The 110420-nt window shown below is 71.8% G+C and carries 111 protein-coding genes, 1 pseudogene and 1 riboswitch (1 of these 113 cut by a window edge); of the genes and pseudogenes, 62 read left to right on the top strand and 50 right to left on the bottom strand.

Annotation, left to right across the window (positions count from 1 at the left end; genetic code table 11):
* Positions 1–67, bottom strand: a pseudogene (locus ACFVYL_RS10070) (DMT family transporter) (its annotated part extends 860 nt beyond the left edge of the window); the annotation flags it as partial.
* A gap of 260 nt (positions 68–327) precedes the next feature.
* On the opposite strand from ACFVYL_RS10070, the gene ACFVYL_RS10065 reads away from it, so the two are divergent.
* Together ACFVYL_RS10065 and ACFVYL_RS10060 are read left to right on the top strand one after the other, a co-directional pair.
* Positions 328–1272: a LysR family transcriptional regulator gene (locus ACFVYL_RS10065; RefSeq protein WP_389714271.1), complete on the top strand. Its 945-nt coding sequence runs from the start codon at positions 328–330 to the stop codon at positions 1270–1272.
* A gap of 261 nt (positions 1273–1533) precedes the next feature.
* Entirely contained in the window at positions 1534–2553 is a 1020-nt protein-coding gene (locus tag ACFVYL_RS10060; RefSeq protein WP_389714270.1) for a pentapeptide repeat-containing protein, read from the top strand.
* A 154-nt stretch (positions 2554–2707) separates the two neighbouring features.
* Here ACFVYL_RS10060 and ACFVYL_RS10055 read toward each other — a convergent pair whose 3' ends face one another.
* From ACFVYL_RS10055 to ACFVYL_RS10045, 3 genes are all read right to left on the bottom strand, one after another.
* Positions 2708–3607 (bottom strand): C40 family peptidase, encoded by a 900-nt coding sequence (locus tag ACFVYL_RS10055; protein WP_389714269.1) that lies wholly within the window; start codon positions 3605–3607, stop codon positions 2708–2710.
* Positions 3608–3642: 35 nt separating this feature from the next.
* Complete coding sequence (locus ACFVYL_RS10050; protein WP_389714268.1) at positions 3643–4914, bottom strand: SPFH domain-containing protein; 1272 nt, start codon at positions 4912–4914, stop codon at positions 3643–3645.
* 537 nt (positions 4915–5451) lie between these two features.
* Positions 5452–8196: an FAD-binding and (Fe-S)-binding domain-containing protein gene (locus ACFVYL_RS10045; protein WP_389714372.1), complete on the bottom strand. Its 2745-nt coding sequence runs from the start codon at positions 8194–8196 to the stop codon at positions 5452–5454.
* Between the two features lie 544 nt (positions 8197–8740).
* Here ACFVYL_RS10045 and ACFVYL_RS10040 point away from each other — a divergent pair.
* The 7 genes from ACFVYL_RS10040 to serC all read left to right on the top strand — a co-directional run bounded on the left by ACFVYL_RS10040 (position 8741) and on the right by serC (position 15481).
* Positions 8741–10303, top strand: coding sequence for an ATP-binding protein (locus ACFVYL_RS10040; RefSeq protein ID WP_389714267.1), 1563 nt, complete (start codon positions 8741–8743; stop codon positions 10301–10303).
* Positions 10300–10746, top strand: coding sequence for a roadblock/LC7 domain-containing protein (locus tag ACFVYL_RS10035; protein ID WP_389714266.1), 447 nt, complete (start codon positions 10300–10302; stop codon positions 10744–10746). The genes ACFVYL_RS10040 and ACFVYL_RS10035 overlap by 4 nt, the downstream gene beginning before the upstream one ends.
* Positions 10743–11099 carry a DUF742 domain-containing protein gene (locus ACFVYL_RS10030; protein ID WP_389714265.1) on the top strand — a complete coding sequence of 119 codons (357 nt, stop codon included), beginning with the start codon at positions 10743–10745 and terminating at the stop codon, positions 11097–11099. Before ACFVYL_RS10035 ends, ACFVYL_RS10030 begins: the two co-directional genes overlap by 4 nt.
* Entirely contained in the window at positions 11080–11724 is a 645-nt protein-coding gene (locus tag ACFVYL_RS10025) for an ATP/GTP-binding protein (RefSeq protein ID WP_389714264.1), read from the top strand. Before ACFVYL_RS10030 ends, ACFVYL_RS10025 begins: the two co-directional genes overlap by 20 nt.
* Entirely contained in the window at positions 11721–12983 is a 1263-nt protein-coding gene (locus ACFVYL_RS10020; RefSeq protein ID WP_389714263.1) for a cytochrome P450, read from the top strand. Before ACFVYL_RS10025 ends, ACFVYL_RS10020 begins: the two co-directional genes overlap by 4 nt.
* Entirely contained in the window at positions 12980–14188 is a 1209-nt protein-coding gene (locus tag ACFVYL_RS10015; protein ID WP_389714262.1) for a cytochrome P450, read from the top strand. Before ACFVYL_RS10020 ends, ACFVYL_RS10015 begins: the two co-directional genes overlap by 4 nt.
* A gap of 174 nt (positions 14189–14362) precedes the next feature.
* Entirely contained in the window at positions 14363–15481 is a 1119-nt protein-coding gene (serC, locus tag ACFVYL_RS10010) for a phosphoserine transaminase (protein WP_389714260.1), read from the top strand.
* Positions 15482–15562: 81 nt separating this feature from the next.
* On the opposite strand, the gene ACFVYL_RS10005 is transcribed toward serC, so the two are convergent.
* Both ACFVYL_RS10005 and ACFVYL_RS10000 read right to left on the bottom strand, forming a co-directional pair.
* Positions 15563–16390 (bottom strand): ABC transporter permease, encoded by an 828-nt coding sequence (locus tag ACFVYL_RS10005; RefSeq protein WP_389714259.1) that lies wholly within the window; start codon positions 16388–16390, stop codon positions 15563–15565.
* Positions 16387–17382 carry an ATP-binding cassette domain-containing protein gene (locus tag ACFVYL_RS10000; RefSeq protein ID WP_389714257.1) on the bottom strand — a complete coding sequence of 332 codons (996 nt, stop codon included), beginning with the start codon at positions 17380–17382 and terminating at the stop codon, positions 16387–16389. The genes ACFVYL_RS10005 and ACFVYL_RS10000 overlap by 4 nt, the downstream gene beginning before the upstream one ends.
* 132 nt (positions 17383–17514) lie before the next feature.
* Between ACFVYL_RS10000 and ACFVYL_RS09995 the strand changes: the two genes are divergently transcribed.
* A complete protein-coding gene (locus ACFVYL_RS09995) occupies positions 17515–18282 on the top strand; it encodes a TetR/AcrR family transcriptional regulator (RefSeq protein ID WP_389714255.1) in 768 nt (255 codons plus the stop codon).
* 18 nt (positions 18283–18300) lie between these two features.
* On the opposite strand, the gene ACFVYL_RS09990 is transcribed toward ACFVYL_RS09995, so the two are convergent.
* On the bottom strand, positions 18301–19320 hold the full coding sequence (locus ACFVYL_RS09990) for a WD40 repeat domain-containing protein (protein WP_389714254.1): 1020 nt from the start codon (positions 19318–19320) through the stop codon (positions 18301–18303).
* A gap of 85 nt (positions 19321–19405) precedes the next feature.
* Between ACFVYL_RS09990 and ACFVYL_RS09985 the strand changes: the two genes are divergently transcribed.
* Positions 19406–20104 carry a GDSL-type esterase/lipase family protein gene (locus ACFVYL_RS09985; protein WP_389714253.1) on the top strand — a complete coding sequence of 233 codons (699 nt, stop codon included), beginning with the start codon at positions 19406–19408 and terminating at the stop codon, positions 20102–20104.
* 60 nt (positions 20105–20164) lie between these two features.
* Here the strand turns inward: ACFVYL_RS09985 and ACFVYL_RS09980 are convergent, their stop codons facing one another.
* Together ACFVYL_RS09980 and ACFVYL_RS09975 are read right to left on the bottom strand one after the other, a co-directional pair.
* Positions 20165–20560 carry a hypothetical protein gene (locus tag ACFVYL_RS09980; RefSeq protein ID WP_389714252.1) on the bottom strand — a complete coding sequence of 132 codons (396 nt, stop codon included), beginning with the start codon at positions 20558–20560 and terminating at the stop codon, positions 20165–20167.
* 620 nt (positions 20561–21180) lie between these two features.
* On the bottom strand, positions 21181–21591 hold the full coding sequence (locus ACFVYL_RS09975) for a hypothetical protein (RefSeq protein ID WP_389714250.1): 411 nt from the start codon (positions 21589–21591) through the stop codon (positions 21181–21183).
* A gap of 83 nt (positions 21592–21674) precedes the next feature.
* Here ACFVYL_RS09975 and ACFVYL_RS09970 point away from each other — a divergent pair, with 83 nt between their 5' ends.
* The 4 genes from ACFVYL_RS09970 to ACFVYL_RS09955 all read left to right on the top strand — a co-directional run bounded on the left by ACFVYL_RS09970 (position 21675) and on the right by ACFVYL_RS09955 (position 24430).
* Positions 21675–22481: a helix-turn-helix domain-containing protein gene (locus tag ACFVYL_RS09970; RefSeq protein WP_389714248.1), complete on the top strand. Its 807-nt coding sequence runs from the start codon at positions 21675–21677 to the stop codon at positions 22479–22481.
* A complete protein-coding gene (locus ACFVYL_RS09965) occupies positions 22478–22702 on the top strand; it encodes a DUF397 domain-containing protein (RefSeq protein WP_389714246.1) in 225 nt (74 codons plus the stop codon). Before ACFVYL_RS09970 ends, ACFVYL_RS09965 begins: the two co-directional genes overlap by 4 nt.
* A 71-nt stretch (positions 22703–22773) precedes the next feature.
* On the top strand, positions 22774–23379 hold the full coding sequence (locus ACFVYL_RS09960) for a Uma2 family endonuclease (protein ID WP_389714244.1): 606 nt from the start codon (positions 22774–22776) through the stop codon (positions 23377–23379).
* A 58-nt stretch (positions 23380–23437) separates the two neighbouring features.
* Positions 23438–24430, top strand: a complete 993-nt coding sequence (locus ACFVYL_RS09955) for an aldo/keto reductase (protein WP_389714243.1) — start codon at positions 23438–23440, stop codon at positions 24428–24430.
* 187 nt (positions 24431–24617) lie between these two features.
* Here ACFVYL_RS09955 and thpR read toward each other — a convergent pair whose 3' ends face one another.
* Entirely contained in the window at positions 24618–25208 is a 591-nt protein-coding gene (gene thpR / locus ACFVYL_RS09950) for an RNA 2',3'-cyclic phosphodiesterase (RefSeq protein ID WP_389714241.1), read from the bottom strand.
* Between the two features lie 23 nt (positions 25209–25231).
* On the opposite strand from thpR, the gene ACFVYL_RS09945 reads away from it, so the two are divergent.
* A complete protein-coding gene (locus ACFVYL_RS09945) occupies positions 25232–25762 on the top strand; it encodes a GNAT family N-acetyltransferase (RefSeq protein ID WP_389714239.1) in 531 nt (176 codons plus the stop codon).
* Between the two features lie 173 nt (positions 25763–25935).
* Here the strand turns inward: ACFVYL_RS09945 and ACFVYL_RS09940 are convergent, their stop codons facing one another.
* Both ACFVYL_RS09940 and ACFVYL_RS09935 read right to left on the bottom strand, forming a co-directional pair.
* Positions 25936–27282: an MFS transporter gene (locus tag ACFVYL_RS09940; protein WP_389714238.1), complete on the bottom strand. Its 1347-nt coding sequence runs from the start codon at positions 27280–27282 to the stop codon at positions 25936–25938.
* Between the two features lie 89 nt (positions 27283–27371).
* Positions 27372–27809: a MarR family winged helix-turn-helix transcriptional regulator gene (locus tag ACFVYL_RS09935; RefSeq protein ID WP_389714236.1), complete on the bottom strand. Its 438-nt coding sequence runs from the start codon at positions 27807–27809 to the stop codon at positions 27372–27374.
* 143 nt (positions 27810–27952) lie between these two features.
* Here ACFVYL_RS09935 and ACFVYL_RS09930 point away from each other — a divergent pair, with 143 nt between their 5' ends.
* Positions 27953–28135 carry a ribbon-helix-helix protein, CopG family gene (locus ACFVYL_RS09930; protein ID WP_389714235.1) on the top strand — a complete coding sequence of 61 codons (183 nt, stop codon included), beginning with the start codon at positions 27953–27955 and terminating at the stop codon, positions 28133–28135.
* A gap of 97 nt (positions 28136–28232) precedes the next feature.
* On the opposite strand, the gene ACFVYL_RS09925 is transcribed toward ACFVYL_RS09930, so the two are convergent.
* Positions 28233–29681, bottom strand: coding sequence for an NCS2 family permease (locus ACFVYL_RS09925; RefSeq protein WP_389714233.1), 1449 nt, complete (start codon positions 29679–29681; stop codon positions 28233–28235).
* A gap of 200 nt (positions 29682–29881) precedes the next feature.
* On the opposite strand from ACFVYL_RS09925, the gene ACFVYL_RS09920 reads away from it, so the two are divergent.
* Both ACFVYL_RS09920 and ACFVYL_RS09915 read left to right on the top strand, forming a co-directional pair.
* Complete coding sequence (locus ACFVYL_RS09920; protein ID WP_389714232.1) at positions 29882–30142, top strand: DUF2530 domain-containing protein; 261 nt, start codon at positions 29882–29884, stop codon at positions 30140–30142.
* Positions 30143–30260: 118 nt separating this feature from the next.
* On the top strand, positions 30261–32666 hold the full coding sequence (locus tag ACFVYL_RS09915) for an HAD-IC family P-type ATPase (RefSeq protein ID WP_389714230.1): 2406 nt from the start codon (positions 30261–30263) through the stop codon (positions 32664–32666).
* Positions 32667–32682: 16 nt separating this feature from the next.
* Here the strand turns inward: ACFVYL_RS09915 and ACFVYL_RS09910 are convergent, their stop codons facing one another.
* The 3 genes from ACFVYL_RS09910 to ACFVYL_RS09900 form a co-directional block, all read right to left on the bottom strand.
* Entirely contained in the window at positions 32683–33522 is an 840-nt protein-coding gene (locus tag ACFVYL_RS09910; RefSeq protein ID WP_389714228.1) for a DUF5707 domain-containing protein, read from the bottom strand.
* Between the two features lie 182 nt (positions 33523–33704).
* Positions 33705–37010, bottom strand: coding sequence for a sacsin N-terminal ATP-binding-like domain-containing protein (locus ACFVYL_RS09905; protein WP_389714227.1), 3306 nt, complete (start codon positions 37008–37010; stop codon positions 33705–33707).
* Between the two features lie 319 nt (positions 37011–37329).
* Entirely contained in the window at positions 37330–38277 is a 948-nt protein-coding gene (locus tag ACFVYL_RS09900; RefSeq protein ID WP_389714225.1) for a DUF3027 domain-containing protein, read from the bottom strand.
* 851 nt (positions 38278–39128) lie between these two features.
* Between ACFVYL_RS09900 and ACFVYL_RS09895 the strand changes: the two genes are divergently transcribed.
* From ACFVYL_RS09895 to ACFVYL_RS09880, 4 genes are all read left to right on the top strand, one after another.
* Positions 39129–40523 carry an MFS transporter gene (locus ACFVYL_RS09895; protein ID WP_389714371.1) on the top strand — a complete coding sequence of 465 codons (1395 nt, stop codon included), beginning with the start codon at positions 39129–39131 and terminating at the stop codon, positions 40521–40523.
* A 140-nt stretch (positions 40524–40663) separates the two neighbouring features.
* Positions 40664–41173 carry a DUF2771 domain-containing protein gene (locus ACFVYL_RS09890; protein WP_389714224.1) on the top strand — a complete coding sequence of 170 codons (510 nt, stop codon included), beginning with the start codon at positions 40664–40666 and terminating at the stop codon, positions 41171–41173.
* Entirely contained in the window at positions 41143–41862 is a 720-nt protein-coding gene (locus ACFVYL_RS09885) for a futalosine hydrolase (protein WP_389714223.1), read from the top strand. Before ACFVYL_RS09890 ends, ACFVYL_RS09885 begins: the two co-directional genes overlap by 31 nt.
* Positions 41843–42775 (top strand): 1,4-dihydroxy-6-naphthoate synthase, encoded by a 933-nt coding sequence (locus ACFVYL_RS09880; protein WP_389714221.1) that lies wholly within the window; start codon positions 41843–41845, stop codon positions 42773–42775. Before ACFVYL_RS09885 ends, ACFVYL_RS09880 begins: the two co-directional genes overlap by 20 nt.
* A gap of 67 nt (positions 42776–42842) precedes the next feature.
* Here ACFVYL_RS09880 and ACFVYL_RS09875 read toward each other — a convergent pair whose 3' ends face one another.
* Entirely contained in the window at positions 42843–43226 is a 384-nt protein-coding gene (locus ACFVYL_RS09875; protein ID WP_076685560.1) for a cold-shock protein, read from the bottom strand.
* A gap of 192 nt (positions 43227–43418) precedes the next feature.
* Here ACFVYL_RS09875 and ACFVYL_RS09870 point away from each other — a divergent pair, with 192 nt between their 5' ends.
* The gene (locus ACFVYL_RS09870; RefSeq protein WP_389714219.1) at positions 43419–43670 is read left to right on the top strand and encodes a hypothetical protein; all 252 of its coding nucleotides are present in this window, start codon (positions 43419–43421) and stop codon (positions 43668–43670) included.
* On the opposite strand, the gene ACFVYL_RS09865 is transcribed toward ACFVYL_RS09870, so the two are convergent.
* Positions 43663–44292: an HAD family hydrolase gene (locus ACFVYL_RS09865; protein ID WP_389714218.1), complete on the bottom strand. Its 630-nt coding sequence runs from the start codon at positions 44290–44292 to the stop codon at positions 43663–43665. The two genes, ACFVYL_RS09870 and ACFVYL_RS09865, sit on opposite strands and share 8 nt — an antisense overlap.
* 131 nt (positions 44293–44423) lie before the next feature.
* Between ACFVYL_RS09865 and ACFVYL_RS09860 the strand changes: the two genes are divergently transcribed.
* From ACFVYL_RS09860 to ACFVYL_RS09845, 4 genes are read left to right on the top strand one after another with little or no spacing between them, the layout of a single operon-like run.
* Positions 44424–45437, top strand: a complete 1014-nt coding sequence (locus ACFVYL_RS09860) for a FecCD family ABC transporter permease (RefSeq protein WP_389714217.1) — start codon at positions 44424–44426, stop codon at positions 45435–45437.
* The gene (locus tag ACFVYL_RS09855) at positions 45434–46501 is read left to right on the top strand and encodes a FecCD family ABC transporter permease (RefSeq protein ID WP_389714215.1); all 1068 of its coding nucleotides are present in this window, start codon (positions 45434–45436) and stop codon (positions 46499–46501) included. The genes ACFVYL_RS09860 and ACFVYL_RS09855 overlap by 4 nt, the downstream gene beginning before the upstream one ends.
* Positions 46498–47331, top strand: a complete 834-nt coding sequence (locus ACFVYL_RS09850) for an ABC transporter ATP-binding protein (protein WP_389714213.1) — start codon at positions 46498–46500, stop codon at positions 47329–47331. Before ACFVYL_RS09855 ends, ACFVYL_RS09850 begins: the two co-directional genes overlap by 4 nt.
* A 22-nt stretch (positions 47332–47353) precedes the next feature.
* A complete protein-coding gene (locus tag ACFVYL_RS09845; RefSeq protein ID WP_389714212.1) occupies positions 47354–48334 on the top strand; it encodes an ABC transporter substrate-binding protein in 981 nt (326 codons plus the stop codon).
* A gap of 54 nt (positions 48335–48388) precedes the next feature.
* Here the strand turns inward: ACFVYL_RS09845 and ACFVYL_RS09840 are convergent, their stop codons facing one another.
* A complete protein-coding gene (locus ACFVYL_RS09840) occupies positions 48389–49573 on the bottom strand; it encodes a hypothetical protein (RefSeq protein WP_389714210.1) in 1185 nt (394 codons plus the stop codon).
* Positions 49574–49862: 289 nt separating this feature from the next.
* On the opposite strand from ACFVYL_RS09840, the gene ACFVYL_RS09835 reads away from it, so the two are divergent.
* From ACFVYL_RS09835 to ACFVYL_RS09825, 3 genes are all read left to right on the top strand, one after another.
* Positions 49863–50051: a hypothetical protein gene (locus ACFVYL_RS09835; RefSeq protein ID WP_389714208.1), complete on the top strand. Its 189-nt coding sequence runs from the start codon at positions 49863–49865 to the stop codon at positions 50049–50051.
* A 114-nt stretch (positions 50052–50165) separates the two neighbouring features.
* Positions 50166–51389, top strand: coding sequence for a glycosyltransferase 87 family protein (locus ACFVYL_RS09830; RefSeq protein ID WP_389714369.1), 1224 nt, complete (start codon positions 50166–50168; stop codon positions 51387–51389).
* Positions 51280–51702, top strand: coding sequence for a hypothetical protein (locus ACFVYL_RS09825; RefSeq protein WP_389714207.1), 423 nt, complete (start codon positions 51280–51282; stop codon positions 51700–51702). Before ACFVYL_RS09830 ends, ACFVYL_RS09825 begins: the two co-directional genes overlap by 110 nt.
* Positions 51703–51718: 16 nt before the next feature.
* On the opposite strand, the gene ACFVYL_RS09820 is transcribed toward ACFVYL_RS09825, so the two are convergent.
* Entirely contained in the window at positions 51719–53359 is a 1641-nt protein-coding gene (locus ACFVYL_RS09820) for a DNA repair helicase XPB (RefSeq protein ID WP_389714205.1), read from the bottom strand.
* A gap of 160 nt (positions 53360–53519) precedes the next feature.
* Here ACFVYL_RS09820 and ACFVYL_RS09815 point away from each other — a divergent pair, with 160 nt between their 5' ends.
* Positions 53520–54266, top strand: coding sequence for a metallophosphoesterase family protein (locus ACFVYL_RS09815; protein ID WP_389714368.1), 747 nt, complete (start codon positions 53520–53522; stop codon positions 54264–54266).
* Between the two features lie 65 nt (positions 54267–54331).
* Here the strand turns inward: ACFVYL_RS09815 and ACFVYL_RS09810 are convergent, their stop codons facing one another.
* Positions 54332–55297, bottom strand: a complete 966-nt coding sequence (locus tag ACFVYL_RS09810) for a hypothetical protein (RefSeq protein ID WP_389714203.1) — start codon at positions 55295–55297, stop codon at positions 54332–54334.
* Between the two features lie 173 nt (positions 55298–55470).
* Here ACFVYL_RS09810 and ACFVYL_RS09805 point away from each other — a divergent pair, with 173 nt between their 5' ends.
* Together ACFVYL_RS09805 and ACFVYL_RS09800 are read left to right on the top strand one after the other, a co-directional pair.
* On the top strand, positions 55471–58026 hold the full coding sequence (locus ACFVYL_RS09805; RefSeq protein WP_389714201.1) for a helicase-associated domain-containing protein: 2556 nt from the start codon (positions 55471–55473) through the stop codon (positions 58024–58026).
* Between the two features lie 224 nt (positions 58027–58250).
* A complete protein-coding gene (locus ACFVYL_RS09800; protein WP_389714199.1) occupies positions 58251–60332 on the top strand; it encodes a HelD family protein in 2082 nt (693 codons plus the stop codon).
* Here the strand turns inward: ACFVYL_RS09800 and ACFVYL_RS09795 are convergent.
* The 3 genes from ACFVYL_RS09795 to ACFVYL_RS09785 form a co-directional block, all read right to left on the bottom strand.
* Complete coding sequence (locus ACFVYL_RS09795; RefSeq protein WP_389714197.1) at positions 60329–60928, bottom strand: DUF2165 domain-containing protein; 600 nt, start codon at positions 60926–60928, stop codon at positions 60329–60331. The two genes, ACFVYL_RS09800 and ACFVYL_RS09795, sit on opposite strands and share 4 nt — an antisense overlap.
* A 50-nt stretch (positions 60929–60978) precedes the next feature.
* Positions 60979–61668 carry a copper homeostasis protein CutC gene (locus ACFVYL_RS09790; RefSeq protein ID WP_389714196.1) on the bottom strand — a complete coding sequence of 230 codons (690 nt, stop codon included), beginning with the start codon at positions 61666–61668 and terminating at the stop codon, positions 60979–60981.
* 138 nt (positions 61669–61806) lie between these two features.
* Positions 61807–64131, bottom strand: a complete 2325-nt coding sequence (locus ACFVYL_RS09785) for a heavy metal translocating P-type ATPase (RefSeq protein ID WP_389714194.1) — start codon at positions 64129–64131, stop codon at positions 61807–61809.
* 228 nt (positions 64132–64359) lie between these two features.
* Here ACFVYL_RS09785 and ACFVYL_RS09780 point away from each other — a divergent pair, with 228 nt between their 5' ends.
* Positions 64360–64545, top strand: coding sequence for a hypothetical protein (locus ACFVYL_RS09780; protein WP_389714192.1), 186 nt, complete (start codon positions 64360–64362; stop codon positions 64543–64545).
* A 37-nt stretch (positions 64546–64582) separates the two neighbouring features.
* Here the strand turns inward: ACFVYL_RS09780 and ACFVYL_RS09775 are convergent, their stop codons facing one another.
* Together ACFVYL_RS09775 and ACFVYL_RS09770 are read right to left on the bottom strand one after the other, a co-directional pair.
* Positions 64583–65275, bottom strand: coding sequence for a CatB-related O-acetyltransferase (locus ACFVYL_RS09775; RefSeq protein WP_389714191.1), 693 nt, complete (start codon positions 65273–65275; stop codon positions 64583–64585).
* 16 nt (positions 65276–65291) lie between these two features.
* Positions 65292–65966: a maleylpyruvate isomerase family mycothiol-dependent enzyme gene (locus tag ACFVYL_RS09770; RefSeq protein ID WP_389714189.1), complete on the bottom strand. Its 675-nt coding sequence runs from the start codon at positions 65964–65966 to the stop codon at positions 65292–65294.
* A gap of 116 nt (positions 65967–66082) precedes the next feature.
* On the opposite strand from ACFVYL_RS09770, the gene ACFVYL_RS09765 reads away from it, so the two are divergent.
* The 3 genes from ACFVYL_RS09765 to ACFVYL_RS09755 all read left to right on the top strand — a co-directional run bounded on the left by ACFVYL_RS09765 (position 66083) and on the right by ACFVYL_RS09755 (position 69297).
* The gene (locus ACFVYL_RS09765; RefSeq protein WP_389714187.1) at positions 66083–66754 is read left to right on the top strand and encodes a hypothetical protein; all 672 of its coding nucleotides are present in this window, start codon (positions 66083–66085) and stop codon (positions 66752–66754) included.
* Positions 66755–66797: 43 nt separating this feature from the next.
* Entirely contained in the window at positions 66798–67874 is a 1077-nt protein-coding gene (locus ACFVYL_RS09760; RefSeq protein ID WP_389714185.1) for a GNAT family N-acetyltransferase, read from the top strand.
* Between the two features lie 187 nt (positions 67875–68061).
* A complete protein-coding gene (locus ACFVYL_RS09755) occupies positions 68062–69297 on the top strand; it encodes a Cmx/CmrA family chloramphenicol efflux MFS transporter (protein ID WP_389714366.1) in 1236 nt (411 codons plus the stop codon).
* Positions 69298–69469: 172 nt separating this feature from the next.
* On the opposite strand, the gene ACFVYL_RS09750 is transcribed toward ACFVYL_RS09755, so the two are convergent.
* Positions 69470–69742, bottom strand: a complete 273-nt coding sequence (locus ACFVYL_RS09750; RefSeq protein WP_389714184.1) for a DUF4031 domain-containing protein — start codon at positions 69740–69742, stop codon at positions 69470–69472.
* Positions 69739–70098, bottom strand: a complete 360-nt coding sequence (locus ACFVYL_RS09745) for a hypothetical protein (protein WP_389714182.1) — start codon at positions 70096–70098, stop codon at positions 69739–69741. Before ACFVYL_RS09745 ends, ACFVYL_RS09750 begins: the two co-directional genes overlap by 4 nt.
* A 134-nt stretch (positions 70099–70232) precedes the next feature.
* Here ACFVYL_RS09745 and ACFVYL_RS09740 point away from each other — a divergent pair, with 134 nt between their 5' ends.
* From ACFVYL_RS09740 to ACFVYL_RS09730, 3 genes are all read left to right on the top strand, one after another.
* Entirely contained in the window at positions 70233–71165 is a 933-nt protein-coding gene (locus ACFVYL_RS09740; RefSeq protein ID WP_389714181.1) for a MurR/RpiR family transcriptional regulator, read from the top strand.
* 67 nt (positions 71166–71232) lie between these two features.
* Positions 71233–72213 carry an N-acetylmuramic acid 6-phosphate etherase gene (gene murQ / locus ACFVYL_RS09735; RefSeq protein WP_389714179.1) on the top strand — a complete coding sequence of 327 codons (981 nt, stop codon included), beginning with the start codon at positions 71233–71235 and terminating at the stop codon, positions 72211–72213.
* 79 nt (positions 72214–72292) lie between these two features.
* On the top strand, positions 72293–72961 hold the full coding sequence (locus tag ACFVYL_RS09730; protein ID WP_389714178.1) for a class I SAM-dependent methyltransferase: 669 nt from the start codon (positions 72293–72295) through the stop codon (positions 72959–72961).
* Between the two features lie 98 nt (positions 72962–73059).
* On the opposite strand, the gene ACFVYL_RS09725 is transcribed toward ACFVYL_RS09730, so the two are convergent.
* Entirely contained in the window at positions 73060–73284 is a 225-nt protein-coding gene (locus ACFVYL_RS09725; RefSeq protein WP_389714176.1) for a hypothetical protein, read from the bottom strand.
* A complete protein-coding gene (locus ACFVYL_RS09720; RefSeq protein ID WP_389714175.1) occupies positions 73281–73508 on the bottom strand; it encodes a hypothetical protein in 228 nt (75 codons plus the stop codon). The genes ACFVYL_RS09725 and ACFVYL_RS09720 overlap by 4 nt, the downstream gene beginning before the upstream one ends.
* A gap of 97 nt (positions 73509–73605) precedes the next feature.
* Between ACFVYL_RS09720 and ACFVYL_RS09715 the strand changes: the two genes are divergently transcribed.
* The 3 genes from ACFVYL_RS09715 to ACFVYL_RS09705 all read left to right on the top strand — a co-directional run bounded on the left by ACFVYL_RS09715 (position 73606) and on the right by ACFVYL_RS09705 (position 77427).
* Positions 73606–74445 carry a helix-turn-helix domain-containing protein gene (locus tag ACFVYL_RS09715; protein ID WP_389714364.1) on the top strand — a complete coding sequence of 280 codons (840 nt, stop codon included), beginning with the start codon at positions 73606–73608 and terminating at the stop codon, positions 74443–74445.
* Positions 74429–74713 (top strand): DUF397 domain-containing protein, encoded by a 285-nt coding sequence (locus ACFVYL_RS09710; RefSeq protein ID WP_389714173.1) that lies wholly within the window; start codon positions 74429–74431, stop codon positions 74711–74713. The genes ACFVYL_RS09715 and ACFVYL_RS09710 overlap by 17 nt, the downstream gene beginning before the upstream one ends.
* A gap of 1430 nt (positions 74714–76143) precedes the next feature.
* Positions 76144–77427, top strand: a complete 1284-nt coding sequence (locus ACFVYL_RS09705) for an esterase/lipase family protein (protein ID WP_389714171.1) — start codon at positions 76144–76146, stop codon at positions 77425–77427.
* A gap of 104 nt (positions 77428–77531) precedes the next feature.
* Here ACFVYL_RS09705 and groL read toward each other — a convergent pair whose 3' ends face one another.
* From groL to thrC, 4 genes are all read right to left on the bottom strand, one after another.
* Positions 77532–79157 (bottom strand): chaperonin GroEL, encoded by a 1626-nt coding sequence (groL, locus tag ACFVYL_RS09700; protein ID WP_389714170.1) that lies wholly within the window; start codon positions 79155–79157, stop codon positions 77532–77534.
* Between the two features lie 318 nt (positions 79158–79475).
* Positions 79476–79679: a cold-shock protein gene (locus tag ACFVYL_RS09695; RefSeq protein WP_005315736.1), complete on the bottom strand. Its 204-nt coding sequence runs from the start codon at positions 79677–79679 to the stop codon at positions 79476–79478.
* Between the two features lie 420 nt (positions 79680–80099).
* Positions 80100–80375, bottom strand: a complete 276-nt coding sequence (locus ACFVYL_RS09690) for a MoaD/ThiS family protein (RefSeq protein WP_389714168.1) — start codon at positions 80373–80375, stop codon at positions 80100–80102.
* Between the two features lie 105 nt (positions 80376–80480).
* Positions 80481–81800: a threonine synthase gene (gene thrC, locus ACFVYL_RS09685; protein ID WP_389714167.1), complete on the bottom strand. Its 1320-nt coding sequence runs from the start codon at positions 81798–81800 to the stop codon at positions 80481–80483.
* Positions 81794–81964, bottom strand: a riboswitch (SAM riboswitch). Its footprint overlaps the gene before it by 7 nt.
* A gap of 136 nt (positions 81965–82100) precedes the next feature.
* On the opposite strand from thrC, the gene ACFVYL_RS09680 reads away from it, so the two are divergent.
* The 3 genes from ACFVYL_RS09680 (at position 82101) to ACFVYL_RS09670 (ending at position 84794) form a co-directional block, all read left to right on the top strand.
* Positions 82101–83045 (top strand): glucosyl-3-phosphoglycerate synthase, encoded by a 945-nt coding sequence (locus tag ACFVYL_RS09680; protein ID WP_389714165.1) that lies wholly within the window; start codon positions 82101–82103, stop codon positions 83043–83045.
* A gap of 95 nt (positions 83046–83140) precedes the next feature.
* Positions 83141–83323: a hypothetical protein gene (locus ACFVYL_RS09675; RefSeq protein WP_389714163.1), complete on the top strand. Its 183-nt coding sequence runs from the start codon at positions 83141–83143 to the stop codon at positions 83321–83323.
* Between the two features lie 64 nt (positions 83324–83387).
* On the top strand, positions 83388–84794 hold the full coding sequence (locus ACFVYL_RS09670; RefSeq protein WP_389714162.1) for a trehalose-6-phosphate synthase: 1407 nt from the start codon (positions 83388–83390) through the stop codon (positions 84792–84794).
* A 12-nt stretch (positions 84795–84806) separates the two neighbouring features.
* Here ACFVYL_RS09670 and otsB read toward each other — a convergent pair whose 3' ends face one another.
* From otsB to ACFVYL_RS09655, 3 genes are read right to left on the bottom strand one after another with little or no spacing between them, the layout of a single operon-like run.
* The gene (gene otsB, locus ACFVYL_RS09665) at positions 84807–85679 is read right to left on the bottom strand and encodes a trehalose-phosphatase (RefSeq protein WP_389714160.1); all 873 of its coding nucleotides are present in this window, start codon (positions 85677–85679) and stop codon (positions 84807–84809) included.
* A 19-nt stretch (positions 85680–85698) separates the two neighbouring features.
* Positions 85699–85962 (bottom strand): DUF3263 domain-containing protein, encoded by a 264-nt coding sequence (locus ACFVYL_RS09660; protein ID WP_389714159.1) that lies wholly within the window; start codon positions 85960–85962, stop codon positions 85699–85701.
* A gap of 17 nt (positions 85963–85979) precedes the next feature.
* On the bottom strand, positions 85980–87197 hold the full coding sequence (locus tag ACFVYL_RS09655; RefSeq protein ID WP_389714362.1) for an ABC transporter substrate-binding protein: 1218 nt from the start codon (positions 87195–87197) through the stop codon (positions 85980–85982).
* 333 nt (positions 87198–87530) lie between these two features.
* On the opposite strand from ACFVYL_RS09655, the gene ACFVYL_RS09650 reads away from it, so the two are divergent.
* From ACFVYL_RS09650 to ACFVYL_RS09625, 6 genes are all read left to right on the top strand, one after another.
* Positions 87531–88424 carry an SIS domain-containing protein gene (locus ACFVYL_RS09650; protein ID WP_389714157.1) on the top strand — a complete coding sequence of 298 codons (894 nt, stop codon included), beginning with the start codon at positions 87531–87533 and terminating at the stop codon, positions 88422–88424.
* Between the two features lie 96 nt (positions 88425–88520).
* Complete coding sequence (locus tag ACFVYL_RS09645) at positions 88521–89486, top strand: ROK family protein (protein ID WP_389714156.1); 966 nt, start codon at positions 88521–88523, stop codon at positions 89484–89486.
* The gene (gene nagA / locus ACFVYL_RS09640) at positions 89486–90625 is read left to right on the top strand and encodes an N-acetylglucosamine-6-phosphate deacetylase (RefSeq protein WP_389714154.1); all 1140 of its coding nucleotides are present in this window, start codon (positions 89486–89488) and stop codon (positions 90623–90625) included. Before ACFVYL_RS09645 ends, nagA begins: the two co-directional genes overlap by 1 nt.
* Positions 90626–90787: 162 nt before the next feature.
* A complete protein-coding gene (locus ACFVYL_RS09635; RefSeq protein WP_389714152.1) occupies positions 90788–91726 on the top strand; it encodes a 1-phosphofructokinase family hexose kinase in 939 nt (312 codons plus the stop codon).
* A 77-nt stretch (positions 91727–91803) separates the two neighbouring features.
* Entirely contained in the window at positions 91804–92649 is an 846-nt protein-coding gene (locus ACFVYL_RS09630; RefSeq protein WP_389714151.1) for a ketose-bisphosphate aldolase, read from the top strand.
* 76 nt (positions 92650–92725) lie between these two features.
* Positions 92726–93058 carry a peptidase inhibitor family I36 protein gene (locus ACFVYL_RS09625; RefSeq protein WP_389714149.1) on the top strand — a complete coding sequence of 111 codons (333 nt, stop codon included), beginning with the start codon at positions 92726–92728 and terminating at the stop codon, positions 93056–93058.
* 116 nt (positions 93059–93174) lie between these two features.
* On the opposite strand, the gene ACFVYL_RS09620 is transcribed toward ACFVYL_RS09625, so the two are convergent.
* Positions 93175–94164, bottom strand: coding sequence for a carbohydrate-binding protein (locus ACFVYL_RS09620; RefSeq protein WP_389714148.1), 990 nt, complete (start codon positions 94162–94164; stop codon positions 93175–93177).
* Between the two features lie 87 nt (positions 94165–94251).
* Positions 94252–95886, bottom strand: coding sequence for a diguanylate cyclase CdgB (gene cdgB / locus ACFVYL_RS09615; RefSeq protein WP_389714147.1), 1635 nt, complete (start codon positions 95884–95886; stop codon positions 94252–94254).
* Positions 95887–96364: 478 nt separating this feature from the next.
* On the opposite strand from cdgB, the gene ACFVYL_RS09610 reads away from it, so the two are divergent.
* Positions 96365–96856: a flavin reductase family protein gene (locus ACFVYL_RS09610; protein ID WP_389714360.1), complete on the top strand. Its 492-nt coding sequence runs from the start codon at positions 96365–96367 to the stop codon at positions 96854–96856.
* Positions 96857–97027: 171 nt separating this feature from the next.
* On the opposite strand, the gene arfB is transcribed toward ACFVYL_RS09610, so the two are convergent.
* Positions 97028–97456 (bottom strand): alternative ribosome rescue aminoacyl-tRNA hydrolase ArfB, encoded by a 429-nt coding sequence (arfB, locus tag ACFVYL_RS09605; protein WP_389714145.1) that lies wholly within the window; start codon positions 97454–97456, stop codon positions 97028–97030.
* A gap of 235 nt (positions 97457–97691) precedes the next feature.
* Here arfB and ACFVYL_RS09600 point away from each other — a divergent pair, with 235 nt between their 5' ends.
* Positions 97692–98267 (top strand): TerD family protein, encoded by a 576-nt coding sequence (locus tag ACFVYL_RS09600; protein WP_125513572.1) that lies wholly within the window; start codon positions 97692–97694, stop codon positions 98265–98267.
* A 123-nt stretch (positions 98268–98390) separates the two neighbouring features.
* The gene (locus tag ACFVYL_RS09595; RefSeq protein ID WP_389714144.1) at positions 98391–98768 is read left to right on the top strand and encodes a VOC family protein; all 378 of its coding nucleotides are present in this window, start codon (positions 98391–98393) and stop codon (positions 98766–98768) included.
* Positions 98769–98817: 49 nt separating this feature from the next.
* Here ACFVYL_RS09595 and ACFVYL_RS09590 read toward each other — a convergent pair whose 3' ends face one another.
* The 8 genes from ACFVYL_RS09590 to ACFVYL_RS09555 all read right to left on the bottom strand — a co-directional run bounded on the left by ACFVYL_RS09590 (position 98818) and on the right by ACFVYL_RS09555 (position 102903).
* The gene (locus ACFVYL_RS09590; protein ID WP_389714142.1) at positions 98818–99345 is read right to left on the bottom strand and encodes a DUF6879 family protein; all 528 of its coding nucleotides are present in this window, start codon (positions 99343–99345) and stop codon (positions 98818–98820) included.
* A gap of 43 nt (positions 99346–99388) precedes the next feature.
* Positions 99389–99862 carry a hypothetical protein gene (locus ACFVYL_RS09585; protein ID WP_389714141.1) on the bottom strand — a complete coding sequence of 158 codons (474 nt, stop codon included), beginning with the start codon at positions 99860–99862 and terminating at the stop codon, positions 99389–99391.
* Positions 99863–99894: 32 nt separating this feature from the next.
* Positions 99895–100125 carry a DUF397 domain-containing protein gene (locus ACFVYL_RS09580; protein WP_389714140.1) on the bottom strand — a complete coding sequence of 77 codons (231 nt, stop codon included), beginning with the start codon at positions 100123–100125 and terminating at the stop codon, positions 99895–99897.
* A gap of 103 nt (positions 100126–100228) precedes the next feature.
* The gene (locus tag ACFVYL_RS09575; protein WP_389714138.1) at positions 100229–101059 is read right to left on the bottom strand and encodes a helix-turn-helix domain-containing protein; all 831 of its coding nucleotides are present in this window, start codon (positions 101057–101059) and stop codon (positions 100229–100231) included.
* Entirely contained in the window at positions 101056–101586 is a 531-nt protein-coding gene (locus ACFVYL_RS09570; RefSeq protein WP_389714136.1) for a DUF6879 family protein, read from the bottom strand. The genes ACFVYL_RS09575 and ACFVYL_RS09570 overlap by 4 nt, the downstream gene beginning before the upstream one ends.
* Positions 101570–101716 (bottom strand): hypothetical protein, encoded by a 147-nt coding sequence (locus tag ACFVYL_RS09565; RefSeq protein WP_389714134.1) that lies wholly within the window; start codon positions 101714–101716, stop codon positions 101570–101572. Before ACFVYL_RS09565 ends, ACFVYL_RS09570 begins: the two co-directional genes overlap by 17 nt.
* Positions 101717–101833: 117 nt before the next feature.
* Positions 101834–102040 (bottom strand): DUF397 domain-containing protein, encoded by a 207-nt coding sequence (locus tag ACFVYL_RS09560; protein WP_389714133.1) that lies wholly within the window; start codon positions 102038–102040, stop codon positions 101834–101836.
* Between the two features lie 11 nt (positions 102041–102051).
* Positions 102052–102903, bottom strand: a complete 852-nt coding sequence (locus ACFVYL_RS09555; protein ID WP_389714131.1) for a helix-turn-helix domain-containing protein — start codon at positions 102901–102903, stop codon at positions 102052–102054.
* A gap of 230 nt (positions 102904–103133) precedes the next feature.
* On the opposite strand from ACFVYL_RS09555, the gene ACFVYL_RS09550 reads away from it, so the two are divergent.
* From ACFVYL_RS09550 to ACFVYL_RS09540, 3 genes are all read left to right on the top strand, one after another.
* Positions 103134–103562, top strand: a complete 429-nt coding sequence (locus ACFVYL_RS09550) for an ATP-binding protein (RefSeq protein WP_389714129.1) — start codon at positions 103134–103136, stop codon at positions 103560–103562.
* 74 nt (positions 103563–103636) lie between these two features.
* Entirely contained in the window at positions 103637–103978 is a 342-nt protein-coding gene (locus ACFVYL_RS09545; RefSeq protein WP_389714127.1) for a PadR family transcriptional regulator, read from the top strand.
* A 2-nt stretch (positions 103979–103980) separates the two neighbouring features.
* Positions 103981–105045, top strand: a complete 1065-nt coding sequence (locus ACFVYL_RS09540) for a hypothetical protein (RefSeq protein ID WP_389714125.1) — start codon at positions 103981–103983, stop codon at positions 105043–105045.
* Between the two features lie 62 nt (positions 105046–105107).
* Here ACFVYL_RS09540 and ACFVYL_RS09535 read toward each other — a convergent pair whose 3' ends face one another.
* A complete protein-coding gene (locus ACFVYL_RS09535) occupies positions 105108–106538 on the bottom strand; it encodes a M1 family metallopeptidase (protein WP_389714123.1) in 1431 nt (476 codons plus the stop codon).
* 350 nt (positions 106539–106888) lie between these two features.
* Positions 106889–107467: a heme-binding protein gene (locus ACFVYL_RS09530; RefSeq protein ID WP_389714122.1), complete on the bottom strand. Its 579-nt coding sequence runs from the start codon at positions 107465–107467 to the stop codon at positions 106889–106891.
* A 440-nt stretch (positions 107468–107907) separates the two neighbouring features.
* Here ACFVYL_RS09530 and ACFVYL_RS09525 point away from each other — a divergent pair, with 440 nt between their 5' ends.
* From ACFVYL_RS09525 to ACFVYL_RS09515, 3 genes are all read left to right on the top strand, one after another.
* The gene (locus tag ACFVYL_RS09525; protein WP_389714359.1) at positions 107908–109068 is read left to right on the top strand and encodes a sensor histidine kinase; all 1161 of its coding nucleotides are present in this window, start codon (positions 107908–107910) and stop codon (positions 109066–109068) included.
* Entirely contained in the window at positions 109065–109733 is a 669-nt protein-coding gene (locus ACFVYL_RS09520; protein WP_389714120.1) for a response regulator, read from the top strand. The genes ACFVYL_RS09525 and ACFVYL_RS09520 overlap by 4 nt, the downstream gene beginning before the upstream one ends.
* 150 nt (positions 109734–109883) lie before the next feature.
* A complete protein-coding gene (locus tag ACFVYL_RS09515; protein ID WP_389714119.1) occupies positions 109884–110381 on the top strand; it encodes a hypothetical protein in 498 nt (165 codons plus the stop codon).
* The last annotated feature ends 39 nt before the right edge of the window (positions 110382–110420 follow it).

Below are 110420 nucleotides of genomic sequence, written 5' to 3'. Positions count from 1 at the left end.
GCTGCCGCGCCGCCGCGACCGGAGTACCGGCCGAGGTCGCCGAGGGTGTTGAGGCCGCCGAGGGTATCGGGGCCGCCGAGGGTGTCGGGGGTGCTGCCTGATCGCTGCGGGAGACGTTCACGGGCGAGCCTTTCCTGGTGCGTTGCCGCACTTCCCCGGGGTTCACCCTCGGTTCATGGTCCTGGACTCCACCGTCCAGGACAGTGCACTACGACAGGATTGTGGAGTTCTTTCACTGCTGTACGCAACCCCTATCCACATGTCGAAGCTACGGCGCCGGGCACGGCTTGTGAAATGCCGATTGCGCTCCCGTTATGCCCCGCGGACATGACCGAACCGACCGGCATGAACGACCGCGGCCCCGACGACGGCACCCGCCGGGCCGGTACCGGTACCGGCTCCCACACCGGCGGGGTCGAACTGCGCCACCTGCGCTGCTTCCTCGCCGTCGCCGACGAGGGCAGCGTCACCCGCGCCGCCGCCCGCCTGCGCATCACCCAGCCCGCCGCGTCCCGCACGCTCGCTGCCCTTGAGGACGCGCTCGGCGCCCGGCTCGTCGACCGGTCCACGCACCACCTGACGCTCACCGCAGCGGGGCGAGCCTTCCGGGACAGGGCGGCGGTCGCCGTCGCCGCGTTCGAGGACGCGCTCGACGCGGGGCGCTCGGTGCGGCGGCCGCTGCGGCTCGGGCACGCGTGGGCGGCGGCGGGCCTCGCCACCACGTCCCTGCTGCGCCGCTGGCGCGCGGCGCACCCCGACGTCCCCCTGGAGCTCCTCCGCATCGACGACCGCACCGCGGGGCTGACCCGCGGCGCGGTCGACGTCGCGGTGCTGCGGGGGCCGGTCGACGTACCCGGCCTGGTCACCGAGCTCCTCCACACGGAGCGCCGGGTGGCCGCCGTCCCCGCCGACAGCCCCCTCGCGGAGCGCCCCGCCCTGACCCTCGCGGACCTGGCGCACCACACGATCGCGCTCAACCCGGTCTCCGGCACGACCACGCTCGGCCTGTGGCCCGCCGAGGCGCGCCCCACGTCCACGGTCACCGTCGCCAACACCGACGACTGGCTGGCCGCGATCGCCGCGGACCGGGCGGTGGGCGTCACGGCCACCGCCACCCCCGACATGCACCCGCACCCCGCGGTCGCCTACCGCCCCCTGACCGACGCCCCGCCACTCCCGGTCGTCCTGGCCTGGCGGGACACCCCCTCGCGCCACCCGTCCGTGGCCGACCTGGTGACGCTGGCCCACGAGATCGCCGATGAGAGCCCTTAAGGGCTGGGCCCCGGAGGGCAGGGCCTAGGTTCCGTCAGAACCCTTCTCGATACCTCCGAATTGAAGGCGCTGAGTCGGGTTCACGGCAGGTACCGAGCCGCGCGCCAGTGGGCCGCCCTCATTGCTTGGTCACGGCCCTATGGGCTTCTATCTGCAACCGGCGGGTCTGCGCGCTGAGTCTCCATTCTCATGACAGGCAACCAGAGGCCGTGTTCAGGCTCGGGTGATCGAGAGCTGCGACTGTGGAAGGTCGGCCGAGCCTTGACCGTCACCTTCGCCTCCGCAGTGCTGGTGGCGGGAGGCGTCTTCTACGGCCTGATAGCTCTGCTCGACGTCCAGGAGATCGACCGCGCGGCGAAGCTCGACTCGAAGACACTTTTCGACCTGGTAAAACTCTCCTTCGGAGTGGTCGCCGGGTCTGGCGCTCTGGTCGCTCTGGTCGTCGCTTACCGCCGCCAGCGCGTCGACGAGGCCGGCGCCCACCGCGAGGCCACCCGGCTCCACACCGAGCGTTTCTCCCAGGCCGTCGACAAACTCGGCTCAGACTCTCCGGCCGTCCGACTCGGCGGTGTCCACGCCCTGGTCGGCCTCGCTGACGACGCCCCCGACGACAGTCTGCGCCAGACCTGCATCGACATCTTGTGTGCCTACCTCCAACTCCCCTACCTCCCCGACCCCGGCGACAACCCCACCCACCACGAGGAACACCACAGTTACCTAGCCCTACGTAAGGTCCGGCACACCATCCTGCGCCTCATCGGCGACCACTACCGACGCCCGAAGGGAACTCCCCGCTCCTGGCAGGGCTGCGACCTCGACCTCACCGGCGTCACCATCGACGGCGACATGGACTTCCACGGGGCGGTGTTCTCCGGCGGTAGCGTGAGCTTCCACGGGGCGGTGTTCTCCGGCGGCACCGTGAGCTTCAGCAGGGCGGTGTTCTCCGGCGGCTTCATCGACTTCCACGAAGCGGTCTTCTCCGGCAGCACCATCTTCTCCGGGGCGGTGTTCTCCGGCGGCGACGTAGTTTTCATCGGGGCAGTGTTCTCCGGCGGCAGGGTGACCTTCCACCGCGCGGTGTTCTCCGGCAGCACCGTGTTCTTCAATCTGGCGGTGTTCTCCGGCAGCAGCATCGACTTCCACGAAGCGGTGTTCTCCGGTGGCGCCGTGACGTTCCAGAACTCGGCAGGCCCGGCTCCCGAGGGTCTCCGTACTGCGGCCGACAGCAGTGTTCCTGGAAGGGTCCTCCTGCCTTTCTCCTGGCTTCCTCATCCCGGCTAGCAGCCCTTCGGCACGCCATCTCGTGGTTGCAGAGGGAACTCGCGGGACCCGGACCTAGCGCCGCAGGCTGGCCCTCAGCATGGCGCGCGGCTTTGCTGGGAAGGCGATTCAGTACTGCGATTCGGAGGTATCGAGACGGGTTCTCAGAAGGGCCCTAGCGGACCCGCCCGTACATGTTCGGCTCGTACCAGGCGAAGGACGAGACGCGGACGTTCCTGCCGGGGCGGGGGGCCTCCAGGTACTGGCCGCCGCCCAGGTAGATCGCCACGTGGTGGATGCCCGACGAGCTGCCGTCGCTGCTCCAGAACACCAGGTCACCGCGGCGCAGCTGACTCCGCGAGATGGGCCGGGCGGCGCGGTACTGGGCGTCGGCCACGCGCGGCAGCGCGATGCCCGCCTGCCGGTAGGCGGCCATCACCAGGCCCGAACAGTCCCACCCGTGCGGGCCGTTGCCGCCCCACACGTAGGGGTCGCCGAGGTGGCTCATGGCGTACGAGACGGCGGCCTCCGTCCCGTACCGGCGGGGCGTGCCGGAGCCCGTCCCGCCACCGCTGCCGCTGCCGCCTCCGCCCGAACGGCCCGCGCGCTGCTCGTATTTGTCCTTGTGGCTGGTCCAGTACCAGTGACCCGCCTTCTGGTACCAGTACACGCGGTCGGTGGCGTCCCAGCCCTGCCGGCCCCGGAAGACGGGCTCGGCGCCGGACGACCGGCGCGGGGCCGGGGCCGTGGCCTTCCCCGGTGAGGTCACGGCCCCCTTACCGCTCCGCGCCAGGTACTTGTCATGGTGGGAAGTCCACCGCCACCAGCCGGTGGCGTCCTTGTACCAGTACCTGGAGCCGTCCCAGCCCGCGTGGCTCGGCGCGGGTTCGGCCGACGCAGTGCCGGCCGCCGCGCCCACGAGCACGGCCGCGCCGACGGCGGCCACCACGGCCCCGCGCACGCTGCCGCACCGCTGCTGTCCGGCGGGGCCCGCGGCCGTCGCCGTCGCCGTCGCCGCGCACCGGTCGCACCCGCAGTCGGCGGGTGTCTCTTCGGTGAATCGGGGTGTCTGCACTACGGCCCTCTCCTCGTGTCCTCGCGTTCGGCTGCTCAGTTGGTGTCGACGGCGTTCCCCCGCGCCGTGCAGAAGGCCACTGTCAAGTCCTTGACCAGGGCCTTCCGTTCGTAGTCGTCGAGTGCGACGAGCCCCCTTCCGGTGAGTCCGCGTACGGTGTCGTCCACGGCGTCGAGCACGGACGTCAGGACGCTGTCCCGGTGCTCGGCGTCGAGGGCGGCGAGCTGCCTGCGCCGCATCGCGGCGGCCACCTCCGGCGCGTACTCCACGCGCAGCGGCCGGGCCGAGAACACCTCGATGCCGACGGCCCTGCACTCCGCCGCCAGGGCCCTGCTGAGCGCGTCGCCGACGGCCTCGGTGTCCCGCAGGGTCGGCGCGTCGTCGACCGGCTCGCGGTACGAGTCCGCGGGCAGCCGGGACACCACGCGTGCGGTGACCGCCTCCACCTGCTCGCGCAGGTACGCGGTGTGGTCGTCGACCGCGAGGAGCGCCCGCGCCGCGTCCTTGATCTGCCACACCACCAGGACGGCCACGCGCAGTTCCACGCCCCGCGCGTCGACGACCGCCATCGGCTCGCTCCGCCAGTGCCGCAGCCGTACGTCCACGCGCCTGCGCAGCGTCAATGGGCTGATCCACACCAGTCCGGTGCGGCGCACGGTGCCCCGGTACCGCCCGAAGAGCGACAGGGTCCACGCGGTGCCGACCCGCCCGCGGGTGAGTCCCCCGAGCGCGAGGAGGGCGACGACACCGCAGCCGCCGACCGCCGCCAAGCGCGCCGCGTCGAGGCCGCGCCGGGGCCGTGCGGGCAGCCGCAGCACCTCGGTGAGCGGCTCGGGAAGGAGCCCGCCGGACCAGAGCAGCGCGCCCGCCCCGGCCACGGCGAGCACCGCCACGAGCAGCGCCCACCAGCCGGAGCAGGCGGGCCCGGGCCGTTCCGCGAGGTCGCGGTCGGGGCGGGGCGGGGCGAGGGGGCGAGCCTGGGTCTGGGTCTGGGTCTGGGTCCGCGGCTCGGCCGCCGCGCGTGTGGGGCCGGGCGGCCGCCCGGCGCCCGGCGGGCTCCCGGTGCCCGACGGCCACCCGGCGCCCGGCGGGCTCCCCGGCGCCGGGGACTTCAGCGGCTTCGGAAGCTCGGCCGTGTCGTCACGGAAGAGCAGGTCCATCGGTATGGAGTCGTGCTGGTTGCGCACGACGAGCCCGCGCGCGGCGCGACCACCAGGCGGCCAGGCCGACTTGCGGGCCGCCGAGCCGGGTCCCGCTGGGACCGACTCCGAGGGACCCGTCACGCCCGACTCCGAGAGACCCGTCACGCCCGACTCCGCGGGTCCCATCGCACCCGGCCCTGCGGGTCCCGTCGCACCCGACCTCGCGAGTCCCGTCACACTCAGCTCTGCGGGCCCCATCGCCGTCGAGCCCGCGGGCCCGTTCGACGCAGCGGAACCCTCCACCCTTGCGGGTCCTTCCGCCTCTGCGGGACCTTCCGCCCCTGCGAGTCCTTCCGCCTCTGCGGACCCCTCCAGCCCACCGGCCCCCTCCGGCACCACAGACCCCCCAGGCCCCCCAAACCCCCCAGACCCCCGCGACTCCGCGAGCCCCTCCCACCCCGCAGCCCCCTCCGGCCCTGCAGCCTCCCCCGACCCCGCAACCTCCTTCAGCCCCGCAGCCTCTCCCGACCCCGCAGCCTCCCCCGACCTCACCGCTTCCCCCGACCCCACTGCTTCCTTCGGCTTCTCCGGCACGGCGACACACCAGACTTCTCGCGCACGCAAGGCAGCTGACGCCTCGGCAGATGATCATGAACCATCTCGATCCTGCCGGAACCGGACACCGCTCCCCAGTCGCGAAAGTCACGAATGCCGGGGACTTTGGTCCCGCCTCTCGCCGTCCCGGTCCGCGATCCCCTCCGCCAGGACCTCCGCCAGGTGCCGCCCCCGTACCCCCGCCAACTGCGCCAGCTGGGTCCGGCAGGAGAAGCCGTCGGCCAGGACCACCGCGTCCGCGTCGGCCGCCGCCACCGACGGCAGCAGCTGCTCCTCGGCGCAGGCCACCGAGACGTCGTAATGGCCGCGCTCGAAGCCGAAGTTCCCGGCGAGCCCGCAGCAGCCGCCGCTCAGGTCGCCCGCGAGGCCCGCCTTCGCCCGCAGCCGCCGCTCCGCCGCGTCGCCGAGGACCGCGTGCTGGTGACAGTGGGTCTGGCCGACGGCGCTCCGGCCGATGTGCGGCGGCTGCCACTCGGGGGCCAGCTCCTCCAGGGCCTGCGCGAACGTACGGACGGCCGCGGCGAGCCGTTGGGCGCGCGGGTCGTCCCCGAGCAGTTCGGCGAGGTCGGCCCTGAGGGCGGCGGCGCAGCTCGGCTCCAGGACGACGACCGGCGCCCCGGCGTCCAGCAGGGGCTCCATCCGGTCAAGCATGGCGCGCATGACGGCGCGGGCGCGGTCGAGCTGGCCCGTCGAGACGTACGTCAGGCCGCAACACACGCCACGCGGCGGCACCGCGACGCTGAGACCCGCGTCCTCCAGGACCGCCACCGCGGCCCGCCCCACCGAGGGCGAGAGGTGGTCGGTGAAGGTGTCGGGCCAGAGCACGACGTGCGGGGCGCCCGCGGGCCGCCGCCGCCCGCGCCACCACCGCCGGAACGTACGCGGCGCCACCTCGGGCACGGCCCGCTCCGGGGCGATCCCGCCGAGCCGCTTGCCGAGCGCCGCCAACGGGCCGACGCGCGCGAGGGCGTTGACGACACGGGCGGTGCGCGTCGCGGCGACGGCCCGCAGCCAGCGCGGCAGCAGGCCCATCGAGTAGTGGGCGGCGGGCCTGCGGCGGCCCTCGTAGTGGTGGTGCAGGAACTCCGCCTTGTACGTGGCCATGTCGACGCCCACCGGGCAGTCCGAGCGGCAGCCCTTGCAGGACAGGCAGAGGTCGAGGGCGTCCTTTACCTCGGTGGAGCGCCAGCCGTCCGTCACCACCTCGCCCGCGAGCATCTCGTGCAGCAGGTGGGCGCGCCCGCGCGTGGAGTGCTCCTCCTCGCCCGTGACGCGGAAGGACGGACACATCACGGCCGTCGGTGAAGTGGGCGTGGCCGTACGGCACTTGGCCACGCCGACACACCGCCGTACCGCCGCCGAGAAGTCGCCGCCGTCCTGCGGATAGCCGAAGACCACGTCGACCGGCTCGCGCGGCAGCGGGGCGAACCGCAGGTCGGCGTCGAGGGGCGCGGGCCGCACCAGCATGCCCGGGTTGAGGAGCCCCGCCGGGTCCCAGACGTCCTTGACGCGCTCGAAGAGGCCAACGAGTTCGGGGCCGTACATCTTCGGCAGGAGTTCCGCGCGGGCCTGCCCGTCGCCGTGTTCGCCGGAGAGCGAGCCGCCGTGGGCGACGACGACGTCGGCGAGGTCTTCGGAGAAGCGGCGGAAGCCTGCGATGCCCGCCGGGGTGAGCAGGTCGAAGTCGATGCGGACGTGGATGCAGCCGTCGCCGAAGTGCCCGTACGGGGTGCCGCGCAGCCCGTGGTCGGTGAGCAGCGCCCTGAAGTCGCGCAGGTAGGCACCCAGTCGGGCGGGCGGCACCGCGCAGTCCTCCCAGCCGGGCCAGGCCTCGGAGCCGTCCGGCATCCGGGTCGCCGTGCCGCTGGCGTCCTCGCGCACCCGCCACAGCGCGCGCTGCCCCGCCGGGTCGTCGACGACCAGGGCGTCCACGGTGTCCCCCGCGGCGGCCCGCACGATCGTGCGGGCACGCGCGCGTGCCTCGGCCGGGCTCTCGCCGCCGGTCTCCACGAAGAGCCAGGCACCGCCCTTGGGCAGGCCGTTCGCGCCCCTCACGAGGTCGGACGCCATGCCCTCGACGGTCAGCGGGCCGTGCGGGAGGAGCGCGGCCGCCGCTTCGGCCGCCGCGCTCTCGTCGGCGTAGCCGAGTACGGCGAGCGCCCGCGCGCGGGGCGCATCGACGAGACGTACGACGGCTTCGGTGAGGACCCCGAGCGTGCCCTCCGAACCGCAGAAGGCGCGCGCGAGATCCGTGCCGCGTTCAGGGAGCAGCGCGTCCAGGGCGTAGCCGGAGATGCGGCGCGGCAGTTCGGGGAAGCCGGTGCGCAGCAGCGCGAGGCCGCCGTCCACGAGGGGGCGCAGCCCTTCGGGGGCGCCGTCCCAGCCGCGGGCGAGGCGGCGGCGCGCTCCCGAACCGTCGACCACGCGGAGGGCGTGCACGTTGTCGGCGGTCGTGCCCCAGGCCACCGAGTGCGAGCCGCAGGAGTTGTTGCCGATCATGCCGCCGAGGGTGCAGCGGCTGTGCGTGGAGGGGTCGGGGCCGAAGGTGAGCCCGTGCGGGGCCGCGGCCGAGCGCAGGTCGTCCAGGACGACGCCCGGCTGGACCACGGCACTGCGTTCGCCGGGGTCGAGGGAGACGATGCGGCGCATGTGCCGGGTGAAGTCGAGGACGACGCCGGCTCCGGTGGCCTGTCCGGCGATCGAGGTGCCCGCGCCGCGCGGTACGAGGGGCACGCCGTGCTCCCGGCAGACCGCGAGCGCCGCCGCCACGTCGTCGGCGTCCCTCGGGGCGACCACCGCTGCGGGCACGCGGCGGTAGTTGGAGGCGTCCATGGTGTGCAGGGCGCGGGCGGTGACGGAGAGATCCACCTCGCCGCGCACGGCCGTGCGCAGGTCCCGCGCGAGTCCGTCGCGATCCACCGACTCCCGCCCCACCGACTCCCGGCCCACCGCCGCCCGATCCGTCGGCCCCCGGCCCACGGGCGCCCGCTCCACCGGCTCCCGATCCACCGCCGCCCGGTCCCCGGGCTCCTGACGAACCGGATCCTGGCAGCTCCGGCCACTCGTCGAGCCGCCTCTCCGGCTGGGCGTCGAATCGCTGCCCCGACCGGGCGCCGGACCGCCACCCCGCCCGGGCGCCGAACCGCTGCCCCGCCCGGGCGCCGAACCGCTACCCCCGCCCCGCGCCGGGCCACCGGGTTCGCCGTAGAGATCACTCATACCGTCCAGCATGCCCACGCGCAGGCCCCTCGTGACCACCCCGCCCCACCCGTTTTTTCACCATCCGGACGGGAAGATTCCCAACTCGGTCGACAACTCTCCTATAGTGATCCCCTCTTGAGCAGAGTGTGTCGCTTCCGATCGAGGACCCCGATTGATGACCGCGCAACCCCCCATAGCGCGCCCCGGGACGGAGCACCCTCCGCTGCGTCCCACCGCTTTCGTCCTGCTGACCTGCGCCGTGCTCACCGCGGCGCTCACCGGAGCGGCCGTGGCCCTCGCGCCCGCCTCCGTACGCACCCCCCTGGCCTGGGGATCCGGCGCCGCGGCCGCCGCGCTGACCGCCGCCGTGACCCTGGCCTTCCACACCGTCCGCACCAACTCGCTGCTGCGCCGCCGCGTCGAGGACGTCCAGGAGTACGCCGGACGCCTCGTACGGGAACAGGCCGCCCGCACCGAGGAGTCGGCCCGTGAGCGGACCGCGCTCACCGAGTATTTCGCCCGGGAGCGCAGCGAACTGACCGTGCGCGCCCGCCGCGCCGAGTCCGAACGCGCCGCCGCCCTCGCCGCCTGCGCCAACGCCGCGGGCCGCATGCAGGCCCTGGCCACCGGCATGCTCGCCGACCTGCGCGACATGGAGGGCAGGCACGCCGACGAGGACGTCCTCACCGACCTCCTCCACCTCGACCACCGTACCGCGCAGGCCGGCCGCATCGCCGACTCCGTCGCGGTGCTCACCGGCGCCCGCTCGGGCCGCCGCTGGGCCCGGCCCATCGTCATGGAGTCGATCCTGCGCGGCGCGATGGGCCGCATCGGCGGCTATCAGCGGGTCCGCGTCCACTCGGCCAGCGAGGTCGCGGTCGCGGGCCACGCGGCCGAGGGCGTCATGCACGCCCTGGCCGAACTCCTGGACAACGCGACGAACTTCTCGCCGCCCACCTCCGAAGTGCACGTCTACATCGAAGAGGTGGCGGCCGGCGTCATCATCTCCGTGGAGGACAGCGGCCTGGTGATGGGCCCCGTGCAGCTGCGCCGCGCCGAGCACGCCGTGTCCGGCGAGACCAAGGGCCTCGGCGGCCTTTCGGGCACCCGGCTCGGACTAGCGGTCGTCGGCAGGCTGGCCCGCAAGCACGGCCTGACGGTGTCGTTCCGGCCGTCGGCGCGCGGCGGTACGGGCGTACTCCTGCTGGTACCGCAGGAACTGCTCTCCCGCCCCTCGGAGACGACCCCGACCCCGGCCCCGGCATCCCTGCCGACTGCGACAGCCCTCCCGGCACCCGCGAGCGCGCCGGAGGGGACGCGGGGGGATGTGCGCACGGAGCACCGAGCCGATGCCGACGTCCAGGAACTTCCGACGCGGCGCAGGGATGGCGAGTACGCACATCCCCCCGCGGCCCCGCACCCACGGACGAACCCCGGGCGCCCGGCCTCAGCCACCCCCGAAGCCCCCGAAACCCCCGACGCCCCCGAAGCCCCCGCCGCCCCCCTCCCCAAGCGCCCCCGCGGCCGCACCCTCGCCGCCGCCGAGCGGGCCCGCGCCGACAGCGACACCGGCGAGACGCAGATCCGGCCGCGCGCCGCCACCGCGGCGAGCACCGCGGCCCGCTTCAGCAGCTTCCGTCAGGCCGTCCGCCCCTCTCCGTCGGACTCCTCCGGTCCGGCCGAGGACACGGACGCCACCGCAACTCCCCCGCACCCGGAAGGCGAGACCCCCCGATGACCACCGGCACCACCCCCGGCACCACCACCGACGAAAAGCTCACCTGGCTCCTCCAGGGCCTCCTGGAGCGCACCCCGGGCGCCCGCCACGCCCTCGTGCTCTCCCGGGACGGCCTGAAGCTGTGCCGCACCCCGGAGCTCTCCGTCGACCAGGCCGACCAGCTCGCCGCGATAGCCGCCGGCATCCAGTCGCTCTCGCACGGCGCGTCCGCGGAGTTCGGCGACGGCAGCGGCGGGGTCCGCTCCGCGATGGCCGAGTTCTACGGCGGCATCCTCTTCATCGTCGAGGCGGGCGAAGGCGCGCACCTCGCCGTCATCGCCGCCGAGGACGCCGACGCGGGCCTCGTCGGGCACACCATGAGCGAGCTGGTCGAGCAGCTCGGCGAGCACCTGCGCGCCGCGCCCCGCTCGGACGACGGCCCCCGCACCGCGCCCGCCTCATGAGCCGCCCCGGCCGGGACGACTCCCCCGACCGGCTGTACACCCTCACCGGAGGACGCAGCCGGTCGGCGCCCGACACCCCCTTCGACCTGGTGACCCTCGTCGTCGCCGAGTCCGGCCCGGTCCCCGGCATGCAGTCCGAGCACGCCGCGATCCTGCGCCTGTGCCACCTGCCGACGGCCATGGTCGAGGTCGCCGCCGAGCTCGGCCTTCCGGTGAGCATCACCCGCATCCTGCTGTCCGACCTGCTCGACGCGGGCCGGATCAGCGCCCGCCACCCGCGCGCGGCCGCCGACCACAGCCTTCCCGACCCCGACATCCTGGAGCAGGTGCTCGTTGGACTCCGCAATCTCTGAACGCAGCGCTACCGGGGCCACCCGAACCGAACTGACCGCCACCGCGGACAACGGCTTGAAGATCGTCGTGGTCGGCGGCTTCGGCGTCGGCAAGACGACGCTCGTCCGCTCCGTCAGCGAGATCCGTCCCCTCAACACCGAGGAGACGATGACGCAGGCCGGGCAGGGCATCGACGAGACGGGCGGCCTCGACGGGCTGCGCGGCAAGACGTCCACGACCGTCGCCTTCGACTTCGGCCGCATCACGCTCGACGCGCACAACATCCTCTACCTGTTCGGCGCCCCAGGGCAGGAACGCTTCTGGTTCCTGTGGGACCGCCTCTTCGCCGGCACGCTCGGCGCGGTCGTCCTCGTGGACCCGCGGCGCATCGAGGACTCCTGGTACGCGATCGACCGCCTGGAGCACCACGGCACGCCGTTCATCGTGGCCCGCAACGACTTCGGCGGCTCCCCGCACACCACCGAGCAGCTGCGCGAAGCGCTCGACCTCGACCCCGGAGTACCGCTCGTCGACTGCGATGCCCGCTCCCGGCAGTCCAGCAAGGACGTGCTGATCACCCTCGTGGAACACCTCCAGACGCTGTACGCGGCCCAGCGCAACGCCTCCCAGGAGAACACCCAGTGACCTGCCCCGTTACCGGCGCCGGCGGCGCGCCCGTACCGCTCTCCGGCCCACGGTTCGCCACCGAACCCACCCAGCTGTACCGGGAGATGCGCCGCGACCACGGCCCCGTCGCCCCTGTCCTCCTGGACGGCGACATCCCGGCCTGGCTGGTGCTCGGCTACCGCGAACTGCACCAGGTCACCGGCGACCCGGTCCTGTACAGCCGCGACTCCGAGCTGTGGAACCAGTGGCCGAACATCCCCGCCGACTGGCCGCTGCTCCCGATGATCGGCCACCGGCAGCCGTCGATCCTCTACACCGTCGGCGAGCGGCACACCCGGCGCGCCGCGATGATCGCGCACGCCCTCGAAGAGGTCGACCCCTTCGAACTCAAGGCGCACGCCGAGCAGTTCGCGGACGAGCTGATCGACCGCTTCTGCGGAAAGGGTGCCACGGAGATCGTCGCCGAGTACGCGATGCTGCTCCCGGTCCGCGTCCTCGCCCGCATCTACGGCTTCTCCGACGAGCAGGGCCCCGGCCTCGTCACCGCCATGAACGACATGATCGACGGCCGCGAGCGGGCCCTCGCGGGCCAGCAGCACCTGGCCGGGTCGATGATGCGGCTCATCGCCGACAAGCACGCGGAGCCGGGCGCCGACGTCGCCTCGTACATGCTGCGGACGCAGGCGGCCGACGGCGAACTGGGCTTCTCCGACGAGGAGATCGCGCAGGACCTGATGGTGATGATGGCCGCGGGCCACCAGCCGACCGCCGACTGGATCGGCAACTCGCTGCGCCTGATGCTCACCGACGACCGGTTCGCCGCCTCCCTGTTCGGCGGCCGGCACAGCGTCGCCGAGGCCATGAACGAGGTCCTGTGGGAGGACACCCCCACGCAGAACGTCGCCGGCCGCTGGGCCTCGCGCGACACCCAGCTGGGCGGCCGTCGCATCAACTCCGGGGACCTCCTGCTGCTCGGCCTCGCCGCCGCCAACTCCGACCCGCAGGTCCGCACCGACGGCTCGGCGCTGACCGGCGGCAACAGCGCCCACTTCTCCTTCGGCCACGGTGAACACCGCTGCCCGTTCCCCGCCCAGGAGGTCGCCGAGGTCATCGCGCGGACCGCCATCGAGGTGCTCCTCGACCGCCTGCCCGACCTCGACCTCGCGGTGCGGGCCGACGCCCTCACCCGCCGCCCGTCCCCCTGGCTGCGCGGCCTGACAGACCTGCCGGTGAGCTTCACGCCGACCCCGACCTCAGTGTTTGGAGATCTCAGATGACGCGCATCGCCCTGGACCCGTTCGTCACCGACCTCGACGCGGAGAGCGCACGGCTGCGCGCGGCGGGCCCGCTCGCCGAGGCGGAGCTGCCGGGCGGCGTACCGGTGTGGGCGGTCACGCACCACGCCGAGGCCCGCCAACTGCTCACCGACAAGCGGCTGGTGAAGGACATCGAGGTCTGGGGCGCCTGGCGGCGCGGCGAGATCCCCGCCGACTGGCCGCTGATCGGCCTCGCCAACCCCGGCCGCTCCATGCTGACGGCGGACGGCGAGGAGCACCGCAGGATGCGCACGCTGGTGGCGCAGGCGCTGACACCGCGCCGGGTGGAGCGCATGCGGGACCGCATCGCCGAGCTGACCGCGGCCCTCCTCGACAGGCTCCCCGAGGGCCCCGGACCCGTCGACCTGAAGGCGGAGTTCGCCTACCCCCTCCCCATGTACGTCATCAGCGACCTGATGGGCATCGACGAGGCGGACCACCCGCGCCTGAAGGTCCTGTTCGACAAGTTCTTCTCCACGCAGACGCCCCCGGCGGAGGTCGTCGCGACGCTCGGCGAGCTCGCCGCGATGATGGGCAAGGTCGTCGCGGCCCGCCGCACGGAGCCCGGCGACGACCTGACCAGCGCCCTGGTCCAGGCCTCCGAGAACGGCGACCACCTCACCGACGAGGAGATCGTCTCCACGCTCCAGCTGATGGTCGCCGCGGGCCACGAGACGACGATCTCCCTCATCGTCAACGCCGTCGTCAACCTCGCCGCCCACCCCGGCCAGCTCGCCCTGGTCCTCGCGGGCGAGGTCGGCTGGGACGCGGTGATCGAGGAGACCCTGCGGTACGCGACCCCCACCTCGCACGTCCTGATCCGCTTCGCCGCGCAGGACGTCCCCGTCGGGGACAAGGTGATCCGGCAGGGTGACGCGCTGATCGTCTCGTACGGCGCGATAGGCCGCGACGAGGCCGCGCACGGCCCCACGGCAGGCGACTTCGACATCACCCGCACGTCGCCGACCCGCCACATCTCCTTCGGCCACGGCCCCCACGTCTGCCCCGGCGCGGCCCTCTCCCGCCTGGAGGCGGGCGTAGCCCTCCCGGCTCTCTACGCCCGCTTCCCGAACCTGCGCCTGGCGGTCCCGCACGAGGCCCTCCGCAACAAGCCGGTGGTGACGCAGAACGACTTGTACGAGCTGCCGGTCCGGCTGCGCAGCTGATTCCAGCGCCCCTCGGTGGGCATTCCAGCGCCCCCCGGCGGGCATTCCAGCCCCTCCGGCGTTTGAGGAGCGGGGTCCGGGGCAGAGCCCCGAGTCGTCCACCCCGGGTGGGCCAAGGATCTCAGCCGACGGACACCACCAAGACGGCACGCCCCGAGCCGCTAGGCTCCCCCCGTGGCTGAGATCCAGATTCCCGCTGACATGAAGCCCGCCGACGGCCGTTTCGGCGCGGGCCCCTCCAAGGTGCGTACGGAGGCGCTGGACGCCCTGGCCGCCACCGGCACCTCCCTCCTCGGCACCTCCCACCGCCAGGCCCCGGTCAAGAACCTGGTCGGGCGCGTGCGCGAGGGCATCAAGGACCTCTTCTCCCTCCCCGAGGGGTACGAGGTGATCCTCGGCAACGGCGGCTCCACCGCGTTCTGGGACGTGGCGACGCACGGCCTGATCGAGAACAAGTCGCAGCACCTCAACTTCGGCGAGTTCTCCTCCAAGTTCGCGAAGGCGTCGAAGCTCGCCCCGTGGCTGGCCGAGCCGACCGTGATCGCGAGCGAGCCGGGCACGCACCCCGACCCGAAGGCGGAGGCGGGCGTCGACGTCTACGCCTTCACGCACAACGAGACCTCCACCGGCGTCGCCGCGCCGGTCAAGCGCGTCGCGGGCGCCGACGAGGGCTCCCTCGTCCTCGTGGACGCCACGTCCGGCGCGGGCGGCCTGCCGGTCGACATCGCGGAGACGGACGTCTACTACTTCGCCCCGCAGAAGTCGTTCGCCTCGGACGGCGGCCTGTGGCTGGCCGCGTTCTCCCCGGCGGCGATCGAGCGCGCCGAGCGGATCCACGCGTCGGGCCGCCACGTCCCGGAGTTCTTCTCGCTCCCGACCGCGATCGACAACTCCCGCAAGAACCAGACGTACAACACCCCGGCGCTCGCCACGCTCTTCCTGCTCGCCGAGCAGCTGGACTGGATGAACTCGCAGGGCGGCCTGGAGTTCACGACCGGCCGCACGGCCGCGTCCTCGCGCACGCTGTACGGCTGGGCCGAGGAGTCCAAGTACGCGACGCCGTTCGTCACGGACCCGGCGAAGCGGTCGCAGGTCATCGGGACGATCGACTTCGCGGACGAGATCGACGCGGGCGCTGTCGCTAAGGCGTTGCGGGCGAATGGGATTGTCGACACGGAGCCGTACCGGAAGCTGGGCCGGAACCAGTTGCGGGTCGCGATGTTCCCGGCGATCGACCCGGCGGATGTCGAGGCGCTCACCAAGTGCATCGACTACGTGATCGAGAAGCTCTAGCAACTCACCGCGCGACCAGCCGCGGATTCGTCGTGACTGGTCGCGCAGTTCCCCGCGCCCCTTACGGGGCGCACCCGGAGCTCAGCGGCTCAGGCCCCTGAACCTCCGTACCGCCAGCGGCAGGAACACCAGCGAGATCGCCACCGGCCAGACCATCGCCATCAGGACCGCGTGCTGCTCGACCCAGGTGTCGCCGCCCGCGCCGGGGTTGCCGAAGAGCTCGCGGGTTGCCGTGCCCGTCGACGAGACGGGGTTCCACGCGGCGACCGGGGCCAGCCAGTCCGGCATGAGGGACGGTGCCACGAAGACGCTGGAGATCATCGTGAGCGGGAAGGCCACCGCGTACAGGCCGCCCGCCGCCTCCGGGCTCGGCACGACAAGGCCGAGGTAGACGCCGACCCAGATCAGGCTGAACCGCAGGAACAGCAGCAGTCCGAAGGCGAGCAGGGTGTCGGGCACGCCCGCGCTGGAGCGCCAGCCGATGGCGAGCGCGGTCAGGGCGAGGATGGTCAGCTCGGCGCAGGCCACGACGAGATCGGCGAGGCCGCGCCCCGACGCCACGGCGGAGGGCGCCATCGGCATCGAGCGGAAGCGGTCGATGACGCCCTTCGTCGCGTCCGTCACGACCCCCATCGCGGTGTTCATGAACCCGAAGGCCATGGTCATCACGAACATGCCGGGCATCAGGAACTGCTTGTAGTCGCCGTCGTCGCCGCCTGGCACCTTCATCGCCTCGCCGAACACGAAGCCGTACAGCAACACGCTGATGATGGGGAAGCCCAGCTGCCAGGCGATGGTGACGGGCTGGCGCCGGAAGTGGGTGAGGTAGCGGCGCGTGACGTTCCAGCCGTCGGCGAGGGCCCAGAAGAGGCGTCCGCGCGAGGGGGCGGTGGTGAGGGTGACGCTCATGCGGCGGCCTCCGTCGCGTGGATCTCGCCGGTCAGGCGCAGGAACACGTCGTCCAGGCTCGGCCTGCGCAGTCCGATGTCCTCGACGGCGATGCCCTCGTCGCGCAGGGTCCGCGCCACGTCCGTGAGGGCGGCGACGCGGTCGGTCACGGCGCCCTGCACGCGGCGCTCCAGCTCGAAGGTGACGGGTTCGCCGTCGCAGACGCGGGCGACGGTCTTCACCGCGGCGGGCAGGTCGGCGGCCTCGCGCACGACGACGTCGAGGTGGCTGCCGCCCACCGTGTTCTTCAGGCCGTCGGGGGTGTCGTCGGCGATGGCCCGGCCGCGGTCGATGACGGTGATGCGGGAGGCGAGCCGGTCGGCCTCCTCCAGGTACTGGGTGGTGAGCAGGACGGTCGTGCCGCCCGCGACGAGTTCCCGCACGGTCTCCCAGACCTCCTGGCGGCTGCGCGGGTCGAGTCCGGTGGTCGGCTCGTCGAGGAAGAGGACGGCGGGCGCGAGGATCATCGAGGCGGCCAGGTCGAGCCTGCGCCGCATGCCGCCGCTGTACTGGCCCGCGCCCTTCTCCGCCGCGTCCCGCAGGTGGAACTGCTCAAGGAGTTCCTGGGCGCGCGCCGCCGCGCGCCTGGCGCCCAGGTGGAAGAGGCGGCCGAACATCTCCAGGTTCTGCCGTCCGGTGAGGATCTCGTCGACCGCCGCGTACTGGCCGGTGAGGCCGATGCGGCCGCGGACCCGTGCCGGTTCGCGCGCCACGTCCGCGCCGGCCACCTCGGCGCGGCCGCCGTCGAGCCGGACGAGGGTGGCGAGGATGCGTACGGCGGTGGTCTTGCCCGCGCCGTTGGGCCCGAGGAGCCCGTGCACCGTGCCCCGTTCGACGTGCAGGTCGAAGCCGTTCAGGGCGTGTTTCTCCCCGTACCGCTTCACCAGCCCCTCGGCGACCACCGCATAACCGTGCCCGTTGCCGTCTCCGTGTCCGCTCTCGTGCCCGTTCATCGCTGCCCCTTCCCGAACCAACCGCCGCGAACGACCCCACTGGGTACGCCGTACCCAATGGAGAGTACACCGTACTCAGTTTTTACGGGTACACCGTACCCAGTTCCGGTCCGCACGATTAGGCTGAGCGCCATGACGAGCACCAACGGCGGCGACGACCGGCGCACCGGCAGCGACATCACCCGCAGCCTGGATCTGCTCTGGGGCGAGGGCGCACGCCCGGCCCGGGGCCCCAAGCCGGGGCTCACCCTGGACCGGATCGTCACGGAGGCGGTGCGCCTGGCGGACGCCGAAGGGCTCGCGGCGGTCTCCATGCGCCGCCTCGCCACGGAGCTCGGCACCGGCACGATGTCCCTGTACCGCTACGTCCCCGGCAAGGGCGATCTGGTCGACCTGATGCTGGACCGCGTGCACACGCCGCCCGAGGAGGACGGGCCCTGGACGGGCGGCTGGCGCGAGGGCGTCGAGGCGTACGCCCGCGAGACCCTCGTCCTCTACCGCCGCCACCCCTGGCTGCTCCACGCCAACCAGGCCCGCCCGGTGCTCGGCCCCGGCTCCGTCGGCGGCCTCGACCGCACCCTGTCCCGGATCAAGTCGATGGGCCTGACCGACCCCGAACTGGTCGGCGTGATCGTCATGACGGAGGGGTACGTCACCGGGGTCGCCCGCACCCAGGTGCACGAGGCGGAGGCGGCGAAGAGGACCGGCCTGACGGACGAGGAGTTCTGGGCGGCGCAGGCGCCGACCCTCGACCGGATCATGCGCAGCGGCCGCTACCCGGCCCTCGCGCACCTCTCCGACGACTCGTTCGGCCCGGACTTCGACCACTTCGAGTTCGGCCTGCAACGCCTCCTGGACGGCCTGGACGTACTGGTGGCCCGGCGCGCCCGGGAGCGGTGAGCCGCCGGGCCCCGCCGGTCACCTGCCGCCGCGCCGCCCCAGCCGCTTCAGGCCGAACACGGCGAGCAGCACGGCCCCGACGACGACGGCGCCCGTCTTGAGGCTGCCGCTGAGGAACGGATCGTCGTCACCCTCACGGGCCGTACCCCCATTCCCCGAAGAGGAGTCGGCGTCCCCGCTGCCGCCTCCGCCGGGCGCCTCGACCGGCTCCACCTCGCTCTGCGCGCCCTCGCTGCCGTACATCAGGGTCGTGCCGTCCAGGGTGTACGTGACGGACTCGCCCTGCCGCTGCAACGGCACGCTCAGCCTGCCCTTGCGCTGCGGCTTCTTGCCGTCGCCCTGCCATGCGTACCAGACGCCGCCGAAGTACCCGCGCAGCGCGAGCTGTTCGCCATTGGGCGAGAAGGCGCCGTCGGTCACCCACAGGTCGACGTCGGAGACCCGCCTGAAGACGTTCGTGCCCGAGGCGGACATCCGCTCCGGGCTCTCGTAGAGGCCGCCGCCGTCCTCGTTCTTGCTCACGATGTAAATCCGCCCGGTCTTCGGGTGGACCATCATCGCCTCGGCGTCCCGTGCCCCGTCGGCGTACTTGACGACGTACTGGGTGGCACGGACCGTCTGGTTCGTGAGCTGCTTCGGCTCGGGGAGCTTGTAGATCCAGACGTTCTTCCAGGTGCCGTTGAGGTTGTCGCCGATGTCGCCGACGTAGATGTTGCCGTCGCTGCCGACCGAGATCGCCTCGACGTCGCGCGGGGCGCCCACGCCGGTCATCGTGACGGTGGCGACCGTCTCCCCCGTCCTGGAGTCGACCGCGTACAGGAAGGCGCCCTTGTCCTGGTCGTTGTGGGTCCAGTAGATGCCGGGGTGGGCGCGGGAGGCGGCCAGGCCGCTGGACTCGACGATCCGTGGATCCTTGATCGTGAACCCGTCGTGGCCGTCGGCCGCGGCGGGTGCGGCGGACACGCCGGACACCGCCGTGGCGAAGACCAGCACGGCACCGGCAGCGAGGACAGACGGAACAGCCCGAAGCGAACGCATGCGCCCAAGCGTGCCATCCGCGCTCCCGTGCGGAGTGCGCAGCCTCACATCGCAGGGGCGGGGCGCGATCCGGGATGATGTCCGGATGCTCAGGTTCATGTTCGTCGGCGACTCGATGACCATCGGAAGCGCCGGGGAACGCACCTGGCGCTACCGGATGTGGCAGCACCTGCGCGACACCCTGGGCCCCGAGGGCGTCGCCGTGGTCGGCCCGCGCACGGCCCTCTACGACAAGGCGGCGGGAGAACCCCGCTCCCACGACTACGCCGACGCTCCCCCGGATTTCCCCCGCAACCACCTCGCGGGCTGGGGCGAGGGCTGGCAGCACCTGGCCCCGCGGATCGCCGACGCGCTGACCCGCGACCCCGCCGACATCCTCCTCATCTCGCTCGGCCTGATCGACCTGGGCTTCTACACGAACGCGGAGCAGACGGCGCGAAACGTCCGCGCCTTCGTCGAGGCGGCCCGCTCGGCGAACCCGCACATCCGGATGGTCCTGCTCCCCGTCATCCCCAACATCCGGGCCGAGTCGGACGCGCCCTTCGCCACCGAGGTGGCCCGCTTCAACGAACTCCTCGCGAAGACGGCCGCGGACCTGGACACCCCCCGCTCGCCCCTCCTCCTCGTCTCACCCCCGCCGTCGTACGACATCCACGTCGACACGTACGACGGCACGCATCCGAACGCGTCCGGCGAGCTCAAACTGGCGTCGGCGTTCGCGGAGGCCCTGTCCCAGGCGTGGGACATCGGCGGGCCCTGCGCCACCCTCAGAGCCTGTCTTTGAACCCCCGCGCCTGTCTTTGAACCCCCGCCTGCGCAGCGGAGCGCGAAGCGGACTGAGCCGTCAGGCGCCCGCGTCGGCCAGGCGGTCACGCCAGGGCAACGGCTGTGTGCGGCGGTCTTCCTCCGTGCTGGAGGAGGCCCTTTCCGCCCGGCACCGACCGCATCGCGTCTCCTCGCCCAGGGGCCGGAAGACGTGCTCGGCACCCGGCCCCGCGCAGGTCATGAGGCCGGGCCTGCCCGTGACCGCCGGAGAGGGCATCGCCCCCGCGTGGGCCGGGAGCTTCTGCACCAGCCGGTGCCGTACGAATCCCACCGCCGACCGGACCCCGCCCGGAGGCAGCCCGGCTGCCAGCGCCTTGCGGAGGTCACCCGTCGACACGCCCCGTCGCAGCCACTCCGCCGCCGTCCCTGCCAGGGCTCTCGCCTCCCGTACGCCCAGCAGCAGGTCCCGGTTCACGTGGCGGAGCGACAGCAACACCCGTTCGGCCTCGGCCAGTTCCGTGCCGGCCGCGGGCTCCGGGTCTTCGGGCGGGGGGGTGGGGAAGATTCTTCTCCCATTGTTCTTCCGGGTAAGAGCCGCCGGGTTCCCGCGTCCCCGGCCCGCCGACCGTCGGTGCCTGCGCAGTCGGTGACGGCCCGTCTCCGACCCGGGCCCGCCCCGCCTCCTCACCCGTCAGGGTGACGTTCGCCAGGAGCTGTTCCGTGACCCAGCGGCCCCGCTCTCCCTGCCAACGCCACGCGTGCAAGTAGCCGGATTCCTCAAGGAGTTGCTTGGCCCGCTGGTAGGCGCGGCCCTTGATGCCGAGCCGCGCCGCGTGTTCGCCGAGCGATCTGGCGGAGGCGTCCGCCTCGGAGAGCCCCTGCACGTACAGGAGCAGGATCTTCGCGTCGCTGTTCAGGCACTGATGCCGTACGACGTCGTGCGAAGCCTTCGTGTAGCGCCGGTTGGGCGCGATAGCATGCCGAAGCATCCCGGTGGACCTCTGATCCATTCGGTGGTGAAGGTCCTCGGGCGGTGTTGCTAGCACCTCCGGGGACCGCCCCATGTCCGGCCGGACACAGAGCGTGACGATGCGGTCACCGTACCGCACGTTTAGTCGTCTCGTGCAACAAATCACCCTCCACGAACGGGACTTCACTCGTCGGGCGTGACCTCCAGTCGAGCGGCCACGTGTAGCCGTCCAGCGCGGGCACGCCCACGTACGCGAGGCTCCCCGCGCTCCGGCCCAGCGCCCGCGCACCGACCGGCCAGGCGTACGACTCCGCTGCCTGCGGGGGCAGCAGGAAGTAGAGGTAGCGCCCGCCCGTCGCCTCGCGGACGATCGGGCCCGCGCGGAAATCCGTGAACTGCATCAGGTCGTACGCGACTTGCTCGCCGAGCGCGCCCTCGATCCGTACCGCGTCGAAGTGAATGCCCGCGTGCCGCAGGGCATGGCCCGTCGCCGGAATCCAGTCGTGGACCCTGAGTGATGAGGTTTCCGAGTTCATGCAGCAGATGCTGTCGGGCGCTCACATACTGTGACCAGGGATTCGCAGGCGTCGTGCTGCGCTGTGCACTTGGGGAGGGCGTTGTGCACTTCGGTGAACGAGGGTCGAGGTCGTTCGGGGCGCTGTTGCGGTTCTACCGCGAGCAGGCCGACTTGACGCAAGAGGCGCTGGGCGCACACGTCGGCTACTCCAAGTCGCAGGTGGCGATGGTGGAGCGTGGGGAGCGGCCCCCGAAAGGGAAGCTGGTAGAGCTCGCGGACAAGGTTGTGGGTGCACACGGGGCACTACTCGTGCTCGCGGAGAAAGAATTCGAGCAGAGCGGGCTCCAAGAGTGGACAGAGGACTTTCTGGAGCACGAGAAGATGGCGCTGTCCATCTACTCCTACCAGGACCATGTGATGCCAGGGTTGCTGCAAACCGGGGATTACGCGCGAGCCGTATTCAACTGCGTGCACCCACCCCTGGACGACGACGAGCTCGACAAACGGGTGGCCAAACGACAGGCGCGGCAACAACTCTTGACACGCAAGCCTGCGCCCGTGCTCAACTTCATCGTGGAGCAGAGTGTCCTGACTCGCCCGTTGGGCGGCAAACCTGTGCTTAAGAAGCAACTACACAGCTTGGTCGAGTTCGGGAAGCTTCGAAACGTCGAGATCCAAGTCATGCCCCACGAGAGGCAGATCCACACCGGCCCGATGAGGCCCATGATCCTGCTTGAGACGGCTGAGCGACGACAGCTCGCCTACATCGAGGGGCACATCGGCGGCTACTTCGTCAGCCAACAGCCCGACTTGGGCAACCTGCAAGGTAAATACGGGGCTCTCCGCACTCATGCGCTCACCCCTGAGGATTCCGCACAGCTAATCGAGAAAGTGGCAAGCGAACTATGAGCAACGAAACGACTTGGTTCAAGAGCAGCTACAGCCTCGGGGACGGCGAGTGCCTGGAAGTCGCCGCCACCCCCGCCACCATCCACATCCGCGACTCAAAGCTGAACCCCACCGGCCCCACCCTCCAGATATCCCCGGCCACCTGGACCACCTTCCTCACCCAGGCCACCACTCTCGGCTCGACGCGGCCGGGTGGCTCGGCGGTTCGTGACCGGACGTGACCTCGGCTCCGTGCGTATCGTTGTACTGCGCGGCCGCACTCGACCGAGGGCAGTCGGGGAGGAGCGCCACGATGACCGTCGTAGAGACCGACAGGATCGAGATGGCTGAGAACGGCGACAGGAACGCCTTGGACGTGATGTTCAAAGCGCTCGGGCGAGACCACTTCCTCGAAGGCTACCGAATCGAGATCGTCGGGGGAGCCGTCTTCATGACGCCGCAACGGAACACGCACTGGCAGATTATTCGCAGGATCGTCCGAGCCCTGGAGGACAGGTTCGGCATGAATGTGATGGTGCTCTCCGACGTGCGCATCGATTTCCCCGGAGGCCAGAACGGCTTCTGCCCGGACGTGGCGAAACTGCGGGATGACGCAGAGTGGACCCATGAGCGCGGTTGGCGCTACGAGGACATCGAATTTGTCGCCGAGGTCATCTCCAAGGGAACTGCCGAGAACGACTACTACGCCAAGAAGTACGCGTACGCGGCAGCCGGAATCCCTGCCTACCTGATCGTCGATCCGTACGAGGGGCGGTGCCACCTCTACACCCAGCCCAAGGAGAGCGACAACGGCATCGACTACACCAGCGAACTTCCCTTCTCCTTCGGCTACGAAGTCGACCTGACCTGCACACCGGCCGACCTCATCCTCAAGACCGGCGATTTCCCCCGCGACTGACCGCCCCTGCCACCCACCCCTTGCCTAGAGCCCACTCCACCCCTTTGGGTGGATCACCATGAGGTACACGCAGCTGGGACGCACGGGGCTCAAGGTCAGCCGGCTCACGCTCGGCACCATGAACTTCGGGCCGCTCACCAACGAACCCGACAGCCACACGCTCATGGACTCCGCGCTCGACGCGGGCGTCAACTACTTCGACACCGCCAACGTCTACGGACAGAGCGCGGGCAAGGGCCGCACCGAGGAGATCCTCGGCACCTGGTTCACCCAGGGAGGCGGCCGCCGCGACAAGGTCGTCCTCGCCACCAAGGTGTACGGGAACATGACCCCGAACGGGGAGACCCCGTGGCCCAACCACGACCGGCTCTCCGCGCTCAGCATCCGCCGCGCCGTCGAAGCCAGCCTCAAGCGGCTGCAGACCGACCACATCGACATCTACCAGTTCCACCACATCGACCGGCAGACGCCGTTCGAGGAGATCTGGCAGGCCGTCGACGTACTCGTACGGCAGGGCAAGATCCTCTACGCCGGGTCCTCCAACTTCCCCGGCTACAAGATCGCCCAGGCCAACGAGACCGCACGGCGGCTCGGCGGTTACGGCCTCGTCAGCGAGCAGTGCCTCTACAACCTCGCCGCCCGCGATGCCGAGATGGAGGTCATACCGGCATCCGAGGAGTACGGCCTCGGCGTCATCCCGTGGTCGCCGCTGCACGGCGGACTGCTCGGCGGCGTGCTGAAGAAGGAGGGCGAGGGCTCGCGCCGCACCGGCGGACGCGCCGCCGCCGAGCTCGCCAAGCCGGAGGTGCGCGCGCGGGTCCAGGCGTACGAGGACCTGCTCGACAAGCACGGCCTCGAACCCGGCGAGACCGCCCTCGCCTGGCTGCTCACCCGGCCCGGTGTCACCGCGCCGATCGTCGGCCCGCGCACGGCCGAGCAGCTCGACTCCGCGCTGCGCGCCGTCGAGCTGGAGCTGTCCGAGGAGGTCCTCGACGCGCTGGACGAGATCTTCCCCGGTCCCGGGCCTTCCCCGGAGTCCTTCGCCTGGTGATCCGGGGGAGACACGGGTAGCGGCCCGCGTCGGCCAGGGCCCTGCTGACGGACCGCCTCGACCTCGCGGAGATCCGTCAGCAGGGGCCTAACCGCCGACCGCGGCCGCCACCGCCACCACGATGAACATCAGCACGAGCACACCGGCCATGATCCGGTTTCTGGTTTTCGGGTCCACGTGGTCGAGGTTAACCGGCGCCGTCCGGCGCCCCCGCGCCGCCTCCCAGTGACCAGCGTCCCACCACCTCGTAGCGAGGCCGCTCCCCCGGCACCCCGCTCCGCGGCAGATTGCTGCGGACCAGCGTCAGCTCCCCCACGGTCCACGCGGTGCCCCGGAAGGCGCCGAGCTCATCGGCGTACGGACCCAGAGCCGTCTCGCCCCGGCCGCGCGCCAGCGTCAGGTGCGGGCGGTAGTTCCGGTGCTCCTCCATCGTCACGCCCGCCTTGCGCGCCGCCGCGTCCGCACGCCGGGCGAGCAGCCGCAGCGCGGCGACGTCTCCGGTGACACCGGCCCACAGCGCCCGGTCGCCGAAGTGCCCGCCGCCACGCAGGGCGAGGGAGAAGGGCGGCGTGCGGTGCGCGGCCCGCGCCAGGCGGGCGGCCAGGTCCGGCACCACCGCGTCGTCGGCCTCCGCCATGAAGGCGAGCGTGAAGTGCCAGCCGTCACGGGCCGTCCAGCGCAGCTCGTCGGCGCCGGGCAGCCGCTTCAACGCGCTTGCGGCGGCGGCCAGTTCGCGGGTCGCGGAGTCCGGCGGGAGGACCGCGGCGAAGAGTCTCATGAGGGTGACGCTAGCCTCCCTCCATGACAGACACGGAGGCCATGAGGATCAGGCGGGGCGGGGTCGACGACATACCGGCGATCATCGCCCTCTTCGACGGCGCGGTGGAGTGGCTGGCCGCGCAGGGCCGGACCGGGCAGTGGGGCACGAAGCCCTGGTCGGGCAACCCCAGGGCCGTCGCGATGGTCGAGAAGTACGTGACGACGGGCGAGCCGTGGATCGCCGAGATCGACGGCGCCGTGGCGGGCACGCTGACGCTCACCGACGGGCCCGGCGGCGACTACATTCCCGAGGCCGACGAGCCGGAGCGCTACATCCACATCCTCGCCGCCGACCGCACCCGCCACGCCGGCCGCGGGGTGGGCCGCGCCCTCCTCGCACACGCGGTGGAGGAGACCCGCAGACAGGGAGTGTCCCTGCTCCGGGTCGACTGCTACGCGGGCGACGACGGCAAGCTCGTCGCGTACTACGAGTCCAACGGCTTCACGCCGACCGAGCCCTTCACGGGCCCGGACGGCACCTGGCCGGGGCAGGTCCTGGCCCGCCGCGTCTGACCGCTGCGACCCCGCCCCACGGCACCGGCACCGGCGTCAGCAGAGGCTCCGCGCCGACGCAGGCACAGCACGTGACGCAAGCGCCGCCCCGGCACCGTGCGGACGAGCGAGACGAGCAAGCGGCAGGCACCGGCCCCGTGGGCCCGTGGACCCGCGTTGCCCGCCGCACGGCGCTACGCCGCGGCCGCCAGCTCCCGTTCCCTGGGGACGAACTGCACGTGCTGGTGGCCCCGGCGCAGGTCCACCTTCAGCCGGAGGTTCGCCGCGCGGGCCAGCATCAGGCCGACGCCGACCGCGGCGAGCGCGCAGACGAGTCCGCCGGCGGCCATGCTGATCCGGACGCCGTAGGCGTCGGCGAGCCAGCCGAAGAGCGGGCCGCCCAGCGGCGTGCCGCCGGTGAAGACCATCATGAACAGCGACATGACGCGGCCCCGCATCTCGGGGTCGGTGGCCATCTGCACCGAGGAGTTGGCGGTGACGTTCACCGTCAGGCCGAGGATGCCGATCGGCACGATCAGCGCGACGAACATCCACAGCTCGGGCGCGCACGCGGCCACGATCTGCAGCACACCGAAGGCGGTGGCCGCCCCGGCGAGGAGCCGCAGGCGCGAGGTGCCGCGGCGGGCCGCGAGCAGCGCGCCGGCCAGCGAACCGATCGCCATCAGGGTGTTGAACAGCCCGTACATCCCCACGCCGCCGTGGAAGATGTCGTCCGCGAAGGCGCTCAGCCAGATCGGGAAGTTGAAGCCGAAGGTGCCGATGAAGCCGACGAGGACGATCGGCCAGATCAGCTCGGGGTTCTTCGACACATAGTTCAGGCCCTCCCTCAGCTGGCCCTTGCCGCGCGGCGTGCGCGGCGTGCGGTGCAGCTCGCTCGTCCGCATCAGCAGCAGGCCGGTGAGCGGCGCGAGGAAGGACAGGCCGTTGGCGAGGAACGCCCAGCCGGGCCCGACGGCGGCGGTCAGCGCGCTCGCCACGGCGGGGCCGACGAGGCGGGCGGACTGGAAGTTGGCGGAGTTCAGCGAGACGGCGTTGCGGACCTGGTCGGGTCCCACCATCTCGGACACGAAGGACTGCCGCGTCGGGTTGTCGACGACGGTGACGAGGCCGGTGAAGAAGGCCGCGACGTAGACGTGCCAGACCTGGACGTTGCCGGTCAGGGTGAGGGCCGCGAGGAAGAGCCCGCTGAGGCTCATCGCGCCCTGGGTAAGGAAGAGCAGGTTCCGCTTGGCGAAGCGGTCGGCGATCACGCCGCCGTACAGGCCGAGCAGCAGCATCGGCAGGAACTGCATGGCCGTGGTGATACCGACGGCCGCGGAGGATCCGGTCAGGCTCAGGACCAGCCAGTCCTGGGTGATGCGGGCCATCCAGGTGCCGGTGTTGGAGACGACCGCGCCGGTCGCGAAGAGCCGGTAGTTACGGATCTTCAGCGAGCTGAACATCGAGGTCTTGTGGGGGCGGGCGGTCGGGTCGAGGGCGGTTGGTGCGGGGGCGGAGTCTGCTCCGGATCCCGTACTCAAAGTGCGTTCGCCTCCTTGGCGTACGTACGGCTCCCGCGGGTCGGCGGGAGTGCCCGCGGGGCGCCGCGGGGCTTGGCGTCAGAAGGGCCCTAAAGGTGCGCGAGCTTCTCCAGTACGGGAGCGGCGGCGCGCAGCCGCGCCCACTCGTCCTCGTCGAGGTGCTCGGTGAGCGAGGCCAGCCAGGCGTTCCGCTTGCGGCGGCTCTCTTCGAGCATGGCCTCGGCGGTCTCCGTCTGGGTCACCACCTTCTGGCGGCGGTCCTCGGGGTGCGGCTCCAGCCGGACCAGGCCCTTCGCCTCGAGCAGGGCGACGATGCGGGTCATCGACGGCGGCTGCACGTGCTCCTTGCGGGCGAGTTCACCCGGGGTGGCGGAGCCGCAGCGGGCAAGGGTGCCGAGCACCGACATTTCGGTGGGGCTCAGCGACTCGTCGACCCGCTGGTGCTTGAGTCGACGGGAAAGGCGCATCACAGCGGAGCGCAAGGCGTTCACGGCGACGGCATCGTCACCATGGGAGAGGTCCGGCATGGTTGTTAGCGTAACTCATTACCCTAGCTAAAGACCACTCGGATTCCCGCACTGCGGGCGGCGAACCCTTTCGTCACCCGAACGAGTGAGGCGGCGCCGAAAAGCGACGCACCGGCCGCCGGGCGCCCGGGACCCTGTCACGCATGGGATCGCCAGTGCTCAGCCTGCGCATAGACGGTGAGCTGCTCGACCGGCTCCGACAGCACGCGGCCAAAAGAGGAATGAGCGTCCAGGACTATGTGGTCCGGACGCTCATTCGCGACGACTTCGACGAACGGTTCGCGACATCCGTCGAGGAGACGGAGAAGTTCTACGGGGTGGCGTAACCGCCCCTGCGGGCCTCGGGCGGGCGTAACGGCCGCCGCGGGCCTCGGGCGGGCATAACCGCCCCCGCGTGCCTCGGGCAGGGTTCGCGCTCGCGCCTTACGTCAGGTTCAGCGCCGGCATCAGGTAGTAGAAGGCGAACACGGCCGACACCACGTACATCGCGACCGGCACCTCCCGGGCGCGCCCGGCCGCGAGCCGCAGCACGGTGAAGGTGATGAAGCCCATGCCGATGCCGTTCGTGATCGAGTACGTGAACGGCATCATCAGCATCGTCACGAACGCCGGGATCGCGATCGTGTGGTCCGCCCAGTCGATCTGCCGGATGGATCCGGACAGGATCAGGAAGCCGACCGCGAGCAGCGCGGGCGTGGCCGCCTGGGACGGGACCATCGTGGCGAGCGGCGTGAGGAACAGCGCGACGGCGAAGAGCCCGCCGGTGACGACGTTCGCGAAGCCCGTACGGGCCCCCTCGCCGACGCCCGCCGTGGACTCCACGAAGCAGGTGGTGGCGGAGGAGGACGAGGCGCCGCCGGCGGCGACCGCGATGCCGTCGACGAAGAGCACCTTGTTCATGCCGGGCATGTTGCCCTTGGAGTCGGTCAGGCCGGCCTCGTCGCCGATGCCCATGATCGTGCCCATCGCGTCGAAGAAGCACGAGAGCAGCACGGTGAAGACGAAGAGGACGCCGGTCAGGACACCGACCTTGCCGAAGCCGCCGAAGAGGCTGATCTGGCCGACGAGCCCGAAGTCGGGCGCCGAGACGGGGTTGCCGGGCCACTCCGGCGTCGTCAGGCCCCAGGAGGGGATGTCCGCGGCGGCGTTGATGATCATCGCGACGGCCGTCATGACGACGATGCTGATGAGGATGGCGCCCGGCACCTTGCGCACGAGGAGCGCCAGGGTGAGCAGCACGCCGAGCACGAAGACGAGGACGGGCCAGCCGTTGAGGTGTCCGTCGCCGCCGAGCTGGAGCGGGACGGTGGTGTGCGCGGCGTCCGGCATGCGCGAGACGAAGCCGGAGTCGACGAGGCCGATCAGCATGATGAAGAGGCCGATGCCGATGGCGATGCCCTTGCGCAGGCCGAGCGGCACGGCGCTCATGACCCGTTCCCGCAGCCCTGTCGCGACGAGCAGCATCACGACGAAGCCGGCGAGGACGACCATGCCCATGGCGTCGGGCCACGACATGCGGGGCGCGAGCTGGAGGGCGACGACGGTGTTCACGCCGAGGCCTGCGGCCAGCGCGATCGGGACGTTGCCGATGACACCCATGAGGAGCGTGGTGAAGGCGGCGGTCAGCACGGTCGCGGTGACCAGCTGCTTGTTGTCGAGCTGATGCCCGTACATGTCCTTCGCGCTGCCCAGGATGATCGGGTTGAGCACGACGATGTAGGCCATCGCGAAGAAGGTGGCGAAGCCGCCGCGGACCTCACGGGCCAGGGTCGAGCCGCGCTCGGAGATCTTGAAGAAGCTGTCGAGCCCGTTCTGCGGGGGCTTCGGCGGCTCCTTGCTGGCGTCGACCGGGGCAGTGGCCGAGGAAGGCATGCGGGACCTCGTGAACTCAGAGAAGGGAAAGATCGTTAAGCGGCGATTCCTGATTGCCTTGTGTGTTCTTACGAAAGCAATCGGCCATTAACGAGCCGTTTCAGTATGAATACATGAGACAGAAATCGCTATCTCCGCGCGTAGACCCTTGCGGGGCAACGGGTGTACGGGACGCCCACCCCTCCTCGTAAGGTGTACTCATGGCGAAGTGGACCCCACAGCACGAGGCGCCGGAGCCCCTTGAGGGCCCCGTGGTCGCCACCATCACGGGCGGCACGATCCTCTGGTTCGTCCTCTTCCTGGTCCAGCTGCCGTTCTACGGCTGGTTCGACGACCGCGACGCGACGTGGTGGGTGTGGACCTGCCTGGCCGGCGCGGGCCTCGGCCTCATCGGCATCTGGTACGTGCGGGGACGCGACGCGGCGATCAAGCGCGCGGAGGCGGCACAGCCCCGGCCCTGACGCGTACAACCACCCGCCCCTGACGCGTACAACCAGGGGACGGGTCACGTCCTCCCCTGGTCGGATCTTCGGGACATTCAAGGGGTGAAGCCCCACAACCACGCTTACCGTCGAATGCATGACGCATATCGACGCGGGCGCCGAACTCGACCCGGTCCACCCGGTGCCGCCCCCCGAGGGGCGCGCCACGGGGCTGACCGCAGCGGAGGTCGCCGAGCGGGTGGCCCGCGGCGAGATCAACGACGTACCCGTACGCAGCTCCCGCTCCCTGAGCGAGATCGTCCGGGCCAACGTCTTCACCCGGTTCAACGCGATCATCGGCGTGCTCTGGGTGATCATGCTCTTCGTGGCACCGATCCAGGACAGCCTCTTCGGCTTCGTGATCGTCGCCAACACCGGCATCGGCATCCTCCAGGAGTGGCGCGCCAAGAAGACCCTGGACTCCCTCGCCGTCATCGGCGAGGCCAAGCCCACCGTCCGGCGCGACGGCAGCGCCGCCGAGATCTCCGCCTCCGAGATCGTCCTCGGCGACCTGGTGGAGCTCGGCCCCGGCGACAAGATCCCGGTGGACGGCGAGGCCGTCGAGACCGACAGCCTGGAGGTCGACGAGTCGCTCCTGACCGGCGAGGCCGACCCGGTCGTCAAGAAGCCCGGCGACAGGATGATGTCGGGCTCCTTCGTGGTCGCGGGCGGCGGCGCGTTCACCGCCACCAAGGTCGGCCGCGAGGCGTACGCGGCCCAGCTCGCCGAGGAGGCGAGCCGCTTCACGCTCGTCCACTCCGAGCTGCGCACCGGCATCTCCACGATCCTCAAGTACGTGACGTGGCTGATGGTCCCGACCTCCATCGGCCTGGTGATCTCCCAGCTCGTCGTCAAGGACGACAACTTCAAGGAGTCCATCGCGTACACGGTGGGCGGCATCGTCCCGATGATCCCCGAGGGCCTGGTCCTCCTCACCTCCGTGGCCTTCGCGATCGGCGTGATCCGGCTCGGCCGCCAGCAGTGCCTCGTCCAGGAACTCCCCGCCATCGAGGGCCTCGCCCGCGTCGACACGGTCTGCCTCGACAAGACCGGCACCCTCACCGAGGGCGGCATGGACGTCACCGAGCTGCGCCCGCTGAACGGCGGCGACGAGACGTACGTACGCAAGGTCCTCGGCGCCCTCGGCGAATCCGACCCGCGCCCCAACGCCTCGCTCCAGGCGATCATCGACGCCTACCCGGACAGCGAGGAGTGGCGCTGCACGGAGTCCCTGCCCTTCTCCTCCGCCCGCAAGTACAGCGGCGCCTCCTTCAGCGAGGGCGACGGCACCACGTCGACCTGGCTGCTCGGCGCCCCCGACGTGCTGCTGCCCGACGGCGACCCGTCCCTCGCCGAGATCGAGGAGCTCAACCGGCAGGGCCTGCGCGTCCTGCTGCTCGCCCGCGCGGCCGGCAGCGACCTCGACGACCCCGGTGCGGCCGAGCGGGCGGAGGCGAGCGCCCTGGTCGTCCTGGAGCAGCGGCTACGCCCCGACGCCGCCGACACCCTGCGCTACTTCGCGGAGCAGGACGTCGCCGCCAAGGTCATCTCCGGCGACAACGCCGTCTCGGTCGGCGCGGTCGCGGGCAAGCTCGGCCTGTCCGGCGCCGAGAACACGGTGGACGCCCGCAAGCTGCCCACCGAGCGGGACGGGATGGCGCAGGCCCTGGACGAGCACACCGTCTTCGGCCGGGTCACCCCGCAGCAGAAGCGCGACATGGTGGGCGCCCTGCAGTCGCACGGCCACACGGTCGCGATGACCGGGGACGGCGTGAACGACGTCCTGGCGCTCAAGGACGCCGACATCGGCGTCTCGATGGGCTCGGGCTCGGAGGCCACCCGGGCGGTCGCCCAGATCGTGCTCCTCAACAACAGCTTCGCGACGCTGCCCTCGGTGGTCGCGGAGGGCCGCCGGGTCATCGGCAACATCACGCGCGTCGCCACGCTGTTCCTGGTGAAGACCGTCTACTCGGTGATCATCGCGCTGCTCGTGGTCTGCTCACAGGTCGAGTACCTCTTCCTGCCGCGCCACCTGACGCTGCTCTCCACCCTCACCATCGGCATCCCGGCCTTCTTCCTCGCCCTCGCCCCCAACAAGGAGCGCGCGAAGCCGCACTTCGTCCGCAGAGTCATGCGGTACGCGATCCCGGGCGGCGTGATCGCGGGTGTCGCCACCTTCGTGACGTATCTGCTCGCCCGCCACCACTACGAGGGCGCGGGCGCGCGGGAAGCCGAGACCAGCGCGGCGACCCTGGCGCTGTTCCTGATCGCCATGTGGGTGCTCGCCATCATCGCCCGCCCCTACACGTGGTGGCGGATCTGCCTGATCGGCGCGATGGGTCTCGGCTTCCTGCTCGTCCTGACCGTGCCCTGGCTCCAGGACTTCTTCCAGCTGAAGCTGGTGGGCACGACGATGCCGTGGGCGGCGGTCGCGATAGCGGCGGTGGCCTCGCTGGCTGTCGAGGCCGTCTACCGCTGGGTGGGCCGCCGCTTCCCGGCGTAGGCCGTTCTCGGGGGAACTAGCGGACGTCGACGAAGTCGCTGGCCGACGTCACGGCCGGGGTGGTGGAGGTACCGGCGAAGACGTACCGGAAGTAGCCGTCGGCGGAGGCCGTCACCGTGGTCTTCAGGTTGCCCTTGGTGTCGGACTTGACCGTCTTGAGGGTGGTGTAGCTGCCGGCACCCTTCTTCTTGTACTGGAGCTGCACGTTCTGCTTGGTGTAGCCGGCGTACTTGCTGGTGTCCCAGTTGGCACGGGTGAGGGCGCCGCTGACCGTGAGGGTCTTGCCCTTCTTGACGGGCTCGGGGGAGGCGTTGGTGGTGAGGCGGGCGGCGCGCTTCACCGAAACGCTGGTCGGGTATGCGTCCTTGGAGACGTAGTCGCCGTCGTTCCCCTGTGCCAGCGCCCAGACCTTCCACTTGCCGGCCAGGACGTTGCCGTAGATGTTCGACTTCGGGTCGGCGACGACCGTCACGGTGCAGGTGGACGTGGTCTCGTTCACGACCTTGCAGTCACCGGTCTCCGAGCTGGGGACCATCGAACCGTCGATGTGGTTCCGGTCGAAGGCCGTGCCGTGCCACAGGAGCGCCTTGCCGTCCTTGATGCCGGACGGGTCCGTCGCGGTGACGGCGATCTTGAGCGTCTTCTTGACGGAGGTGCCGACCACGATGTCCTTGCCACCGTTGACGGCGATCTCCGTGATGACGGTGTCGCCCACGTCGGCATTCGACCGGGCCTCAGCGGCGAGGGAGGCCGACTTCGGGATGGGCGGGCCGTCGACGGCCTGGGCGGCCGGGACGGCGAGTGCGGAAAGGGCCAGGGTGCCGGACAGTGCGGCCACGGTGGCACGGATGCGCATGTGTTTCCCCAAGTGGAGAAGGGGGGCCCGCGGTGCGTCGCACGCCGTCACGCGGGGTCCCAGTGATCTAGGAGTCTGTTGACTCGCAAGATCAGACTCGTGACACGTGTGACTGGTTGTACGGCAGGTGAAGAAAATGTGACCGCCGGCCCGGAGAGCCGGCGGTCACCCGGGCCAACAGGTCAGTCGAACCAGCGGTCCCGCGCCAACTCCGCCGTCCGCGAGGGATCTTCCAGCAGCGCCGCCACTTCGAAGCGGCGCGGCCACTGGCCCGCCGCCCAGGCGAGACCCGCCGCCACGCCCTCCAGCGTCGCCGCGTGCACCGCGCCGTCCGGGGTGCGGCGCCAGTCCAGTTCCACGCCGCCCGCGATCAGTTCGTCGTGCTCGATGTACGTCTCCGGGGCCGTCGGCCCCAGCAGGATCCGCACCGCTTCGGGCACCGCGTGCTCGACGCCCTCCCCCGACGGCTCGACGGCCGCCGTCTCACTGAGCCGCCGCACCTGGAAGAGCTCGGCCAGATCGCCCGCCCTGCCGGGCTGTACGGGCAGCAGCGCCACGCCACCGGCCAGCGGGAGCAGGTCGGGGGCGTCGGCGACCACCGCGTCCGCCGCGTCGACCACCACGACCTCGCCGTCCACCACCGCGCGCAGCTCGTCCGGAAGCGTCACCCGGTCCGGGTCGAGGTCGGCCAGCGCGCCGTACAGCGCGTGCAGTTGGGCTGGGGAAACGGTCCTCTCCGGGTCCGCGAGCCGGTCGAGCAGCTCGGCCGCGCCGCCCGGCTCCTCCAGGAGGGCGCCGACGGACGTCCGTACGCCCAGCGCCCGCAGCACCTGCTCGTCCCCGAAGCCGGTCGCGTCCGCCGCGTCGTACAGGCCCACGAGCAGCGGATCGCCGCCCTCCGCCCGCAGCCCGGCGGGCCGTCGGCCGTCAAGGACCGGATGCCCGCGCAGCCACCACGCCGTGTACGAACGGACCGTCTCCGTCGTACCGTCCGGAAGGAGCACCCGCAGCGGCTGCGTCAGCGCGTCCCGCAACGGCGGGCGCGACAGCATCGCCAGGGCCTGCGGCCAGCAGTCGTCGTCGACCAGATCGAGATCCCGTACGGCGACGATCTCCGTCGCCACCGGCGGCACGGGGGTGTCGGGCAGCCGGTCGAGCACGTCCTCGCACCACACGTCCACCGCGTCGAGGAGCCCCGCGTCGTCCGGCTCGGCGAAGTCGCCCTCGCGCGGCTCCAGTTCGTCGGGGTCGAGCACGACGTCGGAGGCCCGTACGAGGGCGAAGGTGGCGAGCACACCACAGGCGGCGAGGGGCCGCTCGCCCCAGCGCTCCGCCAGCTCCTGGTCGACGAGGGCCAGCTCGTCCTCCCGCATGACCTGGGCGAAGGCGCTGCCCGGCAGCACCAGCTCACCGGCCGGGGCGAGCTCGCCCTCCTCGTCGGGCAGCGCGAGCGCGGCCAGCCACGGCTCGTCGCCCGGCGCGAGGTTCGCGTCCCGCACGAGCGCGAGCACGACGTCCGCCAACTCCTCGGCGTCCAGCGCCTCCTCGTCCCACGTGTCGTCGTCGAGGGACGCGGCCACGGCCGTCCGGACCTGCGGTGTCCTGAGGACGGCCCGCGGCGTCGCGGGCAGCGCGCCGAGCTTCTCCAGGAGCGGGTGGACGGCTTCGGGGTGGGCGATCTTCAGTCCGAGGCGGGCAAGGACGGCGGGGTCGGGGCCGCCCGCGTCCCCGCCACCGGGGGCGGGGAGCAGCACCTGCCGGGGCCCGATCGTCGTACGCACGCTCCGGGCGCCGAAACCGGCGGCGCTCCCGGGCCCGAAGTCCGTGCCACCTTCGAAGTCCGTGCCACCTTCGGAGTCCGTGCCACCTTCGGAGTCCATGCCGTCGGGGCCGACCGGGCCGCTCCCTGCGCCGAAGCCCGTAGGGGCTCCCCCGGCCAGCGGCACCGGCAGCCCCGAGAGTCGGTCCGGGTCCACCCCGGCCAGGGTGTCGTAGAGCCGCCGCCACCACTCCGGCGCCCGGTCGATGCCCGCGAGCCGGTCGATCGCCTCGGTCAGCGGCACCCGGGCCACCCCGAGCGTGCGCAGCTCGGCGCGGCGCTCCAGACCCGCGGGCAGCAGGCTCGGCAGGACCTCGGCGAGCACCCGGACCGTATCGGCCCCGGCACCCTCCACGACTTCCGCGTCACGCGGCCGCAGCGCTTCCGGCAACTCGTCCTCGTCGCCCTCGGCGCGGGGCAGCGCGGGCGGCAGGAAAGCGGTGCGGGGCAGCCGCGCCAGGATGCCCTGCCGCAGCGCGCCGTCCAGCTCGCTCCTGCCCAACGGCCCCGGCACGAGAGCGATGATGCCCTCGGTCACCGGCCGCCACCCGTCGAGGAGTTCGGCGTACGCGTCCGCCGCCCGCTCCACCAGGAAGTCGGTCAACGGCCCCGGCGCGGCATGCCGCCGGGCGGTGTCGAGCGGGAACGACGCGATGAGCAGCGCCGGTACCCCCAACGGCTCGTCGCTCGGCGTCGGCGCGTGCACCACGGGGGTCGTGCGGAGCCGCTCCGGAGCGCCGTCGGGCCCCACGGGCACGGCCCAGGTCACCGACCAGTGCGGCCGCAGCCGCTCCTCGACGGGCCGGTCCTTCAGAAGCGCGGCGTCCAGCGGACCGCGCGCGGCGGCGGTGCGCCAGCGCGTCGTGCCGTCACGGCTGTCCTCGACCACGGTGTACGGGGCCTCGACGCGGCGGCGCAGCGTGCGCGTCCCGCCGTCCGGGGTCTCGATGCGGACTTCCGCCAGGCCGGGCAGGGCCAGGAGCAGCGCGTCGTCGACACCGTCGAGCAGCCGGGCCACCAGGTCCTCGGCCGCGGCGTCGCGCAGCGGCAGGATGACGACGGTGTCGTAGCCGTCGGGGGCGGTGCCCTCGGCGGCGAAGGGCAGCCGCAGGAGCGGCACGTGCCCGTCCCTGCGCCGGATCTCGTCCCCGAGCCCCGGGCTGAACCGGGCGGTCTCCGCGGCCAGTTCGCGCGCCTCGGACAGCGACCAGCGGATGCCGCCGGTGCGCCCGACGACGGCCGGCTCGTCGGTCACGGCGAGCACGGCGGCGAAGCCGACGCCGAAACGGCCGACGCTGCCCGGGGCGCCGGTCCGCGCGTCGGCAACTTCCTCGTGCTGTCGCTTGGCGGACGCCCGGAGGGTGGAGAGGGACTCGACGCCGGTGGCGTCGAGGGGGGCGCCGCTGTTCGCGGCGGCGAGGACCCCGCCGCGCAGGGTCAGCGCCAGCCGGCCGGGCACGCCCGCGCGGGCGGCGGCGTCCGAGGCGTTCTGGGCCAGCTCCACGACGAGGCGGTCGCGGTAGCCGCCGAGGGCCAGGTCCTCCTCGGCGTTCGCGTCCTCACGGAACCGGGCCGGGGCCGCGGCCCACGCGTCGAGGACTCCGCGGCGGAGGCGGGCGGTGCCGAAAGGGTCGGTGCCCTCGGCCGCCGGCCGCACGGACTTGCTCACGGTCGTCTCTCTTCTCTGCGTCGGCACCCGTTACGGGGAGGCGTGCTTGTGCCCTGCGGCGAACGGTACCGCGCAGAAACCGGCGGGCGGGCGGGGAGAACGCCGTGGGGCGGCGACGCGTGGGGGATGCGGCGCGGGTCGCCCGGGGAACGCTCCCGCAGGTCCACACGGCGCGAAGCGACCCACCGGGCGCAGCCCGGACCTGCCGTGCCGCGGGCGCGGGGCGCCGGGTACCGGGCGCCGCGTACCGGACGCCGGGTACCGGGCGTCGCGTACCGGACGCCGGGCGCGCAAGGCACCCCGCCCCCGTCGCCGATACCTACGAGTGGCCGAGGTCCTCGCTCGGGCCCTCCACGCTCACCGAGCCCGAATCCGCCGCGGGCCGCAGCGGAAGCACGTCCACCCGCGTCTCGTCCAGGACGGGCGGCGCGGGCCGCGGCGGCTTCGGCATGACCGCGGCCTCCGAGTGCCCACCGCACCCGTACGACAGGGAGACGACCTGCCCGTCCGCGGGCCCGAACTCATTGGCGCAGATACCGAACGCCTGCCCGAGCGAACCGCCGATCCGTACGAGAAAGCCACAGCTGACACACGCCGCGGGCGCCGCCTGCGCCATCGCGGTCTTCGCGCCGTGCGCCTCGTCCCAGCGGTCGGCGGCGACGTGCAGGCCGTAACGCGACAGGACGCGTGCGCGCCGCATGCCCAGTTCGTCGGCGACCGCCGCGATCGAGCCGCGGGCCGGCTGGACCGGCAGTTCGGCGGGCGAGGCGGCCGTGACCTCGGCGTCCTCTGCCTCGACGAGCTCGGCCATCTCCTGAGACACGACGGAGTTCGGCGGCGGCTCCTCCTCGCCGGAGTAGCCGGGCTCCAGGCGAAGGTCCTCGGCGTCGGTCGGCAGCAGGTCGCCCGGGCCCATGTCACCGGGGCGGAGCCGCTCGTTCCACGGCACCCACTCGGGGGCGAGCAGGGCGTCGGGGCCGGGCAGCAGCACGGTCTCGTCGAGCGTGACGACCTTCGCCCGCGAGGCGCGGGCGACCGTCACGGCCCAGCGCCAGCCGCGGTAGCCGAAATCCTTGCACTCGAAGAGGTGGGTGACGACCCGGTCGCCTTCCACCAGGACCTCGACGTGCTCACCGACCACACCGGGCGCGGCGGTCTCCTCCGCCGCGGCGCGTGCCAGGCCGACCGCCTCGGCGCACAGGCGGTCGGGGGTACGCGGGGTACGCGGGGTGCGCGGGGTACGGCTTCGCGTTGTCGCTGCGCTCACAAGTATCGCTTCTCTCCTACGCCGTCTCACGAGTGCGCCACCCTTACGCGGGGGTACGGACGGAGCGGACCAGAGGGCCGCGTCAACGTCCGCGCCCGACGTTCTGGGGCGCGCCTACGTCACCCATTCTGCGGGATGACCGAGAGGCGCGCGGCCAAGAACAACCGCCGCAGGCGCGCTACGCACGCTACCTTCTCCTGGCCCCTGGGCCTACACCGACGTACGCCACGGCGCCCCGAGCCGCCCTTCGGCCCGTCCCCTCCCCCACATTTCCACCCCCGACACGCCACCCCCCGATCCTCACTCCACTCCGCCCTCTCCCCGGCGCCTCCGCCCCCGTCACGCCCCCCTCAAGCCTCCCTTCGCCCCCGCCCATGCCCCGGCACCTCCGCCCCTCAAGCCGCACTTCGCTCCCGCCCACGCCCCCGGCATTTCCGCCCCCGGCACGCCATCCCTCCGAGCCCCCGCTCCGCGGGGTTTCCCCCACCCACCCGCCCTTTTCCCCGGTGGGGGCGGGCGGGAGGCACTCCGCCACTCGGAGTGCCAGAACATCGCGGCGGGGGCAGAGCACCGCCCTACCCCACCCCGCCGCGAAGCGGCAAGGCCCCTACGCCCACCCCACGACGCGGGGCAAACGGGCGGGCGGGCGGGAAACCCGCCGCGGAGCGGCGAAGCACCCCACCACACAGGGGTTCAGCACCCCGCCCCACCCCGCCGCGAAGCGGCGACGCACCCCACCCCGGTGACCCCCCGCCGCGGAGCGGCGGAGAAAGCCCGCACGGCTCACAGCCAGTATTCGCACTAGCCGCCCCCCAAGAGGGCACTATGACGGAGTGGCCCCCACCAGGTCGATATCCGTAGGAACCGTCTCGCCGGGCCCGGCGAGACGGACCGCGCGTGCGCTGGGCCGCGCCCTGCACCTCCCGTTCACCGGCACCGCCCGCGGCATCCGCAAGGCCACCCACGCCCACGGAGCGGGCGAGTCGGGGCTCGGCAAACTCATCGAACTGCACGCGGTGAACGGCGCGGGCGACGTGATGATCACGGTCGCCCTCGCGTCCACCGTGTTCTTCTCGGTGCCGACGGACGAGGCCCGCGGCCGCGTCGCGCTCTACCTCGCCATCACGATGGCCCCGTTCACGCTCCTCGCCCCGGTCATCGGCCCGCTCCTGGACCGCCTCCCGCACGGCCGCCGGGCCGCGATGGCGGGGGCGATGCTGGCGCGCGCCCTGCTCGCCCTCGTGCTGTCGGGCGCGGTCGTGACGGGCGGCGTGGAGCTCTATCCGGCCGCGCTGGGCGTACTCGTCGCGTCCAAGGCGTACGGGGTGGTCAGAAGCGCCGTCGTACCGCGTCTCCTGCCGCCCGGGTTCTCCCTCGTCAAGGCGAACTCGCGGGTCACTCTCGGCGGTCTCCTCGCCACGGCCGTCGCGGCCCCCGCGGGGGCCGGGCTGCAGGCGCTCGGCCCGCGCTGGCCGCTGTACGGCGCCTTCGTGATCTTCGTCTCGGGGATGTTCCTGTCCTTCTCGCTGCCGCGGAAGGTCGACTCGTCGAAGGGCGAGAGCAAGGCGCTGCTCGCCGCCGACGAGGAGCATCTGCACCTGCACGCCCGCGCGCGGGCCGCGGACGACACCACTCGCGGCAAGCGCATGGGGCTGCGCACGGTCGGCCCGGCCGTGACCCACGCCCTCGGGGCGAACGCGGCGCTGCGCTGCCTCTCCGGTTTCCTCATCTTCTTCCTCGCGTTCCTGCTGCGCGAGCACCCGCTCGCGGGGCAGAGCGCGGCCGTCTCGCTCGGCATAGTGGGCGTCTCGGCGGGCGCGGGCAACGCGCTGGGCACGGCGGTCGGCGCCTGGCTGAAGTCGCGGGCGCCGGAGCTCATCATCGTGACGGTCGTCGCCGTGGTCCTTGGCGTGGCGGTCATGGCCACGCTGTTCTTCGGGGCGGTGGGGGTGGCCTGTCTCGGCGCGTGTGCGGGCTTCGCGCAGGCGCTGTCGAAGCTGTCTCTGGACGCGCTGCTTCAGCGGGACGTCCCTGAGCAGGTCCGCACGTCCGCGTTCGCCCGTTCCGAGACGCTGCTCCAGGTGGCCTGGGTGATCGGCGGCGGTGTCGGTATCGCCCTGCCGCTGGTGGGGACGCTCGGCATGTCGGTGGCGGCCGGGATCGTCGCGGTGGGCTGGCTCTCGACGGTCCGCGGGCTCCTCGCCTCGTCCCGGCGCGGTGGCTCGCGGCGCGCCCGGGTGGTGTGAGACGGGTACCGGCGGGTGTGGGGCGAGTGCGGCACGGCACCCCGTGCCCCCGTCCAACGGCACGCCCGCGACCCCGCGCAACGGCACGCCCGTGACCCCCGCGTAACGGCACCCCCCGGCGCGCCCGATAGCCTTCGCCCATGACCTCCCTGCTCCGCGGCGGAGCCGCGAATGTGTACCGCGCGGCACGCCGCCGCCGCACCGTGGCCGCGCTTGGCGCCGTCTCCGCCGGACTCCTCGTCCTCTCCGCCTGTGACAAGCCGACGCCGCTGGCCACCGTGACCGTCGGCAGCGACTCGGTGAACAGCGAAGCCTCCTGCTACAACGACGGCAAGGAGCTGGAGCAGTCGCAGCTCAAGTCCTGCCTGCAGGACAAGGACGTGAAGTCCATCAAGGTCGACCCCGATGAGAAGGTCCGCTTCGGCGTCGACCCGGAGGTGGCCGACAAGGGCTGGACCCTGCTGATGAACGGTCAGCCGCTGACCGAGGCCAGCAAGAAGACGTACGTCGTCATCCCGGGCAGCGTCTTCTTCAACCAGCAGTACGGCGGTGGCGGCGACAAGTCGACCGTCAGCCTCCTCGAGGGCGGCAAGGGTTCCACGTCGAAGGCCACGGGTCTGTGGTCGTTCAAGTTCGAGAAGGACTCCTGACCCCGCGCGTCCTCGTGGCCACCGCGGTCCCCGCCGAACGGGACGCGGTGGCCGGGGCGCTGTCCGGGGCCGGCCTCGGCCCCGGCGTACTCGACGCGGACGTCCTGGCCGTCGGTGTGGGTCCGGCCGCCGCCGCGGCGGGCACGGCGACCGCGCTCGCCCGTGCCGCCGCGGACCGCCCCTACGGCCTGGTCGTCTCGGCCGGCATCGGCGGCGGTTTCCCGCCCCACGCCCCCGTCGGCTCGCTCGTCGTCGCCGACGAGATCACCGTCGCCGACCTGGGCGCCGAGACCCCCGGGGGCTTCGCGCCCGTCACCGAGCTGGGCTTCGGCGCCGTCACTCACCGTCCGCCGCGTTCCCTCGTACGGGAAGCGGCCGACGCCTGCGGTGCCGCGACCGGCACCGTCCTCACCGTCTCCACCGTGACCGGCTCGGCCGAGCGCGCCGCCGAGCTGCTGCGGCGCCATCCGCGCGCCCTGGCCGAGGCGATGGAGGGTTTCGGGGTCGCCGAGGCGGCCGCCCTGCACGGGCTGCCCGTCCTGGAGATCCGCGCGGTCTCCAATCCCGTCGGCCCGCGCGACCGCGCCGCCTGGCGGATCGGCGAGGCGCTGACCGCGCTGGGCGACGCGTTCGGGAAGTGCGCGCCGGTACTGAGGAGTTGGAACACACATGGCATCCCACAAGACTGAGTCCCCAGCGGCCCCCCTGGACCGCCCCCTGCGCATCGCGTACTCGCCGTGCCCCAACGACACGTTCGTCTTCGACGCCTGGGCGCACGGCCGGGTGCCGGGCGCGCCCCGGCTCGACGTCACGTTCGCGGACATCGACATCACGAACGGCATCGCGGAACACGCCGCGGCCCGGCACTCCCCGGCGCCCCCGGCCCCGCCCGCCACGGACCTGGACCTCGACGTCCTGAAGGTGTCGTACGCGGTCCTCCCGTACGTCCTGGACGAGTACGCGCTGCTGCCCTGCGGCGGCGCCCTCGGCCGGGGCTGCGGCCCACTGGTGCTGACCCGGGAGCCGGGCGTCGACCTCACCGGGAAGACCGTCGCGGTGCCCAGCGAGAAGTCGACGGCGTATCTGCTCTTCCGGCTGTGGGCCGCGGACACGCTGTCCGACGGGGGCGTCGGCGAGATCGTGGTGCTGCCCTTCGACCAGATCATGCCCGCGGTGCGCGACGGCAAGGTCGACGCGGGCCTGGTGATCCACGAGGCCCGCTTCACGTACCGGAACTACGGCCTGCACCGTCTCGCCGACATGGGCGAGCACTGGGAGGCCACGACCGGGCTGCCGATCCCGCTGGGCGCCATCATCGCGAAGCGGTCACTGGGCACGGAGGTGCTGCGCTCCCTCGCGGACGTCACGCGCGCCTCGGTCCGCATGGCGTGGGACGACCCGGAGGCCTCCCGCCCGTACGTCCTGGAGCACGCCCAGGAGATGGACCCGGCGGTGGCGGACCAGCACATCGGCCTGTACGTCAACGAGTTCACGGCCGATCTCGGCGAGGACGGCTACGCGGCGGTCCGCGGCCTGCTGACCCGCGCCGCGGCCGAGGGACTCGTACCGCCCCTCGGCCCGGACGCGCTGTCGTTCCCCTAGATTTCCCCTGGACGCCCTGGCGTTCCCCTAGCGGAATTCGAGCGGCTCTCCCCGGGGACCGGACCCGCTATACGTCGAGTTGGTCCGCGACCGCCCGCAGCAGCCCCGCGATCTTCGCGCCGGACGCCTTGTCGGGGTAGCGGCCCTTCTCCAGCATGGGTGTGATGTTCTCGAGCAGTGTCGTCAAGTCCTGGACGATCGAGGCCAGTTCGTCGGGCTTGCGGCGCTGCGCGGCCGCCACCGACGGGGTCGGGTCGAGAATCGCCACCGAAAGGGCCTGGTCACCGCGTTGTCCCGCGACCACGCCGAATTCCACGCGCTGGCCGGGCTTGAGTGTGTCGACGCCGGCGGGCAGTACTGAGGAGTGCACGAAGACGTCGCCGCCGTCGTCGCGGGAGAGAAAGCCGAAGCCCTTCTCGCTGTTGAACCACTTGACCTTGCCGGTAGGCACGTGAAGTCCTCGTCCTCGTACTCGTCGTACTCGTCTATGCCGTCTCCGCCCGTCCGGTACGACGGGTCGAAAACGGCTCTGGATAGCACTACAGCGGGTCGCCCGACCCGCCGGCACCAAGACTATTGGTCCGGGGCCCGGTGACAAGACGTCCCCGGATTCTTCCTTCGCGCTGGGAACTACCCTGGTCGGGTGCGTGACAAAACCCAAGCGAATTCCGCCGGACCGGGCGATGGAATGGTCCGGACCGGAGCAATCGTCTTCTTCGTCGGAGCCGTGGCCACACTGGTCACGGTGGCCCCGCTCTTCCTGGGCACCGATCCCTTTCCGTCCATCGCCTACGCGGTGTGCATGCTGATGGGCGTCGGCTTCCTCATCGCCGCCGCCGGCGTGCTGCGCGGCATCGCCTTCCAGCGGCGCCGGGCCAGGTCAGGCACTAGCTAGCGGCGCCCCGCGCGACGTACCCGTCGAGCCAGGCGGGGAACTCCGCGAGCCCGCCGAGGACGACGTCCGCGCCCGCCGCGCGCAGTTCCGCTGCGTCGCACGGTCCGGTCGCCACCGCGACGGACAGCGCGCCCGCCGTACGCGCGCCGCGTACATCACCGGTGTGGTCCCCGACGTACACCGCCGCGCCGTACTCGCGCAGCGCCTCGGCCTTCGCCTCCGCCCACAGCCAGCCGATCACGGCGTCGGCCTCGATGCCGAGGTGCGACAGGTGGAGCTTCGCGTTGGGCTCGTGCTTGGCGGTCACCACGATCGCGCGCCCGCCGTGCGCGCGGACCGCGGCGACGGCCTCACGGGCACCGGCCATCGCGAGCGTCGGCGCGATGGCGTGTGTGGTGTAGATCTCACGGTAGAGGTCGCCCGTCTCCTGGATCTTCTCCTCCGGAAACCAGTTCCTCAGTTCCTCCTCCAGGGGCGGGCCGAGCCGCGTCACCGCCAGGTCGGCATCGACGTACGTCCCCGTCTCCGCGGAAAGCGCCTGATAGGCGGCCTTGATACCGGGCCGGGAGTCGATCAGGGTCATGTCGAGGTCGAAGCCGACGGTCAGCGTGTGTGAGCTCATGAGCCCATTCTGCCGACGGCGGGCCCCCGGCCCGCCCCTAGACTTAGCCTCGCCTTACCGAGCCACGTCATGCTCCCCGAGTGCCTGCCCTCCCCGTGAAACGAGCTCTCCACGTGAAACGAGCTCAGTCGATGCGTGTGCCCGTCCGGCGTGTGCCCGTCCGGCGCGCGGCCGTGCTGACGGCGGCCGTCGCGGCCCTGTTGCTCGCCGTCCTGCTCAGCCTCGCCGTCGGCGCCCGCGCCATCGCGCCCTCCGCCGTCCTCGACGCCCTGCTGCACGGCGGGCACGGCGACGCCGCCGAGGTGGTCCGTGAGATGCGGGTGCCGCGCACCGTGCTCGGCGTCCTGGTCGGCGCCGCGCTCGCGCTGGCCGGCACCGTCCTGCAGGGCATGACCCGCAATCCGATCGCCGACCCCGGCATCCTCGGCATCAGCCAGGGCGCCTCCGTGGGCGTCGTCCTCGCCATCGCCTTCGCCGGGGTGCACACCCTGTCCGGATACGTGTGGTGGGCGTTCACCGGCGCCGGACTCGCCGCCGTCGCCGTCCACGCGATCGCCGCCGGCGGCCGGGGCGGCGCGACCCCGGTGAAACTCGCGCTCGGCGGCGCGGCGGTCAATGCGCTCCTCGTCTCCGTGACGACCGCCGTCCTCACCACCCGGGCCGCCGCGCTCGACGAGTTCCGCTTCTGGCAGATCGGCTCGCTCTCCGGCCGCGACGCCGCGATCGTCGGCCGGATCTGGCCGTTCCTCGTCGTCGGCGTGGTGCTCGTCGTCGCCGTCGCGCGCGGCCTGGACGCGCTCGCGCTCGGCGAGGACGTGGCGAAGGGGCTCGGCCAGAACGTCGCGACGGTACGGGTCGTCGGCGGCGTCGGCGCGACCGTCCTCACCGCGGCGGGCGTGGCCGCCGCCGGGCCCATCGCCTTCATCGGCCTGGCCGTCCCGCACATCGCCCGCGCGCTCGTCGGCGCCGACCACCGCTGGGTGCTGCCCCTTGCGGCGGTCCTCGGCCCGGTGATGCTGCTGGTCTCCGACACGGCGGGACGGATCGTCTTCCCGCCCGGCGAGGTCCCCGCGGGCGTGATGACCGCGCTCATCGGCATGCCCTTCCTCGTGACCCTCGTACGCCGGAAGGCGGTGGCCGCATGACCACGGCGTCGCCCGGCGTCCGTCCCGCCGGATACGCGGTGCTCCGCGTGCGCCGGGCCGCCTTCCTCGTGCACCGGCGGGCCGCCGCGGTGGCCGCCGCGCTCGCCCTGCTGCTCGCCGCGGGCTGCCTGGCGTACCTCTGTGCGGGTGAGTCCTTCGTGCCGCCCGTCGAGGCCCTGAAGGTCGTCCTCGGGCAGCCCTCCCCCGACGAGCTGGTCGTGGGCACGCTGCGCGAACCCCGCCTGGTCGTCGGCCTGTTGACCGGCGCCGCGTTCGGCGTGGCCGGCGCGCTCATCCAGACCGTGGCCCGCAACCCGCTCGCCAGCCCCGACATCATCGGCATCAGCCAGGGCGCGAGCGCGCTCACCGTCGGCGCGATGACCTACGGGATCACCTCGTACACCGCCCTGCCCTACCTGTCCGTGCTCGGCGGCATCGCCGCGGCCGCCCTCGTCTACGCCTTCGCGTGGCGCGGCGGCCTGCACGCCACCCGCTTCGTCCTCATCGGCATCGGCTTCGCCATCGCCCTGCGCTCGGTGACGACGCTCTTCATGACCAAGGGCGACTACCTCGTCGCCCAGCAGGCGCAGATCTGGATGACGGGCTCCCTCAACGGCCGCGGCTGGGCCGAGGCGAACCCGCTCGGCCTGACCCTGCTCGTCCTGCTCCCCTGCGTCCTGTGGGCGGCCCGTGCCCAGCGCGCGGTCACCATGGACGACGACACGGCGACGGCCCTCGGCACGCGCCTGGGACCCGTACGCCTGGGCCTCGGCACGCTCGGCGTCGTCCTCGCCTCGGTGGCCACCGGCGCCGCGGGCCCCGTCGACTTCGTGGCGCTCCTCGCCCCGCAGACCGCCCGCAGGCTGACCCGCACCGCGCAGCTCCCGCTCCTGTGCTCGGCGCTGCTCGGCGCGCTGATCGTGGTCCTCGCCGACCTGGCGGCCCGCCGCCTCTTCGCGCCCACCGAACTCCCGGTCGGCGTCCTGACGGCGGCGGTCGGCGCCCCGTACCTGATCCGGCTCATCGTCAGCAGCCGTTCCGTCCGCGATGGAGGCACCTCGTGACCGCCGCCCGTCTCTCGGCCCGCGGGCTGACCCTCGCCTACGAGGACCGCACGGTCGTCGACGGACTCGACCTGACGATCCCCGACGGCAGGGTCACGGTGATCGTCGGCCCCAACGCGTGCGGCAAGTCCACGACGCTGCGGGCCCTCGGCCGCCTCCTCAAGCCGCGGCGCGGCGCGGTCCTCCTCGACGGCGCGGCGCTGTCCGAGCTCCCCACCAGGAAGATCGCCCAGCAGATCGGGCTGCTCCCGCAGACACCCGTCGCCCCCGAGGCGATCACCGTCGCCGACCTCGTGGCCCGCGGCCGTCAGCCGCACCAGCGCTGGTGGCAGCAGTGGTCCGACGACGACGAGAGGACGGTGACGCAGGCGATGGAACGCACCGACGTGACCGCGCTCGCCAAACGCCCCGTCGACGAGCTCTCCGGCGGCCAGCGTCAGCGCGTGTGGATCGCGATGGCCATCGCCCAGGACACGGACATCCTCCTCCTGGACGAGCCCACGACCTACCTGGACATCTCCCACCAGGTCGAAGTCCTCGACCTCGTACGGCAGTTGGCCGCGGCCACGCACGACGGCGAGCGGGGCCGCACGGTCGTCGTGGTCCTGCACGACCTCAACCAGGCCGCGCGGTACGCCGATCACCTCGTCGCCATGAAGGCCGGCGCGGTCGTCGCCGAGGGAGCCCCCGCACAGATCGTCACCGAGGACCTCGTACGTGAGGTGTTCGGCCTGGAGTGCGTCGTCGTACCCGACCCCGTGACCGGCTCCCCCTTGGTCGTCCCCGGGGCGCCCTGGACCGCGCCCGCCCGCACCACCACCCCCGCATGAGGCCCTCGTGAAAGGCGACCCCGTGACCCACTCCCGCTCCCCGCTGCGCCGCCGCGCGCTCGCCACCTGCGCCCTCGCCCTCACCGGCGCCCTGGCCCTCACCGCCTGCGGCTCGTCGGGCTCCGACGGCTCCGGCACGTCCGGCAGAACCCGCACGGTCCGGACAGCCATGGGCGACGTGAAGGTGCCCGCGGCCCCGAAGCGCGTCGTCGTCCTCGACACCGCCGAACTTGACTCGGCGATCACGCTCGGCGTGCGGCCGGTCGGCGCCACGCACGTCGCGTCGTCCTCGGGCTTCCCGAGCTACCTGCCCGAGGAGGAGGTCGACGGCATCAAGGACGTCGGCGAGATGATGAACCCCAACATGGAGGCGATCGCCGCGCTGAAGCCGGACCTGATCCTCACCTCGAAGATCCGGCACGCCGCCAAGTACGACCAGCTCAGGCAGATCGCGCCGACCGTCATGACGGAGTCGACCGGCTACCCCTGGAAGGAGAACTTCCAGGTGCACGCCGAGGCGTTGGGCAAGCGGGCCGTGGCGGCGAAGACCGTCGCCGCCTACCGGGCCCACACCGAGCAGGTCACCGCGGCCGTCGGCGGCCGCGCGAAGGCCGAACGGACCGAGGTCAACGTGCTCCGCTTCATCGAGGGCGCCGACATCCGCCTCTACGGCGAGCAGAGCTACATCGCCACGATCCTCAAGGACGTCGGTCTCGGCCGCGCGCCGATCTCCGCGAAGGCGAAGGACGGCTTCTCCTACGACCTGTCCCCGGAGAAGATCGACCTCGCGGACACGGACGTCATCTTCCGCTCCACGTACGGCGATCCGAAGAAGGCCAAGGAGACCCGGACCGTGGGCAGCGGCCTGTGGAAGAACATGAAGGCGGTGAAGTCGGGCAATGTCCACACCGTCGACGACGAGCTGTGGATCCAGGGCATCGGCTACACCGCGGCGGACAAGATCCTCGACGAGCTGCGGGCGGATCTGACGACGAAGAAGTAGTAGCAGAAGAAGAAGAAGAAGTAGCCGCAGCCGGGGCCGCAACTCCCCTTCCGTTTACTGCCGTTGCCGCTGCGACCTCCACAGCAGGAAAAGCGCGGAGGCGACGGCCGCGCCGCGCACCACCCACGGCCAGGTGTCGGCCAGGGCGTCGCTCAGGTGACCGTCCCTGATCGGCTCGCCCCAGCGCCCCTCGCCGCGCCCCCACAGCCAGCCGATCCCGGCGGCCACCGCGAGTGCGGGGAGCCCCAGCGCGGCGAACTTCGCCTCGGCGCGGGAGAGCCTGCGGGAGGCGTAGGCGATGAGCCAGCCGACGCCGAGGGCGAGGAGGTTGCCGAGGATCGCGCCGACGGTGAGGAGGGCTGCGGCGAGCAGGAGCAGGGGGTTGCTGAACGTGGCGCCCGTGCCCGCGGCGACCGCCCGCCCCCGGGGCAGCCGCCACCGCCGTCGCCTGCCCTCCGCCGCCTCCTCCTCTTCCGCCTCGTACTCCTCTTGGTACTCCTCTTCGTACTCGCCTTCCTCCTCGCCCTCGTCTCCGTCTGCGTGGCGGCCCTTGCCCTTGGCCTTGTCCAGCGACGGCGGGGGCTTGAGCAGCTCGGGGATCTCCACGCCGCCGACGAAGCCCGGGACGCTGTCCGCGACGCCGAACGGGCTGCTGTCCACCCGCCACCAGTCGGGTGCGGAGCCGCTGGGCCCCAGTTCGTCGGAGCCCGCGAGGTGGGGCGGCGAGGGGACGCTCCCGTCGAACTCCGCCGGGTCGAGGGGCGCCGGGGCGGTGCGGCGAGGGCGGGGACGGGGGCGAGGGCGAGGTACGACGCGCCGCAGCCGCCCGGGGCCGCCTTCAGCGCCCCCGCCCCCGCCCCTGCCCTGCCGGAGGTCCCGGCCGCCGTGCTCGTCGCGCTCCCCCGGCTCCTCCCGGCTCTCCGTGGGTTCGCGGCGGGCGCGGGGCCTTCCGGTCCGCTGGACCGGTACCGAGGGGCGGGGTGCGCGCGGCTTCGCCGGTACGTCCCCGGGGGCGCCGCCCGCCGCGTCGACGACCTCTTCCGGGGTGCCGAGGCGGTCGAGGATGCGGCGGACGCCGGCGGGGCTGTCGCCGACGGCCTTGGCCCGGCCCCGCTCGATCGTGTGCCGCAGCTCGGCGACCAGTCTCATCCGGTCCCCGGACGGCAACTGCCGCTGCTGAGCCAGGTCCCCGACCCGGCTCAGATAGTCGTAGACCAGCTGGTCGCTCTCGATCCCCACGAAGTCCCCTCAGGGGCGGCTGCGTTGACGCGCCGCGGTTGTTACACAGCGCACTCGACGGTACCGCCTTCCGGCGGGAGGGTGGACGGGTCCTGGGCCATGGGCATGGGCATGGGACATGTGCCATGGGTCCCGGGTCCCGGGACCTGGGTCCTGGGGGCGGCCGGTCCCTAAGGGTCGGTCTCCGTCTCAAGGTGTACGGGGTCCACCGCAGGGTGCACCGCAGGCCGAGGGCGGGGTTGCACCACAGGCCGATGTGCGGGGGCCGCCGGGAAACGACCATGGAGACATGAGCGCAGCAACCTTCACCTCCGCGTCCGCACCGACCTCCGCCGGCTCCGCCGCCGAGCCCCACGACGCCGTGCACCCGCACCGCAAGGGCGGCGCCCTGCGCGCCGCCAAGGCCTTCGTGAGCGCGGCGTTCGGCGTCGTCGTGCTCGGCGAGTACGCGGAGGAAGCGGGCGTACGACGCCGCTGACCCACCCCGGCGACGCGCCCCGCGGAGCCACCCTCCGCCGGACCCGCCGTCCACTAAGGTCACGCCGTGAAACCACGGACTGCGACCCCCCTGTCACCCACAGCATCCGGCGCACTGCTCGCGGTCTCCCTCGCCGCGCTGGCCACCCTCTGCGCCGTCCAGCACATCCCGATGGCCGACACCCTGGTCTACCGGGCCGAGGGCGCAGCCGTCGCCGACGGCACTGATCTGTACGGGTTCACGGTCACCCGATGGCAACTCCCCGCCACCTACCCGCCGTTCGCCGCGATCCTCTTCGTGCCGACGACCTGGCTCCCCTTGGGAGCGCTGAAGGCCCTCTTCCTCGCGGGCAACGTCGCCCTCCTCGCGGTGCTGATCCGCCTCTCCTGCCGACTGGCGGGCCTCCCCGCCCGCGCCGCGCCCCTCTGCGCCGCCACGGCCCTCGCCCTCTGGCTCGAACCCGTCTTCCAGACCGTCCTGTTCGGCCAGATCAACCTCGCGCTCGTCTGCCTGGTCCTCTGGGACCTGACCCGGCCGCCCGGCGCCGTCGGCAAGGGCTTCGCGCTCGGTGTCGCGGCGGGGATCAAGCTGACCCCGGCCGTCTTCATCGCGTACCTCTTCCTGCGCGGCCGCCCCCGCGAGGCGGTGACCGCGCTCGCCTCGCTCACGGGCACGGTGCTGCTCGGCGCGCTCGTACTGCCCGCCGCCAGCGTGGAGTTCTTCACGCGGCGCCTCTTCGAGACCGGGCGCGTGGGCAAGGCGTGGATCGTCGACAACCAGTCGCTGCAGGGCCTGGTCGCCCGCCTCCTGCACGAGGCGGAGCCGGGCGCGGCCTGGGCCGTACCGGCGGCCCTGACGGCGGCCGTCGGCCTCTGGCTGGCCCGCCGCGCCCCGAGCGAGGCCGGCGCGCTGCTCCTGACCGCGTTCACGACCGTGCTGATCTCACCGATCAGCTGGTCCCACCACTGGGTGTGGTGCGTGCCCCTGCTCGCCGTACTGGTCGCCGGGGGCAGGCCGCGCCTGGCCGCCGCGGTGGCCGTGCTCTTCACGGCCCGCACGTTCTGGCTGCTCCCGCACCACGGCGACCTGGACCTGCGGCTGCCGTGGTGGCAGCAGCCGTTGGCGTCGCCGTACGCGCTGCTCGCGCTGGCGCTGCTGCCGATGTTGAGTACGTACCTGAGTACGCGGACAGAGGTGCCGCCCCCGCGCGGGGCGGTTGACTCACCCCATGACCACCGACCCGCGAACCGAGACGACGTCCCGCACCGAGCCGGAGTCCCACGCCGAACTGGAGTCGCGCACCGAGCCGGAGTCCCGCGCCGACTGGGCCGCCCGTAACGCCGCCTACGCCGCCGCGCACCCGGTCCCCCGCCCGTCCCGCATCGTCGCCCTGGCCCTGGCGACCCCGGCCGTACTGCTGCTCCTCGTCATCGGCTGGTGGGTCGTCGCGCTCGACGCGGAGCTCGGCGACGCGGCGTCGTCGGCGCACCGGGACCTGGTGGCCCGCTACGGCCTCGCGGCCTTCGGGAGCCTCGGCTGCCTGACGGCGGGCTGGCTCACGCCGCGCGACTCGCGCGCGGCGTGGCTGCGGACGGCGTTCGCGCTGACGTCGCTCGTGACGGTCCCCGCGGCGATGCTCGCGGGCGGCTGAGCGACGCCGCCGTGCGCTATCCGGCGAGCAGCTCGTCCGCGTCCACGATCCGGTACGCGTACCCCTGCTCGGCGAGGAACCGCTGCCGGTGGGCGGCGAAGTCCTGGTCGATGGTGTCGCGGGCGACGACGGAGTAGAAGCGCGCCTCGTGCCCGTCGGCCTTGGGCCGCAGGACCCGCCCGAGCCGCTGGGCCTCCTCCTGCCTGGACCCGAAGGTGCCGGACACCTGGATGGCGACGGTGGCCTCGGGCAGGTCGATGGAGAAGTTCGCGACCTTCGACACGACGAGGACGGAGATCTCGCCCTGCCGGAAGGCGTCGAAGAGCTTCTCGCGCTGCGCGTTGGTGGTCTCGCCCTTGATGACGGGCGCGTCCAGGTGCTCGCCGAGCTCGTCGAGCTGGTCGATGTACTGCCCGATGACGAGGGTCTGCTCCCCGGCGTGCTTCCTGACCAGCGCCTCCGTGACCTTCCGCTTGGAGGCGGTGGTCGCGCAGAACCGGTACTTCTCCTCGGCCTCGGCGGTGGCGTACGCGAGCCGCTCGCTGTCGGTCAGGTTGACCCGGACCTCCACGCAGTCGGCGGGCGCGATGTAGCCCTGCGCCTCGATCTCCTTCCACGGGGCGTCGAACCGCTTGGGCCCGATGAGCGAGAAGACGTCGGACTCGCGCCCGTCCTCCCGTACGAGGGTCGCGGTGAGCCCGAGGCGGCGGCGCGCCTGGAGGTCGGCGGTGAACTTGAAGACGGGCGCGGGCAGCAGATGCACCTCGTCGTAGATGACGAGCCCCCAGTCGCGCGAGTCGAAGAGCTCCAGATGCGGGTAGATGCCCTTCCGCTTCGTCGTGAGCACCTGATACGTGGCGATGGTGACGGGCCGGATCTCCTTGCGGGTCCCGCTGTACTCACCGATCTCGTCCTCGGTGAGGGAGGTCCGCTTGACCAGCTCGTGCTTCCACTGGCGGGCGGAGACGGTGTTGGTGACGAGGATCAGCGTGGTCGCCTTGGCCTGCGCCATGGCCCCGGCGCCGACCAGGGTCTTCCCGGCCCCGCAGGGCAGCACGACGACACCGCTCCCGCCGTGCCAGAACCCCTCGACGGCCTGCTGCTGGTAGGGCCGCAGCGACCAGCCGCTCTCGTCGAGGTCGATCGCGTGCGCCTCACCGTCGACGTACCCGGCGAGGTCCTCGGCGGGCCAGCCCAGCTTGAGCAGCGTCTGCTTGATCTGCCCGCGCTCGGAGGGGTGCACGGCGACGGTGTCCGGGTCGAGCCGGGCGCCGACGAGCGGCTGCACCTTCTTCGACCGCAGGATCTCCTCCAGGACGGGCCGGTCGGTGGTGGTGAGGACGAGGCCGTGGGTGGGGTGCTTGGAGAGCGTGAGGCGTCCGTACCGCGCCATCGTCTCGGCGACGTCGACGAGCAGGGCGTGCGGCACGGGGTACCGCGAGAACTCCACGAGGGCGTCCACGACCTGCTCCGCGTCGTGCCCCGCGGCCCGCGCGTTCCACAGCCCGAGCGGGGTGACGCGGTAGGTGTGGATGTGCTCGGGCGCCCGCTCCAGCTCGGCGAAGGGCGCGATGGCCCGGCGACAGGCGTCGGCCTGCTCGTGGTCGACCTCGAGCAGGAGGGTCTTGTCCGACTGGACGATGAGGGGACCGTTCACGCGAGCGCCTTTCGGTTAGGCCAAACGTCCAGTGTGCCGCATGGACGCGTCCCGCGGTGGTGACGTGGGCTACAGCGCGGAGGCCGTCGGCCACGGGGCCGCCGTACGCGCGAAGCGAAAGGGCTCGCCCCGCGCGGGCCACGCCCTCAGGGTGATCACCATGCTGAGACGAGTGGCAGTCCTGTCCGACATCCATGGCGTCCTGCCCGCACTGGAGGCGGTTCTCGCCGAACCGGAGGTGCGGGCGGCGGACCGCATCGTGCTGACCGGCGACATCGCGGCGGGACCGCAGCCGGCCCAGGTCCTCGACGTGCTGGCCGGCCTCGGCGACCGCGCCGTCTGGATCAGCGGCAACGCCGACCGCGAACTGGTCGAGTACCGCCGCGGCGAGCGCGACACGATCCCCGACCCCATCGCTCCCTGGGCCGCGGAACAACTGCGCCCGGACCACCTCGCCCTGCTCTGCGCCCTGCCGTCCTCGGTACGCCTGTCCCTCCAGGGCCTCGGCGACGTCCTGTTCTGCCACGCCACGCCCCGCGACGACGAAGAGGTCGTCCTCGTCGACTCCCCCCTCGACCGGTGGCGTGAGGTTCTCGACGGCCTTGACCCGGCCGTGGGCACGGTGGTCTGCGGCCACACCCACATGCCGTTCGTCCGCCTCGCACACGGCCGCATGGTCATCAACCCGGGCAGCGTCGGCATGCCCTACGGCCGCACGGGCGCCCACTGGGCGCTCCTGGGCCCCGGCATCGACCTGCGGACCACGCACTACGACATCGAAACCGCCGCCACCCGCCTGACCCGTGACTCCGGCTACCCGGAGATCGCGGAGTGGACCGACTCCTACCTGCGGTCCCGCGTCACCGATGCGGAGGCACTCGCGGTTTTCGGCGGGCGGGAGGAGTAGGCCGGGCCGTGGGGCTCACTCCATCGACCCGGCAGTGAGGGCGGGGCTCGTGCCGCGCTGATCGGCTACAGCGGCGCGTCCGTGCCCGCTGCGGACGCCGAGGTCTCCACGGGCTCCGCGAAGAGGTCCTCCGCCGTGGTGGCCGTCAGCGAGCGGTCGAACCAGAGGCCGAGGGTGTCGAGGTCGGTGCAGGCGGCGATGCGTTCCCGGGTCTCATCGGGTACCTCGACACCGCGCTTCTCCAGCACGCGCAGAACCAGGGAGGAACGGTCCTCGGACCTGCCCTCCGCCTTGCCTTCCGCCTTGCCTTCCGCCTTGCCCTCTGCCTTGCCTTCGAGGTACGCCGTTTCGCGGACCGTGCCACGGCCGGGGAAGTAGGTTACGAAGCCCATGATTTCCCTCCATTTGTCTCCGGCTGCGGTTCCCCGCAGGTTGATGTCCAGGAACTCGTAGAAGTAGTCGGCGACGTCCCCGTCCTGCTCCTCGAGGGAACTGCCGAATGCTTCCAGTATTGCGTTGATGCACCGGCTACGGGCGTGTGCCAGCGCGGAGACTGCCGCCATGGCGGGGTTCTCCGCGGCGGTCCTCCGGTCCGTGATCATCGGCAGATTGTCGGGGCCCACGACCAGAGGACGCGTGCGCTGAGTGGTCCAGCCTCGGACCCCGCAGTCGAAGGGGCCGTTCGCCCACGTGGCGGTGGCCTGGTCCTGGCAGACCACGAGCAGCAGCACAGGCATGCGGTACTTGGCCTGGAGATAGGCAACGTAGTACGCCCAGCTCAGCTCCTTCTCCGGCTTGCGCGCCCCCTGCGACTCGATGGCCAGCAAGAAGTCGTCTCCATCGGAGGGGCCGATGCGCAGCACGGTGTCCACGCGCCGCTCCAGCGGCCTCGTCTCCGTCACATCGGGGGTGAGCGCGTCCATGGTCGCCTTCTCGGGGAAGGCTATGCCCAGCGCCCGGAAGACGGGGGCCAGGATCTCGGGTCTCTCCTGGAAGATGCGGTGCAAGCCCTCGTGGGCGGAACTGACCATGGCTGCCACCTAAGTGGACCGCCGAGGAGTCCATTCGGGTATCGGGGTGCGTTCACTCTTTCGAGAGATGGAGGAACGTTCACTCGGTGTTCCGGCGGTGGACGGCCCCCGCGGGCGCCGCCCCCGCCCCCGACACCCCCGCCACCCCCGCCCGACCCGCTACCGTGAACCGGATGAGCACCGACGAGCCGCAGCCCACGGACAGCGCCGACGCGAGCGGACACGTGGCCGCACGTGCCGGGGACGTGCCGCGGTCGCTCGCGGAGGCGTTGCGGTCGCGGGCCGACGGGGCGCTGGCCGGGCTGCTCCGGGCGCGGCCGGATCTGCTCAGCCCCGTGCCCACGGACCTGACCCAGCTCGCCACCCGCGCGGGGACCCGCGCCTCGGTCGTGCGGGCGCTGGAGCGGCTCGACCGGTTCGCCCAGCAGGTCGCCGAGGCCGTCGCCGTGGCGTCGGAGCCCGCCTCGTACGACGAGGTGCGCGCCCTGCTCGCGGGGGACGACGGGGACGCCGCCGTCGAGGAGGCGCTGCCCCGCGCCCTCGCCACCCTGCACGAGCAGGCCCTGGTGTGGGGGCCCGACGACCGGCTCCGGCTCGTCCGTACCGCCCGGGAGCTGCTCGCCCCCACCCCGCAGCACCCGTCCCCGACCGGCCTCGGTCCGACCGTCGCCGAGGCCACGGCCGGGATGTCGCCGACCCGCGTGCAGGACATCGTCGCGGCGGCCGGGCTGCCGACGACCCACGATCCCGTGTCGGCGGTGCGGTCGCTGACGGCCCTCTTCACCGATCGCACCCGTATGTCGGCGCTGCTCGACGAGGCGCCCGCCGAGTCCGTGGAGGTGCTGTCCCGCCTTGTGTGGGGGCCGCCGTACGGGCAGGTCACCGCCGATCCCGCCCGGCACCTGCGCTGGCTCCTCGACCGGGGGCTGCTCCTGCCCACCGCGCCGGGCACGGTCGTCCTGCCCCGCGAGGCCGCCCTGCACCTGCGCGCGGGCCGCGCCCACCGCACGACCGAGCCGACGCCGCCGCCCGTCGAGGCGGCGCGCGAGCACCGTCCACAGGTTGTGGACGCGACCGCCGCGGGTCAGGCCTACACCGCGCTCGCCACCGTCGAGGAGCTCCTGAAGGACTGGGACGAGGGCGGTCCCGCCGTGCTGCGCGCGGGCGGCCTCAGCGTGCGCGACCTGAAGCGGACGGCGGTGGCGCTCGACACGTCCGAGCCGATGGCCGCCTTCTGGGTCGAACTGGCCTACGCGGCGGGCCTGATCGCCTCCGACGGCGAGACCGACGAACGGTACGCGGCGACCCCCGCCTACGACGAGTGGCAGGAGCTGCCCGCCCCCGAGCGCTGGGCCGCCCTGGCCACGGCCTGGCTCGCGGCCACCCGCACGGCGGGCCTGGTCGGCGGCCGGGACGGCAAGGACCGCACGCTCTCCGCGCTCGGCCCGCACCTGGACCGCTCGGCGGCCCCCGAGGTCCGCCTGCGCGTCCTCTCCCTCCTCGGCACGCTCCCCGAGGGCTGCGCCCCGGTCCCGGAGTCCCTCCTGGCCCGGCTCGGCTGGGAGCGCCCGGCCGCGGGGCGCCCGCGCCCCGCCCCCGCCAAGGACGGCGCCGCGAACCCCTCCGACTCCCCGACGCCGCAGGACCTGCGCTCCCGTATCGCCCGATGGACCCTGAGCGAGGCCGAGTTGCTGGGCGTCACGGGGCGGGGCGCGCTGTCGACGCACGGCCGGGCGCTGCTGCCGGCGCCCACGGAGAACGCGGACAGCGACGCCGACGGCCTCGCCGGACGTGCCGTCGGCGCGGGCCGCGCCGCCCGGCTCCTCGCCCCCCTCCTCCCCGAACCCCTCGACCACGTCCTCCTGCAGGCCGACCTCACCGCCGTGGCCCCCGGCCCGCTGGAGCGGCCGCTGGCCGACGCCCTCGCCGTCCTCGCCGACGTCGAGTCGAAGGGCGGCGCCACCGTCTACCGCTTCACGCCCGGCTCCGTGCGCCGCGCGCTCGACGCCGGGCAGTCGGCGTCCGACCTGCACGCCTTCCTGGCCGCCCACTCCCGTACGCCGGTCCCGCAGCCCCTGGCCTATCTGATCGACGACGTGGCGCGGAAACACGGCCACCTGCGGATCGGCGCCGCCGGCGCGTACGTGCGCTGCGACGACGAGGCCCTGCTCAACGAGATCATGGCCGACAAGCGCGCCCAGAGCCTGCGTCTTCGCCGCCTCGCGCCCACCGTCCTCGCCGCCCAGGCGGACCCCGGCACGCTGCTCGACGGGCTGCGTGCCATGGGGTTCGCGCCGGCCGCGGAGAGCGCGGAGGGCGACGTCCTGGTCACCCGCGCCCATGCGCACCGCACGCCGCCCCGCTCGGCCCCCGAGCCGGTCCCGGACGGGCCGCCGCTGCCCGGTCCCACGCTCATCGACGCGGCCGTACGGGCGATTCGCGCGGGCGACCTGGCGTCGACGGCGCCCCGCAAGGAGGCTCCGGCGGCGGACGGCGGGCTGCCGCGCACCACGGCCGCGGAGACGCTCGCGACGATGCAGGCCGCGGTGATGACCGGGGAGGCCGTGTGGATCGGGTACGTGAACGCGGAGGGCGCGGCGAGTCAGCGGGTGATCGCTCCCGTTCGGGTGGAGGGGGGCTTCGTCACGGCGTACGACCACACGGCGGATGAGGTCCGTACGTATCCCTTGCATCGCGTTACGGGTGTGGCGGAACTCGCCGACGACTGAGCGGGTGCGGGTCCGCGGTGGCTGGGCGCGCAGTTCCCCGCGCCCCTGGAGGGCTCGCCCCTGCGGGGCTTGCCTCAGGGGTCACCGGGACGCCGAAAACTCGTTGGCCCCACCGCAGTTCCGCGTCCTAGGATGCCCCCTTCCCGCCTCCCCCGCGGAGCGCCACCGCCCGGACGGAAACCGGTCGGTACAGACGACACCGCTGAACGGCCGGAGGCACTCCCGTGGACCCGCTCGACCCCTTCGCCCCTCTCGTCCCCCTCGACCCTCTCGACTCCGAAGGGCCCCTGGCCAGAGAGCGCGCGCACCTCGCCGCGTCCCGGGCCGCCCTGCGCGCCATGCGTGAGGACGCCGAGGCCCTCGACATCCGGGACGTCACCGCGAACTGGGTGAACGCCGCGGTTCTGGAGCGGCAGCTCGACGAGCGCATCAAGTCCCTCGCCGACCTCGCCCACACCCCCCTCTTCTTCGGGCGGCTCGACTACCTGCACGCGCCCGGCGCCGAGCAGGCGGAGGGCGCGGAGGGCGAGCAGTTCTACATCGGGCGGCGGCACGTGCACGACGCCGACGGGGACCCGATGGTCATCGACTGGCGGGCGCCGGTCTCCCAGCCGTTCTACCGGGCCTCGAAGAAGGACCCGATGGACATCATGCTGCGCCGTCGCTTCGGCTACACGGGCGGCGGACTCACCGCGTACGAGGACGAGCACCTCAGCGACGCGACGGAGGCGGAGCAGACCAGCAAGCTCCTGCAGCAGGAGATCGAGCGGCCGCGTGTCGGGCCGATGCGGGACATCGTCGCCACCATCCAGCCGGAGCAGGACGAGATCGTCCGCAGCGGGCTGAGCGGGAGCGTGTGCGTGCAGGGCGGGCCGGGGACCGGCAAGACCGCGGTCGGCCTGCACCGGGTCGCCTATCTGCTGTACGCGCACCGGGAGCGGCTCGCCCGCACCGGCACGCTCGTCATCGGCCCGAACTCCTCCTTCCTGCACTACATCGAGCAGGTCCTGCCCGCGCTCGGCGAGCTGGAGGTCAAGCAGGCCACCGTCGACGACCTCGTCGCCCACGTGGAGGTGCGCGGCACCGACGACGCGGCGGCCGCCCTCGTCAAGGGCGACGCCCGCATGGCCGAGGTGCTGCGCAAGGCGGTGCGCTCGCACGTCACGCTGCCCACCGAGCCCGTCGTGGTCGTCCGCGGATCGCGCAGGTGGCGCATCCCCGCGTACGAACTGGCGGAGATCGTGCAGGAGTTGCTCGCGCGGGACATCCGGTACGGCGCCGCGCGGGACGCCCTGCCGCAGCGCATCGCCCATGCCGTGCTGGTCCGCATGGAGCAGTCGGGCGAGGCCCCGGACGACCGGGTGCAGGACGCCGTCGCCCGCAACGCGGCGGTCAAGGCGGCCGTGAAGGCGGTGTGGCCGCCCGTCGAGCCCGCGAAGCTCGTGCTGCGGCTGCTGTCCGACGCCGGTTTCCTCGCCGCGCACGCGGCGGGGATCCTGAGCGAGGAGGAGCAGCGGACCATCCTGTGGGCGAAGCCGCCGCGGAGCGTGAAGACGGCCAAGTGGTCGGCCGCGGACGCCGTGCTGATCGACGAGACGACCGATCTCGTCTCGCGCACGCACTCGCTGGGGCACGTCGTCCTCGACGAGGCGCAGGACCTCTCACCCATGCAGTACCGCGCGGTGGGGCGGCGCTGCACGACCGGTTCGGCGACCGTCCTCGGCGATCTCGCGCAGGGCACCACCCCGTGGGCGACCCGGAGTTGGGCCGAGGCTCTGGGGCATCTGGGCAAGGGCGGTGCGGTCGTGGAGGAGCTGACGGCCGGTTTCCGTGTGCCGCGCGAGGTCATCGCGTACGCGTCCCGGCTGCTGCCGGACATCGCGCCGGGCCTCGCGGCGGTCGACTCGGTGCGCGAGTCGCCCGGCTCGCTCGCGGTGCGCCGCACGGACGATCTCGACGCGGCCTGCCTGGACGCCTGTGCGGAGTCACTGCGGCAGGAGGGTTCGGTCGGCCTGATCGCGGCGGACGCCCGTATTCCGGCGCTCGCCGCGGCGCTGGGCGCGGCCGGCCTCACGTATCTCTCGCCCGGCGAGGAGACGACGCCGGACACCCGGCTCACGCTGGTGCCCGCGTCCCTCGCCAAGGGCCTTGAGTACGACTATGTGGTCCTCGACGAGCCGGCCGCCGTCGTCGACGGCGAGCCCGACGAGCGGACGGGTCTGCGCCGGCTCTACGTGGCGCTGACCCGTGCCGTGTCGGGGCTGATCGTCGTGCACGCGGCCGAACTGCCCGCGCAGCTCGGCTAGCCGCCTTCTCCGGGACCGTCCGCCGTGGTGGAGACCGGCGCCGCCGCGGCGGACGGCAGGTGCGTGACGACGAGGACGATGCCCGCGAGCGTCACGATGCGGATGGCGGCGTCCAGGCCGTTCCAGGCCTCCGACTGCCACATGGCGAACCATTCGCCGCCGATGCCGATGAATCCGACCCCGAAGAGGAAGAGAATCATCAACAGGCCGATGGTTCCGGCCTGCTGGGCCCGGAGCTGGATGTGGGGGCGGGACAGGCCCTGGGGGCGGCGCAGCGCTCGGGCCCACAGGACCGTCGCCGCGCCGAGTATCAGGGCGGCCAGGGTCTCCCAGGCGATGATCCCGACGTAGGCCGCGTCCTGCAGGGCGGTGGAGTCCACCGCGCGCCATCTCAGTCCGTTGTCCTTGAACGTGGTGTCCATCGACAGGACGTGGCGTACGAACTGCTGGTTGGTGCCGAAGTCGGTGATGTTCCCGAACGCGACGAGTGCGATGTGGAGCGCGACGGTCCCGGTGAGCAGCAGCGCTGCGACGGGCAGCGTCCCGGCTGCGAGGATGCGCTCCGCGGGACGCGGTTGATGTGCTGGTGTCGGCATGAGGTCCCCTCCGTGTCGACCCAGTTCTATCGCGTCCCGCGGAGAAATGATCAACTGTCGAGGGCGGCCCGCCACTGGGCGACGGCCGCGGCGGAGACCGGGGCGGACCAGCCGTCGGGGCGGGCGGCCCCGCCGATGTGGAACGCGTCGACGCCCGCTTCCCGCAGCCGGGGCAGGTGGTCCAGGCGCAGGCCGCCGCCGATGAGGAGCTGCGGTTCGTACCCCGGTTCGCCGCGCCGTGCCGCCTCGGCGACCAGGGTGGGCAGGCCGTCGTCGACACCGGCCGCGGAGCCCGCGGTGAGGTAGGTGTCCAGGCCCGGCAGGTCCGCGAGCTGCTTGCGCAGGGCGTCGCGGTCGGCGGCGCGGTCGATGGCCCGGTGGAAGGTCCAGCGGCAGCCGTCGAGTGCGCCGGCCAGTGTCTCGACCGCGGCCAGGTCGGGGCCGCCGGACTCGTCGAGGAAGCCGAGCACGAACTCGTCGGCGCCCTCGCCGCGGAGCTCGTGGGCGCGGCGCACCAGTTCGTCGACGTCACCCGCGGCGAAGCCGTCGGCGAGCCTGAGCATCACGCGCAGCGGGATGTCGACGCAGGAGCGGATCCCGGCGAAGGTCTCGCGGGACGGGGTGAGGCCGTCCGCGGCCATGTCGGTCACCAGCTCTAGGCGGTCCGCTCCGCCTGCCTGGGCGGCGACGGCGTCCTCGGCGTCGAGGGCGATCACCTCCAGGACTGCACGCTTGCTCATGGATGTCTCTTCCTTCTGGTCGCGATACCAGTCACACAGGTCTAGTCCAATTACCAGCCTACGCGCAGAACACCCCGGCGCGAGCCGAGACGCTCGCACCGGGGTGGGGGAAAGGCGGGGGAGAACACGTCGGGCCAGTCAGGCCAGCGGCTTGAACCCCCGCAGCCGCAGGCTGTTGCCGACCACGAAGACCGAGGAGAAGGCCATCGCCGCGCCCGCGATCATCGGATTGAGCAGACCGGCCGCGGCCAGCGGCAGGGCGCCCACGTTGTAGGCGAAGGCCCAGAACAGGTTCGACCTGATCGTGCCGAGGGTGCGGCGGGAGAGCCGGATCGCGTCCGCCGCGGCGCGCAGGTCGCCCCGTACGAGCGTCAGGTCGCCCGCCTCGATCGCGGCGTCCGTGCCCGTGCCCATCGCCAGGCCCAGGTCGGCCCGGGCCAGCGCCGCCGCGTCGTTGACACCGTCGCCGACCATGGCCACGACGCGCCCCTCGGCCTGCAGCCGCTTGACCACGTCGACCTTGTCCTGGGGCATGACCTCGGCGATCACGTTCTCGGGGGCGATGCCGACCTCGGCGGCCACCGACGCGGCGACAGCCTTGTTGTCGCCGGTCAGCAGGATGGGCGTCAGGCCGAGCGCGCGCAGCCGTTCGATGGCCTCGGCACTGGTGTCCTTGACCGCGTCGGCGACCTCCAGGACCGCGCGGGCCTCGCCGTCCCAGGCGACCGCGACGGCCGTACGCCCTGCCGCCTCGGCCGCCGCCTTCGCGCGCTCAAGGTCGACGGGCAGGCGCATCGCCCACTCGGCGAGGAGCCGCTCGCGGCCGACCAGGACCGCGTGGCCCTCGACGATGCCCTGGACGCCGAGGCCCGCGACGTTGGCGAAGTCCTCGGGGACGGGCAGCTCGCCCACCTCTGCGGCGGCGCCGGCGGCGACGGCCTGCGCGATGGGGTGCTCCGAGGAGTGCTCCAGGGCGCCGGCCAGGCGCAGGACGTCGGAGACGGAGGTGCCCGGCGTGGTGTGGGTGGCGAGCAGCGTCATCCTGCCGGTGGTGACGGTGCCGGTCTTGTCCAGGACGACGGTGTCGGCCTTGCGGGTGTTCTCCAGGACCTCCGGGCCCTTGATGAGGATGCCGAGCTGGGCGCCGCGGCCGGTGCCGACCATGAGGGCGGTCGGGGTGGCGAGGCCCAGGGCGCACGGGCAGGCGATGATCAGTACGGCGACCGCGGCGGTGAAGGCGGCGGTCAGTCCGGCGCCGTTGCCGAGCCAGAAGCCGAGGGTGGCGAGCGCGAGGCCGATGACGACCGGCACGAACACCGCGGAGATCCGGTCGGCGAGGCGCTGGGCGGCGGCCTTGCCGTTCTGCGCGTCCTCGACGAGCTTGGCCATGCGGGCGAGCTGGGTGTCGGCGCCGACGCGGGTGGCCTCGACGACGAGGCGTCCGCCGGCGTTGAGGGTGGCGCCGGTGACCGGGTCGCCCTCCGCGACCTCGACGGGCACGGACTCGCCGGTGAGCAGGGCGGCGTCCACGGCCGAGGAGCCCTCGACGACCCTGCCGTCCGTGGCGATCTTCTCGCCGGGCCGCACGAGGAAACGGTCGCCGACCGCCAGCTCCCCTACGGGTACGGTCTCTTCGCGCCCGCCCTCCCGCAGCACGGTGACGTCCTTCGCGCCGAGCTGGAGCAGCGCCCTGAGCGCGGCGCCCGCCTTCCTCTTGGAGCGGGCCTCGAAGTACCGCCCGGCGAGGATGAAGGCGGTGACACCGGCCGCGGCCTCCAGGTAGATGTTCCCCGCGCCGTCGCTCCTGGCGATGGTCAGCTCGAAGGGGTGGGTCATGCCGGGCGTGCCCGCGGTGCCGAAGAACAGCGCCCACAGCGACCAGAGGAACGCCGCCGACGTACCGACCGAGATCAGGGTGTCCATGGTGGCCGCGCCGTGCCGGGCGTTGGTGAACGCGGCCTTGTGGAAGGGCCAGGCCGCGTACGTGACGACGGGCGCGGCCAGCGTGAGCGACAGCCACTGCCAGTACTCGAACTGCAGGGCCGGGGCCATCGCCATCGCGATCACCGGCACGGAGAGCAGGACGGCGGCGGTCAGCCGCTGGCGCAGCGGCCGCAGTTCATCGCTTTCGGGCGGTTCCTCGCCGCCGCCCCCGCCCCTGCCCCCGCCCCCGGCGTCCGGCGCGGCACGCACGGGGGCGGGCTCCCGGGCGGTGTACCCGGTGGCCTCGACCGTGGCGATCAGGTCCCCCACCGAGACGTCCTCGCCGCGGTAGCTGACCTTGGCCTTCTCGGTGGCGTAGTTGACGGTCGCCTCGACGCCGTCCATGCGGTTGAGCTTCTTCTCGATACGGGCCGCGCAGGACGCGCAGGTCATGCCGCCGATGGCGAGCTCGACCTCTGCGGCGGGCGCGGTTCCGGGGGCGGTTCCCGGGGCGCCGGGAGTGGTGGTGGGCGCGGCCATGGGGCACTCCTGTACGGAAGATCTCCGATACCCGGGGCAGGTATCGCTGACGAGATCCATATATACCCCCAGGGGGTATCAACCGCAACCCTCGGAGCCGACTTGGGCAATCGACTTGACTTCATACCCCCGGGGGGTATGTTCGGAAGCCATTGGGACCACTACTCGGGCCCCCGGAGAACCCTCGGGAACCCCCGGGGACCACCCGGAATCACTCAAGGAGCCGTCATGAACACCGGCCTGAAGATCGCCGCATTCGCCACCGCCGTCGCCGCGGCCTTCGGCACCGCGTACGGGGTGGGCAAGAACATCGACCCCGTCACGGACAAGCCGCCGGCCGTCCGGCACAGCGAACACAGCACACACGGCGGCGGGCACCCGGCCCCCGCCACACCCGACGGCCACCGGCACTGACCGGTGGCCACATCGGATGTACGAGGATTCCCGGAGGTCAGTCCCCCTCCGGGGCCCCCTCGCCGGTGGGCGCGGCCGCCGCCAACTCGTCGACGCTGCCCGACATGACGGCCCGGATGTGCTGCGTCAGATGCTCGACGGGCCAGTCCCACCAGGCGAGTTCGAGCAGCCGGGCGACGTCCTCGTCGCCGAAGCGGCGCCGGATCAGCTTCGCCGGGTTGCCGCCGACGATGCCGTAGTCCGGCACGTCGTCGACGACGACGGCGCCCGACGCGATGACGGCGCCGTGCCCGATGCGGACGCCCGGCATGACGGTCGAGCGGTAGCCGAACCAGACGTCATTGCCGACGACGGTGTCACCGCGCCCCGGCAACCCGCTGATCAGGTCGAAGTGGTCGCTCCAGGACCCGCCCATGATCGGGAAGGGGAACGTCGAAGGACCGTCCATCCGGTGGTTGGCGCCGTTCATGATGAACCGCACGCCCTCGCCAAGGGCACAGAACTTCCCGATGACCAGCCGCTCGGGCCCGTAGTGGTAGAGCACGTTGCGCGTCTCGAAGGCGGTCGGGTCATCGGGGTCGTCGTAGTACGAGAAGTCCCCCACCTCGATCAGCGGCGAGGTCACGAGCGGCTTGAGCAGCACCACGCGCGGCTGGCCGGGCATCGGATGGACCACGTCGGGATCGGCGGGTACGAGGCGTCCGGCGGAGGCAGCGGGTTCTGATGACATCCCCCCATGATCCACGTCACCCGAACAATGCCAACTCCTTTTCCGCGGCGCCCGCGAGCTCGTACCGCGTACCCGTCAGCGGCCGTCCCGTGCAGAGCCTGACCAGGGTCGGCGCGTCGCCGATGTAGCGGGCCGGCGGCCGCTTGCCGTCGGGGGCGCCGAGGACCAGGGGCTCGTCCCTGCCGTCGAGGTCCGCGTGCAGGGGCGGCGCGGCGGCGGCATGGTCCGACCTGCTGAACCATCCGAGCAGGGCCAGCGCGTCCACCAGGCCGTCCCCGCCGTACGCACCCGGCTCTCCCCACGCCTCCCGGATGTCTCCGGCGTGCACCCACTCCCCCAGCGCCACGCCGTCGAGCCGCCCCTTGGCCGCGAGGAGCGCGGGACCGGCCTCCGTCATGCCGCGCTCCAGCTCGTCCACCACGCGAGAGTTCGACCAGTCGGCGCGCTCGGCGATGTCGCGGTCGTTGGCCTCCGGGCTGTAGACACCCTCCTCGAACCGGCTCTCCACGACCCGCATCAGCGCGGAGCCGCAGTGCGCGAGCATGTGCCGCACGGTCCAGCCGGGACAGCAGGTGCGGATCGCGTACGCCTCGTCGGGCGCGGCCCGCAGCAGCGGGATCAGGGCGTCCCGCTCCGTACGCAGGAGGCGCGCGGCGCGTTCGGGTTCGTAGCTCTCGTCGTCATGAGTCATGGCCCGAAGCCAACCGTGCGGGACGGCGCATGGCAACGCCCCGGCCCGGGGAACCGGCCACGGCGCCCCTCACCCACGTATACCCCCACCCCGTACCCACCGGTTACAGTCGCCGCATGGCCGACCACGACGACGAGCCGCACGCCGCGCTCCGCGCCCGCTGGCACGCGACCCTGCTCCGGGCGTGCGGGGGCGCCCCCGATCCCGCCCCCGCCCCCGACCCCGCGCCCTACGCGGACCGGCTCCTGGCCCGCTGGTCCGAGCCGCAGCGCAAGTACCACACCACCGCCCACCTGGCGGCGGTCCTCGACCACCTCGACGTCCTCGCGGACCACGCCGACGACCCGGAACTCGTACGGCTGGCCGCGTGGTTCCACGACGCGGTCTACGCGCCCGACCGCTCCGAGAACGAGGAACGCTCCGCCCGCCTGGCCGAACGCGCCCTCTCCGAGGCGGGGTTGGCGCAGGCGCAGGTCGCCGAGGTCGCCCGCCTCGTCCGCCTCACCGTCACGCACGACCCCGCCGAGGACGACCACAACGGCGAGGCGCTGTGCGACGCCGACCTGGCGATCCTGGCCGCCCCCTCGGACGCCTACGCCGCCTACGCCGCCGCCGTCCGCGAGGAGTACGGCTTCGTGCCGGACGAGGCGTTCCGCCAGGGCCGGGCGGACGTGCTGCGCCAACTCCTCGCGCTGCCGCGCCTGTTCAGGACTCCGTACGGTGCGTCCCACTGGGAGGCGCCCGCCCGCGAGAACCTGGCCACGGAGCTGGCTCTGCTCGATCCCTGAAAATCCGGCGGCCGAGCGGGCTCCGCTCCCGTACCCTCTCCGCATGCTTCTCATGGGCGGGGACAGGATCGACGAGGCCGTGGCACACGCGGCGAAGGTGCTGCGCGGGGTGGCGGGCCGCGACTGGAGCGTGCCTGCGGGCGGGCTCGACTGGACCTGCCTGAAGACGGCCGAGCACATCGCGGGCGACTTCGTCGCCTACGCGGGCCAGCTGACCGGCCGGCCCGCCGACGCCTACGTTCCCTTCGGGACCGTGCTCGACGAGGGCACAGGACCCGACGGCGCGATCCGGGTGATCGAGGCGACGGGCCGCATCCTGGCGGCGGTGGTCCGCACGACGCCCCGCGGCGTGCGCGCGTACCACCCCTACCCCTGCGGCAGCGCGGACGCGGCCGGCTTCGCGGCCATGGGCGTCGCGGAGGTCCTGCTCCACACGTACGACATCGCCCGCGCGCTCGACGCCGACGCGGAGCCGCCCGCCGCCCTCTGCGAGGCTGTCCTCGCCCACCTCTTCCCGCACGTGTCGCCCGCCCCCTCCGGCGGCACCCCCTGGACGACGCTGCTCTGGGCCACGGGCCGCGGCACCCTGCCGGGCCGCCCCCGCCTCACCCGCTGGCGCTGGCACAACGCCGCCTCCCTGCCGGCCGGCCCCCTCGCCCTGCGCCAGGTGACCCCCGCGGCCGCGGCGGACCTCGCGGCGGGCGGCACGGGAGGCCTCGACTGGGTCGACGGCAGCCCCTTCGAGGGGACGCGGACGGCCGCGGAGATGGTGATGAAGGCGTACGCCGCCGGGGTGTACCGGCCCGAATGGGGCATGTACGCGCTGGTCCGCACCGCCGACGAGCTCGCCCTCGGCGGCATGGGCTTCCACGGGCCGCCCGACGACAACGGCTGCGTGGAGGTCGGCTACGACCTGGTCGAGGGGGCGCGCGGCCACGGTTACGCCAGTCAGGCGCTGCGCTCGCTCTCGCAGTGGGCCCTCGCGCAGCCCGAGGTGACCTCGCTCCTCGCCGTGGTCGACCCCGCGAACGTCGCGTCGCAGGCGGTGGCCACGAGGGCGGGCTTCACCCGCCTCCCGGATCGGGCTCCCCACCTCGCGTACGGGTTGTCCCGCGCCTGAGCCGGGGCTGGGCTCGGACAGGACCGCCGCTCCGCGGCGGATTTGCCCCACCCGCCCACCCGTTTGCCCCGCGACGTCCAGCTGGAGCAAGGGCGCCGACAACTCCCCACCAGGAATGTCAGGGCCCACCTTTACGTTTACTCCTGTTATGCCGACCTCCGTCCCCGCGCCCGGCGCCCGCACCCGTATGCCCATAGCCGTCTACATGCTCGGCCTCGCCGTCTTCGCCCTCGGTACCAGTGAGTTCATGCTCTCCGGGCTCCTCCCGCCGATCGCCGACGACATGAACGTCTCCATTCCCCGCGCGGGCCTTCTCATCTCCGCCTTCGCCATCGGCATGGTCATCGGCGCCCCGCTCCTCGCCGTGGCGACCCTGCGCCTGCCCCGCCGCACCACCCTTATCACGCTCATCACCGTCTTCGGCCTCGGCCAGGTCGCCGGTGCCCTCGCGCCCACGTACGAGATCCTCTTCGCGTCCCGCGTCGTCAGCGCGCTCGCCTGCGCCGGGTTCTGGGCGGTGGGCGCCGCCGTGGCCATCGCGATGGTGGAGTTCAACCAGCGGGCCCGCGCCATGGCCGTGATGATCGGCGGCCTCTCGATCGCGAACGTGCTCGGCGTCCCCGCGGGTGCGTTCCTCGGCGAGAACCTCGGCTGGCGCTCGGCCTTCTGGGCCGTGGGAGCCGCCTCCGCCGTCGCCCTCGTCGGCGTCCTCACCCTCATCCCCCGTATCCCGCTCCCCGCGGAGAAGCCCCGGCTGAAGAAGGAGCTGTCGATCTACGGGGACCGCCAGGTCTGGCTGTCGATCGGCGTCACGGCGCTCGCCGCGGGCGGCGTGTTCTGCGCGTTCTCGTACCTCTCCCCGCTCCTCACGGACGTGGCGGGCCTCTCCGAGGGCTGGGTCCCGAGCGTCCTCGGCCTCTTCGGCGCGGGCGCCCTCGTCGGCACGACGATCGGCGGCCGCGTTGCCGACGCCCACCTCTTCGGCGTCCTCCTGAGCGGCATCGCGGCGTCCACGGTCTTCCTGGTCGCGCTGGCCCTGTTCGCCGCGACACCCGCCGCGGCGATCACGCTCTCCTTCCTCCTCGGCCTCTCGGCGTTCTACACGGCCCCGGCCCTGAACGCCCGCATGTTCAACGTCGCTGGCGCCGCCCCCACCCTCGCGGGCGCGACGACGACGGCGGCGTTCAACCTCGGCAACACGGGTGGCCCCTGGCTGGGCGGCACGGTGATCGACCTGAAGCTCGGGTACGAGGCGACGGCGTGGGCGGGGGCGGCGATGACGTCGGTGGCGATCGTGGCGGTGACGGTCTCCCTGCGCCTGCACCGCTCGACCGCATCGCCGACCCGCCTGGTCACGGCGTCCTCCGCGGCCCCCGCCGCCGACCTGGCCGAGGACACCGCCAAAAGCCCCTCCTGGAACTAGGCCCTGTCGTCAAACTCGCGTCGTTCGCCCGGAGGGCGGCCTCGCGGCGTCTGGTGCGTGCGATCGCAAGGCGGAGGGTCATCCCGGTACTGGGCGTACCGGGATGAGCCCGACAACGCGGCGAGCGTGCGTGCCAGGCGTCGCGAGGCAGACGCGAGTTTGACGACAGGGCCTAGGGTTGCGCCGGCCGCCCCTTGGGCCTGCGCAACCCCGCCCCCGTGATCCTCCGCACCAGTTCCTTCGAGCCGATCTCCACCGCGCCCGCCCGCACCGCGTCCTCGTAGCGCTCCGACGGCACGTCGTAGTGGTCCCGCTCGAAGGCGCGGCGCGGGCAGCCGACCGATGCGGCGAACGCGTGGAGTTCCTCGAACGAGACGTCGCTGACCAGGTGGGACCACATGCGGCCGTGGCCGGGCCAGGTCGGTGGGTCTATGTAGACCGTCATGCCGTCAGACCCCCCACCGGGGCCACCACCACGCCCGCCTTGCCGCAGACCCAGTGCGGGTCGGGGCCCAACTCCGGCTCCACGTCCAGCGCGTGGGGGTCACCGGAACCGCAGACGGGGCAGAGCGGCCACCGTCCGTACCGTTCCAGGAGCGAGTCCTGGACGTCCTGCGCGACGAGCCCCGCCACGTACTCGATGCCTTCCGGCCACTGCTCGACCCACCAGCGGCGGTGCGCCACCGCCTCCTCGACCATCGAGACGACCTCCGCCTCGGCGACCTCACGGGCGACGAGGTCGGCGAGGACGAGTGCGCGGGCGGCGTGCAACGCCTGCTCCAAGGGGTCGATCGTGTCCATGCACCCCATTGTCACCCCGTGCGCGACAACCGCGAACAGGCCGCGAACAGGTACGGGCGGGGGCCGGGGGTCCCGGCCCGGTCCAGGGTGGAGGGGGTCTTGACCGGCCACCGGTCCGAAAATATCTTTCAGAGGTGACCAACAGCGTGAAGGAAATTTTCGCGGACGCCGCTCCCCCCGCCCCCGCAGCCCTCGCGGCCAAGGTGCGGACCCTGGCGCCGTCGATGACCCGCTCCCTGCAGCGCGTCGCCGAGGCCGTCGCGGGCGACCCCGCCGGCTGCGCCGCCCTCACGGTCACCGGCCTCGCCGAGCTCACCGGCACCAGCGAGGCGACGGTCGTGCGCACCGCCCGCCTCCTCGGCTATCCCGGCTACCGCGACCTGCGCCTCGCCCTCGCCGGGCTCGCCGCCCAGCAGCAGTCGGGGCGCGCGCCGGCCGTGACCGCGGACATAGCGGTCGACGACCCCCTCTCCGACGTCGTGGCTAAGCTCGCGTACGACGAGCAGCAGACCCTCGCCGACACCGCGGCCGGGCTCGACACCGTGCAGCTCGGCGCCGCCGTCGCCGCGCTCGCCACCGCCCGCCGCGTGGAGATCTACGGCGTCGCCGCCTCGGGGCTCGTCGCCCAGGACCTCGCGCAGAAGCTGCTCCGCATCGGGCACATCGCGCACGCGCACTCCGACCCGCACCTGGCCGTCACCAACGCGGTGACGCTGCGCGCCAAGGACGTGGCGATCGCGATCAGCCACTCCGGTTCGACGGGCGACGTGATCGAACCCCTCCGGGTCGCCTTCGAGCACGGCGCCACCACGATCGCCATCACCGGGCGGCCCACCGCGGCCGTCTCCCAGTACGCGGATCACATCCTGACCACGTCCACGGCCCGCGAGAGCGAGCTGAGGCCGGCCGCGATGTCGTCCCGTACGAGTCAACTCCTCGTCGTGGACTGCCTGTTCGTGGGCGTCGCGCAGCGGACGTACGAGACGGCGGCGCCCGCGCTCGCCGCGTCCTACGAGGCCCTCGCGCACCGCCACCGCCCACGCGGCGGCAACAACAGCAGCCGCTGAGTCAACCCCGGCCGTGCACCCTCGCCACCCCTCACACCGCACCGGACACGAAAGAGCCGCAGACGCCATGACCTCCACCACCGGCGCCGCCGACGCCACCCCCTCCCGGCGGGACGACGACACCTACGGCGAGCTCCGCGCCCAGCTCGCCACCCTCACCACCGAGGCGTTCCGGCCCGAGCTCTCCGAGATCGACCGGCTGCCCACGCGGGAGATCGCGCGGATCATGAACGGCGAGGACGCCACCGTCCCCGCGGCCGTCGCCGAGCAGCTCCCCGCCATCGCCGCCGCCATCGACGGCACCGCCGAGCGCATGGCCCGCGGCGGCCGCCTGATCTACGCGGGCGCGGGCACCGCCGGGCGGCTCGGCGTGCTCGACGCCTCCGAGTGCCCGCCCACCTTCAACACCGACCCGGGCGAGGTCGTCGGCCTCATCGCGGGCGGTCCGAGCGCCATGGTCACGGCGGTCGAGGGCGCGGAGGACAGCAAGGTACTCGCCGCCGAGGACCTGGACGCCCTGAACCTCACGGCGGACGACGTCGTCGTCGGCGTCTCCGCCTCGGGCCGCACCCCGTACGCGATCGGCGCCGTCGAACACGCGAGGGAACGCCACGGCGCGCTCACCATCGGCCTCTCCTGCAACGCGGACAGCGCGCTCGCGGCCGCCGCCGAGCACGGCATCGAGGTCGTCGTCGGCCCCGAGCTCCTCACCGGCTCCACCCGCCTCAAGGCGGGCACGGCCCAGAAGCTCGTCCTCAACATGCTGTCGACGATCACGATGATCCGCCTCGGCAAGACGTACGGAAACCTGATGGTGGACGTGCGCGCGTCCAACGAGAAGCTGCGCGCCCGCTCCCGCCGCATCGTCGCCCTCGCCACCGGTGCCGGGGACGACGAGATCGAGGCCGCCCTCGCCGCGACCGACGGGGAGGTGAAGAACGCCATCCTCACGATCCTCGGCCGGGTCGACGGCCCCACCGCCGCCGGCCTGCTCGCCTCCTCCGACGGCCACCTCCGCGCGGCCCTCGACAACGCCCGCACCAGCTAGGCGGATTGGAGCCCGTCCCGCCGGGCAGCGACACGGCGACACTCTGACCAACACCGCACCCCAGCCCTAAGGTTGGCGGATGCACGCACACTCCATCGACCGCCCGGCCGATCTCGACGATGTCCGCCAGTCCTACGACCGCGTTGCCGACGCCTACGTCCACCTGATGCAGACCACGGGAATGGCCGACATCCGCCGCCACCCCTGGCTCAAGGCATCGATGGACGCCTTCGCCGACAGCGTGGCCGGGCACGGACCCGTCCTCGACGTCGGCTGCGGACCCGGCCAGGTCACCGCCTACCTCGCCGAGCGCGGACTCGACGTCTCCGGCGTGGACCTCTCCCCCCGCATGATCGAGAACGCCCGCCGCCTCCACCCGCAGTGCCGCTTCAGCGTCGCCTCCGCCACCGAGCTCGACCTCGAAGAGGCGTCCCTCGGCGGCGTCCTCGGCTGGTGGTCCCTCTTCAACCTCCCCCGCGACGTCCTCCCGCAGGTCCTCGCCATGTTCACGCGCGCGCTGCGGCCGGGCGGACACTTCATCGCCGCGACACACGTCGGCGACGAGGACTTCCAGCGCACCGAGGCGTACGGGGACGTGCCCGTCCGCTGGACGACGCACAAGTGGCAGCCGGACCAGCTCACCGCCCTGATCGAGCGGGCCGGACTGCGCCCCGTCGCCGAGCTCCGGCTCCCCGCGGACGAGCAGACCGGGCCCGGCGTCGTCGTCATGGCCAAGCGGCCCGGCTGACGCCTCCGCCCGGGCGGGCGCGGGCCCGCTCCGCGTAAGAAGCGTAAGAAGAGGTCAGGTCCACCGGGCGCCATCCGGCGGACCTGACCTCTTCGGTCTCACGGCATCCGCCCCTCCCGGTTGACCTGCCTCACCCGCTCCCGCAACACCTCCACCGGCTGCGCCTCCCCCACCGACGCCGGCGGACAGTCCCACTCCCGGCCGCCCCCGATCGGCCTCAGCTGCACGAGCCCTCCCTCGCAGCCCATCACCTGACCGACACTCCCGTCCCGGAAGTCGACGGCGAACGTCCCCGTCTCCGGCACACAGGGATCCTCGTTCACCGCGCCTCCTCCAGTACCGCCGCCAGCCGCAGTGCCGTGTCGAGATTGCAGCGCCCCAACTCCACGAGCGGCAGCGCACCCTCCGTCACGCTCAGCGGGTCCACCCGCAGCGACGGCAACGTGACCCCCACGCCTGTCAGTGCCGCCTTCACCTGCCGTACGGCCTCCTCCGCCGCCCGCATCCGTTCCTCCGCCGTCAGCGCCATCGCCTCTGCCTCTCCCACCGAGTGTTGCCTTTTCCTCACCCAGCGTGTCCGAGTCTGCGTACGCTGAACAACGCAGAAAACTCAACAACCCCCCATGTTCATGGAGAAGTTGCCCATGACCCGCCCCAAAGACCTCGACCCCTCCTCCAACCCACGGGCCCTCCTCGGCGCGGAGCTGCGCCACGCCCGCGAACGGGTCGGCCTCAGCCAGGAAGCGCTGGGCACGCCGCTCTTCGTGAGCGGTTCGTTCATCGGACAGCTGGAGGCCGGTACGCGCCGCATGCACCTGGAGTACGCGCAGCACTTCGACTCCGTCCTGGAGATGGGGGGCTTCTTCGCGCGCAATTGCGGCGCCCTGGCGAAGTCCAAGTACCCCGATCACTTCGCGGAGGCGGCGGAAGCGGAGGCTGTGGCGACGACCATCAGGGAGTATGCGCCGCTGTTGATCCCCGGCATGCTGCAAACCCAGAGTTACGCGCGTGCGGTCTTCCGCGCGTACCAGCCGACGGCAACAGAAGACGTGATCGACGAGCTGGTGGTGGCCCGACTGGAACGCGCTCGCCTCCTGGACGAACCAACAACGCCATTGTTGTGGACCGTCCTTGACGAGGCTGTGCTGCGCCGACGGATCGGCGGCGGGAAAGTGATGGCTGAGGCGTTGCATCACGTAGCGACACTGGCCCGGAGGTGCCGGATCATTGTGCAGGTCCTCCCGTTCACAGCAGGGGCCCACATGTCTCTGGGCGGCACGCTGAAGCTGATGGAGTTCCCTGACGCACCCCCGCTCGCCTTCGTCGATGGACTCGGCATCGGGCGGCTGGAAGATGATCCAGCCACCGTCGCTCGGCACGCATGGACTTACGATTTGGTAGGGGCCAGCGCACTGTCACCACAAGAATCCCTGGCCCTGATCGAATCAGTGGCGGAGGATTACGCCCATGAGGACCATTCCTGAGCATGACCTGACGACGGCGACTTGGCACAAGTCCAGCTACAGCGCCGGAGACGGCGGCAACTGCGTTGAGGTCGCCCGGTGGCGCAAGTCCACGCACAGCGGCGGCAGTGGTGGCGACTGCCTCGAAGTCGCGGACGGGTACCCAGAATTCGTCCCTGTCCGTGACTCCAAGAACCTGGACGGGCCCCACCTCACCTTCCGCGCCGGGAGTTGGGCCGCATTCGTGCAGCACATCAAGCCGGGAACTTCGGTGGGCCGGGGGCGTTGACGGTTACCGGGGCCGCCCGGCTTTTTGCGAAGTGTGGCGGTTCCGGGCCGGGAGTAAAGGGCGCCCTACGGGCGTCGGCTACGCCGATTCCGCTCCGCTCCACCCTTGACTCCCGTCCCTCCACCGCACGCAGACTTTGACCCGGACGGCCAGGGGTGGGGCCGACGGGATCCTCTGCTCGGGTCATCACCTTTCGCTGCCGGGTGCGGACTGGCCCATCGTGGGCGGATGCCACGGTCGCGGCTCGGCCAGCCGCGCGGCCCAGCCGCTCGGGTCATCGGCTTTCGCGGCCGGGTGCGGATCGGTCCATCGTGGGCAGGTGCCACGGTCGGTGCGCCGGCAGGCACCCGGCCCGGACCACGGCCCCTCCACTCGGGAGGGAGAGGGTATGGGTCATCAACTTTTTGAAAGTTGCGAAGGGACCTGCCGCGCGCCCCCCGTTATGGCGGATGCGCCGGTCGCCGGGCGCCGTGCGCGGCCGCAAGTCACTGGCACCCTGGGCTCCGGGTCATCAACTTTTTGAAAGTTGCGAAGGGGTGTGCCGCGCGCCCCCGTCATGCTCAATGCGCCGTCAGTTGTGCGAGCCCGCTGGGCTAGAACCTCGTGTTGGGTGGTGTCTGCGGGGGCGTGCGGGGCGTGACCTGGGGGCGCACGGCGACACCATTCGCAACTTTCAAAAAGTTGATACCCGGTACCCCCCGGAGACGTGACTCGATGGACCGTGCGGCTGACCGAGTCGCGAACCGGGGCATCCGCCCACGATGGGCCGGTCCGCACCCGGCGATGAAGGGGGATGGCCCGAGCGGCGAGGCCGCGCGGCTGACCGAGGCGCAAACCGGGGCCCCTGCCCACGATGGGCCGGACCGCACCCGGCAGCGAAAGGTGATGACCCTCCTAGACCAGCCCGCCGCCCCACCCTGGCCGTCCGGGTCAAAGTCAACGTGCGGTGGAGGGACGGGAGTCAAGGGTGGAGCGCAGCGGAATCGGCGTAGCCGACGCCCGAAGGGCGCCCTTTACTCCCGGCCCGGAACCGCCACACTCCGCAAAAAACCGGGCGGCCCCGGCAACCATCAAAGACACCGGCCCACCGAAGCCCCGGGCCAACGCCCCCGCCCAACGCCCAGGCAGCTTCGCGACATACTTCCACCCCCCACCGCCCGCCCAGGGCCCCCGCCGCGACCCCGACTTGGCCGACGCGCCGCCACCCGCCCCCATACTCCCGGCACGCCCGCCCACGCCCCCCTGGCCAGACGCCCACGCCTCTCGCGCCCCACCCGTAAACGGCCGAAGCCGTCCTGTCCGAAAGGCCCCGCGCCACCACGCGGATCGGGCGCTCCCCCTACCCGGCGACTACCGGACGTACCAAAGATGGCACCGCACGTGACCGGCAAGTCCGCGTACACCAAGCCCGCGTACACAAGGGGACCCTCATGCCCAAGCCCAATGATCCCAACGCGTCGAACGAACCCCACGAGCCCGCCGATTCACAGATCGCCGCCGCCTTCGGGGCCGCCGCCCGCGTGACCCTGGCGCCCGGTTCGAAGGAGGCCAGGGAGCGGCCGACCGAGGCGCCGGCGCCGGACGACGAGTGGGCGCTGCCGAACGGCAGGGCCTGGGTGTACCTCGCCGACACCGAGCGGGGGCTGACCCGGCCCGTGATCCTCGCCGACGGATTCAGCAGCGGGCCCAGCGAGCTGAACTTCTCGTGGGAGATCCTGGAGTGCGGCCCGTACGCGTTCATCAGCGCGCTGCGCCAACGCGGTTACGACGTCGTCCTGATCGGCTTCGACGAGCGCAGCGCCTCCATCCTGGACAACGCCCAGGTCGTACGGGCCGCGATCCTGGAGGCGACAGCCCGGCGCAGGGGCGAGCACCCGCTGACCGTCGGCGGCTTCAGCATGGGCGGTCTCGTCGCCCGCTACGCGCTGGCCAGGATGGAGCACGACGGCGGCGCGGAGAACGACCACCAGACCGCCCTGTACTTCTCCTTCGACAGCCCGCACCGCGGCGCGTGGGTGCCCCTCGCGCTGCAGTCGTTCGCGCACTACATCCGGCGGCTCAACGCGGCGTTCTCGAACCAGATGAACAGTCCGGCCGCCCGGCAGCTGCTGTGGCAGCACATCGCCGAGTGGGACGACAGCCCGGAGACGGACAAGGAGCGGGTGGAGTTCCTCGCCGAGCTGGAGCGGGTCGGCGGCTGGCCGAGCCGGCCCCGCAAGATCGGCGTCGCCAACGGCGTGCGCACGGGTGAGGGGAACGGCATCCGGGGCGGGGAGCGGGCCTTCCACGGCAAGGGCCTCGCCATCACCGGCACCCGGCTGCACACGCAGCCCGCAGGACAGCAGCAACTCATCGCGCAGCTGCGGGTGGTGACCTTGCGCAAGCCGCAGATCCACACGTCGGGCATTCCGGAGATGGACGGCGCTCCTGGCGGCACCCTGGAGGGCTTCGGCATCCTCGCCGACGAGCTGGACAAGATCCCCGCGATCATCGGTCTCGGCTCCGATGCGGACATCCGCGAGCACTGCTTCGTACCGGTGGTCAGCGCCATCGCACTGCGCGACATCGACACCCACGAGAAGCTGTACGGCCCGGTCACGGCCTCGGCGGAGGAGGAGAGCGAACTGGACGAGTTCCTCTGCGCCTCCCAGAACGAGGGCCACACCTCGGTCACCGAGGAGCTCTGCACCTGGATCATGGCCCGCCTGCCGTAGTAACTCCGGCGAGGCCACGAACGCCGCAGGGGCGGCACCCTCCCGAAGGAGAGTGCCGCCCCTGCGTACGAGCTATGCGCTCAGGACGATCGATCCGCGAGGGATCAGAAGTCCATGTCACCGCCCGGCATGCCGCCGCCGGCCGGGGCAGCGCCCGCCTTCTCCGGCTTGTCGGCGATGACGGCCTCGGTGGTGAGGAACAGCGCGGCGATGGACGCGGCGTTCTGCAGGGCGGAACGCGTGACCTTCGCCGGGTCGAGGATGCCCTCGGCGATCATGTCGACGTACTCACCGGTCGCGGCGTTCAGGCCGTGGCCGACGGTCAGGTTGCGCACCTTCTCGACGACGACACCGCCCTCAAGGCCGGCGTTGACCGCGATCTGCTTCAGCGGGGCCTCGAGGGCCAGCTTCACAGCGGCGGCACCGGTGGCCTCGTCACCCTCGAGCTCAAGCTTCTCGAAGACGGCGGAGGCCTGGATGAGCGCCACGCCACCACCGGCGACGATGCCCTCTTCGACGGCGGCCTTCGCGTTGCGAACGGCGTCCTCGATGCGGTGCTTGCGCTCCTTGAGCTCGACCTCGGTCGCGGCACCGGCCTTGATGACGGCCACGCCGCCCGCGAGCTTCGCCAGGCGCTCCTGGAGCTTCTCGCGGTCGTAGTCCGAGTCGCTGTTCTCGATCTCGGCGCGGATCTGGTTGACGCGACCCTGGACCTGGTCGCTCTCACCGGAGCCGTCGACGATCGTCGTCTCGTCCTTGGTGATGACGACCTTGCGGGCGCGGCCGAGCAGGTCGAGACCGGCGTTCTCCAGCTTGAGGCCGACCTCCTCGGAGATGACGGTGCCACCGGTGAGGATGGCGATGTCGCCGAGCATGGCCTTGCGGCGGTCACCGAAGCCCGGGGCCTTGACGGCGACGGACTTGAAGGTGCCACGGATCTTGTTGACGACCAGGGTCGACAGGGCCTCGCCCTCGACGTCCTCGGCGATGATCAGCAGCGGCTTGCCGGACTGCATGACCTTCTCGAGGAGCGGAAGGAGGTCCTTCACGTTCGAGATCTTCGAGTTGACGATCAGGATGTACGGGTCGTCGAGCGACGCCTCCATACGCTCCATGTCGGTGGCGAAGTACGCCGAGATGTAGCCCTTGTCGAAGCGCATGCCCTCGGTGAGCTCGAGCTCGAGACCGAAGGTCTGCGACTCCTCGACGGTGATGACGCCTTCCTTGCCGACCTTGTCCATCGCCTCGGCGATGAGCTCGCCGATCTGGGTGTCGGCGGCGGAGATGGAGGCCGTCGAAGCGATCTGCTCCTTGGTCTCCACGTCCTTGGCCTGCTCGAGGAGGGCGCCGGAGACGGCCTCGACGGCCTTCTCGATGCCGCGCTTGAGGGCCATCGGGTTGGCACCGGCGGCCACGTTGCGCAGGCCCTCGCGGACCAGCGCCTGGGCCAGGACGGTCGCGGTCGTCGTGCCGTCACCGGCGACGTCGTCCGTCTTCTTCGCGACCTCCTTGACCAGCTCGGCGCCGATCTTCTCGTACGGGTCCTCGAGCTCGATCTCCTTGGCGATGGAAACACCATCGTTGGTGATCGTGGGGGCGCCCCACTTCTTCTCGAGGACGACGTTGCGACCCTTGGGGCCCAGGGTCACCTTGACGGCGTCGGCGAGCTGGTTCATGCCGCGCTCGAGGCCGCGCCGTGCCTCCTCGTCGAACGCGATGATCTTGGCCATGTGAAGTGGTCCTCCCGGACGGGGTGGAAACGCAAACGGATCTGGCTGGCGCCCGCGACGGACGGCCTGCAGCCCTTGTGGTTCCTTGCCCCACCCGGTCTGCGGGCCTCACCGACCCGATCCAAGTTCTGTCACTCTCACACGGAGAGTGCTAAGCCCAATGATTAGCACTCGACCCCTGCGAGTGCAAGCGCCTCTCGAGGATCCCGGACAGCTCGCGGGCGCGCGCCGCGCGTACTGCGCGCACACGAGGGGCCCGTACCCCTGACGGGATACGAGCCCCTCGCGATGCTTGCTTCGGTGGTCGGTCGCGCCGAGCTAGACGGCGAGCTTGACCATGTCCGCCTGCGGACCCTTCTGGCCCTGCGAGATCTCGAATTCGACTCGCTGACCTTCTTCAAGGGTGCGGTACCCGTCCATCTGGATCGCGCTGTAGTGGACGAAAACATCCGCACCACCGTCGACCGCGATGAAGCCGTACCCCTTCTCCGCGTTGAACCACTTGACGGTGCCCTGAGCCATGCCTAACTCCCCTATTACTGGCCCTTGCACAGGACCGCACTTCGCGGACCCGGGTCAGACCTCACCACCCACTGCTGGGGGTGTGCGCCGGAACGCGTCGACCGCCGCTGAATGTATCTGTCCAACTGCCGTCTGCAACAGGTCAATCGGACGAGAATTCTGGGCACGCCTGATCGGTAATATGCGGAGAATTCGCCACGATTCAGGGCAAGACGGGCCAGGCAAAAGCCACATAAGGTTCAAATGGGCAGCGCGCTTTGGCTACTTCTTGTCGACTCCGGGCCGACTTCGTATATGCGCTCGGCATTAACGGCGAAGCACTCTTCCCAACTGTACCGCGCTCAACCATGCAGAATTGCCCCCTCCGTTTCTCGAACGGAGAGGGCAATTCGGGTTAAGCAGGGTTCTTGCGGAAAAGGATCAGCCGCCGGCGACGGCCGGAATGATCGAGACACCCGCGCCGTCCGGGGTGGCCGTCTCAAGACCCTGCTCGAAGCGGACGTCGTCGTCGTTGACGTACACGTTCACGAAACGGCGCAGCTTGCCCTGGTCGTCCAGGACGCGGGCGGCGATGCCCGTGTGGTTCTTCTCCAGATCGGCGATGACCTCACCGAGGTTCGCCCCCTCGGCGACGACCTCGGCCTTGCCGTCGGTGTAGGTACGGAGAATGGTGGGGATACGGACGTTGACGCTCATGGGTTCACCTCGGAAGATCAGGGGGCAGCCCCGCAAGGGGCGCCCCGCCAGGGGCGCGGGGAACTGCGCGACCAGCCACAGCCGGTCCGCAGGGAAACAAGAAGCTCAGTCAGCCAGACCCGCGGAGCGAAACGCCTCAAGGCTCGGCTTGATCGTGGCGGTGGCCTGAGACCTCTCGGCGACAGCGTCCAGCGTCTTGAGCCCGTCCCCGGTGTTCAACACCACCGTGGTGAGCGAGGGATCGATGAGCCCCGCCTCGACCAGCTTCCGCGTGACGCCCACCGTCACACCGCCCGCGGTCTCCGCGAAGATCCCCTCACTCCGAGCGAGCAGCTCAATCGCGGCAACGACCTGCTCGTCGTTGACGTCCTCCACCGCACCGCCCGTGCGACGCGCGATGTCCAGAACGTACGGCCCGTCGGCCGGGTTGCCGATGGCCAGCGACTTGGCGATGGTGTCCGGCTTCTGCGGACGCACGACGTCGTGACCGGCCTTGAACGCGGTCGAGACCGGCGAGCAGCCCTCGGCCTGGGCGCCGAAGATCTTGTACGGCTTGTCCTCGACGAGGCCGAGCGCGATCAGCTCCTTCAGCCCCTTGTCGATCTTCGTGAGCTGCGATCCCGAGGCGATCGGAATGACCAGCTGGTCGGGGAGGACCCACCCCAGCTGCTCGCAGATCTCGTACGCGAGGGTCTTGGAACCCTCGCCGTAGTACGGCCGCAGGTTGACGTTGACGAAGCCCCAGCCCTCGCCCAGCGGGTCGCCGATGAGCTCGGAGCAGAAGCGGTTCACGTCGTCGTAGTTGCCCTCGATGCCGACGAGCTCGCCGCCGTACACCGCGGCCATGACGACCTTGCCCTGCTCCAGGTCGTGCGGGATGAACACGCAGGAGCGGAAGCCGGCGCGGGCCGCGGCGGCGCCGACGGCGCCCGCGAGGTTGCCGGTGGAGGAGCAGGAGAGGGTGGTGAAGCCGAAGGCACGCGCGGCTTCGAGCGCCTGCGCGACGACCCGGTCCTTGAAGGAGTGCGTGGGGTTGCCGGAGTCGTCCTTGACGAACAACTTGCCCTGTTCGACGCCGAGTTCCCTGGCGAGGTTGTCGGCCTTGACGAGCTTGGTCCAGCCGGGGTTCAGGTTCGGCTTGTCGGCGACGTCGGCGGGGACGGGCAGGAGCGGGGCATAGCGCCAGATGTTGGCGGGACCGGCCTCGATCTGCTTGCGCAGGGATTCCGGGTCGCCCAGCGGCAGGTCGTACGCGACTTCGAGGGGGCCGAAACACTCGACGCACGCGAAGATCGGACCGAGCGGGAACTTCGTGCCGCACTCCCGGCAGGAGAGACCCGATGCGGGGCCGAGGTCTACGGAAGAGGTGGTGCTTTCGGTGGCGACAGTCTGCACAGCCATGGAGGCGAGGCCCTTTCTCCTCATCTTCCTCGCGACGCATCTCGTCGCGAGACGGAATTGGCACCTTCCCGAGCCGGGAGCCTCGCGGCGCTGATCGCGCACACGGTGACACTTGCGTCTTGCGACGCGCGGCTGGGTGGTTGCCGGGGCTTCAACGGGCCGTATCCCTCTGCCCCTCTGGATGAGCGGTATTCGATTGTGTGACGCCCGGGACCCCCGACATGCGATGGTCACCGGCGTTGTTCAAGACTGTAACCGAAGCCCCGGACCCTTGAGATAGTCGTCCGAACCGCGAGATGGATCACATATGGGAGGACCGCGACCGTGCTGGAAGAGGCCGAACACTGGCTGAGCAGGCGTTCCTGGTCCGTCGCCGACCGCCCGCTGGACCTTCTGGTCGCCGCCAAACGCGCGTCCAACACCTCGGTGAGCGTCGTACTGCCCGCGCTCGACGAGGAGGGGACGGTCGGCGAGATCGTCGCCGAGATACGCCGCGCGCTGATGGAGGAGGTTCCGCTGGTCGACGAGCTCGTGGTGATCGACTCCGGCTCCACGGACCGTACGGCCGAGGTCGCCTCGGCGGCGGGTGCCAAGGTCGTCCACCGGGACGAGATCCTGCCGCGCGTGGCGCCGGTGCCCGGCAAGGGCGAGGTGCTGTGGCGGTCGCTGCTCGTGACGGGCGGGGACGTCGTCGCGTTCGTCGACGCGGACCTGCGGGAGTTCTCCGCGGACTTCGTCTCGGGCATCGTGGGCCCGCTGCTCACCGACCCGGACGTGGCCTTCGTGAAGGCGATGTACGACCGGCCCCTCGGCGAGGCGGCGGGCCAGGGCGGCCGGGTGACGGAGCTGATGGCGCGCCCGCTCCTGAACATGCACTGGCCGCGCCTCGCGGGGTTCGTCCAGCCGCTGGGCGGCGAGTACGCGGCGCGCAGGTCGCTCCTTGAGCGGCTGCCGTTCCCCGTCGGGTACGGCGTGGAGCTCGGGCTGCTCGTCGACGCGCTGCACACCGTGGGTCTGGACGCGCTCGCGCAGGTCGACGTGGGGGTGCGCAGGCATCGGCACCAGGACGGGCGGGCGCTCGGGCGGATGGCGGCGGCGATCTACCGGACGGCGCAGCTGCGGCTCGCGCGCGGCCATCTCCTGCGGCCCGAACTGACGCAGTTCGAGCGGGGCGAGCAGGGGTTCGTGCCGCGGACGTACGCGGTCGACACGGAGGAGCGGCCGCCGATGACGGATATCGCCGAGTATGCGCATCGACGCGTGGCGTAACCCCCGCCGATGATGTGCTTTGCCTATATTGCCCCACTATGCGGATCGGAACGGTGTGGCGCAGAACTGTGCGGGTCGGCGGAGTCGGGCAGGCCATGAGAGCCATACGGCGGGCCGGCGCGGTGAGCCTCGTCCCCGCCACACTCGCGGCGGGCGCGCCCGCCGGTGAACTCGCCACGACCGGCGACTCCCGCGCCCTGCTGTACGGCGGGATCGCGGTCGCGCTGTGCGTCCTGGGCGCGCTGCTGCTCGCCGCCGGGCGCGGGCGCGGGGACTGAGCGGCCGGGGACCGAACAGGGGCCGTACGTTTGCCCGCCCCCGGGACGGGCTACGTTCTGCCACATGGTCTCCGAGTCCGCATCGTCAGCAGCGCAGGTACTGGTCGCCTCCAACCGCGGCCCCGTCTCGTACACGGTGGGAGAGGACGGGGAGCTGACCGCCAAACGCGGCGGCGGCGGCCTGGTCTCCGGGCTCAGCGCCATCGGCGACGAGGCGGACGCCCTGTGGGTGTGCGCGGCGCTCGGCGACGGCGACCGCGAGGCGGTGCGGCGCGGCGTCGGCGAGGACGGCGTCCTGATGCTGGACATCGACGCGGACGTCCACGCGGACGCGTACAACGGCATCGCGAACTCGGTGCTGTGGTTCGTCCACCACATGCTCTACCAGACCCCGCTCGAACCGGCTTTCGGGCCGGAGTTCCGCGCACAGTGGGCGGCGTACGAGACGTACAACCGCGCCTTCGCCGAGGCACTGGCCGCGCAGGCGGCGCCGGGCGCGGCGGTCCTCGTGCAGGACTACCACCTGGCGCTGGTGCCCGGCATGCTCCGCGAGCTGCGCGAGGACGTGCGCATCGGCCACTTCTCGCACACCCCCTGGGCGCCCGCCGACTACTTCCGGATGCTGCCGGACGACGTCGCCGAACAGCTGCTGCGCGGGATGCTCGGCGCCGACCGGCTCGGCTTCCTCACCGGGCGGTGGGCGGACGCGTTCACCGAGTGCTGCGTACGGATCGTGGGCGGGACCACGGGCACCCGGATCGGAGTGCACGGGCTCGGCGCCGACGCGGACTTCCTGCGGGAGCGGTCGCGGCGGGACGACGTCGAGGACCGGATGCGGGCGCTGCGTGAACAGGCGGGCGAGCAGGACGGGGAGGCCCGCAAGCTGATCGTCCGGGTGGACCGCACCGAGCTCTCCAAGAACATCGTGCGGGGCATGCTGGCCTACCGCGAGCTCCTCGACACCCACCCCGAGTGGCGCGAGCGCGTCGTGCACGTCGCCTTCGCCTACCCCTCACGGCAGGACCTCGCGGTCTACCGCGACTACACGGAAGAGGTCTCCCGGGTCGCCGCCGACATCAACTCCCGCTACGGCACGCCCGGCTGGACCCCCGTCGTGCTGCACGTCAAGGACGACTTCGCGCGCTCCCTCGCCGCCTACCGCATGGCGGACGTGGCCCTGGTCAACCCCATCCGCGACGGCATGAACCTCGTCGCCAAGGAGGTCCCTGTCGTCTCCGACGAGGGCTGCGCGCTGGTCCTCTCGCGGGAGGCGGGGGCGTACGAGGAGCTCGCCGAGGACGCGCTCGGCGTGAACCCGTACGACGTGACGGCCACCGCGCGGGCCCTGCACGCAGGCCTCGTGATGCCCCTGGAGGAGCGCGCCGAGCGCACCAAGCGCCTCGCGGCGGCGGCGACGGCGCTGCCGCCCGCGCAGTGGTTCCTGGACCAGCTGCACGCGCTCACCGGCTGAGCGCGGCGCCGGTCAGGGCAGTCGGGCCACGATCGCCGACAGCAGCCCCACGACCCCGGGCGGTCCGTCGACCACCAGGTCGGCCCGCCCGGCAAGGTCCGTGACCTCCGTGCTGCCGCTGCACACGAGGAGCCCCGCGACACCGTCCGAACGGAGCTTCTCCACCGCGCCGAAGGCCGGCAGGTCGCCGAGGTCGTCGCCCGCGTAGAGGACGGATTCGGCGCCCACCTCGCGCAGGTACTCCTCAAGGGCCACGCCCTTGTCCATCCCGGGCGGCCGCAGCTCAAGGACCATGCGGCCCGGTTCGACGATCAGTCCGTGCCGGGCCGCCAGTTCGGCGAGCGGCTCGCGCAGCGCGTCGAAGGCGGCCTGCGGGTCCTGCGCGCGGCGCGTGTGGACCGCGACGGCCCGGCCCTTCTCCTCTATCCAGGTGCCGCGCCAGGCGTCGATCGCGTCGAGGAACCCGGGCAGTTCGGCGCGGACCGCCGCGACACCGGGGTGCGGTTCGGCGGCGTGCACCGTGCCGGTGACGGCGTCCCAGCGCTCGGCGCCGTAGTGCCCGAGGACCACGAGGTGCTCAAGGCCCGCCACGCCCGCGAAGCCGCCGTAGCGGACGGCGACGCCCGCGGGGCGGCCCGTGACCACGGCGACCGACCGCAGGCGCGGCGCGAGCGCGGCGAGCGCGGGCACGGCGTCGGGGTGGGCGCGGGCCTGCTCGGGGTCGGCCACGATCGGGGCCAGCGTGCCGTCGAAGTCCAGCGCCACGACGGCCCGTTCGGGCCGGGCGAGGAGTGCGGAGAGCCCGTCCCGCCCGGCGGGCGTCACGGGCTCGGGCAGGCCGGGGCGTCCGGGCCTGTCGGGCTGCGCGTACGTAGGGTCACCCATGGGCCCGACCCTAACGGCGTCAGCGCTCGTCGCGCCGTGACTCCCGCACCCGGCGCAGCCGATTGACCGTAATCGGGTCGTGGGCGAGCGCCCGCGCGTCGTCCAGGAGAGCGTTCAGTACCTGGTAGTAGCGCACCGGCACCATGCCGAGCTCCTCACGGATGGCGCGTTCCTTCGCCCCCGGGCCCGGCCACGACCGCCGCTCCAGGGCGAGGACGGCACGGTCGCGCGCGGAGAGCTCCTGTGGCCCCTGACGGTTCACGCCGACTTCCCCACGGTCCATGCCCGACACGCTATGCCCTACTCGGCGTTCTCCGCGGCGACCGCCCGGTTCTGGATGCCCTTCAGCACCGAGTCGGGGTTGCCGCCCTGCGCGACGGTCTTGCCGATGTCCTTCTTGATCTGCGCCGAGACCTCGGCCCAGGACGTCTTGCCCACCGGGTAGAGCTGCGAGGTCGGGAGCTCGTCGAGGAACTTGCCGAGCTCGGTGTGGCCGCGGTCCTTGGCCATCGCCTGGGAGGCGGACGTCGTCACCGGCAGGATGTCGTACTCGTTCGAGAAGTCGAGCACGTTCTTCTTGCTGTACACGTAGTCGAGGAACTTGCCGGCCTCCTTGCGGTGGCCGTTCTGCTTGAACGCCATCATCCAGTCGGCGACGCCCATGGTGGCCTGCGCCTTGCCGTTGACGCCGGGCGCCGGCACCATGCCGAACTTCACGCCCTTCTTCGCGGCCATCTTCATCAGCGTCGGGTGGCCGTTGAGCATGCCGACCTCGCCGCGCGAGAACGCCGCGAACGCCTCGGCCCGGTTCATCTCGCCGGGCGCCGTCGGGCCGGTCAGGCCCTCGCCGACGAGGTTGTCCCTGAGCCAGCCGAACGTCTTCGCGTTCTGCTTGGAGTCGATGTCGTACGAGCCGACGTTGTCGGTGTAGCCGCCGCCGCCGCTGAGCATCCACATCAGCGTCTCGGCGGGCGCCTCCTCGGGGCCGAGGGGCAGCGCGTACGGGATCTTCACACCGCGCGCCTTGAGCGCCTTCGCGTCCGCCTTCAGCTCGCTCCAGCTCTGCGGCGGGGTGAGGTGGGCGTCCTTGAAGAGCTTGGTGTTGTAGAAGAGCAGCCGGGTCGAGGAGGCGAACGGCATGCCGTACTGGATGCGGTTGACCTCGCCGGCCCGGGAGAGCGGGGCGAGGAAGTCCGCCTGGGTGGCGATCGAGAGGAGCTCGTCGGCCTCGTAGAGCTTGTCCTGCGCCGCGTAGTCCGCGTACGCGCCGATCTGCGCCAGGTCGGGGGCCTCGCCCTTCTTGACCATCTCCTTGACCTCGCGGTCCACGTCGTTCCAGGAGTGGACGGTCACGTCGACCTTGATGCCGGGGTTCTCCTTCTCGAACCCCCTGGCCAGCTTGTCCCAGTACTTCTTGGAACTGTTCGCCGCGGAGTCGCCGTAGTCCGCGGCCACCAGCTTGAGGGTGACGTCGCCCGAGTCACCGGGACCGCCGCAGCCGGCGAGAACGCCCGCCATGCCCAGTACGGCCACCGCCGCGGTCAGTCCTGTCACGCGCCGCTGCACAGCTGTCCCACCCTCATTGCTTCCGCGTCCCGGGGCTTCGCGCCCCAATGCCCTTGAACTGCGAGTTTCCCCCGAGTCCGGACACAAGGTCTACACCACCCGCATATCACTTGTGCAACGGCCTCCACAGCGGCCCCACCAGCACCCCCGCCGCCGCCCTGCCGCCGCCCCGCCACCGCCCCGCCGGGTCGGTCCGCCGTTGCCGCGCCCGCCCACCGGCTGCTATGCACATCACGTTCATGCACAGCACGCCGGAAACCCCGTACTGACGAGGAGCCTTGCCGCATGTCGCGTACCGCAGCAGAAATAGCCACCCAGCCCGCCTGCTGGCGACGGGCGGTGGAGGCGGCCGCCTCCTTCGACGGGCTGCCGGAGCCCGGCGAGCGGGTCGCTGTCACGGGGTGCGGGACGTCGTGGTTCATGGCCATCGCGTACGCGGCGCTGCGCGAGGCCGCCGGGCTGGGCGAGACGGACGCCTTCGCGTCCTCCGAGTTCCCCGCCGGGCGGCGCTACGACCGGGTCGTCGCGATCACCCGCTCCGGCACGACGACGGAGGTCCTCGACCTCCTCACGCGGCTCAAGGGCACGGTCCCCACGCTCGCGCTCACCGCCGACCCCGAGACCCCCGTCATGGACGCGGCGGACGCCGTCGCGGTCCTCGACTGGGCCGACGAGGAATCGGTGGTCCAGACCCGCTTCGCGACGACGGCCCTGGCGTTCCTGCGGGCCGGGCTCGGCGACCTCCCCGGCATGAAGACGGTGGCCGAGGCGGCCGTCGACGCGGAGCTCGCCGTCACCGAGCCGCTGCCCGCGGCGGTCGTCGGCGCCGAGCAGTGGACGTTCCTCGGCCGGGGCTGGACGTACGGTCTCGCGCTGGAGGCGGCGCTGAAGATGCGGGAGGCCGCGAGCGCCTGGACGGAGTCCTACCCGGCGATGGAGTACCGCCACGGCCCCATCTCCATCACCGGCCCCGGCCGGGTCACCTGGATGTTCGGCACCCTGCCCGACGGCCTCGCCGGTGACGTGGCCCGCGTCGGCGGCGAACTGGTCGCACGCCAGGAAGCGGACCCGCTGGCCGACCTGATTCGCGCCCAGCGCCTCGCGGTGGCCCTCGCGGAGTCCCGCGGCTTCGACCCGGACCGCCCCCGCAACCTCACCCGCAGCGTCATCCTCACCTGACCCCGAGGGCGCGCACCCGAAAAAAGACCCCCGTCCACCACGCCCACCCGGAAGTGGACTAGACCTCTCACGGGGTGACGCGCGAGACTGTCCCCCGTGAGACACGTCATCGCCCTCGATGTGGGCGGCACCGGAATGAAAGCCGCCCTGGTTGGGGCGGACGGCGCCCTGCTGCACGAGGCGCGCCGGCCCACTGGCCGCGAGCGGGGCGCCGACGCCGTCGTGGAGTCCATCCTCGACTTCGCCGCGGACCTCCGCGCGCTCGGCATCGCCCGCTTCGGCGAACCCGCCGCCGCGGCCGGCGTCGCCGTTCCCGGCATCGTCGACGCCGAGCACGGCATCGCGGTGTACGCGGCCAACCTCGGCTGGCACGACGTCCCCCTGCGGGAGCTCCTCAGCACCCGCCTGGAAGGCGTCCCCGTGGCCCTGGGCCACGACGTCCGCACGGGCGGCCTCGCGGAGGGCAGGATCGGCGCGGGCAAGGGCGCCGACCGGTTCCTGTTCGTCCCCCTGGGCACGGGCATCGCGGGCGCCATCGGCATCGGCGGCGCCATCGAGCCCGGCGCCCACGGCTCGGCCGGCGAGATCGGCCACATCGTCGTACGCCCCGGTGGCCCGCCCTGCGGCTGCGGCCAGCACGGGTGCCTGGAGCGCCTGGCCTCCGCGTCCGCGGTGAGCGAGGCGTGGGCCGAGGCGAGCGGCGACCCGGAGGCCGACGCCGCGGACTGCGCGAAGGCCGTGGAGTCGGGCGATCCGCGGGCCCAGGAGGTCTGGCGGAACGCCGTCGACGCGCTGGCCGACGGCCTGCTCACCGCCCTCACTCTGCTGGACCCGCACACGCTGATCATCGGTGGCGGTCTTGCCGAGGCCGGGGAAACGTTGTTCACGCCGCTGCGGGCCGCCGTCTCGGCACGCATCGTCCAGTTCCAGACGCTGCCGGACATCGTCCCCGCGGCCCTCGGCGACACCGCCGGATGCCTGGGTGCGGGCCTGCTCGCCTGGGACCTCGTCGACCGGAGAACCGGCGACCGGAAAACCGACCCCACGGAGGTAGCCACCTGATGGCCACTAGCAAGGTTCTCGCCGGTGCCCGGGTGGTACTGCCCACCGGGACCGTCACGAACGGCCGCGTGCTCGTCGAAGGCACCCGCATCGCGGGGGCTCCCGTCGCGGACGCCGAGACCGTCGACCTCACCGGCCACTGGGTCGTCCCCGGCTTCGTCGACATCCACAACCACGGCGGCGGCGGCGCCTCCTTCACCTCGGGCACCGTCGAGGACGTCCTCAAGGGCATCCACACCCACCGCCTGCACGGCACGACCACCGTCGTCGCCTCCACGGTCACCGGCGAGATGGACTTCCTCGTCCAGCGCGCCGGGGTGCTCAGCGAACTCGCCGAGCAGGGCGACCTCGCGGGCATCCACTTCGAGGGCCCCTTCATCTCCCCGTGCCGCAAGGGCGCGCACAGCGAGGGCCTGCTGAGGGACCCTGACCCCGCCGACGTCCGCAAGCTCCTTGACGCGGCGCGCGGCCAGGCGAAGATGTTCACGCTCGCCACCGAACTCCCGGGCGGCATCGACTCCGTACGGCTGCTCGCCGAGCACGGCGTGATCGCGGCGATCGGCCACACCGACGCCACGTACGAGCAGACGGTCGAGGCCGTCGACGCGGGCGCCACCGTCGCGACGCACCTGTTCAACGCCATGCCGGGCCTCGGCCACCGCGTCCCGGGACCGATCGCCGCCCTCCTGGAGGACGAGCGGATCACCGTCGAGCTGATCAACGACGGCACCCACCTCCACCCCGCCTCCTTCGGGCTGGCCTTCCACCACGCGGGCGCGTCCCGCGTCGCGCTGATCACCGACGCGATGGACGCGGCGGGCTTCGGAGACGGCCGCTACATGCTCGGCCCGCTGGAGGTCGAGGTGAAGGACAGCGTGGCGCGGCTCGTCGAGGGCGGCTCGATCGCGGGCTCGACCCTGACCCAGGACCGCGCGTTCAAGCGCTCGGTGACCGTCGACGGGCTGTCCGTCGAGGACACCGTCCGCGCGATCTCCGTGAACCCGGCGCGGCTGCTCGGCCAGTACGACCGGATCGGCTCCCTGGAGCCGGGCAAGGACGCGGACCTGGTGGTCCTGGACGCGGCGTTCGACCTCAAGGGCGTGATGCGCAAGGGCGAATGGGTGGTTGAGCCCTTTTAGCCCCCCGTATCAGTCCCCCGCAGACCCGTATCAGTCCCCCGTAGACCCGTAGACCCGTAGAACACAAGGCGGTTGGCCCTCACCCCTGGGCCAACCGCCTTCCGTTTGGCATGATCAGAACCGTAAAGAGGCCGGTGGAAAGGTACTTCGGGGGCGGCACGCATGATCATCACCGTCACGCTGAACGCCGCCCTCGACCTCACCTACCGCGTCCCCGCCCTCACCCCGCACGCCTCGCACCGCGTCACCGAGGTGACCGAACGCCCCGGCGGCAAGGGCCTGAACGTCGCCCGCGTGCTCGCCGCCATCGGCCACGACGTGACGGTCACCGGCTTCGCGGGCGGCGACACCGGCCGCACCCTGCACGAGCGGCTCGCCGGCGAACCGCGCGTCACGGACGCCCTCGCCCCGGTCGCCGGCGCCACCCGCCGCACCCTCGCCGTGGTCGACGCGACGACCGGCGACACCACCCAGCTCAACGAGCCGGGCCCGACCGTCACCCCCGCCGAATGGGCCGCCTTCCTGGACTCCTACACGGAGTTGGTGCACCGGGCGGGCACGGCCGCGGTCGCGCTCTGCGGCAGCCTGCCGCCCGGCGTCCCCGTCGGGGCGTACGCCCTGCTCGTCCGGGCCGCGCGGGCCGCCCGCGTCCCGGTCCTGCTCGACACCAGCGGCGAACCGCTGCGCCGCGGCGTCGCCGCCCGCCCCGACATCGTCAAGCCCAACGCCGACGAGCTCGCCGAGCTGACCGGCTCCCACGAGCCGGACCGGGCCACCCGCGACGCCCGCCGCAGGGGTGCGCACGCCGTGGTCGCCTCGCTCGGCGCCGACGGACTGCTCGCCGTGACGCCGGACGGCACCTGGCGGGCGCGGCCCCCGGAGCGGGTGCGCGGCAACCCGACCGGCGCCGGCGACTCGGCGGTCGCGGGGCTGCTCTCCGGGCTCGCCGAACACCTGCCGTGGCCCGACCGCCTGGCCCGCGCCGTGGCGCTGTCGGCGGCGACGGTGGCGGCGCCGGTGGCGGGCGAGTTCGATCCCGTCACGTACGACGAACTGCTGCCGCGGGTCGTGGTGGCCGCCACCGCCTCCGCAACGACGTAGAGCCGTACGCAGGCACCTGCGCAGAGCCGTATCCGCACCGCACAACGGGGCGCAGCGCCCCGGGAATTGGGGAGCACGTGCCACTGGTCAGCACCGGAGAACTCGTCACGGAGGCCCGCGGCGCGGGTCACGGCGTCGCCGCGTTCAACGTCATCACCCTGGAGCACGCGGAGGCGGTCGCGCTGGGCGCGGAGCGGGCCGGGGCCCCCGCGATCCTGCAGATATCGCAGAACGCGGTGAAGTTCCACGGCGGCCGCCCGACCGCGATAGCGGCGGCGACGGCGGCGGTGGCCCGCGCGTCCCGCGCCCGCCTCTCGCTCCACCTGGACCACGTGACGGACCCCGAACTGCTGCGCGCCGCGCACCCCGAGGGCTTCAGCTCGGTCATGTTCGACGCGTCGAAGCTGCCGTACGGCGAGAACGTGAAGGCGACGGCGGACGCGGTGCGCTGGGGCCGCGAGCGCGGCATCTGGATCGAGGCGGAGCTCGGCGAGGTGGGCGGCAAGGAGGGCGAGGTTCCGCTGGACGCGCACGCGCCGGGGGTGCGGACCGATCCGGCGGAGGCGGCCGCGTACGTCGCGGAGACGGGCGTGGACGCCCTCGCGGTGGCGGTGGGCTCCTCGCACGCGATGACGGAGCGCACGGCGGCCCTGGACCACGAGTTGATCGCTTCCCTCGCGGCCGCCGTGCCCGTACCGCTCGTGCTGCACGGCTCAAGTGGCGTGCCGGACGCGGAGATCCGGCGGGCCATCGGCTCCGGCATGGTGAAGATCAATGTGGGCACGGCCCTCAACACGGCGTTCACCGGCGAGGTCCGCGCCTACCTGAACGCCCACGAGAGTGTCGATCCGCGTAAGTACCTGGCTCTCGCCCGAGAGGCCATGTCGAAGACAACAACACGCTTCCAACGACTCCTCGTTTGAACGCGTTTGCCCTGCAGTGTGAAATACAGCAAGATCATCCAGTACTGGCTTTTCGTACTGAAAGTGGCTTCAACACATGAAAAAGCGTTCGCTTCTACTGGTCGGCGCAGCACTGGCAGTCTTTCTGCCGCTCACTGTGTCCCCTGCTTCAGCCGCCTCCTGCCCCAAGGGTAAGGTCTGCCTTTGGCTGAAAAGGAACTTCGAGGGGACTCACACCTTCCGAAAGCTCACGCCCGGATGCGTCGGCACAGGGATCGATGCTGGGGCGCGCACGGTGTCCAACCAATCCGGCAAGCGCATATCCGTCTACAGCGAGCCGGGATGCTACGGCCAAAAGGTCGATATCAAGACGGGCCACTACTCCTCTGCGACCCCGTTCGTCATCACCAGCGTCGCAGTCTGGGGCTGACGCCTGGGCCCGCCGGGCCCGACAGAAGACGGTCCACCGTCCACCGCACAGCTTTCTGACGGGTGGACGCAGACGCGAGGCTCCCGCCCCGGAGCCTCGCGTCACGGTCTGCGTTGTCAACGCTTCACATGACCGGCCTTCAACCACAACCGGTCCAGGTTTGCGTCACACTGGTCGCCCTGTTGGCAGGAAACCGTCACCGTGTTGGTGCCCTTTGTCAATTGGACGTAGACATAGGTCTCCGTCCAGCCCTTGTCCCACGCGCCCTGTTCGGCGTGGGCAAAGTTGTCCATGTTGAGTTTGCGCTGGGAATCGCTGCCGTTCACCGACAGCGTGGTCTTGGCAGGCTTACCAGGCACTCCGTAGCCCACGAAGAGTGTGTAGGCCCCGTCTTTCGGAATGTCGTCGACTGTCCACGTCACTGACGCCCCGACATTATTGAGTCCTGCCACGTAGACCCCGCCGCCTGCCTTGGCGCCCTTCACGTCGGACGCCGTCGTCGTGCCGCCCTCCAGTTTGAGGGCCTTGGCGTCGGTCTTGGGCAGGTCGGCCGGCTTCGCGGGCTTCTTCGACGGCTTCTCGCTGGGCTCCACGGACTGGGCGTGGGACGGCTTGGCGCCGGCGTTCGCGCCGTCGCTCTTGTCGTCGTCGTTGCCGGTGATCAGCGCGGCGCCGATGCCCAGCGCGACGACCGCCACCACGGCGATGGCGGCGATCAGCAGCCCCTTGGTGTTGGGTCCGCGGCCGCGGCCGCCGCCGCCCGCGGGGGCGTGCTGCGGCGACGCGACGGGCGCGCCGCCGGGCTGTGCCTCGGGGGCGGTGTAGTGGGCATTGGGCCGGCCGTAGCCCTGCTGGGGCTGCTGCGGCGGAACCTGCTGCCCGTACGCCTGCTGGCCGCCGTAGGTCTGCTGCCCGTACGCCGGGCGCCGGTCGCCGACCGCCCGCACGTGGTTGTACGAGGAGCGGGGACCCGGGTACCCGTAGCCGCCCCCACCGCTGGGCGGGGTCGCTCCGGCCGCCTGTCCGTCCTCGTACAGGTAGCCGAACGGATCGTCGTCGCCCTGCGGCGCGCTCGGCGTGTTCTCGCCGTTATTGCCGGGCGTCATTCCCAGGTCACTCCCTCACATCGCTGACGCGGGGAGCCTACCCGCTCCACACGGGCCCAACGGGTGGCGTCGGCCTCATCCGGACCGCTACCCGGCCCGCCTGTGCTGTTTGGCACGGGACCGTTTCTCCACGTACATCCGCTGGTCGGCGGAGTGCAGCACTTCGTCCGCCGACATCCCGCACTGTGCCCAGCCGATGCCGAAACTGGCTCCCACGCGGACCGCCCTGCCGTCGACGCGGATCGGCGGGATGATCCCGTTCCGCAGCCGGACGGCGAGGTCCTGGGCGTCGGCGCGGCCGAGCCCGTCGGCGAGGACGACGAACTCGTCGCCGCCGAGCCGCGCCACGGTGTCCCCGTCCCGCACCGCGTGGGTGAGGCGCCGGGCGACCTCGATGAGGACGGCGTCGCCGGTGTGGTGGCCGAACCTGTCGTTGATCGACTTGAAGCCGTCCAGGTCGCAGAAGAGGACGGCGAGGCCCTTGGTGCCGTCGTCGACGTCGCCCTCCCCGCCCTCGGGGGCGACGGTGTGCACGTGGTGGTCGAACCCGTCGTCCTGCTGGTGCGCGGCGGGGCCGAAGTCGAAGTGCTCGTACGCGGCGTCGAGGGAGTCCACGGCGCTGGGCCGGCCCGCGTGGGGCCTGCGACAGAGACGGGCGCTGAGCCGGGCGCGCAGCTCGGCGGAGTTGGGCAGTCCGGTGAGGGAGTCGTGGCTGGCCCGGTGGGCGAGCTGGAGCTCGCGGCGCTTGCGCTCCTCGATGTCCTCGACGTGCGTGAGCAGGAAGCGGGGCCCGTCGGCGGCGTCGGCGACGACGGAGTTGCGCAGCGACACCCATACGTACGTGCCGTCGCGGCGCGCGAGCCGCAGCTCGGCGCGGCCGCCCTCGGCGGAGGTGCGCAGGAGCGTCCCGATGTCCTCGGGGTGCACGAGGTCGGAGAACGAGTAGCGCCGCATGGCCGAGGCGGGCCGCCCGAGCAGGCGGCAGAGCGCGTCGTTGGTCCGCAGGATCCGCCCGTGCTGGTCGCCGCCCATCTCGGCGATGGCCATGCCGGAGGGCGCGTACTCGAAGGCCTGCCGGAAGCTCTCCTCGCTGGCCCGCAGTGCCTGCTGCTCGCGCTCGAGGCGGACCAGGGCGCGCTGCATGTTGGCCCGCAGGCGGGCGTTGCTGATCGCGATGGCGGCCTGGAAGGCGTACATCTGCAAGGCCTCGCGGCCCCAGGCGCCTGGCCTGCGGCCGTTGCGGGGCCGGTCCACGGAGATCACGCCGAGCAGTTCGCCGCCGGCCGCCCCGGTCGCGTACATGGGGGCGAAGAGGCGGTCGGAGGGGTGCCACTCGTCCTCGAAGCGGGGCTCGGGCCCTTCGGTGTACCACTGCGGGACGTCGTCGTCGTCGAGGACCCAGCCCTCGGTGTACGAGATGAAGCGCAGGGCGCCCCAGGCCTCGCCCATGGCGAGGCGGCGCTCCCAGGCGTCCCGCGAGCCGACGCGGCCGGTGATGAGGGCCTCGGCGGAGGAGTTGCCCGCGAAGGCGGCGACGACGAGATCGCCGTCCGGGCGCACGAGATTGACACACGCCAGCTCATAGCCAAGGCCGTTGACGACGCCGTCGGCGACGGTCTGCAGCGTGTCCGCCAGGCTCCGGGCCGTATTCAGCTCCGCTACCACCTGGTGCAGCTGCCGCAGGGTCGCAAGACGGACGTACGGCTCCGACTCGGTCTCCATGCTCGTTCTCCCCGAGACCTCGACAGCAACTCCAGGATGCGCAGCGCCCGCAGTGTTTCCGTGCCCGTGCCCGTACTTCGTGTGGCAGTGACTCTTCTGTGCCCTTGTGCCTTTGGTGCCCTCAGTGTCTTATTGCCACCGTCACTGAATCACAGCGAGCTGCCCACTCGGTACACAGGGTCAACAAAATATGGCCCCTGTGACTCAAGTCACAGATGGGGAACCGCCGTTGGTCCAGTCCCTTGGACTAGTCCACCGCGCCGACGGCACTGCGTGCCAGGCCTGGCGGCCGGGGCCTGCGGACCTTCGGACCTAGGACCGGTCTGGGCCCACAGCCCGATGTTTCGGGCGACGCGCACGGGCTAGCTTCGACCACGTGGCTCACGTACTCAAGACTCTCCCGGCCCCGCCTTCCCCTCGCCACCCGTCATCGGATGGGCATGCTGATGGGGTGAGCAACGACGAGTTCCGCGCGGCGATGTCCCGGCTGGCCGCGGGCGTGGTCCTGGTGACGGCGCGCGAGCCCGGCCTGGACCCGGACGACCCGGGCGCGCCCCTGGGCGAGGACGTGGGCATGACGGCCACGGCCTTCCTCTCCGTCTCCCTCGACCCGCCCCTGGTCATGGTGAGCCTGCGCGAGGGGTCCCGCATGGACGACCTGCTCGCCGAGCAGCCGCTGTGGGCGGTGTCGGTCCTCGCCGAGAGCCAGCGCCACATCGCGGGCCGCTTCGCGATGAAGGGCCGCATCAGCGACCGCCTGCTCTTCGAGGACATCCCGTACACGCGCGGGCCCGCGTCGGACGCTCCGCTGGTCGGCGGCGCCCTCTCGACACTGGAGTGCCGCACGGAACAGACGGTGACGGCGGGCGACCACACGCTGGTGATCGGCCGCGTGCTGACTGCGTCGTTGCCGAGCGGTGAGGGTGGTCCCCTGATGTACTTCAGGGGGCGCTACCGCCAGCTGGGCTGAGGGAGCGGCCCGTCAGGGGCGCGGGGCTGCGCGAGCAGCCCTTAAGGGGCGCGGGGAACTGCGCGATCAGCCAAGGCCCAGGCCGCAGACGCATCTGCCGGGATCCCGGCAGTCGCGACTGCGGCCTATTTCGTGGTTGCTCGCGCAGTTCCCCGCGCCCCTGACGGGGGCTTAGCCCCAGCCCTGCCCCGAGCGCCCCCGCTTCGTCTCACTCCGCTGCTTCTTCGTCCGCAGACGCCGCTCATTGATCCCGCGAGGGATCTTCGTGGCGCGCCGCGGCTTCGGCGGCGGCGCGGTCGCCTCGGCGAGCAGGGAGGCGAGCCGGGCCGCGGCCATCTCCCGGTTCCGCCACTGCGAGCGATGCTCGCTCGCCCGTACGCTGACGACGCCGTCGACGAGCCGGGAGGCCAGCCGCTCCAGGGCGCGCTGTTTCCACACATCGGGGAGCGCGTCGGTGTTCGCGAGGTCGAACCGCAGCTCGACCTGGGAGTCACTGGTGTTGACGTGCTGCCCGCCCGGCCCGGACGACCGCGAGAAACGCCACATGAGCTCGGCCTCCGGCAGGGAGACCGAACCGCGGATTACATAGGGACCGGACATGCCTCCATGGTCCCGCGCCTGTCGGGCTCACGTCACGCTCTTTTTCCCGGGTCGCGGAAACCTCACGGAAACCCGGACACAGAAGGCCCGGGTAAAGAAAGTAAAGCCAAGTGGAACCTTGGGGACCCCGGTCGGCGTTGGTAGGAGTGAAGGTAGCTTCGTCCCCAGTACGAAGCCCGTACGCACTGCCCGCACAGGCGGCGGTGCGTCGTAACGAGGGAAGGGACTCCCAACAATGGCAGTAAGCCTGTCCAAGGGTGGCAACGTCTCGCTCACCAAGGAGGCTCCGGGCCTGACCGCCGTCACCGTGGGGCTCGGCTGGGACGTCCGCACCACCACTGGCACCGACTTCGACCTGGACGCCTCCGCGATCGCGGTGAACACGCAGGGCAAGGTCTTCTCCGACCAGCACTTCGTCTTCTTCAACAACAAGGCGACGCCGGACCAGACCATCGTCCACACCGGTGACAACGTCACGGGTCAGGGCGAGGGCGACGACGAGCAGATCAACGTGAACCTCGAAGGCCTGCCGGCCGACATCGAGAAGATCGTCTTCCCGGTCTCGATCTACGACGCCGAGAACCGCTCGCAGAACTTCGGCCAGGTCCGCAACGCGTTCATCCGCATCATCAACCAGGCGGGTGGCACGGAGATCGCGCGTTACGACCTCTCCGAGGACGCCGCGACCGAGACCGCCATGGTCTTCGGCGAGCTGTACCGCAACGGCGCGGAGTGGAAGTTCCGCGCCGTCGGCCAGGGCTACGCGTCCGGCCTGGTCGGCATCGCGCAGGACTTCGGCGTGAACGTCTGACGTGACGTGACCGGCTGACACATCGGAGGGCCCCGGCGGCAGTTGCCGCCGGGGCCCTCTGTCATCCGTACGCCTCCGTACGCCCCGGACGCCTTTCCCCCTACGTCCCCCTACGCTCACCGCATGATCGCCAACCTGCAGTGCGTGGTCCTGGACTGCCCCGCTCCCCTGCCCCTCGCGGAGTTCTACCGCGCCCTCCTGGGCGGCACGGTGAACCACCCGGACCCCCGCTGGGCCATCAGTGCCGCCTGGTCGACCCTGCACACGCCCACGGGCCTGATCCTGGCCTTCCAACGCGTGACCCCGTACACCCCACCCCGCTGGCCCGACCCGGCCGCGCCCCAGCAGTTCCATCTCGACTTCCAGGTCGCCGACTTGGAGTCCGCCCACGAGCAGGTGCTGGCACTGGGCGCGACGGTTCTGGACGAGAAGTCCGGGGGCGGCGGGTGGCGGGTGTACGGGGATCCGGCGGGGCATCCGTTCTGCTTGGTGCGGCACTGAGGCCTCGGTGCGGTGCCGCACTGACGTCCCGCCGACCGGTGCCGTGCGCTCAGAAGATCCCGTACTCCTCGTGGGGAACGGCCCGGCCCCACACAGCTTCGAAAGCCGTTGAGCACAGCCGGGCCAGGGCGGGATCCGTCGTACGCTCTTCATCCCCGTCCGGGGACAGCTCCCCGTCCCCGGTGAAATGCAGGAACACGACCAGGCTGTCGTCGAACAGCCAGAAATCGTTCCCCGGAAGCGCGAGATCCGAGGCCCGGCGCCGGGGCAGCCAGCGGACCTGCTCCCCCGCCTGGATGTTCCCGGCCGTCAGGTGGTGCTCAAAGCGGATGTAGTCGGTGACGGGTTCCGACACGATCCGCGCCCGGCGCACCTCGACGCCCCGGCCGGTGATCTCCCGCATGAGCGAGAGCCACGCGCCCGCCTCTCGGTCCAGGCAACGAGCCGTGTCCCACGCGCCCTCTCGCCAGGCGATGTAGTCCGGGGCGGACTGCATGTATCCGTCCCGCATCTCCAGGTGCACGGCGGACCGTCGCGCCAGCCGGAACAACTCCTCAAACGCGGGCGTCTCCGCCACCGTTCACCTCCGGAAACTCGCAGGGATACAAGGTTCCCCTTCCTCAGGGCTGCGGCACGGGGCATGGCAGGCCGGGCGCCGACTGGTTGGGAGAACAGGTGACCACAGCCAGGGAGAGGTACGAGGGGCGTTCGAGGTAGAAGCCCAGGGAGACGTCGCCGCCCCAACCCAGCCGATCGGTCGCGGCGTTGACGAGACACTCCAAACGTGTGCCGTCCCGTTGCTCCTCGGTGTCGAAATGAGGCGCGTACTCGGTCAGCCGCGCCCGCAGCCAAACTGCCGCCTCCTTCGGCCCGTGCCACGTGCCGCACACCACGGAGCCGGGCTTCATCAGCCACAACGCCGTTTCCAGGGGCGGCAGATCAGAGCCAGGAAACTCGGCGACCACCTCTCGGTAGCGCTGGATCAGTTCCGGTCTGCTCCCTGCCGGGGGCGGCTCAGGATGCGGGGGCCGCCGCAGCGCCTCTTGGTCGAAGCGCTGCTTCGGGCCCGTCCACAGGTATCCGTGGTGGTGCAACCGTCCTCCCGCCGACGGATGGCGAGGAGAAATCAGACCGAGAGGCCGAAGCGCACCGGATCGATGCCGGCCGCGTCGAGCTCGGCGCTGGTGAAGCGCAGCGGCTCCGCTTCGGGCTTCTTGCTGTCCCCGACGGCCCACGCATCGGGGCCGATATGGGCGAGCGTCACGCAGGACTCACCGTCGGGGTGGGTGTTGCCGCCGCACGCCTTGAAGAACTCGGCTCCGTCGATGAGCAAGCTGTACAGGTCGGTTCCGGGCATGGGTGTGCCTTCCTGTGAAAACGATGATGGGGACATCCAGGCTTGGACCTGGAACTGATCCGCCTTGCATGAGTTCATCATCGGCCCACAAGGGAGGGACCCTCTAGTCCGTTTCCTGTTGCCTCAAGAAGCCGTCCCGGATACCTGACACGAAGGCCCGCATTTCCTTGCCCTTTACGCTGACACCCTCGAAGCCCTCGAACTTTCTTACATACAGCTCAACGTCTCTGATTTCGCTAGTGGTGATCTCGGCGTGAGGGATTTCGATAATGGCCAGGCTGGTATCGAAGAGAACAAACGAGGAGCTGGGCAGGTCAGCCATGGGGGCCGAGAGGGGAACGACCCCGATGCTCACGTTGGGCAGTCTCGACATCGTGATGAGCTTGTCCAGCTGCGCTGCCAGCATGGGGCAGGAAACGATTTTCCATCTGAGCACAGACTCGGTAACCACGAAACGAAAACTACGGGCACTGTCGTAAAGAATCTGCTGCCGGAGGAGACGCGCACCCATCATCTTTTGCAGGACGCCATCCGTGTAACCGTGCCTGCCCAGAATGGCGCGGGCGTACTCCGGGGTCTGGAGCAGGCCAGGAATGCACGCAGGCTGAAAGAGCCGCATCAGACTTGTCTGAGCCTCTATGGCCCTGAGCTCGTCCTGATGCTTGTGGAGACCGGTACGGCGATATATACGCCACGCCGTGGCTTCAGTGGCGGCCCTGCGTGCCGCATCGGCCAGCCTGGCCTTGACCTCCTCGGACACCCCCAAGGCCGCCAGGATGCGCTCTACGTCGATCAGACTTGGCGCAAGTGCCTCGTTCTCGATCTTGCTCAGCTTGCTCGGAGACATGACAGCGCTACGGGCGACCGCTTTGGCCTGCTTCCCGCTGGCCTCTCTCAGTTCCCGTAGCGCGCGACCGATATTGATGTTGTTCACGCCGGCTTGTGCTGTTCCCACCAGTCACGGAACGGAACGGCAAGACTCATGGCCATGTCTCGACGCTCCAGCCATTCCGACGCTTGCCCCTCGGGAACGAGTTCCGCGCCCAGGAACTTTCCGCCCTCGCCGTACTGCATCGTCACGACGGAGCGTTCATCGTACGACCAGAAATCAGGCACGCCTTTTAGCGGGTTCGCCTGCTCTGTGGTGTCGAGGATGAAGAACTCTTCCCCGGCTTCCTGGTTTCTCATATACCCCCACCCGAGTTCGAACCGAAGGTATTTACTCAAAGGCCGGGAAAGGATATGCACTCGGTACATGCGCTTACCGGCCCGGGCGGCGTTGCGTACAGTTGTGACCCACCCTGCCGACTTGTACTCCTCCGGCTGCGGCTTACCGGCCAGGAAGGCGTGGTAGGCGTCGACTCCGCCCGATCCGCTGTAGTCATCCAACGTTTCGAGCCGGAACGCTTCCCGCTCGAATTCGTTGAAGAGTTTCCCGAAGTCTTCAGGCGAGATGTTCACGGGCCACCTTCAGGAGCAGGGACATAGGGATGCGGACGGCTGTTTCGTTGCCGGGTAGTTGCATGGTGGCGAGCGCTGCCTCGTCGTCCACCTTGAAGCCTTGAACCAAGACGTTTTCCGTGCCGTCCACTGCCCACACGGTCGGGCAGGGCCCCTCGTCGCACTCGCTTGCAAGCTGCCTGATCACGGCTTCCCCCCTGCATAGGTTGGGCTCCTGCTCGATCCTCCCGACCCTGTGACATCAGGGTCAAGACGCCGCAGTTGAGAGAACAGGAAACCGCCGCGCGGCCTTGCAGGTACGTATCAGGGCGGCGAGGCCCTCGGGGGTGACGGTGAGGGTGGCGTGGGGGGTGTCGCTTTCGCGGAGGAGGAGGTGGCCTTCGGCGTGGGCGGCCTCCACGCAGTCCTCGGCGTCAATCCCCGAGAAAGACGACTTCTGCCATTGCGGAGACATACAGGTACCTCTCACAGTTGTCGCACGACGTCATGGATGAGTTGCCGGGACTCCCGCTCACTGAGCGCCGCGTCCTCGGCAAAGTCCAGCATCTCTCCGAATCGCTTGAGGCCAGCGGAATCCGTAATCGAGACACCTCCCACAGGGGTGTCCATGTGAATAGCGTCGAGCTGCGGCACAACTCCCCCCGCGTACAGCAGGGAGTGGGCCGCCTCGACGAAGTCCTCGCAGGTGAACGGGATGACTCGCACGGTCACCGTTGGCCACTCCGCGGCTTCCAGCAAGAACTCCAGCTGCCCCTTGGCCACTTTGCGGCCGCCGTACCGCATACGTAGAGCCGCTTCGTGCACCAAAGCCACGAAAGGCACGGGCGTATCGCGCATGAAGATGTTCCGCCGTTTCATCCGGAACTCCACGCGCATGTCCACCTCATCAGCCGTGAGCCTGGGGACATAACTGTTGTGGATCGCCCGCACATATTCCTCGGTCTGGAGGATGCCCGGCACGTTCATGGTCTGGACGCTACGCAAGTACGACGCGTGGTTCTCCAGTTCGGCGAGATCGAGAAACCCGGGACGCAAGACCCCCCGATACGACTCCCACCACCCTTTGACCCGTTCTTCGGCCATCGCGCTCAGCACCTCGACCAGCTTCTCGTCCGAGGCCGAGTACAGCGTTGCCAAGCGTCGTACCCGCTCAGCACTGACACCCCAACGCCCTGCCTCGATATGGCTGATCTGTGCCTGGTTGCCCCCGAGGAACGCACCCGCCTCGCGGGCCGCCATCCCCGCCGCCTCGCGGAGCTTGCGCAACTCTGCGCCGAGCCGGGCCTGGCGCGCGGTGGGGTTACTCCTTGGAGGCATTGGTTCCTCTCTTGGCTGGGCGGGCCAAGTCTGCCGCGCCCGCGTACGGCTGGTCCACTCACACGGGTGGCATTTTAGGCACATCCATGTGCCGTCACATGGATGTGCCCTACTGTCGGTCCCATCAGCCCGCGGAACGCCAGTGAACCCGCAGAGCAGTCGCCGTCCCGGGCGACCAGGCCACGGTGGCTCGCCGCGCACCAACCCTTCCCTCACAGGGAGTTGCCCTGATGGATGCCCAGCCGAACAGAACGTCGCAGACCTACCGCCTCACCACCCCCAACACCCCCCTCTCCCCCAAGATCTGCCGCGACACCGTCGCCCTCCTCCTCGCCGCCAACGGCCACCGCCCCGACCTCGCCGACACCGTCCGCACCCTCGTCTCCGAGATCGTGACCAACGCCGTCACGCACACCGGTTCCCCGACCATCGACCTGGAGACGGTGGTCCTCCGCGACGGCGTCCGGGTCGTCGTGCATGACGACCGCGCCGTCACCGAACCGCTCGCCGCGCTCGACGTCTCGCGGGACAGCGAGCGCGGGCGCGGGCTGCTCCTCGTGCAGGCACTCGCCGACGCCTGGGGCGTGGCTTCGGCGGCGCGGGCCCAAGAGGGCGGCAAGAACGTCTGGTTCGAGCTCCGGCACCCTCCGGACCACTGAACCGCCCCCACACCTCCGGATGCTCTACTATTACGGAAACACGAATAGTCAGCTATCCAGAAGAAACGGTTCCCGTGACCTCCCCGCCCACCGCCTGGACCCGTGCCGCGCTCCCCCTCTGCCTGCTCGGCATCCTCGACGGGGAGCCGAAGAGCTACGGGTATGCCCTGCTCAGCAGGCTCGGTGACGCCGGGCTCGACGGCGTCAAGGCAGCGACCCTCTACCCCGCGCTCACCCGCCTCGAAGAGGAAGGTGCCGTGGAGGTCGAGTGGGGGGCCGGCGAGGGCGGGCCCGGGCGCAAGTACTACCGGATCACCGAGGAGGGGCGGGCGAGGCTGCGGCGTGACCAGGCCGCCTGGGGGGACTTCTCCCTGACCGTCGCCTCGCTCCTCCCCGCGAAGGTCGAAGGGGGATGACGATGAGCAAGACACGTACGCCTGAACTCAGTTGGGCGCGCCAGGAGGACCAGGAGTGGGCCGACGCCGTCCACGTGCGGCTCGCGTTCGACGAGGACGTGCCGGTCGGGTTCGCCGAGGAGATGCTCGCCGAGGCCCACCAGCTCGTGGCCGAAGCGGGGCAGCCCGCCGCCGACGTGCTCGGTGACCCCGTCGCGTACGCCCGTACGCTCGCCGCCGAGCGCGTCAGCGAGCGGTACCGGGCCGGGATCGACACGCGCGGCCTGCGCCCCGGGGACCGGGTCACCGCCTCGCTCGGGTCGCTCGGGTTCCTCCTGTTCGGCGTCTTCGGCCTGTACTGGATCCAGGACGGCCTGTGGGTGCCGGCGAGCCGGTCCTCACTCGCGGGCTTCGCCGGGGTCGCGCTGGGCGCCACGCTGGGGTGCCTGGCCTTCGTCGCCCGCGCCGCCGGGCTGTTCCGGGGCATGTGGGGGTTCCTGGCGGGCGCGGCCGCGACGCTGGTCGGTGGGATCGCCCTCGCCACCATGCTCTCCGAGGAGCGCCTTTTCCGCGTGCCCGCGCCCGTACTCATGCTGGTCGGCGTCGCGTGGATGGTGGCCGCCTTCCAGCTCCCCGACGACCGCGTCAACAGCTGGTTCACCCCCGCGCGTCCGGCCGGGGGGCTCGACGACGACCGGTGGCTGGCCCGCCTGGAGAACCTGCTGCGCGGACGGCACGGCATGACGGCCGGCGAGGCGCGCGGCCATGTGCGCGAGGCCCGGCAGCACCTCACCACGGCCCCGCGGGACGGGCGCGCCGAGGACGTCTTCGGCGACGTCGAGATCTACGCCCTGCGCCTCTCCGAAGGCCCGCGCAGGCAACAGCGCGTCACGCGCCAGAAGTTCTACGGCGCTCTCTTCTCGTCCCTGCTCTTCGCGGTCCTCGCCGCGGATCAGCTGATCGATCCGCAGGAGCGGTCGGGGTGGGCCGCCTGCTACGTGGGCGCGTTCGGCTGCGCGGCCTGGGCCGCGGTCGGCGAATGGCGCCGCCTGCGCAAGCTGCGCGCCACCGGGGCGGACAGGGCGTAGCAGGGCCCGTCCCATGATTCGTCGGGCATGACCCGTCGGGCAGGACCCGTTCAAGGCGGCCGTCAGGGATGGTCCGGCTTCCCGTCCCCGTACAACCAGTCCCCCCAGATGCGGCCGACCTTCCGCCGCGCCGCGTCGCCGCCCGCGTGCCGCTCGACGTACTCGGTGAAGTCCGCGGTGTCCGCGTTCCTGTGCCGGTACGTCTTCGTCCAGCCCTGCACGATGTCGTAGAAGGCGTCGTCGCCGACCGCCCGGCGGATCTTGTGGATGACCATCGCGCCCCGGTCGTAGACGGGCGGGTCCGAGATGTGGGCGGCGTCCGTGGGTCTGGCGGGCGGGAAGTCCCAGATCGCCTCGTTGTCGTCGGCGTCCTCGTAGTAGTCGCCGTCGTAGAGCGCGTCGAAGGTCTGCTGCGCGCTGTCGCCGCCGTGATCCTCCTCGTAGAGCCACTGCGCGTACGTCGCGAAGCCCTCGTTGAGCCACATGTCCCGCCACGTCTTGGGCGTGACGGAGTCGCCGAACCACTGGTGAGCCAGCTCGTGGACGAGGAGACCGGTGTCGGGGGCGCCGGGGAGGACCGGGCGGGTCTGGGTCTCCAGGGCGTAGCCCGCGTCCCCCTCGCGGTCGACGATCGCGCCTGCCGAGGAGAAGGGGTAGGGGCCGAAGTTGTACTCCTGCCACTCCAGGATGTCCGGGATCTTCGCGAGGACCTTCGCGCTCGCCTTCACCTGGGTGGGGTCGACGGCGGTGACGACCGGCAGCCCGTCGTCCGTCGTCGACGTCTTCATCTCGAACTTCCCGATGGCCACGGTCGCCAGATAGCTCGCCATCGGTTCGGCGCTGTGCCAGGCGAACGTGGTGCGGCCGCCCTTGGTCGACTCGCGGGTCAACTCGCCGTTGGAGACGGCCTTCAGGCCCTCGGGAACGGTGATCTCCATGTCGTAGGAGGCCTTGTCGCTCGGGTGGTGGTTGCCGGGGAACCACGCCATGGACCCCGCGGGCTCACCGAGCGCGAGCGCGCCGTCCTCGGTCTCCAGCCAGCCCTCCTCGGCGTCGTCCGCGTCGGTGATGGTCTGCGGGGTGCCGGAGTAGCGGACGCTCGCGCGGAACGTCTCGCCCCGGTCGAGCTCGTCTGCCGGGCGGACCCGCAGCTCCTGTCCGGCGCGCTGGAAGCGGGCCGCCTTGCCCTCGACGGTGACGGCCGAGACGTCCAGGCCCTTGAGGTCGAGGTTGAAGGAGCTGAGGTTCTTGGTGGCGCGGGCGGTGATCTCGGCGGTCCCGGTGAGGTGCCGGGAGCCGGACTCGTAGCCGAGGGTGAGGCCGTAGTGCGTCACCTCGTACCCGCCGTTGCCCAGCTTGGGGAAGTACGGGTCGCGCACGCCGTCGGCGCCCGGGGTGCCGTCCACGCCCGCGCCGCAGGCGCTGACGCCTGCGAGCAGGGCGAGGGAGCAGGTGACGGCGGCGGCTCGCACGGCCGGAGATCGCGGGTCCACCGGGTGATCTTATGCGTCAAATGTGCGGGGCGGCCCGGTATGGACGCCCGGCGCCGGGGCCTGTACCGGCTGGTCAGAGCCCCGCGAGGCCCAACGGCCGGGCGCCCGCGGGGAGTCGGCGCACGGTTGCCGTCCCGTCGTGTCGACGACCGAGACGCCGCCCCAGTGACCGTCGCGCGTGAAGCGGCGGTGACACGTACGCGGTGCGCCCGTCCCGCGCCACGGCGACGCCCTCGTACGGGCCGGGGTCGTCGTCCCACGGGCCGGGGTCGTCGTCCCACGGGCCGAGGTCGTCGTCCCACGGGCCGAGGTCGTCGTCCCACGGGCCGGGAACAGCCTCGCCACGAGCCTCAGCGGCCGAGGCCGAGGGCCGCCACGCCCGCCTTCGCGAACTTCTCGTCCAGGTCGCCGCTCGGGGCGCCCGCGACGCCGACGCCCGCGACGGGTGCGCCCTTGGCGGTGACCGGAGCGCCGCCCGCGAGGAACAGCGTGCCGGGGATGTCCTTCAGGTTCGGGGCCTGCTCCAGGCGCTTGGTCAGCTCGGAGGTGGGCGCGTTCCAGGAGACGGCGGTGTAGGCCTTCTTCACGGCGGACTCGGGGGACTGCGGCCCCGCGCCGTCGCCGCGCAGCTCGACGACGGTGTTGCCGTTGCGGTCGACGACGGCGACGGAGACGCGCTGGTTCTCCTTCTCGGCGGCGTCGAGAGCGGCCTGGGCGGCCTTGGTCGCGGCGTCGATGTTCAGGTGTGTCGACTGCGTGAGGTTCTTGCTGCCCGCGTCGGCGGTGACGGCGGCCTTGGCGGCGGCGGCCGGGGCCTCGGCGCTGGCGGAGACGGCACCGAAGGTACCGGCGCCGAGGACGGCGGCGGTGGCGGCGATCGTGAGGACGCGGGTACGGCGGGAGAGGGTACGGCGGGAGAGCTTCTGCATCGGTGACTCCAAGAGCGGGGGCGAAGGTAGGGGCGGTGTTCCCCTCTGCCATCGATCCTCCGGCCGTTTCCGGCCGATCCTCCTCGACGTACCGGCTGGCACCCACGCGCGACTCGGCCGACACCAGGGTCAACCGATCGGTGGACCCTCCGTTGGCTCCGACGGGCCACAATGAAGGTGTTTGCCCAGCTCAGCGACCGCGTGACGGCATTACGAGATTACGAGAGGGAGGCGCCCCCGTGGAACCGTGGAACCCCCCGTGGAGCCCCTCGTGGAAACCCCCATGGAGCCCCCGTGAAACTCCCCGTGGAACCCCCGTGAATCCCCTTGAGGGAGACCGCACGCCGGGCCTCGACCCTCGGACGCCGGCCCCCGCCCCCCAGACACCGGACACCGCCCCCCGGACGCCGGACCCCGACGCGCGCTGGCTCGCGACCGTCATGCACACGGCGTTCTTCCTGCTCCTGGGCTCCTCGCTCACCCGCTTCCTCATGCGCCACCCCGGCGAACCCCGGGCCCCGTGGATCATCGCGCTCTCGGCCTCCCTCGCCCTCCTCTACGTGCTCGGCCCCACCGTCGGCGCCCGCCCCTCGGCGCCGCGCCGCCTCATCTGGCTGACGCTCGTCGTGGCCGTCTGGGTCGTGATCGTGAGCCTCGCGCCGAGCTTCGCCTGGTGCGCGGTGCCGCTCTTCTACACGGGCCTGCGGACACTGCCACCGCGCGCCGCCCTCTTCCTCGTGGCCGTCCTGACCGCCTTCGTGGTCGTCGCGCAGCTGAAGCTCGCGGGCGGCTTCGACCCGATACTGCTGTTCGCGCCGCCCGCCTGGGCCGCGGTCGCGGCCGCCGTCTTCCTGTACATGCAGCGTCAGGCGGCGCGGCAGCGCGAGCTGATCGACGACCTCATCCGCACCCGCCGCGAACTGGCCGCCACCGAGCGCCGCGAGGGCACCCTCGCCGAGCGCCAACGCCTGTCCATGGAGATCCACGACACCCTGGCGCAGGGCCTGTCCAGCCAGCAGATGCTGCTGCAGGCGGCCGACCGCGTCTGGGACACGGACCCCGCGAAGGCCCGCACCCACGTCCGCACCGCCGAGTCGATCACCGAACACGGCCTCGCCGAGGCCCGCCGCTTCGTGCACGACCTCGCCCCCGCCGACCTCGCGGACGGCGGCGGAGTCGCCCAGGCGCTGCGGGTCCTCGCGGAACGCGAATCCGATGCCGGTCTCACCGTACGTTTCCACGCGGAGGGCACCCCCGTGCCCCTCCCCGACCGGGTCAGCTCGGCGTTGCTGCGCATCGCGCAGGGCGCACTGGCCAACGTACGGGAGCACGCCGGCGCGACCACGGCGGCGCTGACCCTGACGCTCCTGGACGACCAGGTGGTCCTGGACGTCGCGGACGACGGCCGCGGCTTCACGCCCCCCGACACGGCTCCCGACACCGCTCCCGGCACCCCCTCCGATACGGCCGGTGGCGTACGGGGGCACGGGCTGCCCGCGATCCGCGCCCGGGCCGGCCAGCTCGGCGGCACACTGACGATCGAGTCGGCGCCCGGCGAAGGCGCGGTCCTCTCCGTATCGATCCCACTGGAGCCACAGTGACGAACGCCCCCGCACACTCCGTCCGCCCTGTCCGTCCTGTCCGCCCTGTCCGCCTGCTGGTCTGCGACGACCACGTCGTCGTACGCGCCGGGCTGCTCGCCCTGCTCGGCAGCGCACCGGACATCGAGGTCGTCGGCGAGGCGGGCACGGGTGAGGAGGCGCTCGCCCTGGCCGCGAAACTGACCCCGGACGTCGTCCTGATGGACCTGCAGCTCGGCGACGGCATCGACGGCGTCGAGACGACCCGGCGCATCACGGGCCTCTCCCCCACCCCGCACGTCCTCGTCCTCACCACGTACGACACGGACGCGGACATCACCCGCGCCATCGAGGCGGGCGCGACGGGCTACCTCCTCAAGGCGGAACGCCCCGAAGAGCTCTTCGCCGCGATCCACGCCGCGTCCCAGGGCCGCACCACGCTCTCGCCCCCCGTCGCCTCCCGCGTCATGGCCCACATGCGCGCCCCGCACCCCACGCTCACCGACCGCGAACGCGACATCCTCGGCCAGCTCTCCCAAGGCCTCGGCAACCGCGACATCGCCCGCGCCCTGTTCATCAGCGAGGCCACGGTGAAAACGCATCTGGGCCGCATCTACGACAAGCTCGGTGTGGATACACGGGCGGGGGCGGTGGCGGTGGCGAAGGAGCGGCGCTTGCTGCCGTGAAGCTTGTGCCCCTGGTGCCTCTCCTGCCCCTCGTGCCCCTCGTGCCCCTCGTGCCCCTCGTGCCTCCGAGTGTCGTCCCACTCTGCACATAACCGCAGCTCAGAGGCGCTGCGACCGACGGTACCGCCCGGCCGTGACACCATCGACCCCGTGCTCGACATCGGCTACGCGCTCTCCGCCCGCTTCCCGGACCCCCCTCAGCTGGACTACAGCCGGGCGGACGTCCACACCCTGCGCCACGACCTCTTCTGCGGAGACGTGTACCTGGCGGACACGAAGGCGGACCGGGAACTGTCCACAGCCTGGGGATGGGTGCCCGTCCTCGACTTCGCGTGGGCGCTGTGCGACATCGTCGAAGCGCTGGATCAGGATCCCCTCGGCAGCCGGGCCTCCCGGCCCCAGTACGCGGAGCTCGACTTCACGGAGTCGACGGACCGGATGCTGTTCGCTCGCCGCTTCGGGTGGGTGGACATCGAGGCGGACTGGATGGATCCGGACGAGCCTCCGCTCTCCTTCTCCCACGCGGAACTTCGGCGCGAGGCACGGGATTTCCTCCACGATGTCGTGGCGGATCTCGCTGACCTCCACGATTCCCTGTCGGACAACCCCGCGATCTGGTCCCTCCTGTCGCGCTATCCCCGCAGCTAGGCCTGCCGCTTCGCGGCGGAGGGGGCCGGGGGGTGGGTG

The sequence above is a fragment of the Streptomyces sp. NPDC058308 genome (assembly GCF_042880275.1).
GTDB lineage: Bacteria > Actinomycetota > Actinomycetes > Streptomycetales > Streptomycetaceae > Streptomyces.
The sequence above is the reverse complement of the archived record's forward strand: the minus strand, read 5'-3'. Positions and strand labels throughout refer to the sequence as shown.

Bases quoted from the DNA above. Each gene is read 5' to 3' on its own strand.
- ACFVYL_RS10000 (WP_389714257.1), bottom strand. From the start codon at position 17,382: ATGAACGGGCACGAGAGCGGACACGGAGACGGCAACGGGCACGGTTAT.
- ACFVYL_RS09910 (WP_389714228.1), bottom strand. From the start codon at position 33,522: ATGCGCATCCGTGCCACCGTGGCCGCACTGTCCGGCACCCTGGCCCTT.
- ACFVYL_RS09815 (WP_389714368.1), top strand. From the start codon at position 53,520: ATGCTGAGACGAGTGGCAGTCCTGTCCGACATCCATGGCGTCCTGCCC.
- ACFVYL_RS09985 (WP_389714253.1), top strand. From the start codon at position 19,406: ATGCTCAGGTTCATGTTCGTCGGCGACTCGATGACCATCGGAAGCGCC.
- ACFVYL_RS09945 (WP_389714239.1), top strand. From the start codon at position 25,232: ATGACAGACACGGAGGCCATGAGGATCAGGCGGGGCGGGGTCGACGAC.
- ACFVYL_RS09625 (WP_389714149.1), top strand. From the start codon at position 92,726: ATGAAAAAGCGTTCGCTTCTACTGGTCGGCGCAGCACTGGCAGTCTTT.
- ACFVYL_RS09860 (WP_389714217.1), top strand. From the start codon at position 44,424: ATGCGTGTGCCCGTCCGGCGTGTGCCCGTCCGGCGCGCGGCCGTGCTG.
- ACFVYL_RS09795 (WP_389714197.1), bottom strand. From the start codon at position 60,928: ATGCCGACACCAGCACATCAACCGCGTCCCGCGGAGCGCATCCTCGCA.
- ACFVYL_RS09530 (WP_389714122.1), bottom strand. From the start codon at position 107,467: ATGCAGAAGCTCTCCCGCCGTACCCTCTCCCGCCGTACCCGCGTCCTC.
- ACFVYL_RS09965 (WP_389714246.1), top strand. From the start codon at position 22,478: ATGAGCAACGAAACGACTTGGTTCAAGAGCAGCTACAGCCTCGGGGAC.
- ACFVYL_RS09890 (WP_389714224.1), top strand. From the start codon at position 40,664: ATGACCTCCCTGCTCCGCGGCGGAGCCGCGAATGTGTACCGCGCGGCA.
- ACFVYL_RS09540 (WP_389714125.1), top strand. From the start codon at position 103,981: ATGAGCAAGACACGTACGCCTGAACTCAGTTGGGCGCGCCAGGAGGAC.
- ACFVYL_RS10030 (WP_389714265.1), top strand. From the start codon at position 10,743: ATGAGCCGCCCCGGCCGGGACGACTCCCCCGACCGGCTGTACACCCTC.
- ACFVYL_RS09955 (WP_389714243.1), top strand. From the start codon at position 23,438: ATGAGGTACACGCAGCTGGGACGCACGGGGCTCAAGGTCAGCCGGCTC.
- ACFVYL_RS09580 (WP_389714140.1), bottom strand. From the start codon at position 100,125: ATGCCCGGAACCGACCTGTACAGCTTGCTCATCGACGGAGCCGAGTTC.
- ACFVYL_RS10035 (WP_389714266.1), top strand. From the start codon at position 10,300: ATGACCACCGGCACCACCCCCGGCACCACCACCGACGAAAAGCTCACC.
- ACFVYL_RS09660 (WP_389714159.1), bottom strand. From the start codon at position 85,962: ATGGACCGTGGGGAAGTCGGCGTGAACCGTCAGGGGCCACAGGAGCTC.
- ACFVYL_RS09560 (WP_389714133.1), bottom strand. From the start codon at position 102,040: ATGTCTCCGCAATGGCAGAAGTCGTCTTTCTCGGGGATTGACGCCGAG.
- otsB (WP_389714160.1), bottom strand. From the start codon at position 85,679: ATGGGTGACCCTACGTACGCGCAGCCCGACAGGCCCGGACGCCCCGGC.
- ACFVYL_RS09670 (WP_389714162.1), top strand. From the start codon at position 83,388: ATGGTCTCCGAGTCCGCATCGTCAGCAGCGCAGGTACTGGTCGCCTCC.
- ACFVYL_RS09995 (WP_389714255.1), top strand. From the start codon at position 17,515: ATGACGAGCACCAACGGCGGCGACGACCGGCGCACCGGCAGCGACATC.
- ACFVYL_RS09825 (WP_389714207.1), top strand. From the start codon at position 51,280: ATGACCACCGACCCGCGAACCGAGACGACGTCCCGCACCGAGCCGGAG.
- ACFVYL_RS09675 (WP_389714163.1), top strand. From the start codon at position 83,141: ATGAGAGCCATACGGCGGGCCGGCGCGGTGAGCCTCGTCCCCGCCACA.
- ACFVYL_RS10045 (WP_389714372.1), bottom strand. From the start codon at position 8,196: ATGGACGCCTCCAACTACCGCCGCGTGCCCGCAGCGGTGGTCGCCCCG.
- ACFVYL_RS09555 (WP_389714131.1), bottom strand. From the start codon at position 102,903: ATGCCTCCAAGGAGTAACCCCACCGCGCGCCAGGCCCGGCTCGGCGCA.
- ACFVYL_RS09710 (WP_389714173.1), top strand. From the start codon at position 74,429: ATGAGGACCATTCCTGAGCATGACCTGACGACGGCGACTTGGCACAAG.
- ACFVYL_RS10015 (WP_389714262.1), top strand. From the start codon at position 12,980: ATGACGCGCATCGCCCTGGACCCGTTCGTCACCGACCTCGACGCGGAG.
- ACFVYL_RS09610 (WP_389714360.1), top strand. From the start codon at position 96,365: ATGTCCCGGCTGGCCGCGGGCGTGGTCCTGGTGACGGCGCGCGAGCCC.
- ACFVYL_RS10040 (WP_389714267.1), top strand. From the start codon at position 8,741: ATGACCGCGCAACCCCCCATAGCGCGCCCCGGGACGGAGCACCCTCCG.
- ACFVYL_RS09855 (WP_389714215.1), top strand. From the start codon at position 45,434: ATGACCACGGCGTCGCCCGGCGTCCGTCCCGCCGGATACGCGGTGCTC.
- ACFVYL_RS09805 (WP_389714201.1), top strand. From the start codon at position 55,471: ATGAGCACCGACGAGCCGCAGCCCACGGACAGCGCCGACGCGAGCGGA.
- ACFVYL_RS09835 (WP_389714208.1), top strand. From the start codon at position 49,863: ATGAGCGCAGCAACCTTCACCTCCGCGTCCGCACCGACCTCCGCCGGC.
- ACFVYL_RS09880 (WP_389714221.1), top strand. From the start codon at position 41,843: ATGGCATCCCACAAGACTGAGTCCCCAGCGGCCCCCCTGGACCGCCCC.
- ACFVYL_RS09760 (WP_389714185.1), top strand. From the start codon at position 66,798: ATGCTTCTCATGGGCGGGGACAGGATCGACGAGGCCGTGGCACACGCG.
- ACFVYL_RS09780 (WP_389714192.1), top strand. From the start codon at position 64,360: ATGAACACCGGCCTGAAGATCGCCGCATTCGCCACCGCCGTCGCCGCG.
- ACFVYL_RS09620 (WP_389714148.1), bottom strand. From the start codon at position 94,164: ATGACGCCCGGCAATAACGGCGAGAACACGCCGAGCGCGCCGCAGGGC.
- ACFVYL_RS09525 (WP_389714359.1), top strand. From the start codon at position 107,908: ATGCACACGGCGTTCTTCCTGCTCCTGGGCTCCTCGCTCACCCGCTTC.
- ACFVYL_RS09750 (WP_389714184.1), bottom strand. From the start codon at position 69,742: ATGACGGTCTACATAGACCCACCGACCTGGCCCGGCCACGGCCGCATG.
- ACFVYL_RS09785 (WP_389714194.1), bottom strand. From the start codon at position 64,131: ATGGCCGCGCCCACCACCACTCCCGGCGCCCCGGGAACCGCCCCCGGA.
- nagA (WP_389714154.1), top strand. From the start codon at position 89,486: ATGGCCACTAGCAAGGTTCTCGCCGGTGCCCGGGTGGTACTGCCCACC.
- ACFVYL_RS09770 (WP_389714189.1), bottom strand. From the start codon at position 65,966: ATGACTCATGACGACGAGAGCTACGAACCCGAACGCGCCGCGCGCCTC.
- ACFVYL_RS09865 (WP_389714218.1), bottom strand. From the start codon at position 44,292: ATGAGCTCACACACGCTGACCGTCGGCTTCGACCTCGACATGACCCTG.
- ACFVYL_RS09810 (WP_389714203.1), bottom strand. From the start codon at position 55,297: ATGGTCAGTTCCGCCCACGAGGGCTTGCACCGCATCTTCCAGGAGAGA.
- thrC (WP_389714167.1), bottom strand. From the start codon at position 81,800: ATGAGGAGAAAGGGCCTCGCCTCCATGGCTGTGCAGACTGTCGCCACC.
- ACFVYL_RS09550 (WP_389714129.1), top strand. From the start codon at position 103,134: ATGGATGCCCAGCCGAACAGAACGTCGCAGACCTACCGCCTCACCACC.
- ACFVYL_RS09730 (WP_389714178.1), top strand. From the start codon at position 72,293: ATGCACGCACACTCCATCGACCGCCCGGCCGATCTCGACGATGTCCGC.
- ACFVYL_RS09635 (WP_389714152.1), top strand. From the start codon at position 90,788: ATGATCATCACCGTCACGCTGAACGCCGCCCTCGACCTCACCTACCGC.
- ACFVYL_RS09715 (WP_389714364.1), top strand. From the start codon at position 73,606: ATGACCCGCCCCAAAGACCTCGACCCCTCCTCCAACCCACGGGCCCTC.
- ACFVYL_RS10005 (WP_389714259.1), bottom strand. From the start codon at position 16,390: ATGAGCGTCACCCTCACCACCGCCCCCTCGCGCGGACGCCTCTTCTGG.
- ACFVYL_RS09915 (WP_389714230.1), top strand. From the start codon at position 30,261: ATGACGCATATCGACGCGGGCGCCGAACTCGACCCGGTCCACCCGGTG.
- ACFVYL_RS09765 (WP_389714187.1), top strand. From the start codon at position 66,083: ATGGCCGACCACGACGACGAGCCGCACGCCGCGCTCCGCGCCCGCTGG.
- ACFVYL_RS09755 (WP_389714366.1), top strand. From the start codon at position 68,062: ATGCCCATAGCCGTCTACATGCTCGGCCTCGCCGTCTTCGCCCTCGGT.
- cdgB (WP_389714147.1), bottom strand. From the start codon at position 95,886: ATGGAGACCGAGTCGGAGCCGTACGTCCGTCTTGCGACCCTGCGGCAG.
- ACFVYL_RS09920 (WP_389714232.1), top strand. From the start codon at position 29,882: ATGGCGAAGTGGACCCCACAGCACGAGGCGCCGGAGCCCCTTGAGGGC.
- murQ (WP_389714179.1), top strand. From the start codon at position 71,233: ATGACCTCCACCACCGGCGCCGCCGACGCCACCCCCTCCCGGCGGGAC.
- ACFVYL_RS09975 (WP_389714250.1), bottom strand. From the start codon at position 21,591: ATGAACTCGGAAACCTCATCACTCAGGGTCCACGACTGGATTCCGGCG.
- ACFVYL_RS09935 (WP_389714236.1), bottom strand. From the start codon at position 27,809: ATGCCGGACCTCTCCCATGGTGACGATGCCGTCGCCGTGAACGCCTTG.
- ACFVYL_RS09775 (WP_389714191.1), bottom strand. From the start codon at position 65,275: ATGTCATCAGAACCCGCTGCCTCCGCCGGACGCCTCGTACCCGCCGAT.
- ACFVYL_RS09705 (WP_389714171.1), top strand. From the start codon at position 76,144: ATGCCCAAGCCCAATGATCCCAACGCGTCGAACGAACCCCACGAGCCC.
- ACFVYL_RS09930 (WP_389714235.1), top strand. From the start codon at position 27,953: ATGGGATCGCCAGTGCTCAGCCTGCGCATAGACGGTGAGCTGCTCGAC.
- ACFVYL_RS09925 (WP_389714233.1), bottom strand. From the start codon at position 29,681: ATGCCTTCCTCGGCCACTGCCCCGGTCGACGCCAGCAAGGAGCCGCCG.
- thpR (WP_389714241.1), bottom strand. From the start codon at position 25,208: ATGAGACTCTTCGCCGCGGTCCTCCCGCCGGACTCCGCGACCCGCGAA.
- groL (WP_389714170.1), bottom strand. From the start codon at position 79,157: ATGGCCAAGATCATCGCGTTCGACGAGGAGGCACGGCGCGGCCTCGAG.
- ACFVYL_RS09595 (WP_389714144.1), top strand. From the start codon at position 98,391: ATGATCGCCAACCTGCAGTGCGTGGTCCTGGACTGCCCCGCTCCCCTG.
- arfB (WP_389714145.1), bottom strand. From the start codon at position 97,456: ATGTCCGGTCCCTATGTAATCCGCGGTTCGGTCTCCCTGCCGGAGGCC.
- ACFVYL_RS09650 (WP_389714157.1), top strand. From the start codon at position 87,531: ATGTCGCGTACCGCAGCAGAAATAGCCACCCAGCCCGCCTGCTGGCGA.
- ACFVYL_RS10065 (WP_389714271.1), top strand. From the start codon at position 328: ATGACCGAACCGACCGGCATGAACGACCGCGGCCCCGACGACGGCACC.
- ACFVYL_RS09600 (WP_125513572.1), top strand. From the start codon at position 97,692: ATGGCAGTAAGCCTGTCCAAGGGTGGCAACGTCTCGCTCACCAAGGAG.
- ACFVYL_RS09790 (WP_389714196.1), bottom strand. From the start codon at position 61,668: ATGAGCAAGCGTGCAGTCCTGGAGGTGATCGCCCTCGACGCCGAGGAC.
- ACFVYL_RS09990 (WP_389714254.1), bottom strand. From the start codon at position 19,320: ATGCGTTCGCTTCGGGCTGTTCCGTCTGTCCTCGCTGCCGGTGCCGTG.
- ACFVYL_RS09695 (WP_005315736.1), bottom strand. From the start codon at position 79,679: ATGGCTCAGGGCACCGTCAAGTGGTTCAACGCGGAGAAGGGGTACGGC.
- ACFVYL_RS09745 (WP_389714182.1), bottom strand. From the start codon at position 70,098: ATGGACACGATCGACCCCTTGGAGCAGGCGTTGCACGCCGCCCGCGCA.
- ACFVYL_RS09960 (WP_389714244.1), top strand. From the start codon at position 22,774: ATGACCGTCGTAGAGACCGACAGGATCGAGATGGCTGAGAACGGCGAC.
- ACFVYL_RS09655 (WP_389714362.1), bottom strand. From the start codon at position 87,197: ATGGCGGGCGTTCTCGCCGGCTGCGGCGGTCCCGGTGACTCGGGCGAC.
- ACFVYL_RS09690 (WP_389714168.1), bottom strand. From the start codon at position 80,375: ATGAGCGTCAACGTCCGTATCCCCACCATTCTCCGTACCTACACCGAC.